Consider the following 83,114-nt stretch of genomic DNA (forward strand, 5'->3'; position numbering starts at 1 on the left):
CATTCACGCTGCGCTAATGGCAACGGTCTCCGCGAACAATTGAAAACAGAGTGTTCGAATTGCGAGGCGACCAGAGCAGCTCGGGCCGATCAATCGCGAACCACAACTTCCGTGCCGAACAGTATTGTGTCAGGTACCTTTTTTTGAACCAAAGTTGCCCATTCCCCCAAAAAGGTGTCTGACACCTTTTAGTAGATATAGGAAAGGCCGAAGTGGAGACCTTGGACGTAGACCGTGTCTTTGCGGAAGACGACCGAGGGACGGTTGGTGGTGTCGGACAGGTCGGTGCCGAGCTGGGGATCGATCACGCCCGAAGGACGCAGGGCTTCGGTCATCGCGATGATGTGGTAACCGAAGGTCACATCGAAGGACGGGAAGCGTTGCCAGCCGAGGGTGAAGTCGAGCTCCGGTACCCAGCCGAACGTGTTGTCATCGTGCACGCCAGCGTTGCTCTCGCGGACCAACAATCCGTTGGGCTGCGTTGCCGTATCGCCGTCGATACTGATCACTTGGTTGCCCGAAAGATCGACGCGTCGACGGGTGTTCCCGAACGCCGCTTTGGCAAGTGAACTGAACGACCAGCATCCCTCGCGGTAGAAACTGCTGACGCCGATTTGGGCACCGTGAAAATCGTTCTGAATTCCAAACGAATCCTGAAGTGAAATCATTGCTCCCGCGTCGACACCGTCCAGCGAAGTCGAGCGACTCGAGATGCTTAAGTTCTCCTCGACACGCATGTATTGATAGCCGTACAACAGGTCGACTGTCGCACCTTGGCTCTTGTACCACAGCTGGCGGATCGAAACGTCGCCACCAAAAATCTGGCTGTCGGCATGTACTTTGACCTCGCCGGACGCGACACCAGGTTCGGCGATCACTTGGAAGCCTTGCTCGTCGAATTCGACATCAAAGAATGGACGGCCGAAGGTCCCGGTCAGCGAATCGTTCGTCGTGAAGTCATACGTCTCTTCACCGGCAAACCAAAGCCGACCGACAACGCTGCGGTCCTTGTAAGGATCCAGCCACATGCCCAGCGTCAGGCGTCCGCCGGTGGTCATCTCGTCGAAGACCTTTTCGGCTCCCGACAAGACTTGAAAGTTGCCGTCCAATTGGTCGGTCGTAACCAATGGCGGCAGGTGATCGCCGTTGCGGAACATCAGCATGACTTCGACCGAACCGAACCAGTCGTCGCCGATGCATGGTGCACATCCCATCGAGTCACAGCCGATCGTATCGCAGCCGCCCAGGTCGTACCCGGTATGATCGCCGTAGTCGTCGTAGGTCGGTTCGCTATAGATCACCTCGCCCTGATAGGCTGGTGACGCCATGGTCGAGTTCGCTTGACAGGATTTGCAAGAACAAGTCTCGACATGCGACGTGGTTCCGGGTTGCACAATGGCATGCCGGACCGCGTGCTGCTTGGGGCGTTTTGCCAGCTTCGCACTCGTCTGTGTTACAGCACGTTGGGCTGGTTGAACCGCATCTAGCTGCTCGTACCCAACCTGTTGCAACTGCGACGATTCGTTTTGTTGTGTGACGGTGGCTTCAGACAACACGACGGGCAGAGGGATGTCCTGCCGTTCGGTTTCGACAGGGCTCTGCGGCTCGATGGTTGGCGCCGGGACCAACTTGGCAACCGAGGTTTGTGTCAAGCGTTTTGCCGTCGGCTTTTGAACCGTTGCTGCTTGACCGTCGTTGATGGTTGGCGATTGATAGACCTCGCGGTCCGGTAGTCGTTTCCGGATCAGCCCATCAGCGGCTGCGGTGCTCGTCATGGCAAACAAGCAGCTGCCTGCAAGCACGGCCTGTAAGTAACGATATCCAGTAGCGTCGTATTTCATTGGCTCGCAATCGTTGCGTCGAATCCCTTCTGGTCAAACGTGGCGTCGCGAAAAAACGACGACGGACCGTCTGCCATGCTGTTCTTCGACATTGCCGAATGTTCCGCTTAAGGGAAATTGGCAAAGTTTGCGGGCTGGGGCGGTGATGCCGGTTGCCGCAGCGCCGGAAACCTGAGTTTCACGCGCGGCGGATTCGAAAGCTACACGTAACGGACTTTGCCGCTGCCGAACGTGATTTTGCCAATCGGCATGGCGTCGATGCCGATTGCGGCGAGTCGTGACTGGATGCTTGGCGCATAAAAGTCGCTGACGACCATGGCCATGCCGATGCCCATGTTAAAGACGCGTCGCATTTCGCCGACGTCGACGTTGCCGGTTGATTGCAAGAATTGGAAGATCGCCGGGATGTCCCAAGACTTGGCATCGATTTCCGCGTCCAGTTCCGGAGGCAGGATCCGATCCAAGTTTTCTTCGATGCCGCCGCCGGTGATGTGCGCGAGGCCATGGATGACCTGTTTAACGCGGTAGTGGTTTTGAACGGCACGGATCGCGGAGACATAAATTCGCGTGGGGACCATGCAGGCTTCGGCGAGCGTTTTTCCGCCCAACTCGGCTGGCTTGTCCGACCAGTCCAGCTCCGCGTCGGCGATGATTTTGCGCACCAGCGAGAAACCGTTGCTGTGCAGGCCACTGGCACCGATCCCGAGAACGACGTCGCCTTCACCGATCATCTTGCCGTTGATGATTTTCTTTTTCTCGACGACGCCGACTGCAAAGCCGGCGAGGTCGTAGTCGTCGGTGCCGTACATATCGGGCATGATCGCGGTTTCGCCACCGAGCAGCGCCATGTCGCCTTCGACGCAACCGTCGCTGATTCCACGGACGACCTTTTCCAGTCGCTCGGGATCGTCTTTGCCCATCGCGATGTAGTCCAAGAAGAACAGCGGTTCGGCGCCTGTGCACATCAAGTCGTTGACGCACATGCCGACCAAATCGATCCCGACGGTGTGGTGCGTACCGGTCTGTTGGGCGATCTTCAGTTTCGTGCCGACGCCGTCGGTTCCGCTGACGAGGACGGGTTCGTCATAATTGCGTGCGAACAGCTTGCCAGCGAAGTCCAGCTGGAATAATCCCGCGAACCCGCCATCGCTGGGGATAACCCGGGGGCTGAAAGTTCGATGCATCAATTGGGGGAGTCGACGCATGGATTCGGCATAAACGTCCAGGTCGACGCCGGCATCTTTGTAGGTCGCAGCCATGTAGCGAATTCGTTGATGGGGAGGCTTAGCAAGCAAAGTGTGCAGTTTGACATCGAACGCCAAAATTCGGTAGCCGTCTGGCCCACAAGCCGCCATTAAACGGGGCTAGTGCAGAAGGTTGGTACCGGCAGGTGACAGATGGCCACACGGGTGGCTGTCGATGCGGTCAAATTGTCAATGGAACGGTAAACTCTTACAGTAAATTAGCTTTCGCTGGGGGGATCACACCCTGCATCGGTTGCAACCCACAGCCCTTCACTGACCCGTAGGTGAGGTTTCTTCGTCAATGTGTCGCCAATAGTTACCGCAGTTTCCGATACTCGTCCTGTTTACGACTCTCGGCGTTGTCGTTGAGTGAAATAGGTTAGCCGAGTGGTAGGGTTTTGGGCAGTCGCCGTGCTCCGCCTGGGCATCGGTGAGTTCGAAGCACTGCGGCAGACTTAGCAAACATTGGGATTGAAGGAGACCCCCACAACATGCTTATGCGACAACCTACCGGAAACCTCCAATTCACCTATCAGCCGCCTTTCGGGGCCACGGTTCAAGACGGCGGCGTCCAGTTTTCGGTTTTTAGCCGTTCTGCGACGGCGATGCGTTTGTTGCTGTACAACAAAGTCACCGATCCGGAACCGGCGGACGTCATCGAATTTGATCGTGACACCGATCGCTGGGGCGACGTGTGGAGTTTGTCTGTCAACGGCTTGGAACCGGGGCAGTTGTATCATTTTCAAGCCAGTGGACCTTGGGATCCCGAGAAGGGCCAGCGATTCGATTCGGCGGCACGGCTGATTGATCCGTATGCACAAGCGCTTGCCGGGACTTTCCAACGCGGCGACGACGGTGTGGTGCGTCCGCCCAAGTGTGTTGTCGTCAAAGACGATTTTGATTGGGAAGACGATCGACACGTCCGCCGCGATCTGAGCGAGTCGATCATTTACGAAATGCACGTGCGCGGCTTCACGCGTAGTCGCACGGCGAAGATCAAACACCCGGGAACTTACTTGGGCGTGATCGAAAAAATTCCTTACCTGAAAGAACTCGGCGTGACGGCGGTCGAGTTAATGCCGGTCAACGAGTTCCCCATTCTGGATATCTGGGGCAATACGCCTGAACGTCCGAATTACTGGGGCTATGACCCGATGGCGTTTTTCTCGCCACACCGGGGCTACGCGCACGACAAGCGTCCTGGGGCGCAGGTCAATGAATTCAAAACGATGGTTAAGGCGCTCCATGCGGCTGGCATCGAAGTCATCTTGGATGTGGTATTCAACCACACTTGTGAAGGCAACGAGAATGGACCAACGCTTTCGTTCAAGGGCCTGGAAAACCAAGTTTATTACATCCTGAGCGAAGGCAAGCACTTCTCCAACTACAGCGGTTGTGGCAACACGATCAACGGCAACCACCCCGTTGTTCGTGAGATGATTTTCCACTGCTTGCGACACTGGGTGCACAACTATCACATCGACGGTTTCCGCTTTGACCTCGCCAGTATTCTGTCGCGTGACCGCAGCGGTAACTTGATCCCCAACCCACCGATGGTTGAGTTGATTGCCGAAGACCCATTGTTGGCTGATACCAAAATTATCGCCGAAGCATGGGATGCCGCTGGTGCTTACCAAGTCGGTTCGTTCGGCAACCACCGCTGGGCCGAATGGAACGGGCGTTACCGCGATGACGTGCGTGGTTTTTGGCGTGGCGATGGCGGGACCTTGGGAGCACTCGCGACCCGCTTGGCCGGAAGCAGTGACTTGTACGAGCACGCCGGACGTCCGCCGTTTTGCAGTATCAACTTCATCACCAGTCACGACGGTTTCACGCTAAGCGACCTTGTCTCGTACAAGGACAAGCACAACTTGGCCAACGGCGAAGACAATCGCGACGGTGACAACCACAACATCAGCGACAACTATGGCGTCGAAGGCCCAACGCGTCGCAAGGGTGTCAATACGATTCGTGCCCGTCAGGTGCGAAACATGTTGGCCACGTTGTTGCTTTCGCAAGGCGTGCCGATGCTGGTCAGCGGCGATGAAGTTCGTCGCACGCAGCGCGGCAACAACAATGCCTACTGCCAAGACAACGACATTAGTTGGTTCGATTGGCGGATGGTCGAAAAGAACGCCGATGTGTTGCGGTTCGTTCAGGGATTGACCAAGTTCCGCAAAGCACAGCCGACCGTTCGACGTACCAATTTCTTGACCGGGCAACCTGTTGATGGTCGCTTGATCAACGACGTTGCATGGTACTCCGACGAAGGGCACCCATTAGATTGGGGACAGCATCATTTGAGCATGGTGGCGTACATCGCGGCACCAAGCCGAGTGGAAGATCCGACCGGTCAAGGTCGTGACATCTTGATGATGTTCAACAGTACCGGACAAGATCGGATTCAGCAGTTGCCAGAAGTCGGCCGCGGAATGAAATGGAATCTGTTCGTTGACACGGCAGCCGAATCGCCGAAGGATATTTTTCCAGATCTCGACGGGCCGATGCCGCCAAGTAACCGCCAAATCAGCGTGCCCTGCCACAGCTTGAAAGTGTTTGTCAGCGGCCGAATCTCGAACAAGCGACGCAAATAACGCGTCGGTGTGAGATTGAACGTGAGTCGGCTCGGTGAGGAACCCGTTCCCGCCGAGCCGAATCAGAATCGCGATTGCCCTCCCCGGTGGGCATGCCCGGAATCATTTCGGCTTCTACAATCGGTGCGCGTGGACCACGGCGGAATGTGTTAAAATCGACGTTGGTGGTTGCTCTTCTCCGTTCTCCTGATTTGCCTCGACGATGCTGCTTTCCTGCGACGAAATCCGCCGACGTCTTGAGGACGGTGAGATTCAAATCGATCCGTTTGATTCCGATCGATTGAACCCCAACAGCTACAATCTTGCCCTGCACGACGAATTGTTGGTGTACGAGGAAATCGTGTTGGATGCGGCCGTACCGAACCGCTACCGCCGCTTGACGATTCCGGATGAAGGCCTGACTTTGCAGCCCAACGTGCTGTATCTGGGACGCACATGTGAGTACACCGAAACACATCGTTTGGTCCCCATGATCCAAGGCCGCAGTTCCTTGGGGCGGCTCGGGTTGTTTATCAATCCAGGCGGCTCGCTCGGTGAAGTCGGTTACTGTGGGACCTGGACGCTGGAAATGCATTGTGTCCAACCCGTGCGAATTTATCGTGGAATGCAGGTTTGTCAGATCTATTATCAGCAGTTGTTCGGCGAAGGTTCGGATTACTGCAGCGACAAGTACCAGCACAGCAGGGACATCCAGCCCAGTTTGCTGTATCGCGAATTTGGGTGTGGCGTTGATGATTCGCAACTGGAACTGAATTTCGGTGATTCGACGAGAGAGTGAAGGCGCCATCGTTGGTGTCGAAGAGAGCTAAATGCCCAGTCCAACCTTTAAATTCCCCGCAGAAACGCGTCGAAAGGGTCAACTGAAACGTGCTTGGAAAGAAAGCCACGGCACGGCCCTGCTTGGATTCGCGTTGCTGATCCTTTTGGCGGGCACGACGTTGATTTGGACGACCCCGCCGCCCGCGGAAAGTCCTGATCTGGAAAGTCTTGCCAACGGCTCCGAGCCGGCGGCGGAGCTGCCTGAAAACGCATTGTTGATTCGAGTCGCGACGGACCAAACCGCCGCCACGGGCCCGATCCGAATCGCGGTTTACGATTCACTCGAAGCATTCGGCAACCCCGAAAAAGCGATCATCAAAGACGCACTACAGCCGATCGACGGCTTCGTCGTTTGGGAGATCGATTTGAGTTTCTTGCCGGAGGAGTTTTCGATCGCCGCGTTCCACGACCTGGACGACAATGGCGTGCTGAATCGGGCGCTCTTGAATGCGCCTGTGGAGCCCTATGGGTTTTCGAATAACGCCCGTAACCTGTTCGGCCCGCCGACTTATGAACAGACGTTGGTCAAGCGTCCGGCGGAGCCCGAGGTGATCGAGATTCGGGTTTACTGATGCCGTGGCTTCGTCCACTGCTGCTGACGCTCGAGTTAATGTCGCTGTCGGTTATCACAGCGACGGTGTTTGGAGTCGTCTTGGCGTTTTGCCTTTCGCTGATTCCACGAGACCGGTGGGTCTGCAGAGCGGCAGTCTTGTTTTGCATGATCGGGATTGTCGGATGTATCGCAACACCGCTGGTGATGCATGCGGCCGCCTGGGAATCGACAGCCGGTAAATTTGGTTGGCTGTCGCTTTCACAGACATCCGCGCGGACCTATGCGGGAATCGCAGGACGTTACACCGGCTTTGTCGCCAGCGTTTGGATCCATTCGCTTTTCGGAAGTTCGCTGGTTGCTTTAGCGACGCTGTTCGGCACCAGTCGTATCGCCCCGTCGGTGATCGAATCCAGTCGGTTTGATGGAGGCCCAATTTGGACTTGGTGGCGCGTGCGGTTGCCACTTGCCAGAAACTGGGTTGTCGCGTCGGCGCTCGCGACGGCGGTATTGGCCGCTTCGGAAATGACCGTGGTCGATCTTTATGGGGTGCGAACGATCGCGGACGAGTTTTATTTGTTCTACGTCGTCGATCCGTCTTTGATGTCGGTGTTGATGTTGTTGGTGCTGCCCTGTGTGATCGGCATCACGCTGATTTCGATCTTGTTGTTCCGGCTGTGCAGGGTTTTGGATGCGCGTCTCATCGATCAACAACATCGATCTGAATGCGAAAACGACAATCGCTTTACCAGGGAAGTAAACCTTCCGATACGAGCGATCGCGTTTCTATTTGCGGTTGGCTATTCAAGCTTGCTGTTTGCATTTCCGTTGACCGGAATTGTGATCAAAGTCGGACAACAAACGACGGTCGAACAGGTCGCTGGCGAAAGTGTGGTTCAGGTGCACTGGAGTGCCTTGCGGACTGCCGAGGTGCTTAGCAGGGCCCTGCGAGAGTTCTCGTCAGAATATCAAACAACGTTGGTGATCGCGTCGATGACGGGCGTGTTGTGTGTCAGCGTAGCTTGGTGTTTGGTGTCGCTCTCGCAAGTGCGGACCTGGATGCGGCCATTGCTGGACGGAGCCACGCTGGCATTGTTTCTGATCCCTGGCCCGCTGATTGGCTTGGTGCTCGTACGATTCTTTACGCTTCCGATACCAGGATTTTCGGCCCTCTACCAACAGACACTGATACCGACGCTTTTGGCCCTGTCGGTTCGCGCGTTACCGGTCAGCTATTGGGTGCTACGTGCGGCGTACTTGGGGCTAGACTCGCAGATTAAAGATGCGTCCCAGATGGATTTCGGCTGGGCGAGTCGTCTTTGGTGTGTCGAACGCCCCCTGCTGTTTCGCTCGTTGATCATCGCTTTTGTTGGGTCTGCGATCGTATCAAGCGGCGACGTGCCTGCGTCAATGCCGGTGATCCCTCCAGGCGTAGCGACCGTGGGAACTCGTTTATTTGGCCTTTTGCACAGCGGGGCGCGATATCAAGAGGCATCTCTGGCGTTCTGGTACCTGTTATTTGTTGTCGTGGCAGCGATTTTACTGGTTCGGCATCGCGGTCGTCGCCCGAATGGCGGCGCGCGTTGGTAGTGCGGCGACGAATAACGTAGACTGAAATGCCGTTTCGGCAGCCTGCATCACAACAAATTCGATTCACTTTGCGACGACGAATGATCCAATCAATTTGTCAACGACCCCGACTTGGACACCGACTGGCGGTTTTCGCATTCGTCATCTGTTTCCAGATCGCCAGTGTGTTCGCTGTCGAGATGGTTACTTTTAAATCTAGCGAAGACGATTTGGTCAACGGGATTCCAAAACCGGTTCGCACCGTCAAAGGGCGGATCTTAGTAGAAGCCCAAGACGGCGGGCTAATGCTGCAAAGTGATGACGGACGAATTTGGATGATCCAGCCAGAACAGATCATCAAACGTGAGTCCAACGAAGACGCGTTCGAACCGATCTCGTCGGACGAAATGGCGGACCGCATGCGAGAGGAGCTGCCGCCTGGATTTGCGATCTATCAAACGGCCCATTACATCATCGCGTACAACGCCAACGAAGCGTATGTCAAACAAGTCGGGCTGTTGTTCGAACAGCTTCACAAAGGGTTTTATGCATACTGGCGGAATCAGCGTTGGCGGTTGCCAGAGCCTGAGTTTCCCCTGGTCGCGCTCGTGTTCGCGGACCAAGGTGATTTTTTGAAGCATGCGACAGTCGAAGTCGGCGACACGGCGAACGTGGTGATCGGCTATTACCACTTGTCCAGCAATCGGATGACAACGTTCAACGTTCCGAACTTGAACCGCAATGTGTCGACGATCATTCATGAGGCAACACACCAGCTGGCATACAACTGCGGTTTGCAAACGCGGTTCGCTGACAATCCGATGTGGGTCAGTGAGGGTTTGGCATTATTTTTCGAAGCTCCTGACTACAAGAGCGCGTCGAAATGGCGTGGGGTCGGCCGTGTCAATGAAGTGAACCTGCAGCGATGGAAACTCTTTGCACCGAACCGGCCCGCTGATTCGTTAGTCACACTGATTTCCGATGACGAGAGGTTTCGCGATACCGATTCGGCAACGGATGCTTACGCCGAAGGCTGGGCGTTGACGTATTACCTGCTGAAAACACATCGGGAAGAATACGTTGCCTACTTAAAGGAGCTGAGCGAAGGAAAGCCGATGCGAAAGAAAACGCCTCGCGATCGCGTCGAAATGTTCGAGCGGATTTTCGGCAAACCGATCGCGGAGCTTGATAAGGAGTTCCTGCTTTATATGCGACGTTATCTCGGGTCGTAGTCGCGACGCAGACTATTTCTTCCGGGCGTTGATCGTGCGGCTCGCATTGTCGAGGCCTTCAAATTCGAATTCCGGAAAGGCGCTTTCGAGTTCGGCAATTGGACGATCAAAGTTGATGATGCGAACTGTCATTTTTCCGTTACTGTGTGACATCGAAAGCGAATAGTGCTTGATCAACCAGTCAGGCAACGAACGCCTGAACGAATTCATGTCCACGTTGTCGATGTTGCTGACGTTGATAACAACATCGTTGGGACCCGGGGCAGGTGCTCCCGTTCCGCGTGTGGATTGTCCGCTTGATGGTTGGCCTCCGAAACCGGGCCTCGGTCCGGTGGGGCCACCCTGCATCCGAGAACGAGCTGATCCCATTGTTCGGGGGCTCATTGAATCGGGGCGTCTGCCGCCGAAACCGGGATACGAGTTCGGTTCATTGGAGGTGTCGTTGTCCGCGATCGCATTCTGATCTTTCGGCTGTGATTGGGCCGAGAGTTCTTCCGATCGCCGCTTGGCTTCGGCAAGTCGTTCTGCGTTGCGTTGTTCGTTGCGTTTCTTTTGTTCCTCGGCAGCCTTGCGCGCGTCTTCGAGAGCTTTGGCTTCTGCGACACGTTTGGCTTCCGCTTCGGCGGTGATTGTATCGAAGCGCGTTTTAGACGATGTCTCTGCGACGACGAGCCGAGAGCCCTTGGGTTTGAACATCAACTCTTCGATGTCTTCATCCAAGTCTCTGGCACTTTCCAAGATGAACGTCAGTTCGTCGTTCTGCATCTCAGGGTGCCCCTTTAGCCAGCCCTTGAGGCCGTTTAGGGCAAGACCGGAGGTGGTCTCCTGACGGGTGTAGTCGGTGTATTTGGCCAAGAAGACCATGAACTTGCTCTTGCCATCTTTGTCGATGAGCTTCCGCGCACGTGCCGCGTAGTCGTCAATGATTCCGTGCAATTTTGCGAGGTCCGATTCGCTCGCCGTACTGCCGTCGAGTTGGGCGATGCCTCGGACGATGTCACGTTTGAACTGCCCCTGCAAACGAACGATGGCAAGCAGTCGTCGGTCGTTATCGGTCCAGTCAAGCTGTTCATTCTGGTAGGTCAGGGGATCAGGCAACTCGACCGAATTGTTGGTGGCGATGCCGTAGATCGCCATTTGCGCGAGCGTCAATTTAGTGATCGCGCGAGTGACATGTTTTTCCTGTGGCGCGGTCATATCGGCCAACCAGAACGGATCTGCCTTGAAATCGCCCAGCGGGTTTTGGTTTGGCTTTACTTTTTTATCATCGTGGATTTTGAACGACGCTTCGCTCAGTTCCGTTGGCTGAGCCGGTAACCGGCAAGCACGCAACATCAACGCTTCGAAATCGTCCGCGAAAGCAAGCAGTTTTTCCGCGGACGCTTCACTCTGGTCACCTTTAGGCAATTGTCTGCCAACCGCTTCAGCTTGCTCGGCGAGCGATTTCATTTCCGCAAGGATGCTGCTGCGCGAATCCATCGCCGATTGCAAATTGGCGACCAGTTTCGTTGGATTGAGGTCTTTGACGTCAACGAAGAACAGCGCGGCAGTGATTCCCAGAATGAGAACGAGCACCCCCCCTCCGATGACGATCGGTAACACGGGGAACTTGCGCCGTGCGAAGCGAACTGCCTTGTTGGGTTTCGCGGCAGTTTGCATGTAGGCTGGTCGCCCAGTCGAAACAGTGGCGGAGGGCGGCATGCCAAACGGATCGCTGCCAAAATCAGGCCCCGATGCTGTCGATGTCCCTGGTAAAGAGTCGAACACGCTCGGACCGGCAAGTGGTGCGGCGACAGGTGCAGGCGCGGCAGATGCACTACTCGGAACGTTTAACTGAAACGACTTTTGACAGTTCGGACAAGTCGTTTTAACTTTGCCTGTTGCTTGCACATTTAGCCGCATGGCTGTTTGGCAAAACGGGCATTTGCATTGAAATTGCGGCATCGCGAATCGGGAAACCAAGCCGGGGAATCGTTTCGTACCCAATTGTTATAGACGAGTCCTCTATTGTAGACGGGGGGAGCGATTCTGGCCGCGCATAAAAAACATCCGGCCCGAGATTCAGGCCGGATGTTTGTTGGGTTTGATTCATTGGCGAAACGCGACGCGTTATCGCTTGATCGTGACGGTTGACCCTTGGCTGAGGATACCGAACACATCTTCGGAATAATCGCCGGCGACGCTGATGCATCCGGTGCTGGTGGGCTTGACCGTGTTGGGGCTGCCGTGGATGCACAGTTGGCCGCCGAGATCTAACCACAGTTTACCGTAGGGATTTTCCGGTTGTCCGGCGGCGATGGTCGCTCCGTTGGGACCGTAGAACGTCCGCGAGGTCTGTTTGTCTTGAACGGTGAACGTGCCCGGTGTTGGCACAGGATCTTTGCCGACTTCGATGTTGAATCGACCGGCGTAGAGGTCGCCTAGGAACATCGTCATGACTTTGCCGGTCAGGTCGACTTCGGCGCGGAACGGACCACGAACGATTTTCAGCTCGGTTCCAGGCAACACGGTGATCGGGTTGCTGACGTTGTTGATCTTGCTAAGCAATTGCCAAGGCACTTGGTAGGCATCGGCGATGTCACGCAGCGATTCGCTACCGTTGACTTTGTAAGGTTGTTCGAGCAGGTGTCGCTGTGAATAGATGACTTCGCGTGCGAGCGGATCAAGTCGACTCATCAACTCGGCTCGTTGGGCTTCGCTGATATCAGGCATGCCGTAGAACAAGCTGAGCGTCGAGAGTGCCTCTTTCAAGTTGCCTTGTTGGTAGAGCTTGTCGGCGGCAGCGATCGCGTTTTTCAGGCCGAGGTTATTCTGCGATGCATTGGCACCGCTTTCGAGCGTCATGCCGGGGTCCGAAAAACTGGACGATCCGAAGTCGCTTGCTGCGTTTGTTGGGTCTGGCAGTTCGAATTCGTTGGGCGTGGACGCATACGAGTCAATCGGTCCCGGCGTCACCGCAGTCTTGGTGGAGTTCACCGAAGGCAGCGCCCGTGGCATGTCGTTGTTTGGGGCATCATCGCTTGGTAAGCCGGTCGCCGGGTTCAGGTCGGCGAACGACATTCCGGGTGATTCGGCGGACGTTTTCGACGCTTGTGATTGCGGCGATGTCGGTGGCGTCAGCAGGTCGGTGGCGGTCGCATCAAATTGGTTCGCAGGTTGACCGTGCGAGTGATGAGATGATGCATGCGAATCGGTTGGCGATTCATCGAGCAATCCGGCCGGAGGCTGACTGAGGCCCAGCGAATGGTCGGCACGCGAACCTGTGGATTCTTGCATGGCTAGGTCGTGCATCAACGAATCAGGCATCAACGGCTCGGGGCCGAAAGAACCTGTTCCGGATTCGTCGATTACCAAAATACCTTCCAGATCCGCCGGTGACGGTTCGGGGGGCGTGGTCATCGAGACGTAGCCGCCGTAAAGCACGGTCAGCATAAGAACAACAATAGCGGCGGTCTTGATCGTTTGCACGACAGTCCTCCATGACGGATTCGTGCGAGTATTTCCTGTAAATAACTTCGGCGAGCTCGGTCGGAATCCATGTCGCTCTCGCAAGGCGATCGCAGCAGATTCACCGAATCAGATCTAAAAATGCTTCGTTCGAAGTTTGAGACAGAGTCTATGGGGCACTCGTAGCGGATTTGCTGTGGTGGCAGCTAGTCCAATTCGGCAACCACGTTTGGCTTTCCGATCCAGCGGACGATCGCAATCAGCGTGATACTGCCAACGGCAAGGCTGATCCAAGGCGACACTCCCCAGGCGGCGGGTAAGGTGCCTAGCAAAATACAAACCACCGCGACAACGAGTGCATAGGGAAGCTGAGTGCGGACATGGTCCACGTGGTCGCATTCGCTGGCCCGGCTGGACAGTACGGTGGTGTCGCTGATCGGAGAACAGTGGTCACCAAAAATTGCACCCGCCAGGACGCTCCCGCAGGTTGCCAAGCAGATCGAGCTATCGGCGAGTCCTGCCCCACCGGTCGCCTCGTCAAGTTTGATCGCCAAGGTCACTGACAGCGGCGTCAGGATACCCATCGTTCCCCAACTGGTTCCGGTCGAAAACGCCATCAGCCCCGCGATCACGAACACGCATGTCGGCAAGAGCTTTGGGTTTAACGTGTCACTGAGCAAACTGGACAAGTATCCGCCGGTATCGAGCGCATCTTTACCGGTCATTGCGGACAACGACCAAGCGAGCCAAAGGATGACGATCGCTGGCATCATCTGCCACGCGCCGCGAACCGATGATCGCGCTAGGAAGTCGGGCGTTGAACCACAAATCCATCCATGGGTGACGATCGACATCAGCCACCCTGCTCCGCCGCCGGCGACCAGGGCCCAGTACGATTGTCCGTTGCCGATCACCAAACCGAAGTAACGCAAAAAAGAAATTGCGGGATCGCGTTCGCCGATCTCTTGGTAGCCCGTAACCGCAAGCACGGCCAAAACGGTGGCGATGCAAGTCGCGATGGGAACGAGCGTCGGGATCCAACTGCGACGAATTTCGGCTCGTTGGCGTATTTTCGTATTGCGGGTTTTGGGCGGTTCGAGATTCGCTTCCGCTTTTCGCATCGGTCCGAAATCGCGATCGGTACGAGCGATGATGAATACCATCACCAAGGCGAGCAGTGGATAAAACCGATAGGGGATCGACTGCATGAACAGCTCAAAACCGGCGGATGCGGTGGTGATTCCCGCATCGCTCAAGCCTTCGGACATGTACGTGATCTCGGTGGCGGCCCAGGTACTGATCAATGACAGTCCCGCGACCGGTGCGGCCGTCGAATCGACCAAATAGGCGAGCTTGCTCCGCGAGATCTTGTATCGATCGGCAGTCGATCGCATCGTGCCGCCGACGAGAAGTGTGTTGGCGTAGTCGTCAAAAAAAAACGGCCAAGCCTGTCGTTGCGATCATGGTTTGGGCACCACGGCGACTTTTGATTCGGCGAGCAACTTTGGTGACCAAGTCTTCCATTGCGCCGCCGGCTTCTAAGACACCCACCATCGCACCGAGCAGCAGACTGAACGCGAGGGCCAGCAGGTGATCATGGTCGCTGACCGAATTCCAGATTGCGATCACCAAGCCGCTGATCGGCTCCGCCCACGTGGCGTCTTGGGGCGACAGAATGAACGCACCGACCCCTACGCCAAACAGTAGGGGCAGCACGACTTGGCGAGTTAAAATCGCCAACAGAATCGCCACCAGCGGCGGCAACAGCGAAGCGGCTCCGTATTCCATGCGGCCTATCGTCCAGGATTCGTGTGGCAGCGTCCAGTCAATGATCGGTGAAGGGGCCGATTGACCCGGTACTCATTGATCGAGTGTCAAATGGTCAACGGTAACGACACAACATCGCGTTCTGCGATTAGAACTCGGCGTGTCCCGGTGTCCGTGGGAACGGAATCACGTCGCGGATGTTGGTCATCCCAGTGACATACTGGACGGCGCGTTCCAGACCCAACCCAAAGCCTGCGTGTGGTACGGTGCCATAGCGACGCAGGTCGACGTACCACCAGTAATCGTCTTCGTTCAGTGATTGGGCCGCCATGCGTTGCTGCAGCACATCCAAGCGTTCTTCACGTTGGCTGCCGCCGATGATCTCGCCGACGCCAGGAACCAAGACGTCCATCGCTGCCACCGTTTTTTCGTCATCGCTCAAACGCATGTAGAACGGTTTGATGGACGAAGGATAGTCCGTCAGGATCAACGGGCCGCCGACGTGTTTTTCGGTCAGGAACCGCTCGTGCTCAGCTTGCAGGTCCGTGCCCCATTGGATCTCGTATTCGAATTTTTCGCCACAGGATTCGAGGACCTTGATCGCCTCGGTGTAGGTCATGTGTTCGAACGGTTTGTCGATGACGGCCTTGATCTGCTCCAGCTTGCCTTTTTCGATCATCTGGTTGAAGAACTCCATGTCCTCTTGGCAGTTCGACAACGTTTCGGTGAAGACGTGCTTCAGGAATCGCTCGGCCAAGTCCATGTTGTCCGCCAGATCGAAGAACGCTGCTTCTGGTTCGATCATCCAGAACTCCGCCAAGTGGCGGCTCGTGTTGCTGTTCTCGGCGCGGAACGTTGGTCCGAAGGTGTAAATTCGGCCGAGTGAGGTCGCATACGTTTCGCCTTCGAGTTGCCCGCTGACGGTCAAGAACGTCGGCTTGTCAAAGAAGTCGTACGAGTAGTTGACCGGTTTGCCTGATGCGGCAAGCCGTTCCAAGTCCAATGTCGTCACGCGGAACATCTCCCCTGCCCCTTCGCAGTCACTGGCCGTGATGATCGGCGTGTGCACATAAGCAAAGCGGTTTTGGTGAAAGAAGCCGTGGATCGACTGGCTGATCTGGTCGCGAACACGCATCACCGCGCCGAGGGTGTTGGTGCGGGTTCGCAGGTGAGCCCATTCACGCAGCTTTTCGAATGAGTGGCGTTTCTTTTGCAGCGGGTAGGTTTCTGGATCCGCCCAGCCGAGTACGCGAACGTCGGTCGCGTGCAGTTCGGTGGCTTGGCCTTTGGCGGGCGATTCTTTGAGTTCGCCTTGGACGATGACGCTGCACCCGGCGGTCAGTTTTTGGATTTCGCTTTCATAGTTGGCGAGATCCGCGGGGGCGACGATTTGCAGGTTGCCCAGCGAGGAACCGTCATTGAGTTCGATGAAGCTGAAACCGCCTTTGCTGTCGCGGCGGGTGCGAACCCAGCCACGGACTTCGCGGTCAGTTGCGATCGAAGCGGCTTGGCGAGCCTCTTTGACGGAAATCCAATCGGCCATGTTGCAATCATCCGGTGCGAGGAAACGACGTTTGTTCTCCAAAAGTTATCGTGCCTCGCGGCCCATCACAATCGGGAATCGTCGTTCACGCACCGCGTTAGGCGTCCCATTGCTGCATCGATAGGGCGATTCGCTTTAGTTCGGGCTTGTTCTTTTCGATCGCCATCAGCCCAATCATCAACAGCACACCGGTTCCGATTCCGAACACCCACCACGGCCAAACCGCGTCCATTTGTTGGCCCGCATGCCAGACCATACTGGTAACGCCAATGAATACGAACGCTGTTCCCAGATACAGGAACGGGCGGACCCGTAACAGCACCCCTGCCCCCGCACCGGCGAGTGCCAACGTGATCAATACGATCGGCCCCGCAATGGTACTGCCAATCCCCTGGATCAACATGTCAGCGGAACTGGCCAAGTAAATCATCAGCGTGCACGCATAGCGGATCGCTTGCATGGTTTCTTTGCCAAGTTTTTCGCGATGAAGGTGCGAGAGTCCCAGCACACAGATCGCCGGCGGGATCAGCCAGGCTTGCGGATGGGCCAGGAAGCTCCAACCAGGGACTTGGGTCAGGACCACCCACAACGCTCCGTTGGCCAACAAAATCGACGCAATGCGTGAGCGTTGGCTTTTCCAAAGCATCGAGATCACGCCGTAGTAAAACGCCGCGACAATCAATAGAGCTTGGTAGGAAACGTGGCCACGAACGAAGTTCCACGAGGTCATGTCGGAGTCGCCAAACAAGCTGCTCGTGAACGAACCGCTGAGCCAAAAGCCAAGCACCGGAATCAGCGGCAAAAACAAAGCGGTGCGTTTCAGTGTTGCTGACAAGACTTCGTCGTTGCGGCGTCTTGCCCATTCCGTGATTCCGACACTCAGGAAACTCAACGTCATCACGATGTACGGCCAGTAAGCACGCAGCCCGATACTGGCCAAGGGGCTTTTGCAAAGGAACAGGTGAAACCAAGTCAGTCCGCCAAACGCTTGGGCAGCGACAACAAGCAGCGACCGTTGACGATCGCTCAAACTCCAGATCGAGCGATAACGGAATCCCGGTCCGCTGGCGATTGCCGCGAAGGTTGCCAGTGCGGTGAAGCCAACCAAGATTGCCGCCATCCCCAAGTACAACGGCCTCGAGAGGAGATCCGTTTGATCGTCCAAGCGAATCAATAACTCCTGAACTAACGTCGCAATCAAACTGGCGATCGCCAATCCGAGCGCCAACGCTGTGCCACGACGAAGGACCGGTTTCCAAGTATTAAGGGTGGTCGCGGCAAAGATCTTGGGCAACACGACGATTTGCAGACCGGCCGTGATCACCCAAGCGACAAACCAACGCGTCGTCAGCACCCACAAAGGAAACGGATACGATCCGATCGCGGTGCTGCTCCACATCGCGATCGAGGTGTAACCAAGTCCTAGCATCCAGTAACGCAGACGCTGTGACAAAGCCGATTGTTGTTCACGCGAGCGACCGCTTTGTGTTGCCAGTTCACCAGTCGCCATTGCAAGGATCGCGATCGAACCGATTGCGACCGGCGTCAGAGAATCGTTGTTGTAACCAAACAACATCATCAGACACAAACAGATCACCACGGAACCCACTACGAATCCGACCCGCGTGAGCGGACGAAGCCAAGTCAGCAAGTCGATCGGTGAAAGGTTTGCGAGCACGCCGGGTTGATGGACCCACTGGCAATGGAACCTGCGAGCGTGATTGCCGAGTTCGCAAATACGCGACAGCCAAAACGCCATCAGGAGGTACGCTAGCGAAATCGACAAGACGACTGTTGTGTACAACGCGGTAAAGCTGGCCGCGTAGATTGCCGCAACTTGCAACGAAACCAACGTGACCGTGCAGAGACATGTCACCATCGCAGTCTCGATCGTTCCTCGTCGGTCACAGCGGAATACCACCGTCAACGCTGCGATTATGTACGCGAACACGCGGCACCACGACCAAGTATCCATCATTACATTGGATGGTGACGAAGCGAGGTGATGGTAGAACGTGAATACGACCTCCGCGATGGCCGCGAACATGATTAACAAGGCGGCTTCACGATCAGCGAGCCAATGGCGTGCGACTTGATGTTTGAGTCCCCGGCCCAGATCCGGATTGCTGCCTCGCCAAAGCACCAAACAAGCGGTGGACCAGAGAACCAGTGACGCGATGATCTTTGAGGCGTCCCAGTTCAGCATGTCGTCTGCCATCATGGTCAGCAGCAGACCAAGCAGTAACGTTGACAGCGAGAACAGCCGACACAGGATGGCAGAACGCTTCGAGCCCTGTTCGATTGGTTCTGGCACTAGGTGAGATTTAGCGTAACTGGCCGTCAACAACACACCAAAGCAGCAGGCAATCAATCCTGGCAGTGGATCGATCCAGTACCGTGAATTGAACAGGCAAAGCAGCGTCGTTGCGACGACAATCAGTGCGGTTTGATAACGGGAATATCGTGTCGACTGGCCATGGTTTTTCCAAATCAAATAAAGCGTGGAAAGTCCTGCGAGCGCCGACCAAACCAATTCCAACGCCAAGCGATCAGACATCCAAAGCGAAGGCAAAGGTGCGATCAAAATTGCGAGATGTCCTGAAAGTGCCAAACCATAGACATCCCATGGGACCACCGTGTCGCGGGATTGAGGTAACACGCGTTTCAAATTCGCCGTAATCGCTATTGAGACACCCGTCAGCACAAATCCGAGTGGGGCGTGGAACGCTGACGCGTCGATGTCGTAAAGCAACAATCCAAGGATGACTCCGATCGCGTTTGCCGCTCCGGCAAGGAGGCAAACGGCGAGCGACACTTGAGACCCCTGCGTCGATTCGATTCGAAGCAACCGCAGTGCGACTGCATACAGTCCTGCCGCGATGGCTGCCGCCTGGAAGGTCGCAATCCAGGTGAACGTCACCATCAGCGGCGCGACCAAGATGACGGTTGCCGGAATCAGCAATGCGGCACAAATGCCGAACAACGGCCGCTTTTGTCGGTGGTCAATCCAAGCGGCAATTGCCGACGCTGACAGCCACCAACTTGCAATCCAAAGTGTGATGTTGGTTGTGGGGGACTGCTTCATCACGATCGCTGGCAACCAGTCAGACAAAATCAAGATCAACGAAGAGGTCGCCATCATGAAAAATCCGATCGTCGCAATCATTCCGGACTGTGGCAGCGCCATTGCGAGTCGTCGAAGTTGATTGTTCAATTCGCTGTGGAGCAACCGGTCAGCAAGGATCAAGCAGGCTGCTGCCAGTGTCGTCGCAAGCAGCAGTTGTGTCTCAAGTGAAGATGCAATCAGCAACGACGACTGGATCGCAGTCCAACCGATCAAGATGCAAAGCAATGCGGCATTGCCGATTCGGAAATCGCCCGAGTCGCGGTCCGGGCCCTGGAAACGAACGAGCTGGATGATCGCTAGGCTGGCGAACACCAAGATTGGCACTCCGTAGTTCGCAACCGAAGAAGTCGCGAAGTAGCACGGGATCGCGTCTGTTAATAGCGGAGCGGAAAGTGTTGTATAAGCATGAAACGCTCCGATCGTGGCGAACGCAAACGCCAACGTTCTGCAGGCCGTGGCCGAAATGACATCCCAGTCGTGGTCGCCAGGGCGATACCACGCAAATCGATTTGAGAAACGTCGAATCGGCTTGAGCTGAATGTGAGCCGAGCGATCAATCCAGTGGTTGCGAGCGAGTGTGATCAGGTGCGCCACGCAACACACCGATGCCCACGACCAAATCGCGGTGCCGTTGAAAACGCCGTCGATCGTCAATAGCCAGTCGTAACCGTGGTAATAGGCTGCGACACCGACCATGGCACAAAAGCTGGTGCGTGATGCGAACAGCAGTCCTGGGATTCGATCACCAAAACCGATGAATGCCAACATTATCGCGCTGGTCAGCAGCATGACGATCGCTTGGTTTTCAGGTGAAACAATCCAAATGGAATTGTCGTGATCAAGTGCCAAAGCACCTAGCGAGATCCCTGATGCGAGAACGGCCAAGACCGTCGATGAAAGACGCAAGTTGCGCATCCGACTTCGGCGGTGAACCCAGCACTCACCCAAGACGAGCAGCGTCAGCGATGAAGCGATCGCCGTCAGAACAAAGGGCGTCGTACCTGTAAAAGGCTGACCGATTTGGATCGGACGAATGATCGCCATCCAAAATCCGATGGTGGTTGCGATCACCGACCAACTAGCGATCGCGGCAAGGTTGGACTTGCGGATCAGCCAAACCCCGTAGCCGGTTGCCGCGCCCAAAGCGAGTGTGATCACGACGGGTGGAATCGATCCCATGCGTTCCACCGGCAGGACGACGAGTGCTGCCGCAACCGAGGTCGCATACGCAAACCAAGCCAAGGTGCTGTAGCGAAGCACGACAAACGGCTGCGATGATGTCGACTTCATCGAAAGACGTCGAACGAGCGTCAAGGCAGTGGTGCTGGTAAGGCCAACGAATGCGGCAGCGATCATGGCTTCACCACACAGCAATTTTTCCCAAAGCCGAGTCGCTTCCCAGCTGCCGCCGCTGATCAAGCTGGAACTCAGTACCGTCGCGATTCCCAGTGGAGCGATCACGATGGAAAGCCAGCTGTCATTGCGGGTCAGGTAGGTTACGGCGAAGGCGGTCGCGCTAAAGCATCCTGCCCAAGCCCAGAACCATCCGACCGTTTCCATCGACGGGATCGCCAGCAACATCGCTAGCCCCAGTAACAGGACCGAGCATGAGTTTGCTGCGAGCAGAAGCTTGGGACGCCAGCGATGGGTCAGCAGCGGAACAGCAGCAGTGGCAAGAATGACGTAGCCAGGTAACATCGCGTCCGCAATGGTCAGCCAACCGTTCGGAACGGCGCGAAGAACAAACGCGGCATAGCCAGCCAACACGGTGAGCGAAAACCCGGTGACACTCAATACGATCGCATGCCTCGAAACACGACCCGTACTCGGACGCGCGGGACTGGTGGATCGAATCAGCATCAGGACGCCGACGATCGCCAACGAAGACAGTCCGGTGACCCAGCCGGCAGAATCACCTAGCACGCGACTGGCGGTCGGCAGGAATGGCAAGATCACCGATGGTCCGGCAACGCCCAGCGTCATCGCGACCGCAAGTGACCGTCCAACCAACGCTCGTGCCGCTTGCCAAATCAATGACACGTAGATCAAACCACAGCCCAGAATCGCTGCGACGGTGATCGGATCACCTAGCTGAATCGTTGTGTTCTCGATCCCGTCAGTGGAAAGCCCTGCGAGGATACCGAGCGGTACCAACAATGTGCCAATGACCAGCGTCGCTCGGCTGGAGCTTTGCAGCTTCCATCGGAAAAGCGTGTAAAGTCCGGCGAAAAAGATCGACGCGTTGCCGCACATGAAAATCAGCGACGGAACGACGCGGTGCATCGCAGTGATCGTGCTCCACAAGCTGACGACCAAACCGATGGAGCAAACCACGATCAAGATGCCTGCGATCAACTCACCCCAGCGAACATTGTGGTCCGCCATTAGTTCGGCGATCGATCGCCCCGCTTTGGCTTTGACGGAATCGTTGGCTTGCGATGGTCCTTGAGCAACAACCGGTTCAGTCGCCAGCGTTTGGGCGATCACTGCAGCCGAGGGCATCGAAGCCGGCACTGCTGCCGGGGTCACCGAAGCCGGAGTCATTGCGACTCGTTCGGCAACAGGAATGGCATTCGACGTCGCGGCGGCAGATGAAACGGGCCTGATGGTTGGAGCAGGAGCCGCAGCCGGTTCGACCAACGTTGCTGCGAACGGTTCGGCGGTTGAGCTTGGCGGTGATGCCGTTGAGGCGGCTTCTCCCTTGGGGGCCGATTCACCATTGGAAAGCCGTCGAAGTGTGATCCGCCACTCACCGGCTTGATCGGGGCTGATCAGACCTCGGCCGACCAAGTGACTGACGATTCGGTGTGTGGCGGCCAGGTCAGCGTCCAAGCTGGTTGCTTTGGCACTGCCGTGCGGCTGATCTTTTTGGATGCCAAACGCCGAGCGAAGAATAAAGGCGGTCACGACCCAGGAAAGGTGCCCCAGACCGGTGATGACCAGCCAAACGAAAGCTAGTCCCAAGAAGATATCCATCGCATTCGACCTTGATGTCCGCGGTTGTCGCTGTCATAGCGATTTGGTGCTCGCCAACTGCCAGCGAAAACAGAGCCCTGTGGCCCCGTGAAACTTCGCAAGAATAGGTCGCGGCAGGCGGGAAAAACCTGCTCGTACGGAAACGGCTGCTAGGCGGCGCGGTATTGAATGCCGGATCGGTCGCGTCCGACGGGGGAGATTGCCCCGGTGTGCTTGAGCACGTAGGCGATTTTTTGGGCGAACCAGCGAGGGCGGTTGGTCAGCGCGGCGATGTCTTCGGTTGTGAACGAGTCGGCCTGGGGATCCAGTCCGACAAGTTCAAACAGGTCAACCGCGGTGCGGATTTCGTGAGTGGATTCGATGTCGATCAACGAGACATCTTCGACACGAAAATCTTTGCGTCGCCAGCCGCGTCGACGCGGGGCGGGGACGCGTGTTTGCTGGACGTTGACGAAGGGCAATTCCAGGATCAGGTTGTCGTGTGGAAACACCCGTGTGAAATAAATCAGGTCGTCAAACACGTCGATGTATTCGCCGCGTTTCGGGCTCATCCGGTACGATGAGACCTGCGACCGTTTCGTTTTCTTTTTGGCGATCCGCGTGCGGTAGATCACCGGTTTAACGACGCGAACGGTGTGTCGCTTGAGCAGCGATTTGACTTTGCCGCTGATGGCCGACAGCGACGCACATTGGATTTCGATCAATTCGTCTTGGCGAACGGCGTCGATCCGGTACCGCCCCACCAAAACTTCCGTCTGCGACTCGTCGCTGGCGTAATGAAGTTTCAGTTGTTGGTGGAGCGTGGTTTCCATCGAATGGATGTGTTGCGTTGCAAACGTTGGATTGCAAACGAGTTTCCGTCTCGCCGATTATTCTGGCTCGATGCCGAAATCGCGAATCGTGGTCAGCGTTTTCAGCTTCAGGCCACGTTTGGCAAAGGCTTCTTCGCCACCCGCAAGACGGTCGATGATGCCGATTACCTCACGGACCTTTAGCCCAAATGCTTCGGCCGCGTCAACAGCCTTCAGTGCGCTCCCGCCGCTGGTGATGACGTCTTCGACGATGACGACTTCTTGGCCGGCTTCGACAGGCCCTTCGACTTGGCGACCCATTCCGTGCCCCTTGGGCTCTTTGCGAACCATGAAGCCTTTCAGTGGCAGGTCCTGTTGTCCGGCCAGCATCACGATCGATGCGGTGATCGGGTCAGCCCCGATCGCCATCCCCCCGACAGCAGCAGGCAGGTCGCCGCCAGCTTGGATCACTTCCAACATCCCGGCTGCGACCAAGTTCGCGCCCTGCGGGTGCAACGTGATCCGGCGGCAATCCAAGTAGTAGGACGCTTTTTTACCGCTGGCGAGTGTGAATTCACCCCGTTGCAGTGCTTCGGACTCGAGCAGGCGGATCAGATCTTGTTTGTCGTAGGCCATGGGTTTTCGCGTGAGCTGAAAGGATGATTTGATCAGCCGCTGACCGTAAATCGATCTGCAAAAACTGGCAAGGTGCCACTTTGCGGTTTGTGATCAGCCTTCGCGAACCTGGCACGAGTGTGCCTGGAAAAATTAGCTGCGTCGCCGCGTGTAGCCTAAGACGATCATTGCCAAAAACGCTGTTATTGCACCGGATGGCTCGGGAACGACGGATTGACCGGGGCCACCGGGAGTTCCAGGGCCGCCAGGGGTACCGGGGCCTCCGGGAGTGCCGGGTCCGCCTGGGGTACCGGGCCCACCGGGAGTGCCAGGTGGTGTGCCGTCGTTGTCACCGCCCGAGATCGATGTGCTACCGCCATCAACATCTGGGATCGTCTGGGTTAGCGTTGCAGTGATCGGCAGCAGGGGAATTGCACCGACTAAGCCCGAAAACCCAGAAGACGGCAAGGTGCCAGAACCGAAGCCGCCACCGCCAACACCCGATCCCATCCCGGACTGCGGTGTTTGCAGCGTTTCTTCGGCGATCGCGCATTCGGTGCACGCTTGGCAGTTGCATGTTGTGACGGGTTTCGCAATCAAAGGGCACGGTGGCCGGTTCGACGGTGCGCAGCTTGACTGAAACAGTCGCGTCCTCGAAACAAAGATTGGGCTGAATTCGGAGCGGTCGATTTGGCTGGTCAGCGCCGAGCGATTCGGATCATCAAACCAATAGCCATTCGAGATCCCGGCACTGCCCGTCGCATGATGACTGGCCTGCAGGAACGTCGTCTCGTCATAGTATTGCAGCTCGGGTGCGGCACGGAGCGAACTGAAGAGATGCTCCGGACGATTCAGTATTGTGTTGCCGGTTGCATGCGACACGTCGTAGACGTTGATCGATTTTGGAAGCGGAGTCGTGGTCAGGGCGTTCTTCGTCGCCTCGACCGATACCAATCGCAAGTCTTGTGGACGGTGTGATGTGAAACCGTTGATCAAATACGGATCGAACCTTTCCTCAACGATCAATCCGAGACTGCGTTTGACCAACGCTTGCTTTGGCTTTGATTGTCCGCGTTGGCTGTAGAGTGAAGTCGCTTTCTCACTCGGTATCCTGAACCCGTGATAGGAAATCACGCCCGAGGTGACGAGTTGCTTGGCTTCCTGAGGCTGCATTCCGAGCGGCGATGTGATGATCAATCCACCGTCGGCGCTCGCTCCCGTAAGGAATGCGAGTATTACAAGAAGTGTGGCCGCTCTTGCCATCGATTGGTGCAGAACCAGGTTGAACGCTCGAGACGAAATAGCCCGTTGCTTAGGTGCTGCCCCCCGTTAAAGCATCAACACCGAGCCGCCAAACTAGGCCGAAAAACAGGCAAGTCAAATCTTACGCGTTAAATTCTGCAAATCTTGGACGATAAGATAACGGATTATGTCACCCTAAAACGACCGTCGCACAATCGATGCACCTCGGTGTGGGTGTTTGTCGATAGCCACCAAGGAGGTGGCACTGAGAAGATGTACTGAACAGATGGAAGATGCGGGTTAGGCGGACTTAATCGCCCAGCCACGCGTTCGTTCAGTCGGCTAACTTGCGGCGCAAATCGCGAGCGGTCTGTTGCAGCACAAGAGGGAGTTTGCTGCGAATAAAGTTTGAACCCGAAAACCATTCCGGTGGTTCGTGCATCGCCAACCGGCTCTCGATGACGACTGCATCAGCGCCAGCGAGTTTGGTAGCGGTCAACCAAGCTTGAAAGCCGGTGTAGGTGCCCGTTTGCTTGGGATCTTCAGTTGACGTCCATTGGGCCGCAAAGCGATCGTCTAGTAACAGATCAATTCGGTTTTGCTGAGGCGACTTGTGCGTGTCGATTCGTAACACCGCATCAAGTTTGATCTTGTCGAGCAAGGTCGTTTGGATGTGCCGAAAACGTTGGTTGTCCTCAATCGATTGAACACCGTTTTCTCGCAACGTCACCTCGTCAACAGGTTTGGCAAAAGAGCTCGTTTCGCTGTCGTCTGTTTCGACCTCACCGGAAAGCTGTTGCGAGAGTTGTCCTTCGGCGAAACGTTCTAATGGACAATGGACCACGAACAAGACATGGACCAGATGACCAACACGATTACCCGAATCGTCTTTGATGTATTTCAAGTCAATTCGGACCGGGGCGACCTGAGAGTCACGGGTGAACTGTCGCATGGACAGTCCACCGATCATCGGGGATAGCTTTTCGATTTGTTGCGTTTCGTTTTCAGTCCCATTTAATGTCGGAGGCTGTAGTTGCACCGACACTCCGCCAATCGAAACGGGAGTCGATTGTGCATCAAGTTGGCCGCAAAAAAGAACGACCACCGACCAGATGACACACCGCTGGACTGAGTGAACGAACATCAGTTTGCAAAACCGGGGTAGCGTTGTTGCAGTTCTTGGCGAGCTTCGGCGGCGCGTTCGGTGCGGCCGACTTTTGGCCAGAGTTGTACAAGGTGCGTCAATGCCTCGGCGTGTGCGTCAGAGGCACCGGAGAACATCAGGTGGGTGTGTAAGTAAGCCAAAATGGCGCCTTCGATGTCGCCACCTGCTTCATAACATTGCCCCTGTGCGTTGTAAATTTTTGCGCACATTTCAATATCGGTGGGATTCAGTTCGGCGATCAGTTGTTCGACAGCTTTGATCCCGTCGTCTGGTTTTCCCGCTTTGCATGTGGCGATGGCTTGACCGGCTTTAGCAAGGATTTTCAATCGCAGAGCATCGGAAGAGTTCACTTCGAGGGCAACGATTTCTGAGAACACTTTTTGGGCCCCAGGAACATCGTCTTTTCGCAACATCGCGATGCCAGCCAAATAGCGTGCCTGGATCTGCGTTTTGGCTGACGGTGCTCGACCGAGGTAGCCATACATTTGCACGGCACCGTCAAAATTGTTTGTCGCCAATTCCAAATCACCGAGCAGTTTGACGACAGCGAAAAAATGGTACGAGTCGCCATGATTGCGTCCAAACGCGGTGGCTTCGGCTTTCGCCGCTTTGCGGTCGTATTGTCCGGCAAGGGCCATTTTGGCTCGTGACAACAAGCGATAGTAAGCGAGGTCGGCTTGGATCATGTCCCGAGGGATTTGATCGGGGTTTAGCGGTTTGAGTTCTTCGATCGCTTGTTCGTACTGACCATCAAGGGCGAGTTCGCGGCCTCTTGTCAGCTCTGGCGGATCACCTTGGAAAAGCACCTTGCGAATGTCACTTTCCAAAAAAGTCTTGTCATTGCCGCCGGCTTTCAAAGTGATACCGTTCTTGTTGACGGTGATGACTTTACCCGCGGAGGCACTGGTTGAATCGTACGTATAAACACGATCGATTTGGGCGCTCGCCGTGTGGCAGGCGAGCAGCATTGAAGCGAAAGCGATACCGCAGAAGCTGGAGAGTCGAATGTTCATCGCGATAAGTCTAACGGGAGGTCGTCCGAGAAGTGTTTTGGTGGGAAGCGTTATGGAGTGGCGAGACCGGTCGGTTTCTCGCCGACACTCCGCTGAGCTTGTTTCATCAACGCGTCGTATCTCTGGAGATTCTTTGTGCCGCCGAGGTCTGGAAACAGGGTCGCGGCTTCACGCAGAATCTTGATCGACTGTCGAATATCTTTTTCTTGGTCGCCTGCTTTGCCCATCAGGAAGAGGCAGAGTGCGACGTGATAGCGTGACTCGAAAAACTTCTCTTTGAAGTTCTCATTGCGACGCAGTTGGCTGCTGGTCTTTTTGCTGATTTCAGCCCAGCCCCAGATGGTGTTTTTGCCATCGTCGCCTTTGCGAGCACCCTCGAGGGCGGCGCGGTAGGCCTTGTACGCGACGTTCGGTTTCAATGACGCTGCCCACGATTCGTAGGCCTGTGCGCCTTCGATTTGTGCTTCCAACATCATCGGTTGGCTTTTGAGCAAGGCGTCGATCGTGTCGATCGATTCCTTGTACTGACCGGACAGACGCTGTGCTTTTGCGGTCAGGTACGCCGTCGTCACATTGGATTGATCATCGAGTGCCTTGAAGGTCGTGACCGCTTGTGAAATCAGTTCCTTTGCTTGCCCAGTCGCTTGGGTCTCGTTGGGGGTCATCGTGGATTCACCCAGCGACATCAATGTCTGTCCAACCCATCGCAAGGTCGCTTGGTCATCAGTCGCTTCTCGAACGCGTTTTAGTACTTCGAGGAATGCGGTCGTCAGCTTTTGTTTTTTCTCGGGGGACGCGGTGTCGAGTTGTTCTTGCAGGTCCTGCGCCATCCGCATGTACGTTTGCGTCAGGTTGGCTTGGGCTGCGGCCCCTTGAAAGGCGACCCGCAGGTTTTCCATCGCCTTGGTCATTTGATCGAGGTATTGGCCTGGATCGTCGCTCGCGAGCATGACACCGACCAGAGCACGCAGTTCGGTGCTGTACAAGTCGCCGAGGAATCGTTCAGAAGGCGAGTCTTGGTCGGAGGTGTGTTGAAGCGGTCCAAATTTATCATCAGTCAAAGCGGCCAACGCTGGAGCGTACTCTTGATCGATCAGCCGGATCTTTGCCAACACCAAGGCGGCCTGGAATGCTTCTGATTCGACCAGTTCTCCCTCGATTTCACGGAGGCCTTCATCGAGGTTTTTCTTTGCCAGGGCGATTAAACGCTGCGCCTTTTCTTCATCGTTTTGCTCCGTTTTGGCGATGATCGATTGATTCCAAAGCAATTGGCCGAGCAGTCGTTTGAAACGTGCACGTTCATTTCCCGCTGGCATTTCGTCAATCAGCCGTTGTGCCCCATCGAAGTCATCTTTGGAGAGCAGCAGACGAATCTGGATGCCTTGTGCGGCGGCCGCATTGGGATCGTCAGGCCAAGTAGCCGCAAGAAACTTTCCGAGCGATTCGAGCTGTTTGATCAGTCCGTCGTTTTCCGATTCGGGGACTTCGCCAAGCAGCAGTTGCATCGACGTCAACGCCATCAGTCCGCCTTTGAGGCCGACCTCGGTGCCCGGAGCGGCGTGAGCGAGGAAACTGCCAACGACGACCGTTTCACGATGACGCTGAGATTGATACAGGAAATACGCCAAGATTTGACGTGCTTGGTTGACCGTTTCAATGCTGGATTCGGAATTGACCATTCCGAGTCCGATCCGCAGAGCCTGGATACCGATTTGATAGGTTTCCTGGATCTGTTTTTGGATGTCCTGTTTTTGCTGATTGAGCTCTTCGGAATCCGGTTGCGATTCGAGCAACTTGAGCGTGGATTCGATGTCGCTGACGTGCTGCAATACCGTGGTCGCGGTTTCGAATGCTTCGTCGAAACTTTTCGGTGGTTCGATCGATGGCAGCTCGACTGATTCTGCCTCGATCCCAAGGCCTTCAAGCAATTTGGTGACTTCATCCAAGTGATCACCGGAGACCTTTTTTGCTTCTTGAAGCAGCTCACGTCCGGCGGAACGGGCCCGTCCGATCTCGCCTTTTTTCAGCGAGCTATCGGCGGCCTTGGCGAGATAGGCTTTGGCGAGGTCGACACGGAACGTCTGGACCGAAGCGGTACTGGCTTCATTGGGCCGAATCTGGCGAACGAATGGTTCCGTTCGATCGATCGCTTCTTGGTATTTGGGTGGATCTTCTTGCAGCTTCATGCGGATGATACCCGCGGCGGCCAAAAACTTGGCTTCACGAAGCACATCGACTTCAGGCTCTTCAAGCATCTTCAAATAGTTGTCGAGCGCTGCTTCACGGTTACCGAGCAGTTCTTCGATTTCGCCCAAGTGTTCGAGTGCGATTGCACCGGAGGGAAAGCGAAAGTATTTCTTGTTCAGTTCCGCGAGTCGATTCTTGGCGTCTTCCAGTCCGGCCTTGTCATCCTTCGCGGGGGACTCGTACGTTTTCGCGGCGAGCTTGATCGCGTCGGCCGCGTTGAGTTGTGATTGAAGGAATTCGAAACGGTACTGGTCACGGCGGGCGATGCCTTCGGGGTCCGTTTCGGCATCGATCTTTTGGCCTTTCATCGCTTCAAGCTTGCCACGCAGGTCACTCACGATTGCGTCAAATGTTTTGGCCGCCTCGAGATAAGATTGGCGGGCTTCGGAAAGCTTCAGCTTGTCACTGGCACTGTTACCACGCGAGGCGGCGAGCAATTGTGCCGCACGAATCATTTGCAACTTGCCAAGTTGCAAACGCGCTTCGCTGACGCGGGGGTGAGAACTGTCGGAACTGATGAATCCTTGCAGCGATTTTTCCGCTTCGGCAAAGGCGTTGTCGCGACCGTCAGAACTGTTCGTGTGGATCGCTTGATCGATAAACGTCTGTGCTTTTTCAAGCGGGATCGCCTTGACGAAAGAAGGGTCAATCCCGGCGATGTTCTGGGCGCGGTCTAAGTACTGAATTGCGGTGTCGTAATAGCCGATGTTGCGAAGCTGTTTGACGAAGCGTTCGGCGGGTTCACCCTCGGCGGCATCAACGTTTGCCGCGATAAACGGTATCGCCATTGCAACCGGTAGTGCCAACAAACGCTGCCATGTTATCCGACGCTTCGCCGAGACATTCGAGGGGCAGCCCAACGTCGCGTCTGATCGACTGGTTGTTAGATTTGACATGTTGACCGGTTAAATCTGTCAGGGTGGGATGAAAAGGTTGCCGGCGGGGATCTGCGGTCGACAATAAAGGATAAGGTGGCACTGAGCTTATGAAACTGTGCCGCGCCATTGGCGTTTCACTCGGTCGAGCTTTCCAATTTTATCGTAAATTCGAGCGACCGTCATTCAAGCATCCAATCGCTCATGACTAGCTTGCCTCATGCGGATTCCCTCACAATTTAACGATTCCAGCCTTTATGGCACCCGATCACGGGAAGCGGGGCAAACGCGTCGACGGACGCCGCCCCCCGGCGGAACGTCACGAAGGCTGGTCCGGATGGCGGTTGCGTTCGCATTGGTTGTGGTGGTGATGAGACAAGCACGCCAGCCAGGCATGTACGAAGTTTTCTTTGCAGATCCGCAATCGACCGTGAATGAAAACGCCGCCGCGAGCCAAGCGGGACATGTGATGCGTGTACCTCTAAAGGCGACACTGCCAGCTGGATCGAACACGGACAGCAATCCGACTTGGACGCTCGCTCCCCAGTGGGTGGAGCGAATGGATCTTGAATTGCAACGTGATTGGGTGGCGTCGTTGCTTTCGATCGAGAGCACGCTCCGACTTCCCTCCGCTGACCGGCCCTCTGACTGGCCCGCTGACTGGCCCGCTGACTGGCCCGCTGACTGGCCCGCTGACTGGCCCGCTGACGACGAAAAACAAAGCTTCCTTTGGCGCGGCGTTACGACGGATCAGGTCGAGCAGTCGGCAGAAATTTTGCGTGGAGTGTCGGGGACAGACGCCCCCCCGCAAACGATCGGCGTGCTTGAGCAGCTCGAGCAGCTTGCGAGTGATATCGAATCAGAAACTGTCACCCGAGCAAACCTCGTCAAATGGTCGCGATGGTGGCGTCCGACACTTGAGGCTCTTGACCAAGCCGCTTTGTCACGAGTCAAAGATGGGACATTTTGGAGCGGCGACGACAGCGACGCGTTCTATTTGCAATTGGCCCGCGTCGATCAACTCGGTACCTCGCATGCGATCGGCATTGGGACGGTGCAGCTGCTGCAGCAGCCAGACGTTTACCGTGGTCATGAGTTGCGTCTAAACGGTCATGTGAAACTGGCGGAGCGAATCACTGCGAAGGCAAACCGTTGTGGGATCGACGAGTACTGGAAGCTATGGGTGTTGCCTGATGATGGTGGCGTCAGACCGATGATTTTGATCACACCCACTATTCCACAGTCGATCCGGTTGATGCTTCAGCCGGACGGGACGCCCAGTCGCCAAGCAAGTATGTCACAGCAAGACCGTGTGGTCGCTGTAGGCAGGTTTATGAAACGTTTGCCCTATCGGTCTTCTGTCGGTGCGGATATCGCACCGGTATTGATCGGGCGGATCGAGTGGCCAAACACGAATGACGTTCTCGTCGCGACGGAGACACCGGAATTGTCTGCCCAGACTAAAGCAGAGAAACCAATCGCAGGGCTGACGAGGTTCGATTGGGGCGGAATTTTGATTGCGATCACGACGGGAGTGGTTTTAGCTTTTGTCTTAATGAATCGTGCGGCGAAGGAAGCCCAGCGGACACGTCAAATGCGACAAGCTTCACATCAGTTGACCGGTTTTGATGCTGCCAGATTAAACGTCACACTCGATGTCAATTCGGAGGATGCGCCATGAACTTGCGGCAGGCGATCATCGTGTTTTTATGCTGCTGTGGTGTTGCACTTCAATCACCGCTGGTCAGTGCAAGTTCAGCGTTAGAACTGCTCGGCGGTTTTGATCGTCAGCGTGTCCAAGCTTGCTATCCCGTTGACGATGCTGGGTCTGCTGCCGAGATGGCAAAATTGCTGTACCGGTTACGTGGGACGAACGAAGAACAGTTACAGAAACGCGTGACGCGATCGACGGACAGCAGCGTCGCAGGCACACCCGTCCCTGGCGACGTCGTCCAAGTTGATGGATCGATCGATGCGATCAAGCAGTATCCGTTGCCGGAGGATCTGCGTGAATACTTGGAGATGCCAGCCTTCCAGGAAGTCGTACTATCGACAGAAGCTGGCTTCAAAGTATCCGTTTTCGCACCGCCATTGGCCGGGCAAATTGCGAAGGGGGATCGGATTTCGGCGACAGCAATTTTGGTTGCCCGCGCTGACGAGTCGATCGCTTATGCGGCGGGGCGACTGGCTTGGTATCCGAAGCAGCCCACACGTGAGGGTTGGAAGCTGTTGGCCGGTGTTGATTTCGATCTGAGCTTGATCGCCGGAGCTGCATCGCGAAATCGACGAGTGCTCGAAGCCGATGACCATGACGCGTTCTACGGACTGTTGAATGCGTCTGCGAAAGTCCAAGCGGATTCGACCTTTGCAGGTCAGAACGCTACCGACGTCGACCCGGTCGCACTCCTGACGAAACCGGCAGAGTTCTACGGAGAATGGATCGAAATGGATGCCTCTACGGTACGGATTTCGCAGATCGCAATCGATTCCGCCGAGATCGCACAACAGCTGGGGCAGGATCATTATTTCCAAATCGACGCCAGCGGTGATCTCGGCAAAAAATCTTGCAGTTGCAACGTGCCGAAGGCGAGATTGGTCCGCCGATTCAGATGAGCGGGACCTATCCGATTACGTTCGTTGCGGTGAAGTTACCGGCATTTTTGGAAAAAGAATTTGCGCGGCAAAACGCCCTGGTTGCGTTGGTCAGCTATCCGGTTTCGGTCAAAGGTTTTTTCTATCGTTTGTGGAGCTATCGAAACGCGTTCATGACCAAAGAGGGTGGCGGCAAGCAGGTGGGCCCGTTGATCGTCGCCGCAACCTGGAATTCTCGCTTGGATCCGAGCCTTGATGAGCCATCCGGGATTGCCTGGTTCGGCTATACTTTGGCCTTTGTAATCCTTATGGCCGTCGTCGCGACCGTGATTTGGCAATCAAAAAACTCACGCCAAGACGCCGCGATCCGCAAGCGGAACCGGAAACCGGTTTTGATCGATTTACCGAGCGATCTGTCCGGCAACTTTTCGGGGATGCCTGACGTTGATCCGGAAAGCCCACCATCAGTTGATCGGGATCCATGACACAGCTGTCAATTTGGTCTCGACGGACGCAAAACTTTGCATCGTGCAAGGCCACTTGACCGCCGTCGCCAGGTGGAGAGGATGGTGCGCTAGATCGGCGGGACGGCCGCCGCGATGGTTTTGAACCCTCTAACGCCAAAGAAGACCACCATGCGTCGCGCAAAAATTTCGATTATCGGAGCCGGAAATGTAGGAGCGACCTGTGCGCATTGGTGCGCCTCGGCCGAACTCGGCGACATCGTCCTGCTCGATATCCCACAAACCGAAGACATGCCAGCCGGTAAAGCGCTGGACCTGATGCAGTCGTCGCCGATCATGGGGTTCGATTCCAACGTCATCGGTACCACCAACTATGACGATACCGCGGACAGCGACGTGATCGTCGTCACCGCCGGAATTCCACGTAAACCAGGAATGAGCCGCGACGATTTGTTGGCGACCAACGCCAAGATCGTGACCAGTGTCGGCGAGCAAATCAAAAAGTCGAGCCCCAACGCCGTCGTCATCGTCGTCAGCAATCCGCTTGACGCGATGGTCCAGCAGATGTGGAAAGTCACCGGTTTTGAGCCCGCGAAGGTTTGTGGCCAAGCAGGTGTTTTGGATACCGCGCGATATCGCACGTTCTTGGCAATGGAGCTGGGCGTTAGCGTCGAAGACATCAGCGCTCTGCTGATGGGCGGCCACGGCGACACGATGGTTCCGATCCCAAGCTGCACCAGCGTCGGCGGGATTCCTGTGACCCAGTTGATCGACCCAGCCCGCTTGGAAGAAATCGTCGAACGCACCCGTAAAGGTGGTGCCGAGATCGTGTCGCTGCTGAAGACCGGTAGTGCTTACTACGCACCGGCTGCGGCGTGTGCGCAAATGGTCGAAGCGGTTGTCAAAGACAAGAAGCGTTGCATCCCCGTCGCCGCATTGTGCGACAAGGAATACGGCGTTGGCGGCTACTACGTCGGCGTTCCCGTCATCATGGGCAGCGGCGGTGTTGAGAAGGTCATCGAGCTGAGCCTGACCGAATCGGAAACGGCTGATTTCAAAAAGAGCGTCGATGCCGTCAAAGGCTTGGTCGCGACGATGGACGAATTGCTAAGCGCGTAACGACTTGGCATCGTGCTGATCGAACGTGCTGATCTAAATCGGCAACCTATCAAGTAGCAACTCGGCCGGTGTTAAAACCGGCCGTTTTTGTTGGCCAGCATCGGGATGGGCGATCTGCCTACGGTGCTTCTAGCCCAGCCATCTCGCAAAGGTGGGCATCGGCGACCGGTTGTGGGCAGCTCCAGACAAGAAAGAAAAACGCTTGCTGACAAAACCGGGCGACCGGATGTTCTTTCATCAGTCCAGCGCCTTTCGCGGTGGTCATCGCTGCCGCAGTGGTTCGTTGTACCAGTCGGTTGGCTTGATGCCGTAGCTCGGTCAGGTTGACATCGGCTGGTGATTCGCAAGCGTCGAGAAGCTGCTCGAGCAGTATCTCGTGTTCTGCGTTCAAGCTGTCGGTGATGGTGGTGAGGCTTGGTCGCTTTGTCGATTCGGCCGTCATGTATTCCAAAGCCGCCAGTGACAAACCGAGCGCGAGGGCGGATGTTTGAAGTCCCCCTGCACCGCCGGTTTTCTTGGTCGCGTCTGACTTTGCCGACAAGACCTCGTCGGTTGGTCCCGCGATCACAAACGCAGACTTGATTTCAACGGAATCGAGGCGAACGGCATCCGTACAACTGGCTTCCATAGCGATCATTGCTGCGCCAGGTCCTGAATGTAGGTTCGGTGCTATCGCGTCGACCAAGGCAAGAATCTGTGCCCCGTCACTCAGGCTGGCGCCGACCACGATCCAGTCAACGTGTTTTGCGCCAGTGACCCAGGGGATCGAGCCGTTTAAGCGGTAGCCGCCTTCGATCGGTTCGGCAGTGACTGCCGGAGTGGCCAAGTGCCGTCGGCTTGTGGTCAAGTGACTGATACCGACCGATGCGATTCGTTTGCCGCTGGAAAGTTGCTCGATGATTGCTTCGTGGTCGCTCGCGATAGGACTCGCGAGTAGGCGTTTGAGCGCGCCGAGATGCTGGGTGATGATGAACGTGGTCACCAGGTCTGCTTTGGCCAGTGTGATCAGCGTTTCGAGTTGTTGTCGAGCCGGCCATGATGAGAGGCCGGCTAGCCCGCGAAGGATTCCGAACTCGCCACAAGCGGAGAGAGACAGCCCAGGCCAGTTTTTGACGGAGTGCCAACGCGGAGCCAATTCTGCTAGCTGCTTGGCGAGGACATCGAGTTTTGGAGCAGTGTTCTGGTTCATGTCTGCGATCATACCCAGCATCGGGATCCACAACAGAGGCTGTATTGGCGGATAGGACGCCGCAATTTGAGGGTTTTCTTGATTGGGCCCCCGTCATTGTTAAGAAGTATCAACAATAGGAAGGCCCGGTTTGGCGGAGCCAGGCATCCGGCGGGATTTCGATTTCCCGGCCGTTTAACGGGTCAGTCTTGGACGGCTGGCTAACGTTTCGTTGTTCGTAATCTAAACCAACGCAATGATTGAATTGATCCGTTCGATTTATCCCGACAACGTTCAGGAAGTCCAGGCCGGGATCGAAGCTCTGATCGAGAAGTACGGCATCGAGATCAAGGCTGCCGCGAAACAGGGGCCAGATCGATTGTCCGAGAAAGATTCGATCTTGATCACCTACGGCGACAGTTTTCGCTGTGATGGGATCAGTCCGTTGCAATGTTTGCGTGCTTTTGCCGAAGAGCATCTTGGCGAGTGTGTTAGCGCGATCCATTTGCTGCCCTGTTTTCCCTACACTTCCGACGACGGGTTCAGCGTCCAGGATTACTACGAGATCGATCCGGCACTCGGAAACTGGTTCGATATGGAAGAGCTCGGTGAGTCGTACGATTTGATGTTTGACGCAGTGGTGAACCATATCTCGAAAAGCTCGGATTGGTTCCAGGGATACTTGAACGGGGATGCCACGTACGCGGATTACTTTATCGCCGCCGATCCGACCGCGGATTATTCGTCCGTAACCCGCCCGCGGGCCTTGCCACTGTTGCATCCGTTTCAGCGAGGTGACGAAACCGTGCATGTATGGACGACGTTTTCAGAAGACCAAGTCGATTTGAACTTTCACAGCCCGCGGGTGTTGTTGGCGGTGATTGACGTCTTGCTGTTTTATGTCGCGCGTGGCGCAAAGTTTATTCGTCTGGATGCGATCGCGTTTATCTGGAAGGAGCTCGGCACCAGTTGTATGCACCTACCGCAGACCCATGCGATCATTCAGCTCTGTCGTGAGGTGATCGAGCAATTGGATCCCGGTGTCGCGATCATCACCGAAACCAACGTGCCGCACAAGGAAAATATCTCGTACTTCGGTGACGGCACGGACGAAGCACACTTGGTTTACAACTTCACGCTGCCGCCGCTGCTGATGTATTCGTTGCATCAGCAATCGGTCGACACGCTGACCCAGTGGGCCAAGTCGCTGGTTTTACCGAGCGACCAAGTTTGCTTCTTTAATTTCACCGCCAGTCATGATGGTGTTGGAGTGCGTCCACTGCAAGGGATTGTTGAGAACGACGAGATCAATCAGCTTGCCGAGATCGCCCGCGACCATGGCGGCTTTGTTTCGATGCGTGACAACGGGGATGGGACCCAGTCGCCCTACGAAATCAATTGCAATTACTTTGACTTTGCGACCGATCCGGCGATGCCGGACGACACGCGTGTGCAACGATTTTTGTTGACTCAGTCAGTGATGTTGGCGATGCCCGGGGTGCCGGGAATTTACTATCACTCCGTCATTGGATCTGAAAACGATCGTCAGGCCGCGATTGATTCAGGGATTAACCGCCGGATCAATCGGGCAAAGTTGAACCTTCGCCAACTTGCAGGCGAACTCGACCAGCAAGAAAGCATTCGTGGAAAGGTGTTTGGTCGCTACAAGGCGATGCTGCATGCTCGCGGGGAACACGCGGCGTTCGACCCTTTCGGTAAAGCGGAATACGAGTCCTCCGGCCCCGTGTTTGTGATCACACGGACGGCAGACGAGCTGACGTTGTTCGCTGCACACAACTTTTCGGACCAACAACAAGTGATCTTATTGCCATCCGGTGAGCTGACGGATGCTTTGACGGGCGAATGTTTTGGGAGCCGTAGTACCGAAGAGTGCGCGGTGACGCTACAACCATTCGAGTTTAAGTGGTTGAAAACGTCCTAACCCATCTCCCAACGCAGCCTGATGAATGTTTTGATCGTCCCGGACAAGTTCAAAGGATCGCTCACTGCCAGCGAAGTGATCGTGGCGATCGAATCAGGTTTACGTCGCCAACAGCCTGGCATCAACTTGCACCACGTTGTCGCATCGGACGGAGGTGACGGGTTCTTGGAAGCTGTCGCGGAGTGTCGCGCTGGGTTGGAAATGGTTGAGTGCAGGACTTGCGATCCGCTGGGGCGATCGATCGTGGCCGAATATGGTTGGGACGCCGAAAACGCGACGGCCTATGTCGAAATGGCGCGTGCAAGCGGCATGGAATTGCTGGATGTGGAGGAACGCAATCCGGCAGTCGCGTCGACCGAAGGCACCGGTCGTTTGATCGTTGACGCGATCAAGAATGGTGCCAAAAAAGTCTATGTCGGTTTGGGCGGTAGTGCGACCAATGATGGCGGATGCGGAATCGCCAAGGCCTTCGGCTATCGATTCGTCGATGGTGTCGGAGAAACGGTCGATCCAGTAGGCGGGCGTTTGCACGAGATCCGCCGAATCGATTCGTCAGCGGTGTTGGAAGGGCTGTCCGACGTGCAGGTCATCGCGGTCAACGATGTCTCGAATCCTTTGCTAGGCTCGCAGGGGGCGGCGCGCGTCTATGCCCCGCAAAAAGGTGCCGATGCGGCAATGGTCAAGCGTCTGGAAATTGGGCTGAACCATTTGCAGTCCGTTGTGGTCACACAGTTGCAACTCGACGAAGGAGACGAGCCTGGCGCTGGTGCGGCCGGCGGGACTGGGTATGGGCTAAAGGTGTTCCTTGGTGGTCAGTTCATTTCTGGCGTTGAGTTCGTCTTGGCGTTGGCTGGTATGGAGCGTTTGTTGGCCGGGGGGAAGATCGACTTGATCATTACTGGCGAAGGTCGCATTGATGATCAGACCAGTTACGGAAAACTCGTTCGTGGTGTCGCCGATGTGGGGCGGAAGTACGGTGTTCCGGTGAAGGCGATCTGTGGTGTGCTGGAGATGAAGGAGCGTTCGGTCGAGGACCTGGGGCTGGAGGCTGTGGTGCAGATCCACGATCCGGCAAGGCCGATCGAAGAGACGATTGAGCAAGCGGCGTCGCTGGTGCAAGCGGCAGCGGCGAAGTTGCTGGCGGGATGAGAAGGATCGGCTAAAGCCTAGACTCCAACGGGTTGTTGGAGTTCGATTAGAGAGAGGTGACTTGTGAGTGTGGTGTTGGCGGTGGAGCCGCAGCTTGGCTGTGACGAGTTCATTGATGTGCTGAAGCGTTCGACGCTTGCGGAGCGACGGCCGGTCGATCGACTTGATGTGATCGAAGGAATGCTTCGCCAAGCGGATGTGATCGCGACAGCACGTGACGCATCAGGTTTGCTCGTAGGAGTGGCCCGGTCGATCACCGATTTTCATTACTGCACGTACCTGTCGGACTTGGCGGTCGATGTGCAGTGTCAGCGTCAGGGTATTGGCAAGCGGCTGATTGAGTTTTCGCATCAGCAGGCTGGCCTGGCGACGAATTTGATTTTGCTTGCGGCACCGGCGGCGGAGAGCTATTACCCGCACATCGGGATGCAGTCACACGGTTCGTGTTGGATCCGGCGAGCTCAGTAGGCTGCGGATGTTTTTGTAGGGAAACGGTGCGGGGAGGGACTCATCGCTTCGTCCACTACGGTTGGAACGCTGCGGGGTGATCATAGAAAAAGCCTCCCATCGGCGAACCGATGGGAGGCTTTCGTTATTTAGCAATCGAAGCGGAGTGCTTAGTTAGCTGGTGGGAACAGCGGGCCTTCGCCGCTTCCGAGTCCACCCTTCAGCTCGCCTTCTTGTGCAGGCACTTCGCTTGCTTCGGCGGCTTCGGCAGCAGCTGCTGCACGCTCTTCTTCTTCGCCCCACTCGACACGTTTGAGCGACAGACCGATCTTTCGTTCGTCGGTATCGACACGCAGGACTTTGACTTCGATTTCGTCGCCAACTTTGACAACTTCTTCTGGGTTTTCGACTTTGTGCTCAGCCAATTCGCTGATGTGCAGCAAGCCTTCCAGGCCGTCTTCCAGACCGATGAAGACACCGAAGTTGGTGATCTTGGTGACGGTACCCTTGACCAGTTGGCCAGGTTGGTACTTGTCTGGAATGTCGCCGTCCCATGGGTCGTTGTCCAGTTGCTTCAGGCCGAGGGCGATACGACGGCGTTGCTCGTCGACGCTCAACACGCGGCACTGAAGTTCTTGGCCTTTTTCCAGGACTTCGCTTGGGTGACCGATTTTGCGGGTCCAAGACATGTCGCTGACGTGAAGCAAGCCGTCGATGCCTTCTTCCAGTTCGATGAACGCACCGTAGTTGGTGAGGTTGCGAACCTTGCCGTTGACATCCGAACCTTCTGGGTAACGTTCGAGGACGTCTTCCCAGGGGTTCTTTTGGGTTTGCTTCATACCCAGTGAAAGCTGTTGGCCTTCGGGGTCGACACCCAAGATCTTGACTTCGATCTTGTCGCCGATGTTGACCAGTTCGCTGGGGTGATTGACGCGTTTGGTCCAGCTCATCTCGCTGATGTGAACCAGGCCTTCGATGCCTGGTTCCAGTTTGACGAACGCACCGTAGCTCATCACGTTGACGACTTCGCCCATGTGGTTCGAATCGACAGGGTACTTCTGTTCGATGTTTTCCCATGGGTTGCGGTCTTTCTGCTTCAGACCCAAAGCGATCTTTTGCTTTTCGCGGTCGATGTGCAGAACCTTGACTTCGATTTCTTGGTCGATCGAAACCATTTCGGTTGGGTGCGAGATACGCTCCCAAGCCATGTCGGTGATGTGCAACAGACCGTCGATGCCGCCCAGGTCGACGAACGCACCGAAGTCGGCGATGTTCTTGACGATACCTTTGCGGATTTGGCCGACTTCGAGTTCTTGCATCAAGAACGCACGATCTTCTTCGCGCTGGTTCTCGATCAGCGAACGACGGCTGATGACGATGTTGCGGCGGGTGTCGTCGATCTTCAAGACTTCGGCTTGGATCACGCGGCCGATGAAATCGCCGATGTCGCCGGGGCGACGGATATCCACTTGGCTGCCTGGCAAGAAGACATCGACGCCGATGTTGACCAGCAAACCGCCCTTGATTTTGCGGATAACCCAACCGGTAACGACTTGGCCTTCGCCGATCGTCGAGATGATCTTTTCCCACTCGATGATCTTCTCGGCTTTTTCCTTACTCAGGGAGATCATCCCGTAAGGATCGTCAGCAGCACCGTAGTTGTCCTCCATCTCTTCGATCAGGACGCGAACGATGTCGCCAACTTTGGGCTTGGGCTCTTCGGGACCCCATTCGTTCAGGTTGACGGTACCTTCGCTCTTGAAGCCAACGTCAATCAAGGCCCACTCGTCGTTCATTTCGACGATCTTGCCGTCGACGATCTGGCCTTGGCTGTAATCCTGCTGCTCGGCATGCTGCAGAAAATCGAGCAGCCAATCTTCCGTTTCCTCTTCTGGCGCTAGGCTCGCCAGATCGTCGAGCATGTCGTCGTCTTCGAGGGAACGGATCAGATTGCGGTTAACCATGTGTCTTTCCGGTTGAATCGATACAAGCAGCGCTCACGAAGGGTGCGAATGGCAGATGCGTCTGGAGACCACTAGCGTGGGGTCTCGAGCCAGACGCCGCGAAGGAGGAGAGGTGTCCATCGTTCGCAAAAGGCGATCGCTGTGACTTGCTCGCGGCAGATTCAGGGGGTTGGTGGAGTAATTTGAACGCTTTGCACGTCGTTCGATTCGCAAAAGGTTGCTAAAGATGCGATCGAAGGCAGTCGAAGAGCCGGTTTATTCGGCAATCGAGGCAAAGTCCGGGCAACTTACCCGGATCCAATTCGCGTGAAGCTAGCAGACACCGCTACTGGCGGCAATGGCAAGTCGGCAGTTCTCGCCGATTGTTCTCAAGGCAGGCCGATGTGTTCTTCAGACAGACTGGATACTCCTCCATTCGGCTGGAGTCGTTTCGTCAGTCCAACCTGTCTGATTTTGATCGGTCCGAACCGGCAAAATAGTCCGATTTTGCCGTTCCGGTTTCAGTTTTCGATCGCAGCAGGCGGCATGCAAGCCGTACTGGCGATCTTGCGATCACTCTTCAGCGACGTTGACGTAGACCTTCAACGCGTCTTTTTCTTCGACCAGCAGACGCATCATTTCCTGGTAGTTGTCCAGGCCCTCGACGGGGTGGGTCAGGATCTTTTCCAAGACGCCGGGGAACATCATCTCGCCCAAAGCCAGGTCGCGGATGCCGCTTTCGAAGTGCGTGCGGTTGCCGTTGACGCTGCCGAGGAGGAGCTTGTTGCCCAGAACCCAGTTCAGGTTGACGCTGTCGGAAGGGATTTCCAGATTCTTGTCGCCGCCGGTGATGCTGGTCCAGACGACCACACCGTTGTGTCCGACATGCTGCATCGCTTGGAATGCCAGCGTGCTGCTGCCGGTCGCGTCGACGATCAAGTCTGGCTTGCCCGTCTTCTTGACGAGGTCTTCCATCGAGGTTTCGCGGGTGCTGATATAGTTCGCTTCCATCCCGGTGACGATGTCACTTTTCAGGTTCGGAGCTTCACCGCGTGCCAGCGTGTAGACTTCCAAGCCGCGCAGTTTCAGGATCAGCGTGGTCAGCAAACCGATCTGGCCCGAGCCCAAGACATAAGCCAGGCGTGGGCGCCAGACTTTCATCCGTTGTTGCGCTTCGTACGCTTGTTGGACCGCTTTGGCTGCACAGCTCATCGGCTCCATCAGCACGTGCAGGTGCTTCAGTCCTTCTGGGACTCGGACGATGTACTCTTCCTCGTCGACGAACTTTTCGGTCATGAAACCGTGGCGGAGGTTGATGCCGCGTTCGTAGTACGTCTCTTCGCTGGTCATGTCGTTGGTGCCGATCATGTCATAGATCGACCCGCCCGGGCGGCGAACGGTCGCGGTGACGTAATCGCCAGGCTTGACGCGGCGGACGTTCGGGCCGACTGCTTCGACGACGCCAAACGATTCGTGCCCGATGACCAAGTGGCTGTCACCTTCGGGGGCGTTGCCATAGAGGGCTTCGTTGATTTCTCGGTCGGTCGCGTCGACTCCGACTTTCAGCGTTTTCACCAAAACGCCATTGCCGTCGGGGAATGCGTCGAGGGTGGGTTCAGGGATCTCTGTCAGGTGGACGCTGTTGGGGGTGCCCGGTTTAACCGCGACGGCTTTCATGGCAAGTGGCTGCTGGAGAGGTCGTATGGAAAGGAATGCCGCAAGCAGATCGCTTCAGCTTTGAACGTTGGTAGGAAGGATTACAGGACACGTTGAATCGCGGAAAGCCCCTCTGTTCTGGCGGATGTTTATGACGCCCTAAAAGAATTCAAACGGGGAGAACAAAGGTTTCAATGCCCTGTAAAACGCGAATCCTACCAAGCGGCGGCGTCGTGCATTAGGGGGCGACGAACACGGCATTTTAACGTGTTTGGAGGTGTCGGTGGCGACCAGGTGGGGGTGGCGGATTAGCGACCGACGGAATTCCCGATGCTCCGAATAGACCCTGCAATGGTGCAGGGAGTGCCGTTAATGCGATTACATTGGGTGGTTCGCTTTGTTTTTTAACAACACTAGTTGTCAAAAATGCCGACGGTTGCAAGAGTAAGAGTAGTTGCGAGTCGAATACTCGCTGTAAATTCCTCCCTGCACCTTCGATTCTGGTCATGCGTACAGCTAACGGCAAGTCCGACAACTCGGCGGCCGATCATGCGGTTGTCCGCTCGGTCGACCGGGAGTTGCTGCGAGCGATCCCGGCGGGAGAGCTGGTGGGAATCGGCGAATTGATCGACAAGCTGGGTGTCACGGCGACGGCGGTTCGTCAACGCGTCGATCGAATGCTCGATCGCGGCCTGATCGAACGAGAGAAGGTGGTGGCTGGTCGAGGCCGACCGACATATCAGTACCGACTGACTGACCAAGGACGTCGCACCAATAGCGCCGACTCGACAGAGCTTGCTGAAGCAATGTGGCAGGAGGTGCTGGCGATCGAGGACCTCGAAGTTCGCGAGCGTTTGTTGGCAGGAATCGCCAAACGCCTCGGTAAAGAATACGCCAATCGGCTTCACGAAGCCCGTTTGGATGGCAGCGCACCGCTTGAAGATCGGATGCGTCTGCTGAGCAAGTTGCTTTCCGAACGCCGCGTCAATAGTGACGTTGTGTCCGAAGGCGAGCTGCCGGTTTTGGATATTAGTTCTTGTCCGTTTCCGACGCTTGCCAACGGCGAACACGATCATTCGATGTGTCGTCTGGAAGAGCTGTTGTTGTCCGAGGCATTAGGAAAACCAGTTCAGCTAAGCCAGTGTCGCAAAGACGGCGATGCGTGCTGCCAGTTCGCACCGGCGGAAACGCTCGAAGCGAAACCAATCGGAGTCAGCGGACGACTTCGCCAAACGGATGCCGAGCGGGAATCGTCCGCTGCGGAATCTGCCAACGTCTCGCGGGGCTGAGACGAGACGCGAGCCGAAATATGAACTCGGTCGCGATGCCCCACACGAATACCGAACATTTGTCATTCACAACGTTTCACACACCGAAGTCAACTTAAAGAAGTCAAGCGAATATGACGCACGTCTTGAAAATCGAAGACCTTCACGTTTCCGTCGGCGACAAGCCGATCCTGCGAGGCGTCAACCTGACCATCAATCACGGCGAGACCCACGCGCTGATGGGGCCCAACGGTAGCGGCAAAAGCACGCTCGGTTTGGCGATCATGGGGCATCCCGGATACGAAGTCACCGGCGGTTCGATCACACTTGATGGTGCCGACGTGCTGGACATGGAACCCGATGAACGAGCTCGCGCCGGGATCTTCATGGCTTTCCAACGCCCCATGGCAATCCCCGGCGTCAAGATGGCTGACTTCTTGCGTCACGCGACCACCAACGTTCGTCGCCCCGACCGAAAGGAAGGCGAAGAGCTGATCCCGATGCGTGAGTTCCGAAAAGAACTGAAGGACAAGATGGAGCATCTGCGGATGGACGTCGAGTTCGCACGACGTTACGTCAACGACGGTTTCTCCGGTGGTGAGATGAAGCGTGCCGAGATTCTGCAACTGGCAATGCTTCAGCCCAAGTTTGCTGTGCTGGACGAAACCGACTCCGGTTTGGACGCCGACGCGGTTCGCTTGGCCAGCGAGTCGATCGCTGACATCGGTCATCAAAAGATGGGTCTGTTGATCATCACCCACCACGACAAACTTTTGGAACACAACCCACCGCAATTCACCCACGTGATGTTGGGCGGACGGCTTGTCGAAACCGGCGGCAAGGAGTTGGCCGAAGAACTGCACCGCCACGGATACGACCGCATTCGCAAGGCGTACCCAGAAGCGGAAGCACGCAACCAAGAGATGCTCGCCGAAGAAGCGATCGTCTAATTCGTCAGGCACGGTCACTTTGCCATGCTTGATTGCCAACAAAACACTTCACTCCAGGTCGTGGAGATCAAATAGAACGATGAGCACCGACGCACCAAGTAAGCCAGAAATCGGCGAAATCAATAAGTACAATTTCCGCACCGAAACCAAAGGTGTGTTCAAAGCCAAAAAGGGTTTGAACCGTGAAATCGTCAACCAGATTTCGGACATCAAAGACGAACCCGATTGGATGCGCGAGTTCCGCTTGCGCTCACTGGAAATCTTTGAATCGAAGCCGATGCCCAAGTGGGGCGGAAGCATCGACATCGATTTCCAAGACATCTTTTACTACCTCAAGCCGACCGAACAACAAGGCCGTACTTGGGATGACGTTCCCCAAGAGATCAAAGACACCTTTGACAAGTTGGGCATCCCCGAAGCCGAGAAAAAGTTCTTGGCCGGTGTGAAGGCACAGTTCGAAAGTGAAGTCGTTTACGGTTCGCTGGAAGAAGACCTTGCCAAGAAAGGCGTGATCTTCACCGACACCGACACCGCCGTTCGCGAGCATCCAGAATTGCTGCGTGAATACTTCGGCAAAATCATTCCGCCAGAGGACAACAAGTTCGCTGCACTCAACAGCGCGGTTTGGTCGGGTGGTTCGTTCATCTACATTCCCAAGGGTGTGACGATCGATTTCCCATTGCAAGCGTATTTCCGCATCAACGCGGAAAGCATGGGCCAATTCGAGCGGACGCTGATCTTGGTCGATGAAGGAGCCAACGTGCACTATGTCGAAGGCTGCACCGCTCCGATGTACAGTACCGAAAGCTTGCACAGTGCGGTTGTCGAAGTCGTTGTCAAACGCAACGCCCGTTGCCGTTACACCACGATCCAGAACTGGGCGAACAACATCTACAACCTGGTGACCAAGCGAGCGTGGGCCTATGGCGACGCGACCATGGAATGGGTTGACGGAAACTTGGGCAGCAAGTTGACGATGAAGTACCCCGCCGTGCACATGAAAGAACCCGGTGCCCGCGGAGAGATCCTGTCGATCGCTTTCGCAAGTGCTGGTCAACACCAAGACGCCGGTGCCAAGCTGGTTCACGAAGCGCCCAACACCACGGGCCAGATCATCAGCAAAAGTATCAGCAAGAATGGTGGCCGCAGCAGCTACCGTGGCTTGGTCGCGGTTCAACCCGGTGCTCACAACAGCAAGAACAACGTTGTCTGTGACGCATTGATTTTGGACCCGGAAAGCCGCAGCGATACGTATCCGTACATCGAAATCAGCGAGCAAGACGTCCAGATCGGACACGAGGCCAGCGTTTCGCGGATCGGCGAAGAGCAGATGTTCTACTTGTTGTCGCGTGGTCTGACCGAGCAAGAGGCCAGCACGATGATCGTCAATGGTTTCATCGAGCCGCTCGTGAAAGAACTGCCGATGGAATACGCCATCGAAATGAACCGCCTGATCCAACTTCAAATGGAAGGCAGCGTCGGTTAGTCCCGACGCAACACACTTCGGTGGTGATGACGAATCGGCAAGACGGTCACCACCGAAGAGCTTTCGCGCGGGCCGCGAATGACGCGCCCGACATCATGTTTGTTTGACGCCGCGGTGACCGCGAGCGCAACCCAGGCTGCACTTACAAATCCTCCCATAACATTCAATGTCATCTTCCACTGTTCACGCGTTCGATGAAGCCGGATTCGAAGCGTTGCTAGATCACGTGGCCGAGCCAGATTGGCTGGTCGCACTGCGTCGCGAAGCGTTCGAGCACGCTTCCAAAATGGATTGGCCGCACCGCCGGCACGAAGAATGGATCCGCACTGATATCCGCACGTTCCAGCTGAATAAATACGGGCTGCCAAACTTCGCCGGTGCCGAAGCACTGCCGAACAGTCCGCACCAACTGGTCGAAGGCGTCGAGCTTGGTGGCCGAATCGAAACCGTCGATAGCGGTGTCGTGACGCACAGCTTGTCACAAGAATTGGCTGACAAGGGCGTCGTGTTTGGTCCGCTTAGCGAAATTGCCAACTCGCATCCCGATCTGGTTCGCCCGCACCTGTTCACCGCGTTCGACCCTGATCATGACAAGTTCGCTGCTCTGCACGCGGCGTTCATGTCCGGTGGGCAATTCCTTTACGTTCCACGTGGCGTCACCATCACTCAGCCTTTGCACATCGGTTCGATCATGACCGATGGCGGCACCGACACGACTCACACTTTGGTTGTGGTCGAAGAAGGCGCCGAGGCGACCGTACTGCATGAGTCAAACAGCCTGGACCCGAACGCCGGTGGGTTGCACCTCGGTTCGATCGAGCTGATTCAAAAGCCAGGCTCTCATCTGCGTTTCGTAAGCTTGCAAGAGTGGGGTCACAAGGCATACCACTTCGCACAGCAAAAAGCGGTCATTGACCGCGATTGCACTCTGCAGTGGACGATTGCCGCAATGGGATCGATGCTGTCAAAAGTGAACCAAACCGTCGATCTGGTCGGCCCCGGTGCGGACAGCCAAGTCAACGGCGTGATGTTCACCGAAGGTCGCCAGCACTTGGCCTATCACACCCAGCAACACCACCGCGCGCCGAGCTGTCACAGTGACTTTTTGTATAAGTCCGCACAGCAGGATAAGAGTCGCACGGTATGGCGTGGAATGATCAAGGTTGACCCGATCGCCCAAAAGACAGACGGTTATCAGCGAAACGACAACTTGGTTCTTTCGCCAGCGGCGCGTGCGGATTCGATCCCAGGATTGGAAATCGAAGCCGATGATGTGCGTTGCACGCACGGTAGTACGACCAGCAAGGTCGATGAGGAGCAAATTTTCTACGCCCGCTGCCGTGGATTCACGCAGAAGGAAGCAACCCGTATGATCGTGACGGGATTCTTCCAGCAGATCTTTGACCGAATCACGATTGAAAGTGTGCGGGAAGCCCTCGGCGCCGCCATCGCCCGCCAAGTTCGCGAATACGAGTAAGACAATGGCTTTAGCAGAAGACAAGGTCCGTGAATCACTAAAGCAGGTGATTGATCCGGAACTATTCGTTAACATTGTAGACCTGGGATTGATTTACGTCGTCAACATCTTGGATGAGAAGGAAGATGGACGCCACGATGTCCAGGTCGAGATGACAATGACCAGTCCCATGTGCCCGGCAGGACCGCAGTTGGTTGCCGGCGCAAAGGCGGCCGCTGAAGAACTCGAAGAAGTGGACTCCTGCGAGGTCAAAGTGGTGATGGATCCCCCTTGGTCGCCTGATCGTATGACGGATGAGGCAAGGGATCATTTGGGTATCTTTTAGGAAGGGATTGTGTTTTGAAAATCTTCGTCGGTGAGTTTGTCTGCGGAGGCGGATTAGTCGGGGCAACCGACGAAGCAGGTCTGGATGACTTGCGAAGCGAAGGCGAAGCGATGCTCCGTGCACTTGTCGCGGACGTCTCACTATTTGCCGAAACCGTCGTGGTGCTCGACGAGCAACTCGAGGTCGATTGCAACGCAACGACGAAGATTCAATTTGACACGTCGATGCCGCTTTGGGCTCAGTGGGCTGAAGCGGCAAAGGGCTGTGACGCCGCGTTGGTGATCGCACCAGAAGTCGACGGATTGTTGGCCAAAGGTGTCGGCGTGCTTCGCAGTGCCGGAGTCGACGTGATCGCTGGCAGTGGTGACTTTCTTCGCGTCGCCAGCGATAAGCTGCTGACCGCCCAATTGCTACACCGTGCCGGGGTCGCACACCCGCCCTATATCGCGACAGAAGATGAACGCATGATCGGTGTTTTGGCCGATAGCTCGCGGTTTGTGATCAAGCCACGTGACGGCTGTGGCACCCAGGCGATCGAAACATTCGACGACTTCCGCGATGCAAGAAAAGCGTTGAAGTCGAACTCGATCATGCAGGGATGGATGAGCGGGAAAAGTATCTCGATCTCCTATCTTGCGTCCGGGAACTATCAAACGTTTCTGCCGGCTGTCTCTCAGGTTATCAGCGATGGTGACTGTCACTACACCGGCGGTTGTGGACCGCTCGATGACGAATCGCAGCGACGGGCGACTGCTGTCGCATCACGCGCAATCGCGGCAATGCCGCCGACGGCACGCGGTTTCGTTGGTCTCGACCTGATTCTCGGCGACGAACCCAGCCAAGACTGTGTGATCGAAATCAATCCGCGTTTGACGACTTCGTACGTCGGACTGCGTGAAATGATCCACGGCAACATTGCCGCACGTCTATTCGACTTGGAAACCGGTCCGGTCCGATGCAAAGCGACGGTGGATTCCGTTCGCTGGACACGTGATGGCCAAGTCGAATTCGATGCTCCCTTGTTGACCTAGACGATACGGCAGGTCGACTTGCGATGACACCGTTGCGACGAAGTGCCGATAATGCATTGGTTGGCATCGACATCGGCGGCGCCAATTTGAAGTACGCCGACAATCAAGGTCGCACGCTCGCGGTGGATTTTCCGCTCTGGCGCAAGTCGGATGACTTGGCCAAACAGTTGATCGAAGACCTACGAAGTTTTGCCCCGCTTGAACGATTGCTGGTCACGATGACTGGGGAGCTTGCGGACTGTTTCCTGGACCGCGGGATTGGCGTTCGACACATTGTCGATCATGCGAATCAAGCTGCTGACGCTGTTGGCGTACCGCTTTCGATCTATGGCGTCGGCGGGCGCTGGTACTCGCCTAGTCAGGCAAGGGACGAATCGGATCATGTGGCGGCGGCCAACTGGCATGCCCTGGCAGCGTTCACCGGTTTGGATATCGAAAGCGACGGTCTGGTGTTGTTAGTTGACATCGGCAGCACGACGAGTGATTTGATTCCAATTCGTGACGGAAAGGTCGCGACGGAGGCTGTGACGGACTTCGATCGTTTGTGTGAAGGATCGCTGGTTTATGTCGGCGGCCAACGTACGCCGGTTTGTGCTCTGGTTGATCGCTTGCACATCGAGGGTCGCAGCGTTCCAGTGATGCGAGAAGTGTTCAGTACGATGGACGACGTTCGGTTGTTGCTTGGCTTTGTCAAACCCTCGGCATCTTGTGAAACGGCTGACGGATCACCGCGGGATTTATTTCATTCGGCGAATCGGTTGGCGCGAATGGTCGGACTTGGTCATCGAGAAGTGAGTCTCGAGTCTGCGGGGGACTTGGCCCTGCAAGTGCATCAAGCTGCTCGCAAGGCGGTACACGATGGCCTGGAACGGTTGAAGTCAGACTATCCGTGGATTGCAAACGCACGGTTGGTTTTGTCCGGGCATGCAGACGACTTAGTAAGTGGCAACTTCGATGCGGTCTCTTTGTCAGCACTGCTTGGTGTCGACCTGTCACGGTGTGCTCCTGCGTATGCGCTCGTTCGCTTATGGGAGGCAAACGCTTGCGTCGCGTCGTAAAGCTTGGCGGCAGCTTGCTATTGCAGCCCCAGTTGGTCAGTGGCCTGCGAACTTGGTTAGCAGACCAGACTCCAGCGAGTAATCTGATGATTGCGGGCGGCGGACAATTGATTGATGCCGTCCGTGAACTTGATGGGATTTATCGGAGCGACTCGCCCTGGGTGCACTGGCAGTGTGTCGAATTGTTACGAACGACGATCGGCTGGTTGTCGCAACAGCTACCTGAAATGCAGTTCATCACAACCCCAGCGCAGTTCGAAACGCTCCGGTCTCCTGAATTGCCCAACGGAAATTACTTGCTGCAAGTTGATTCTTTCTACAACCGCGGTGTCGACCCGATTTTGCCTGAAGATTGGCGAACGACGACTGACGCGATTGCCGGATATTTAGCAATGCGTCTCAACGCCGACGAATTGGTGCTGCTAAAGTCTTGCGATACGGATCCGACGCTGAGCATCGAGCAGCTCGCAGAGCGAGGCATTGTCGATGAAGCCTTGCCGTTGATTGCGCCGGAATTGCCACCGATTCGAATCGTAAACTTTGCATCGTTGATTGAGTCATGACAGCGGTATTGGGTTTGTCCGCCTTCTATCACGATTCGGCGGCTGCTTTGATCGTCGACGGCGAGGTGATCGCTGCAGCACAAGAAGAACGATTCAGTCGCATCAAGCATGACGAGCGGTTCCCGTCCCGAGCGATCGAGTATTGCCTGCGTGAAGCTGGTCTGACCGTTTCAGACCTTGATTATGTTGGCTTCTATGAAAAGCCGCTGGTCAAATTCGACCGCTTGATTGAAACCTATCTGTCGTATGCACCGCGCGGGTTCCGCTCGTTCTACAAAGCGATGCCGACTTGGGTGTCCGAAAAACTGCGGATTCGGCACCATATTCGCCGTGGCTTGAAGGGGCAATACAAGCGTCGCATCGTGTTTTGTGGTCACCATCAAGCACATGCGGCGAGTGCGTTCTTGATGTCACCTTTTGAGTCTGCGGCGATCATGACGATGGATGGCGTCGGCGAATGGGCAACATCTACATTGGGGATCGGGGCTGGCAACCGAATTAACCTGACACACGAATTGTGTTTCCCTGATTCGTTGGGTTTGCTGTACTCCGCGTTCACGTATTACTGTGGATTTCGCGTGAACGATGGCGAGTACAAGCTGATGGGATTGGCGCCGTACGGGCAGCCAAAGTACGTCGATCTGATCCTGCAAAAGCTGGTTGATCTTCGCGATGACGGTTCGTTTCAGTTGAATCAGAAGTACTTCGGCTATTGCCAGACGTTGACGATGACGACCGCAAACTTTCATCGTCTATTTGGGCGCGAACCGCGCCGCAAGGATGAACCGATCGAGCAACTCGACAAGGATCTCGCCGCTTCGGTGCAGGTGGTCGCTGAACAGATTGTGTCGCAAGCGGCAGCAAAGCTGCACCAAATCAGCAACCAGGACAACTTGTGTTTAGCCGGTGGTGTAGCACTCAATTGCGTTGCCAACGGACGGTTGCTTCGCGAAGGTCCGTTCCAGCAGATATGGATTCAGCCCGCAGCGGGCGATGCTGGCGGCGCGATTGGCGTAGCCGCATTGATTTGGAACCAATTGCTTGGCAATGAACGTCTTTGTGGCGTTGGGGATTTCCAACGAGGCAGCTTGTTGGGGCCGTCGTTTGACGACTCGTCGGTCAGGGTAATGCTTGAACAGGACGGTGTCGCGTTTAAGCATTTCACTGATGCCACGTCGCTGAACGAATATGTCGCCAGCTTGTTGGCAAAGGGAGCCGTCGTCGGACGGTTTGCAGGACGTGCCGAATACGGGCCACGCGCGCTAGGAAACCGAAGCATCTTGGGCGATCCACGTCGCAGGGAGATGCAATCGACAATGAACTTGAAAATCAAGTTTCGTGAATCATTTCGGCCGTTCGCGCCAGCAGTGTTGGCGGAGCATGCGGGCGAGTATTTCGACTTGGCCGAATCGGCATCGAGCCCCTACATGTTGTTGGTCTGCCAAGTGAAGAACGACGCGTTGCCTGCGGTTACGCATGTAGACGGTAGTGCACGGGTGCAGACGGTTGATGGGCAAACCAATCCGGGGTTTGCAGGTCTGCTGCGCGAGTTCAAGCGTCAAACGGGCTGCCCGGTGTTGATCAACACCAGTTTCAATGTCCGTGGCGAACCGATCGTCGGATCGCCAGAGGACGCGCTTGCATGTTTCTACAAGACGGGAATGGACGCGGTCGTGCTTGAAAACCACGTCGTCGAGAAACAAACCCTGTGACGTTTCGCGTGACTACTTGGAGTCCAAGCGTGTGCGCAAAACCGCAAAGTCGGCCACCGAATCGGCTTTCAGTTTGCGAAGCGCAGATTGGCGACGACGGTCGACCGTGCGTGGGCTGATCGTCAGCTGCCGAGAAATCTCGCGGTTGGGGTAGCCTTTGGTCGCAAGGTCCAACACTGCCGCTTCTTCGTTGGAAAGTTGGCTCAGCAGGTATTCTGCTTCGGCAATTTTCGACGCGCGATGCTGGTCGTCTTCGGACCGTTGCATCGCGACTTCGATTTCGTTTGCCAAGCGTTGCAGATGGAACGGCTTTTCGACCACGCTGACTGCACCGAGTTTCATCGCGGAGACGGCGGTTTCGACGTCAGCGAAGGCGGTCAGCAAGATCACCGACAGCATGGAGCCGCGACTACTTAGACGCCGAATCAACTCCACGCCGCCAAGTTCTGGCATGCGTAGGTCGCTGATCACACATCCCACCTCGTCCGGTTTAACGGTGTCGAGTAATTGTTTGGGGTGGTCGAAAGTGATCGGTTTATAGCCGAACTCTCGAAGTGATAGCGCAAGGCTGGAAAGAAATTCTCGCTCGTCGTCGACGATGTAGAGCGATTTGCTGACAGTCTTTTCGGCGAAGTGATTCACCGGTGCAGTTAGTGATGAGGCCATAGAGGCAGTGCAATCTGAAGAGGTCTAAACATGTCAGGTTGATATGAGACCCGAGGCGTTCCGTTCTACGACAGCCGAGCCATCGATTCGGGTCACTGATTGATCGGGTAGTTAGCCCAATTCCGCCCCTAGGGTTTTGAGTGATCCATTGCTGACGGGGTGTATTCCGACCCCAAAACAGCATGTCCCGGCGACAGGGTCGCCCAAAACACTGTTCCTGATTTTATGCCAAATGACGTCAGCAAGCCAACGACTGCCGGCGTTTACATTAATTTTTTCTTCACTTTTTGCCTGCGGGGGGCGGAGAGTCTTCGCAAGCGTCAACCGCGTGGCAGCGATTTAAGCGTTGTTGTCACCAACATTGCGACGCGTTCAATCGCCGCAATTGAGCTCTGGCAAGCGTTTAAACTCTTCTCTTCCTCGGCAAGGCGACTCTTTTCAATCAGCAGCGAGAGCACTTGGATCCCCATCGACGCGACCGAAAGTTCGTTGTTGATTTTGTGAAGCGACCGCCTCAAATCGGTGATCGGCAAGCTTTGCGCTGTAGCCGCAAAGTGTCCGAGCAAACCGATCGCCGTCCCGTTTTCACTTGGATCGGCGAAGACACTCAGGGATTCGTCGATGGTTGTTCGATTGGGTTCTGTTGCCAGCTCGTAGCTCTGGTTCAGGATCCCTGTCGAGTCAGCATTGGCAAGCCAGCTCAATCGAGTTTTGATGACTTCTGAGTCTGGTGAGCCGATGCGTTCGAGTGGATGTCGATGCTTGACGCGTGGATCCTTGAAACCTGGATCGCGGAACAGACGCTGTGCTTGGCTATCGCCCCAGACTCGATCAACTTTGATCGAGTCCTCGGTCAGTCGTCCTTTCCAGAAAATCGCATCAAACACGAGGCATCCCGATTATCGGAGACGGCTTTTTAGAATGTCATTGAGACGGCCGATCGTGATCTCCGACGAATCGACTCCGCCGAGAACGTCTTTGCTCATCTCTGCGAGCAGCTGGTCTGCTTTGGCAACAAGCTGTTGTGAGCTAGCACTCTTTGTCGTGAACCAGGATTGCAGTTTCTGTTGTTGTTCGACGAAGACTCGATCCGCGTTGGCGGCCATCTTTTGCTTGGTGGCTTGGACCTGGCGTGCGATCGCTTCACTCGCCGCGTTCTGCAGGATGTCACCGAGGTTCGTGTCCATTTTCATGGCCAGGTGTTGCCACGTGCCTTCGAACTCCGCTTTGATCGTGATCAAGTCGACGCTGTCGAGACTTTCACGAAGGGCGTCGGTCGCGGCCAGTTTGTCGAATTTCGAATCGACATCCAGACCCAACTTCACACCGGACTGTTTGCAAGCGAGGATGCCGTGTACCTGGTCGCCTTCGCTTCGCATCTGGACCCAGACTTCGCGGCGGCCACCGTTAATCGAGACAACAGCGTCGTTATCGTTACCCAGTCGCATTGACGGGGCTTCGGATTCGGGCCAGTGAATCGTCAAGCGGTCGATATCGCTTCCGCTGCGACGGTCACGGACATAACCGACTTTGACAAGTTGTGGTCCGTCTAATTGCAACTCCGCTCGCAGCGGTTCGTCCAGCAGAGTTGGTGACGGCGTGAGGTTTTCGACCGTGCCGGTCAGTGAGTAGGCATTGCCGCCGGCACGCATCAGGCCTTGAACTTCACAGGATCGGACCAAGACATCGGGGCGTCGTGATTCACCCAACAGGTCAATGTCAACACCGCGTGAACGTTCGTTTTCGGGCGCAACCACGGTGTAGTTTGCAATGGTACGGCCGTTTTCCCAGTACTCTTTGATCGTCGAGATCTGGTCTCGGACTGCGTTGCTGACGAGGTCGATTCCCGCGTTCTTGGACTGTGACAAATCACCCGGAACAAACTGGTCGATGCGTTTTAAATCGGTTTGTTTGGCAAGTTCAAGCGTTTTGAGGTCGGCTTGAAAACGCTGTGGCAGCGATTCCAGTGACGCGATGATCGACTTCAGTTCGGCGCGAGTTTCGTCGGCAAGGTTGACGGTGTTGCCGATTCGGTCCCAGTCACGCAGCGGATTCTCGATCGCCTTGGCGCTCGTTTTGAATTCGCGAATCTTGTTCTCAAGTTCCTTCGCACGATTGGCCAACTCGTTGTATTCACGCTCGTAGCGTTGCTTGATCTCTTCGCTCGCTTGGACCGTTGCCAATTCGTCAGCGGCGTGTTCGACCTGGTCCGTCAGCTTGTCGGTAATGCCGCCGATCATTTGACTCATTACGCCGGGACCATCCGAAAGGCTATCGATGTTGTCCTCGTCGGAAACATCAGGTTCGAAGTGTCCGCTGGTCGAGCGAGTGGAGCCAATTTGAATTCCGGTGATCCGGCCGCGGTTGGCGACTAAGCGGCGGTGCAGCAATGCATCACCGTCGAGTTCCAACTCGATCGCTTCGGCGCGAAGTGCATCACGCATTGCTTTTTGGTCACGCGGGTCGGCGACGCTGAATTCTTCGAAGCGGACGCGCGGTGGGTACAGCACCACTTGTGCGCTGCCGATTTCGACCTTCGCACCCGTTGCCGTTTGAAGTCCCTTGATCGTTACCCAGCGGGCAACCGGGCCTAGTCCAAAGTGCAGCAGCACCAGGACCGCCAAGACGATCAAAACACGTGTAAGTAGGTATCGCCAGCGAATCATCCTGCCGCTTTCCTTTGCTGGGAGTAACGCAGTTGTTGAAGCAAATAGTTCAACGCTTCGTCGTTGGATGTTGTTTGATCGGTGTCAGGGTCCGCAGGCTGATCGCTATCACGATAGTCCTTCATGCGGATTACATCGATTTTGGTTTCGATCGAAACCAACTGTTCGTTATCGGGCAGTTGCTCTGCCGTTGCCGTTTCCGTCACGTTGGGTTTGGATGCGGTCGCGGGAACAAACTCGGTTTCCGATGTCAGCACGCTATCGACCGGCACTGTGCCGGATGCGGCTAATGCGGTCGCACTGTCGTTCTCGCGATCGGACTTCTTTCTCCATCGCGGCGGACGTGAGCTTGCTTGGGAATCGTCGATCCGAACCGATACAGGTGGGACCGCGTGCGATTGGTCCGTGTTTTGTTTCTCGGCGTTCGGATCTTCCGCGATCGCTTCGTCAGTGCTGTCAGCATTTTCAGCGTCGGCTTCTTGCTTTTCTTCTTCTTCAGCCGGCGCGATCCAGCGGAAGAACGGCAGCGTGATTTTGTAAACCGGCCAAACGGAAGCGACGCCAATTAAAAAACTGCCCAAGACGACGGTGTTGTTCAGATTCGTCCAGGGCACGAACGGCAGCGTCCACGCTTGCACGGCGATCTGGTGGCCCTTGGGGTGGTTCAACAGGTATTCGCCGAGTTGGTGCGAGTAATCGTCCAAACCCGGTGCAATGAATGAGATCCCAATCGCGACAGCGGCCATCAAGGCATGGTTGATTTGGAAGCTCAGGACCGCCAGCAAGACGACGACCGCCAGCAGGTTGCCATGTGGCATGATGCCCAGCAGCACACCGAACGCACAGCCGGCTGCCAATTGACGTGGGAATCGACGGTCCGCAATGGCTTTGCGCAGGTTGTTGAGCAACTTCAGCGAGAATACGACCATCGCAGTGCGCCTCCATGCGCACACTTAACTACAAATTGTCTATCGATGGGTGTCATCGGCAATCACACCAGCAGATATTCAATACAACCGGCACAAATTCACACGCCAGATGGATTCGACGAATTTCTGTGACGTTGCAGGGTGAAAGACGCGTGTGTCACTGACGCGGGCGTGAAACACACCGTTTCAAGACACGCCTTGGTGCGATACGCGCGAGTGAAGTGCGTCAGCGGCAGCAACGCCAGCGCACAAAAAAACGCTGCCGAAGTGACGCGGCAGCGTTTCTGTGATAGGTCAGTCGATCGTTCAAAAAGCGAGCTCAGCTGTCTTCGCTGAGTGAGCTTTGCGATTGCGAATCGTCCGAGAGTGAGTCTCCTGACAACGATTCCGAACCGGTTTCTGATTGGCGGGCTTCGGCGATACGAGTCGCTTCACCAACAACGGCCATCGCCGAGCGGAGTTCGATTGGCGAGAACCAGCGGATGTTGCCGGTGTACTGGCTCTCGACGCGGTTTTTCGCGGCCAGTTCTTGCCACGACATTTTGTCCATCAGGTTCCACGCGGCCGCTTGTGCGGTGTTTTGCGCGACTTGTTGGTTGCCAAGTGCTTCGCAAAGAACGTGAACGCGTTCGTCGCCGGTGACCATTCCCAGCGGAACGATTTTGTAAGCCATTTTCGGGGTCGGGTCGGGCTTGCCATGTTCCAAGCAAACGGTCGTCACGGCCAGCTTCTGTTGGCGATTGGGTGCGACACGCATCATGCCGCCCATGCCACCCATGCCGCCGCCCATACCACCCATTCCGCCGCCCATGCCTCCCATTCCGCCGCCGCCCATGCCACCACCCATGGCTTGACCGCCGCCACCGCCACCGCCCATGCCACCGCCCATACCACCCATACCGCCTCCCATTCCACCCATGCCGCCCATTCCACCCATCTGGCGGTTGATGGGGACACCGGCGAATGCGGAGGGAAGACGCAGTTCCATGGGTTGGTCGGTCAGGTTGCGAACCAAGACGTTTGCTTTGGCAGCACTGATCGGAATGAATTTGACATCGATCTTTCCTTCGTCCATGGCGGCGAAGAATTCGGTCTCGGCAGCTTGGGGTTCGGCCGGGACATCAGCAACCGCTGTCGAAGCGACGAGAGCGAGCGTAGCTGCGAACGCACCACCGAAGACGCGCCGCGAGAATTTGCGAATAGAAGGCATTTCGAGTCGATAGAACACTGCGGAGTTCCTTGTGCGATTGTTGTCGCCCGGTGATGAGGCTGTCGCCCGGAAACGACGAGGTTTGGGGATACCAACACCGCCCCGCCAGCGACCACGTGTGGCCAGCCGGATCGAGTCTGGTGAAACCGGGGGTGAGAGGAAGAAGGCGTCGAGATCTGCGTTCCGATATTCCCCAGGGGATGCGCAGAATCGTTTCCTCTTGCCGCTTTCAGCATAGTTCGGCGAAAAGCTGGAACCAAGACAAAAGGTTCCGAAGATCCCAGTGGAAAGATAGAAAATCGCAAAACCGGAACAGGGCGGGTAATCGGACAGCGGCAAACGTCGGATCTGTTGGCGGAAAATTGCCAACTAGAGGTCGATTCGCTGGTTGCGAGGGAACAAAAAACGGTTGAGCCTCCGAGGTCATCGGAGACTCAACCGAATCGTTTGAAATCGCAAGTTTGCAAGTGACCTTCGGAATGCTCCCACAGCACTTCGACGGTCACCGCAATCCTGTTCGCCAGCGCCGAGCCAACCAAACAGTTCGCTCTCACCGGTAATTTGATCCATCGTCCAAATGAGCCACCGTGGTCCGGTTTCTCTGAGGGTGAACAAGCGAATGGTTTCAACTTTGTTTTCAGAATGCAGGTCTGCCCATTTAGGTTGACTTTGCCGGTGCAAAGTACGTCATCGATTGACCGACAACCGCGGCTCGTGGCGGACGAATCTTTCCCAATCCATCTGCAGCAGGAGGCCAATGCGTCTGCAGCAGGAGGGTTGCCCCCGCTCAAACGACGGGGTGTGTGCGTCAAACACGCGATTGAATCCCCCCATCGTCGGTCCAGAAACAATCTTTTACATCGTTGTTACATGAAACGGTCTATGTCGAGACAGACACGGAACAACAACTTCGTAAACTTCCCCGCGTTCCGATTGTTGCTCGGCCTCGCAAAAGCGAAGCGACTCTTGCTGGCAAATCAAGGTTCGAGCACCTGCTAGCAGCTTTAGACCTCCCACAACGGACTCCGTCACGATGGCGAACGTAATCGAAACCCCTAAGAAGAAGAAAAAACCGGGCAAGTCACAGCGACTCGAATATGCGGACGTCGAAGTGGCGCAGGACGTCGCGACCGGTGATGCGGTAACTGTTGAAACCAAACGCAATAATCCAGGCGTGAACCTTTCGGGGATCCCTGCACGAGATCGTAAGCGAGCGGCAAATATCTCGTGGTGGGCGATCGGATGGCTTGGGATGGCGCACCTGGTCGTTTTGATCGGCGCACCGTTGACTTTCACCTGGCAAGGCTTGGCCGTCGCGCTCGTCCTGCACTGGCTGACCGGCAGCATCGGGATCTGCTTGTGCTACCACCGTTTGCTAACCCATGCGGGGATGAAAACGCCAACTTGGTTCAAGTACGTTTTGACGAGCATCGGTTGCTTGGCTGGCGAAGGAACCCCACTCGACTGGGTTGCTGACCACCGCAACCACCACAAAAACAGCGACCACGAGGGCGACCCGCACTCGCCACACGATGGCGGATGGTGGAGCCACATTTTCTGGCTCGCTTATCACACCCACAATGGTGACCGCAAAGCGTACCTGCAGAAGTGGGCGCCAGACATGTACAAGCTTCGCGGTATGCGATTCATGGATTACATGTTTTTGCCGATTCACATCGCTTCGGGATTCATCCTGTTCGGACTGGGCTACTACTTCAGTGGCGTTGAAATGGGAACCTCGTTGGTCGTCTGGGGCGTGTTCGTCCGCTTGGTCGGTGTTCTGCACGCGACGTGGATGGTCAACAGTGCTTCACACATGTGGGGTTACAAGAACTACGAAACCACTGACGACAGCCGCAACAACTGGTTGGTCGCGATCGTTGCCTACGGTGAAGGGTGGCACAACAATCACCACGCTCACCCACGTATGGCCAAGCACGGTCATAAGTGGTGGGAATTCGATATCACATGGCAGGCGATCAAGTTGTTCCGCGCCGTTGGGTTGGTCTGGGACGTTGTCGACTACCGTACGATCGCCGAAAAGAAAGCTCGTGACGCGAAGGCTTCGGCCTAGTGAAAGGTCACGCGGGTAACGCAGCATCGTTTCGCTTGACCACGATTGACAATACCGTGTGGGAATGACCCAATCTTGGGTCCACACACCTGATTGATGCCCGATCGGATTCTGTCCGATCGGGTTTTTCTGTTGGATCACGAACTATGACAACGAATCTGCAATCCACACGTTACTTCCAGCATCGATTCCCCAAAGTCGAGCAGTACCTGCATCATCGAGCGCCGTATTTGTTGGTCGAATCGATTTCCGAAATCTCGAGGGACCGAATCGAGACCGAAGCGGTGGTTGGGACGGAGACGTTCTATTCGGCAGGGCATTTTCCCGGAGCACCTGTGCTGCCAGGGGCATTGATGCAAGAGGTGACAACTCAGTCAGCGGGCATTCTGATCGCGGCTGAGTACAACCCGATGGAATCCTTTGATACGTCGGATCCTGGCGTCAACGAGTTCGCACTTGGTGTGTTGGTGCGAGTCAATCACGCGAAATATCGCGGCTTTGCCCGGCCAGGCGATCGTTTGAAAGTAATCGTGGAGTTGACGGATCAATTGGCCAACTGCTTCGAATTTCGAGGCCGAGTGTTGAAGGGAGAAACCGCAATCATGGATAACGGCTTCCAATTGGCCAACATCCTGTCATCGACGCTGGTGGGCGAAAACGGCGAGGGCTGATCATCGTTGTGAATCTACGATGAGATCTGCCAATCGCCGGTATTCGCCGGGTTGAGTAAGTGAAGGGGGCCGCGTCATAATCCCCTTTGGTCAGGAGGAGTCGCGGCCCAACCGCCGCACGCTGGTCTCCTTAGGCCCAGAATTCGGACAGGCTTTTTCAACTCAGTGGCAGCGATGATAGATCTAAATTCGATGATGGAGCTCGGCGGATTGATTGGCCTGATGGCTGAAACCGGTGCAGCGGAGGCCTCTTCGGAGGCTGCCGCGAAAGCTGGTGAGATGGCTGCCGACAGTCTGTTTTCGGTGGGCGGTATGATCACGCTTGGCATGCTGGTCCTGCTGCAGGCGGTGCTCGGATTCGACAACCTGCTTTATATTTCGATCGAAAGCAAACGGGTTGCCGAGCAAGACCAGTCGAAGGTTCGCAAGTGGGGCATCGGTCTGGCAATCGTGTTCCGGATTGTGCTGCTGTTCGTCGTGGTCAAGTTGATCGAATTACTTCAGGAATCATTCTTCGAATTCAGTTCGACGCCGCTGTCACTCAGCGTGTCCGGACACAGCTTGATCGTGATTGGCGGTGGGGCGTTTATCCTTTGGACTGCCGTCAAGGAAATCTATCACCTGCTCGCCGCGGACGACCTTGATCACGGTGGCGAAGGCGGCGCTGAAAAGTCATCTGTCGGAAAAGCGATCGCGTTGATCGTGGTGATGAACCTTGTCTTTTCGTTTGATTCGATTCTCAGTGCGATGGCGTTGACCAAGAGCCTGGCCATCATGGCGACCGCGATCGTGATCAGCGGATTGTTGATGATTTGGCTGGCGGATCATGTGGCGGAGTTTTTGAAGAAGAACCGAATGTACGAAGTCCTAGGATTGTTCATCCTCTTCATCGTCGGCGTGATGCTGGTCAGCGAAGGTGGACACCTCGCCGAAATCCAGTTGTTTGGGTACCACGTTCACCCCATGGCTAAATCGACGTTTTACTTTGTCCTGATTGTGTTGATCATTGTGGATGTGGTGCAGGGACGTTACCAGCGAAAACTGATGCAGGAGAAAGAACGCCAGCGATTGGCGGCTGCCAAGGCGAACGCTTGATAGGTCGACTATCATGAACGCATCGTATTGCCCCGCCGTGTTCGCGTTTTCCGTGTTTGATCCGAACACGATCTCTCCCACCCACCGAAACCCCCACCCACAGAATCGAAGTACTCCCATGATCCGACTCTTCCTTCCAACTGTCTGCTTGGCGATCGTTATGTCCGCGACCGTTCGTGCCGAAAACGAATCTTCTCCCGTGAAGCCGACCGGTCTACTAAGGCACGCGGTGTTCCTGGATTTCAAAGACTCGGCCAGCGAAGCGGATGTCCAATCTGTCGTCGACGCTTTCGTGGCACTGCCTAGCAAAATCGACTCGATCGTCGACTTGCAATACGGCGTCAACAACAGCCCCGAGGGATTGGATGATGGGTACACGCACTGTTTCTTGCTCTCGTTTAAAGACGAAGCGGGACGCGCGAAATATCTGCCCCATCCGGCCCACAAAGAATTCGGCAACGTGCTGCGTCCACACATGGAAAATGCGTTCGTGGTCGATTACTGGGGCGACCCCGAACAGCCGAAGCTCGATCAGCCGCTGTTGCACGCGGTCTTTTTCGAATTCAAAGCCGACGCACCGAAGGAAGGTGTCCAACAAGTCGAAAACGCTTTTGCCGCCCTGCCAGGAAAGATCGACACGATCAAAGCGTTTGAGTGGGGCACGAATGTTAGCCCCGAAAAGTTAAATCAAGGTTTCACACATTGTTTCTTGGTGACGTTCGATAGCGAGCAAGGTCGCAAAGAGTACTTGCCGCATCCGGCTCACCAAGCATTCGTGACAGTGTTGAAACCTGTTCTCAGCAAAGTACGTGTGTTGGACTTCTGGGCGAAGAGCCCTTAGTCGCTACGCAGCCAAGTCAATCAACTCGCTCGACTCCAATTTTGAAAAGCATCTGATGTTGTATGCCGTCATCATGGCCGGTGGTAGTGGAACCCGTTTTTGGCCTGCGAGCCGCAAGTTGCGTCCAAAGCAACTGCTTGCCTTGTCGGGTTCTGACACGATGATTCAATCGACCAGCCAGCGATTGGGCGGGTTGGTTCCGGCGGATCGCCAGTTGATTTTGACCAATCAGGTGCTTGTCGATGCGATTTCCGAACAGTTGCCCGCTCTGCCGGCGAGCAATGTCATTGGGGAGCCAGCCAAGCGAGACACCGCACCGTGTATCGGCTTGGCGGCATCGTTAATTGCGGCGCGTGATCCCGAAGCCATTATGGCCGTGATGCCTTCCGATCATGTGATTGGGACCGACGAGCAATTCTGTGCGGACTTGAAAGCCGCCGAAAAGCTGGTGGAAGATGATCCCACTCGGATCGTGACGTTTGGGATCAAACCGACTTACCCAGCGGAATCGTTCGGCTACATCCAACGTGGTCAATCGATCGAGGGCGATTCCGATAAAGCGTTCGCTGTCGAACAGTTCCGTGAAAAGCCAGATTGCGAAACCGCGACGAAGTATTTGGAGTCGGGTGACTTTTATTGGAACAGCGGCATCTTTTTGTGGAAGGCGAAAACGATCCTCGACGCATTGAAGGCCAACCAGCCTGAGATGTTCGCCCACATCGAAAAGATCGCCGCCGCGATTGATACCCCCGAATATGAAGACGTCTTGGATCGAGAATTCAAAGCGATCTCGGGAACCTCGATCGACTATGCCGTGATGGAAACCTACAAGAACGTCGTCGTGATCGAAGCAGGTTTTTCATGGGACGACTTGGGAAGCTGGCAATCACTTGGGCGTCTGCATCCTTCGGACCAAGCAGGCAACACTGCGGTGGGTGACCATATCGGAATCGATACGACAGGATCAATCATCTTTGGTGATTCAGACCATACGATCGTGACCATTGGTGTGGAGGACTTGATTGTCGTTCATACCAAAGATGCAACCTTGGTCGCCCCGAAGCACGCCGAGGAGCGTGTTCGTGAAGCGGTTAAATTGCTCGAACAAAACTCTCGGGTTGATCGGTTGTAGATCGTGTTCCGAGATTCGCGATCGATGCTGTATGAAGAGCCGAGCGTCGAGCCCGGTTTCTGTCGTCGCCAATCGCGATTCCTGTTCTCTTGACACTGCACGCGTTGCCTTTTCGCAACGTGTGCGGCATTGCGTTTCAGTCAAGAAGTTGAAATTGGCGTACTTTTGCCGCCAACCTTGGTGGTTTTAGTCGTCTGGCGGCCACTTCTCGAGCTAGGTTTCCCCTAAATAGACCTAGATTTTGAGTCGCCAACCCTCATTCCAACCATGTTCTCAACGAGACGCTCCGCCGCGCGATCGCCCAGAGTCGGTGAGTCCGTGCCGTGTCGTCGAACAATCCGCCGGCGTTCTCGCCGTCGCGGTGTCGCAACTGTCGAGTTCGCGATTTGTCTTCCAGCACTCCTGGCGCTGACGATCGGCACGATTGATATGTGTTCGATGTTGTTTCTAAAGGAGTCGATCACTCTGGCGGCGTACGAGGGTGCACGTATGGGCGTCGGGCGTGATCGAACGAATGGCGATGTTTCCGCGCGCGTCCGTGAATTTCTTGACGAGCGGAATATTCAATACACGGGTGATCCGTGCACATTTGGGTCTCCCGATTTTTCGTCTGCAGAGACACTCGATAACGTCACGTTGACGGTGAGCGTTCCTTGTGAAGGCAACTTGTTGATCCCGTCCGTGTTTTGGGGCGGGACAGACTTAACGGCTTCAGTCACATTGCGCAAAGAATATGAAAACCTATCGAGCAACTAATTGCGATCGATGGAAAACCAAGTCATGAATCGACAAAAGCGTTCGAGACGTCAAGCAAAACGCGATCGCCGTGGGGCAGCGATGGTGGAGTTTGCGATCATAGCGAACATCTTTTTCGTGTTGGTGTTTACCTGCATGGAGTTCGCTCGGATGAACATGATCCGTAACCTCGCGCAAGACGCCGCCTATTTCGCGGCACGCAAAGCGATCGTTCCGGGAGCCACATCACGAGAGGCGATTGATGCCGCGTCCGAGGTGATGGACATGATTACGACCACGGGGTACGAGGTGACGGTCAACGATTTGTCGCGAGACACGCCGATGATCGAGGTCACCGTTAAAGTCGATTTCAATGAGATCGCATTGTTTGCGCCGTTGTTTCTGCCCGATGCGGTCATTGAATCAACCGCTCGGATGAAGACGGAGCGTTACAACGGCTACTACCACCAATAACGCAGCGTTCAATTTTCGAACCCTGTTTGACACTTTGCATCGAGCCCCAACATCATGTTAGACGTCAACGCTAAACAACGGTCGGTCAGTCGAAAGACGGCGCTTCGTCGTCGTGGATCTGTGATGGGAATGACCGCAGTCTTCCTGCCTGTCTTGGCGATCCTGGCCGCTTTTGCGATCAACGCAGCTCACATGCAGTTGACGCGAACTGAACTGATGATTGCGACTGATGCGGCGGCGCGAGCCGCAGGTCGTGCGTTCAGTGAAGTCCAAACAGTTGACGCAGCGACGGACGCGGCAGTCGCGACTGCTGCCTTGAACCAAGTCAATGGAGACCCGTTGCGTTTGCGTAGCGGGGACAGTGACGGCGAAATCGAATTCGGAATCAGCACACAACGTGGCGGACTGAATAGCCGTTACGAGTTCAACAAAATCCCGACTCCGGATGTTCGCAGCGGAACAGTTGCGAGCGCAGTACGCGTGACTGGCAAACGGCTGAATGGTTCATTGTCAGGCAACGTGCCGTTGATCATCCCCGGGCTGTTGAACATGGATCGGTTCGAAACCCAAGCGACATCGGTTGCGATGCAAGTTGACCGTGACATCTCGCTGATTTTGGACCGATCGGGATCGATGGCCGATATCACCTTCGATTGGGGATACGGCGAGAACCCTTATTCGAATTCGTCGATCAATTGGGCGTATCAGCAGGGGATTGTCACTCGTACGTACAACCACGGGAACTACACGTATTACTACGCCCCCGGGTACAACGCGGTGAACTATCAACAGTACCTCTGGGAAAATTTATTCAACAACGGTCCTGCACCGCAGCGTCCTTGGGACGAACTGGTGGCCGCGGTGAACGCGTTCTTGGATGTGTTGGATGAAACGAGCCAGGAAGAACAGGTTTCCGTCGCGAGTTATTCGACCTACGCGACGTTAGACACACTGTTGGAAAAGAATCACCAAATCGTTCGTAACAAAGTCAATCAGTTGTCGACCGGCGGAAATACCGCGATCGGCCGTGGAATGCAGCAGGGGATTCAGTCCCTGATTGATGGTCGCGCACGCCCCTTTGCCGAGAAGACGATGGTCGTCATGACGGACGGCATGGAAAACCAATCGCCTTGGGCGGCGCCGATTGCACGGTCGCTTGTCGCCAACAATCTGCTCACGATCCACACAGTTACCTTCGGTTCGGGCGCCGACCAAAACACGATGCGTGAAGTCGCTGCCATTGGCGGCGGAAAACACTACCACGCCGCGACCGGGGCTGACTTGGTGCAGATCTTCGAAGAGATCGCAAACAACCTTCCAACGATTTTGACCGAGTAAGGGTCAGAGAAACCACGGGGAACAACCACTATGGAAGAGCCACAAAAGAGCGGGACGGGCGACCAGCCAGTTCCCAAACGCCGTGAGACCGATCATGGACAAGGTGCTGTCTTCAACGACTTGGGTGGCGGACGCCGTGACTCCGATCGACGTTCAATCCTGCCTCGTAGCAAATTTGGTTTGCTGGCCGTTGGACTCTCCTATCTGTTTTCAATCACGCTGTTGGCGATCGCATTCACGTCTCCTTTCCGTAGGATGGAACGCAAGGAAAACGATTCGGTCAAAGCTACCGACGTGAAATTGGAATACGAAGCAAGGATCCCCTCGGAGCAGTATGTTGACTACGCGATGGGTCTGAACGACGACTTGAAGGATCAGATCCGCCGAAAAAACGACGGCAGCGACCGTGAACTTCCCGACCGACACGAAGTCGTCGAAAACTGGAAGAAGCGGCTCGAGAGCCACAGGACGATCGTCGAGTCGATTCGCAAAGAGGCCGGCGAACACGAAATTGTTCCCGGATCGATTCAGTGGGAGTATCTCAAAGAACTGGAAAAAGTTGCCGAGGACGCTCCAGTCTCCGAATAGCTCTTTGCCGGTTTGTTCCGCAGCCTATCAATGGTTCCGCGGTCTGGATCGCATTTTCTCGCTAAAACCCCGGCCATCGTGCGTGCAAAGCTTCCGCCCAGGCGTCCCCTTGGCGGCGATGTCCGACAATCGGCACGCAAACGGCTTCCTTCTGTTTGGCTGGACAACAATTCTCTGGCAAGCCGATTAAGATATCGCAAGCCGAAGTCGCTTTTCTTTACCCCCATAGACTTGCCATGTGGTTTCGACGTTTCGCCCCAGCCGTAGTTCTCACCGTCGGGTGGGTTTCCTTCTCCACCGCACAATTCGACGCCGACCAATCGGGGGTGGGGCAGTCAACAACGGTGCAATCAAGTGGGCCGGATGAACTGGTCCGTCAGCTACGGTCCCTTGCATCGCGTGGTGGCGATGATCGAGCGCGGGCGACAGCGAGCCTGATTCGCGTAGGAGCATGGACCGAAGCAGCCTCCCAATTAGAAAAAATTGGCGAAGAGAAAGACAATGCCGTGGTCGCTTCGTCGGCTCGCACGATCGGAGCCGCCTTGTTACTGCGGGTGTCGCTGCGAGAAGAGATGACCGAGGCGGCGCAAAAGGCGATCGAGAAAATGTCTCAGATGCTTGATCAGTCAGACCAAGCGCCGGAGAAACTGACTGCCGCAATTGCCGCATTGGCAAACAGCTCCGTCGATCAAAACCTTGCCGCCAATCGAACCTTGCTCCGCGGCGGAAAAGCGGCGATCGTTGAAATGGTCAAAGCGATTGGCCAAGGACTTCCACAGCAACAGTTCGAAAAGGTCGTGCAGGTACTGAAGCGGTTCGGCCAAGAAGGTACCGATGCTGTTGGGGAGTTAGCACTCTATGGAAACGCGAACGTCCGTGCGAATGCATTGGTCGCGTACCAGTCGCTCGCCGACCGCGAGATGGCATTGGCTTGGTCCTTTGCTGCCCGATTCGCGAGTAACGCGACCGCGGCAGAAGTGGAAGTCGGAAAGCGTTTGACATCGGGGCATTCGGCCGGAGACGCACTCGTTTATCTGTTAGATCGATTGCGGCAGCTGCGGCGGGACGCACTGCGAACGCCGAATGACCAAAGCCCCGCAACGATGTGGGCAATCGCCGAAGAAGCGTCGTCGGTGTCAGCGTCGCGAAGCACAGAGCTTTATCGCTGTTATCGCAAGGCCTACGATCTGGCGCAGCAAATTCGCCGGCTGCCAAATCTAACCCCCGATGCACTTCGCAATGTCATCGCGGCTGATCTGTCCTATCGGATCATGGCTGACTTGGACTGGGGTGATGAAAGCCAAGTTGATGCCGTGATGGCGTCGTATGGTGGATTGGTAGATGACGCGTTCTTGCTCGCAACGTTGACAGAGTGTCAAGCCGAAGGTGATGAACCGGCTGCTCTTGGGGTGATTCGGATCCTCGCGGTGAAGCCTGCGTCAGAACAGTTACGTGGCAACGGCGATCAACGATCAGCCCTAGTCGCCGCGGCGACGAGCCATCCGTCGCCACGCGTGAGATACGAAGCGACAATGTTAGTGACGGAGCTGGCAAATGCTGGCGATAAAATCTATTTTGCGGGCTCGAGCGAAGTTCAACAGTCGCTCGCAGAGATGGCTTCGTTGTCTAACCAGCCTAGCGCGGTGTTGGTGGAAACGCGTCCGGTTGTTGCCGTTCGACAAGAAGTCATCTTGGGCGAACTGGGACACGAAGTTCGTTTGGCAACCAATGCAATGCAGGCCGAACGGGCGGTAGCAGATGGTGGCGACCTGCGAATGGTCGTCAGCAAGATTCAGCTCACCGATGCGTCTGCCGTTGAGTTGGTTGACCGGATTCGACGGTTGCCACGTGGCCGATTGGTTCCCATCGTTTTCTTCAGCGATGATTCGGTACACCCCGATGCGATTGCAGCGGCAAAACTGGAGTCGCGTTCAACGCGTTGGACTGGCGAGCAAACGCCTGCGGTTGTGGTGGTGCCACTTCCTGGCGGTCCGGCGGCTTTTGCGGAGGTCATCGCAGAGATCGAGTCCAAGCAACGACTCGCCCCACTGGCGCCGAGCGATCGTGCCCGATTCCGAAATTATGCCCAAACCGCTCTCCAAAGCGTTTCGAATCGTCCTTAATCAACACCGGGTACCGGTGAAGCGCATAAAACGCTAATTTCTCTATTGAGCTCGTGGACATTTGCGACGTCGTCGCAAGTCGTGGCGGAACGGGTGATCGTTCAACGAAATCAAGTTACCAGTGGCGGTTCGAGATCGGCCAGAAAACGGTCTCGCAGCCCCATTCAAATTCGCATCGACGTCCAACGTAATGCTTGGCAATTCAGCGACAACACCGCACGACACAGCCCTTCCCGGGATCATCGGTGAATGTGCGGCGATGCGAGAGGTTTACCGAGTGACCCGCCGGGTCGCGGTAAGCAACGCGTCGGTGCTGATTCTCGGAGAAACCGGTGTCGGCAAAGAACTTGTCGCCGGTGCCGTCCACAACCTCAGTCACCGTAGCGGGCGCCCGTTCGTGCGAGTTAACTGTGGGGCACTCAGCGAAAGCTTGCTAGAAAGCGAATTGTTCGGCCACGTTCGCGGGGCATTTACCGGGGCGGTCAGCAACCGGACCGGACGTTTCGAAGCTGCTCAGGGCGGAACGATCTTCCTCGATGAAATCAACAGCACGTCGTTGACCTTGCAAGTCAAATTGCTGCGTGTACTTCAGGAGAAAGAATTCGAACGCGTTGGTGACACCAATACGCTGCGAACCGACGTGCGAATTATCGCGGCAAGTAACCGAGACTTAATGGGCGAGGTTCGCGCCGGACGTTTTCGTGAGGACTTGTATTGGCGTCTCAATGTGGTGCCGATCGAAATCCCGCCGCTGCGGAAACGTCGCGACGACATCCCTTCGCTTGTCTCGCACTTTCTCGATTACTACAACGAACTGAACGATCGCTATGTCGTTCATATCGGTCCGGGAACGATGGAGGCCTTGCGCAATTACCATTGGCCTGGAAACGTTCGAGAGTTGCAAAACTATGTCGAGCGTGCCGTCGTGATGGCAGAGACGGACGAACTGGTACACGAGCTGTTGCCGCGTTGCGTGACCGAAAACCAACCGATCAGCACCGACCCGATGACCGGTGAGAGTCAGCCACGCGACTTTCAAGCGTTGACCAAGTCCGTTGTGACGTCAGGGATTCTTGAAGCCGGTGATTCGTCCCAAGAATTGCATCGCAACGTCGTGGATCACGTGGAGCGTGAGTTGATCGCACAAGTTCTCGAAGCGTGCGGTGGCGTGCAAACCAAAGCCGCGACACGCTTGGGAATGAACCGTAATACGCTGCATAAGAAAATCAAGGACTACGGCCTCGGCGACTAAGCCGACGGATGTAGATCGAGTGCACTTTACACTTGATCAGTTGGTCTTTTATTCCCCGACTGAACAGTCGATCAGATTGTTTAACACGATGTTTTCGGAAGCAAACGCGTGTTGAAAAAATCATTGATCGTCAACGGAACCGCTTTCCGATTCGATGCGTCATAGGACGCTGATTGAGTGGATTAATTCGCACAAGCGAGCGCGTGTTTGACGTGTTTTCTGTCACGCGAAAAGAGTCGGTTCGAATCTGATTCTGCTTCGACGTAATGTTCGGTGTCCCTCTGATGGTCTGCAGATTCAACGGTGTTCCCCCATTCGCAGGGGCGCTGTCAAAGTTTCTTGGACGAATCAGAAAGAAGCCGCAGAATATTTCAAACTCGATGCGGACTTGTTGGGAACAATCGCGTTCTTCAAAGGCATGGAAGGTCGTTGGCAAGCTGGACCAATCCGTGCGGGATGTGTTTTGGTTTAGCGATAAACGTACGATTAGGTGAGTGATGAAAGAGCTGGACTATACCCTTGAATTGGCTGATGGCACCGTTGTTAAAGTCGGGCTGATCGAAGGCACGCACCATCCCGAGATCAAAGCATTTCACTTCCCACCAGGAACACTTGTACCCTTCAGCCAAAGCAACTTGCCAACCGCCCGCCAGAGCGAATCGCTTCCTATCCATGAGCAGATGAGCGAAGCGTAACGAGGTGCGACTGAGCTAGTTGGTCAACTCATCGATCAGCAACGCGATTGCAGCGCTCTGCATCGGAGTGCTCATGCTGGCGAGATTCGAACCATCGCTTGCCACTTGAGCTGGGGTGAGCGGAAGGTGCACGAACACGGACTCGGTTCGCCGGCCCATCTCATGGCTGTAGTGCAGGCTCAAGTACAGAGCCGCGTTGCAAAGATACGTTCCAGCATGATGTGATACGACGCTTGGAATACCTGCGGCTGTCAATCGTTCTTGTCCTCGGATCAGATCGAGATTGGAACGATAAGCCGCTGGTGCGTCGACCAGCAACGGCTCGCCATTGTTGCGTAAGTTCAATCCAACGGCTTCTAACAGGATCAATGTCGATCCTGGCGCTTGTCCTAGATGGATGGCAAAATCGAAATCATCAGCGATGTCTTCACGCAGCAGGCCTTTGAGTTTTTGATAGTCGACCGGGTAGCGACGTGTTGTGATGTCGTGTTCGCCTTCGTACCAACTGGTGAAATCGACCAAGGCGAGCCAACTGGCGTTTTCTTTCCAGCGATCGTACGGTTCAAAGGCGGTCAATAGAATTCGTGTCACTTCAGCACTTCAATGTGGGCATGAAGAATCGCGAGTCGGCATGAAATTATGATAGCTGACACGCAGGTCATGTGGGGGGGCGTCGTGGGTGAGAACTCTCCCCCAAGGCAACGCAAATATCCAGTCGGTTACCTAATCATGGGTTACCGATTGTCACTTCTCTTCGCGGTCGCTTGACGGAGCGGAGACTTTTCGAGCGGATTTAGCGATCGCGGTAATCGCGGCGATCGAAGCGATTTGAATGACGCCAACCATGAGTGGCGGCGTTGAGCGAATGCGGTCGAAAACCTTCCGCACCCAACTCGGTTCGCGATCTTGTTGTTCTTCGATCCAGCCGTTGATCGATGTAGGAGACCTGCCGTTTTCCCAAACCCAGGTCGAGGCGTCTTCCCATCCGTTCTTGGTTCGACGCATTCCGGTCGGTATCGACGCTTCTGAATCGGTAGGCCCGATCGAGCGTCCGTACTCTTGGCGAAAGGTCGTTGGTGTGATGCAGCCCGTCGTAGCGAATGCCAAACTGAGGCAGATGATCAGTCCGAAAATGTGATGATGCGTCTTCATGGACGCGTCAAAAAGCACTCCATGTGCCAGTGTCAAAAACACGGGCAGAAGCCGATTGCCGCGATCAAGATGTTGTTTTATCGCAACGTCAATGTTGCTTCGACACAACATCGTTGAACGTTAGCGGCATCACAAAAGCTAGCTGACTAGTGACGTTGGCACGCTAGTAGCCGACGCCCAGGCGTACCATCCAGGTGCTGTCGAGATCTTGGTGCAGTTGTTCGTTCACAAAGATTTCGCGATCGAATACATAGCCAACCTCAGCAAACCAAGTTCGACGACCAGCGCGAATCAAATCGCTGCGGCCGAGTTCTAAACCGAAGATCGCACGAATGTCATTGATGTCGGCTTGGCGTTCGACGTTCAACACGTTTCGCGTCCAAGAACCTTCGCCGTACTCGCCAGTCAGATACCACCAGACGTCTTGGGTCCCCAGGGTCGCCAGGAACTTTGATAAACGCGGTTGGGGGAAATACAAGTCGATCTTGGTGAATGGGTTGGGTTGCCAAAACAGTCCGCCCGCTGGCAGTACTTTGACTCGCTGTCGGTCGAGGTAATGCACACCCACTTTGAACGTGGTCGCTGGCGAAAGTCGGAACACGCCTAAACCGCGGCCGCGAAGCCGAAGGCTGTCGGTATCGTACACGCCGAATTCGGAGAATACGCCAACGCCGAATTGTAACTCCACCCCGGCGATTTGGTTCGGATCGGATTGCCATGCCAAGTCGACGAACGCGTCGTACAAGTCGTATTCATGTGGTTGGTGCCATGAAAACGAAGGGGCGACGAATAACGGTTGATTCGACCAAAAGAATCGCGGGAAGGCGAAGGCAAAGGCAATGTCCGTCGTGTTGATATCCGAGTGGTCACCGGGATCGGCCAAAAAAGTATGTCGCATGCGGACACGTTGAATCAAACGGAATGGATCGACCGGTGGCAAAAGCGACCCCGGACGCTGCATGATTCCGCCGGGGAACAACGTTGATGGAGTCGCTGAGGGATATGGCGAACCCGCATAACCAGGGGCGGTCATCGCGGGATCCATGATCGTTCCGTTGTATCCGGTGCTTCCATACCCTCCGCCATTGAACAACGGACCGGCGTATCCGCTGGAAGGAATCGCGACCGGCGAACCACCAAAGGGGTTTGTTAGCACGGGCGAAGATCCTAAGCCGCCAAACGTCGGATTCGCTCCATAGGTTTGCGGGGCACCCGCGTAAGGTGACGGCGCGATGTATCCGCCAGCCGGTCCGCCTGCGTATGGATCGAAGGTCCCGCTGGGAGTCGTCGGGTAGCCGAGTGGCGAGCCGAGGTTTCCAGCGGCGTTCGGATTGGTTTGCATGCCACCGAGCGTCGGCGCACCAAGATTGCCGGTACCGAAGCCTTGGTTGTTGTAACCCTGGTTGGTGAAGTCTGGCGGCGTTTGGTAATTCTGACCGCCTTGATAGGTTTGCCCGCCAGGCAATGCTGTTCCCAGTGGCGTCAATCGCGTTTGCGGGACGTCCAGCGAGTTCCCACCCTGAGCCCATAGGTCGCCTTCGGTCGCGAACGCCGCGATCAACGCAAAGCCGACGGCTTGGATCACAAGCCGAATCGGCCAACCCAACAGAGGTTGGTTTGGGCGTTTGCGAAGGGAGCGATTTCGGAAAGGGGCGTTCAAGCTTCTTTAGCCTGTTTACATTGGGGCTTAAGCGGACCGGGGGCAAGTTTTCAGTTGGAAATAGCGATCAGCCGTCACGCCGGTCAAGAGCGAGAATAAGATCCAGGGGTGAAACTTTAGAAAATCCGCCAAGAAACCGAAAACTATCTCGTTGCTACATCGAGGCGGTTTGACATACAGTGCGTTGGCCCTCGACAGTCTTGCGGGGGACCATTTGCCGTAGGTTTTTACAGCTTTTGACATCGCGAAACCGCGACCACAAGAACATCAGATGGAAGATTTCGACTTAGCCCAGCTTGCCCAATACCTGCATATCACGCCGCCACAAGTCGAAAAAATGGTGATGCGTGGCCGGATTCCCGGTCGAAGAGTTGCCGGACAATGGAGATTCAGCGAAGCGGAGATTCACCACTGGTTGGAGGAGCGGATCGGCGCCAGTGATGACACGGCGGAATTGGATCAAATGCAAGCGGTCGTGGATCGTATGACGGATCAATCAAGTGATCGTCCGATCCACGAACTTTGTACCGAAGCGACGATCGAGATTCCGTTTTCTGCGCGGACACGTTCCTCGGTGATTCGTAATATCTGTGAGCTCGCAGCACAGTCTGGATTGATGTGGGACGCACCGGCAATGTCCGAGGCTGTCAAAAGTCGCGAACAGATGCACCCGACAGCACTTGATTGCGGTGTCGCACTGATGCACCCGCGCCGTCCCCAGACGTCGATCTTGGCGGACTCGGTCATCGGACTCGCTGTCAGCCCGGCGCGGATCCCGTTTTCCGAATCGGGCCATATGACCGATATCTTTTTTCTGATCTGCTCTTACGACGACGCCGCTCACCTTCGTAACCTTGCCAAGCTCAGCCGACTGATCTCGGTTGATTCTTTCTTGGATCGCTTGCGTCAGTGTGCTTCTCCAAAAGAAGCCTGGGAATGTTTGCGTGAAGCCGAGTCGCTGATGTCGGTTGGTTAGACGAAGCGATCGCTTCCTCACCCGACACTGCTCCAACGCCGATTCTCAGTTGTCAAAATCAAAGGGTGTGTCGGGGCACGGTATGTCAAGGAACGAGACTTCGCCGAAAATCGGCTTGCAAACGGCGAACCCGTTTGAGCAACGCGCCGCGACGAATCTTCAATCCGGAACGCTGCTATGGATTGGCTGTCGTGACCGAGTTGCATTCAGAGATGCGTTTGAATTCTGCGAACGCAACGTTTCGCAAATCGCATATCGAGAAAGTCTTGAAGAGGCGATCGAACGTCCGGCGAGCGACGTCCGGGCGATCTTATCCTGTCACAGCAACGATTCGACGCGCGGACAGGATTCATTTCGACGATTGACACAACAACATCCAATCGCATCGATCGTTTTGCTGCTCGGCCCACTTTGTGCCGGCTGTCGCCCTTCTCCGGTCGATGCTTTCGGAGGAACTGCGGTCGCATGGCACGCTTGGAAAACCACCTTACCTGCCCTGCTCCAGCACTGCGGTTTCTTAGCGGATCGCACCGAACAGCCTGTCAGTTTGGTAATCGTTTCGCGTGACATTGCGATGGCAAATTCACTGTTGGCGATTGCCGAAACCGGCGCGGTTGCCGTGGCCGCTTGTGCTCCTGAATCGCTTTCCCGAGTGCATCACTTTGACGAATACTGGTGGGATGACTCGGCAATTGATGCATCGAGTTTTCGTACGATCACAAAAAACGTTCCACGCGGCGCGCGGCACGTTTGGGTCAGTAGCTTTGTCACGCCGAAGTTGCATGCACAAGCGATCGCGTCTGGCTTTGATCAGGTGATCACAAAGCCCGGCGACTTCCGACGATTGATTCAACGGATCGCGGTGGCCGACCAAGCGTTCGAACGCAACGCAGCTTGATCGTGCTGAGTGTGTCTAGGCGATGACGCCGGTAAATTGGCTGACCGAGATTCCGGGTAGTCCGATGATCGGCATCCCGTCGACAGGCGAAGGTCGGGACGCGGGGGTACGCGGTTGATGGCTTAGGCGAATCTCGTTGATCTCGTCGATGCTTTGCTGAAAGACGTCGATCAAATTCGGATCCCAGTAACCGCCCGCACCTCCTGAAAGGATTTTCACCGCACGGTCGACTGACATGCCCTCGCGATAAGGACGGTCACTCGTCATTGCATCAAATGCGTCGCAGACGCCAGGATGCGTCCATCGATGGGGATGTTTTCGCCGACCAGTTTGTCTGGATATCCGCCACCATCCCAATGTTCGTGGTGGTACAGGACACCGGGCAGGATGTCTTGCAGCGCGTCGAGCTCTTGGAGGATTCTCCAGCCAGAATCCGTGTGCGTTTCAATGATGGCACGTTCTTCGTCGTTGAGTGCGTTGGGCTTTTGCAGCACTCCGTCCGGGATCGCGATTTTGCCCACATCGTGCAGTAGACCCGTCAAGTAAATCCGTTCACATTCGATCGCGCTAAAACCGATTTTCGAGGCGAGTAATCGGGCGAAGCATGCGACTCGTTCGCTATGCCCGCATGTATAGGGGTCACGCGCTTCGACGGCATTGACCAATGCCCGAATGACATCGGTAAAGAGCTCTTCCTTTTGACGCAGTAATCGAATGTTATTGAGCTGCGAGGCAAGTTGATTGGAAACCGTCTCCATCAACGAAGCTTGCACCGTTGTGAAGCCCAATTGAGCCCATGGCAAATCGTCCATTTCGTCTTTGATACGGTTGCACGCGATGACCCAACCGTGCAGCCGGCCTTCACTGCTGCACTCGACCATCACGAGTTCGTTGATCGCGTCGCCACCATCGGCGATCGAACCGATGTTGACGTTTCGTACGACGGGCTGCTGGCTTGTCTCGTTTCGGAGTTGTTCGATCAGATCCCAAGCGACTTGGTCTTCGAGCAGCTTGGCATTGGTCCAAAGTGGCGAACGCATTTGGTGTTCGTCCATCAACACTGCCGCCATCGACTGTGCTCCCACTCCGCCGGCCAGCGGACGAAGCGAGGAAATCACGAACGTGTCGATTTCCTCGGCGCTCTGTGGCAATTCTAAGCTGGACGCCAATGTTCGAATCAACGACAGTTCTTCGAAGTCCTGCATCACTTGGTTGGTCAGCGAATCGACTTCCGAAAGGAGCTGTTTGTTTTCGTGTCGCGCCGTCACGAGTTGTAAGATGGCAAGAGCATGGTTGCCTACTCGTTTGGCATGGTTCGCTTCGCATTGCCAGACCGCGACAGATCCTTGTGGCAAAACAAGCCCTTGGCGGACATGCCCTTCGTGCTCGACAGAGTGCACACGAGAAGGGTCTGCGAGAGTCTGCTGGGCAAATGCATCTTCGTCAGCCGATTGGAAAAGGTGGATCGCGTAGCCGATTTCGTTCGCGATTCGCATCGCGATGAAGTGGTCAAGATCGCTTGGGGTTCCGCCGGTGACAGTGGGGACTACTGACTCATCTGGCTGTGGGGCTCCAGACTGTTGAATCATTGGTGAACTCCCGGAAACGTTGGAACCGCTGTCAATGTTCCAGCGACAGTGTTGATCGGCGGAATGATATCTCGCTCTGGCAGTGTCGTGTGTGTCGCTTCTGCCACTGCTTCAACGACGACTGCGGGGCTAAAGGGTTTACCAAAGACTTCCTGTACGCCAAGTTCGATGACGCGAGGGTCACGCGAGAGTTCGAGCTTTCGCCCCGTGACGAGAAAGCAAGGCATCTCCGGCCGCAGTTGGCGGATGCGTGCGATCAGTTCCAGGCCCGACAAGGCTGGCATTTCGTGGTCGCTGACGACGGCGGCGATCTCGGTGTCCTGAAATGCTTCCCAGGCGGTTGCCCCGTCGGCACAGGTGATCGGCGTAAATCCACAGGACTGGAACTTGAAGGAAAGAACCCGAGCCAATCCAGGATTGTCTTCTGCGATAAGGATCTTCTTGCTATCGGAAGTCATGGTGGTGGGAGAGTGCGCTCACGATGACGAGGAAACGGTCGTGGCACCCGCTGGGAGTTCATCCTGCGGGAGACAAGGAGACACGTCGGAGTCTGCCAGGATCATCTGACAGAATCGTGCTACTAATTCTGGGTCATGCATTCCTTGCTTGGCGCGATGTTTCAGGATTTCGAGGGCTTCCGTTTGCGTTTTTGCCCTCCGAAACGGGCGATCATTCGTCAACGCGCTATAGACGTCCACGATTCCAACAATTTGAGCTTTCAGCGGGATCTCATTCGCCCGCAATCCGTCCGGATAACCGGTACCATCGAAATGTTCTTTGTGATGCCGAATGATTGGCAGAACCGGTGCGAGCGGTTTAAGCGGCGCGCAGATATCACACCCGACACGTGGATGTTGGTGAAAGAGCGCTCGTTCGCGTGGCGTCAGCGGACCGGTCTTTTCAAGAATTGAATCCGGGATCGCGATCTTTCCGACGTTGTGCAAGATCGCACCGAAGCGAAGCGTTTTGAGTTCGCCCGCGTCCATCCCCAGTACCTTTCCAAAGGACACGGCGTAGTTGGCTGCCTGTTCGACATGACCGCTGCTATATCCGTCCTTGCTGGCGACGGCTCTGGCCAAAGACAACGCGACGCTTTCCGCACCGATCATTTCGGCATTGCCGCGGTGCAGGCGTGTGATCGAACGGAGGCGGACATTCAATTCGCCGCGATTGATCGGCTTGCTAAGAAATTCATCCGCACCAGCATCGACTGCATCCTGTATTTCTTCGTTTGATCCCGAAGTCGTCAACATCACGACCGGGATCGTTCTGAACTGCATGTCGTCTTTGAGCATCCGGCAGACCGTTAGTCCATCCATTCCGCCGCTGATACCGGCATCCAGCAAGATTGCGTGCGGTTCAGGAGTCGCGGTGGCGATTGAAAACGCATCGGCACCATTGGTCGCTTCAGTGATGTCATAGGATTCGCCACCAAGGGCAAGCCGCAGCAGTTTGCGGACGGTTGCGTTTCCGTCGGCGACCAAGATTCGCATCTTTTGGTCGACCTCGGCAGCCGCCTGCGAAAATGTCTCGGCAAAGCCCTTCGTGATGTGGTGATCGAGTTCACAATCAATTGCGGTTGTCATCGTTCTACCTTGCGTCTCAGACGCTCATCATGTCGTAGTTGAATACCGCATCGCCGGGCCGTACTGTCTCGTCGATGATCGTGTCATGGTTGGAATCGAAAGCGTCTGCTGTTCGTGGCAAACGAATCGTGAACATGGTTCCGGTTTCAACCACGCTTTCCACTGAGATCGAACCGCCATGCAATTCGGTCAAATGTTTGATGATCGCCAGCCCTAAACCGGTGCCAATTCCTTGGTCTGCAATCGCAGCTTGGTAATACGGTTCGAACAAGTGCTTCATGTGTTCCGGAGCGATACCGCGTCCGGTATCTCGTACGGTGATTCGGAACTGTTGCTCGTCGTCCGGTCGAATTTGGATGATCGCGGTCCCGCCCGGTTCGTTGTACTTGATCGCATTGGAAAGCAAGTTCAACAAGATTTGTCGAAGGCGTAGCGGGTCAGCGGTTACTTCGGTCAGTCGGCTATCCACTTGTGCGGTCAACGTGACCGATTTTTCTTTCGCACGAGGCGTGACCATCGCCACACACTGGTCAACCAGTTCTACGAGGCTACCGGTTGCGGTGCCAAGCGGATCATCCCCGCTTCAGCCTTCGCATAGTCCAAGATGTCATTGACGAGCGCCAACAGGTGATGCGCCGAGTCGTCGATGTCTTTGACAAAGTCTTGCTGCGCTTCGTTCAAATCACCGGTGCTCCCATCGAGCAACGTTTCGCTGATTGCGGTGATCGTCGAAAGCGGGGTGCGTACTTCGTGCGACGTTTGTCGCAACGCTTGAGCACGCATTGCGACAAGTTGCTCTTGGATTTGATTTTCGATCGCACGCTGTTTTTCTTCACGTTGCAACCGATAGCTCGCCATCAAGACTCGGAGCGTCAAGTACAGAATCGATCCGAGTGCGATCATGTCGCGCACCGCATCAAAGATCGGGCTCCAGACCGTCGGTTTGGCCGCGTAGTACAGCTGAGCGAACATCGTTCCGGCAACGATGGCGACCACCGCAGTGGCAAACCCCAACGATCCGCGACGAACCAGTGCGAACGCGGCACCGACAGCGGCCAGGTAATACAGGATCAGAACAAAGCGATCTTCGAACGCATGCTGGTGCATCGTCGCGAGGAAAAAGACCGTCGCCGCAAAGACCAAGCGATCGGGTTTCAATAGACGCAGTAACGTGTTTTGGGGCGAGGCCATGTCGTGGGCTCCGGATCCTGCAATCGCTCGGCGTGAGCGACTTTGTCCGAAAACCCTACGTTGCAGTTTTCAGCGTCTAACGGCTTTTGAAGATGGGGGCGAGATACTCCAATCAGGCTATCGGAAAGTGTGCAGTCATAGGGACCGTACCGATTAAACTGACGCCATGCCGCCAAACGGCGGGGTCACGCCTGATATCGTTATGACTGCGTTGACGGACTAGGCGTGTTAGCAGATTGATTTGCGCGGGGCACATCGCCGCTTTCCGGAGCGGATTGGTCGCTCGGTTTTGCCTGTGCGTCGTCGTCATCCGTTGGATTCGGTACAGGCACGAGAACCAGACGCACGGGGGTGTCGCGAGGCGGGATTTTGGTTTCAAACGGCTCGAACCGCAGCGAATCCGCGTCCGCACTGCTGCTGATCGCCACGTCCAGCATCGCGCTCGAGAAATTCGAAACGCAGATCATGTCGCCACCATCGGCTTCGTAGTACTCCCGTTTGTCTTCTGGGTCCTGCCAAAAACCGCTGCCAGCGAAGACCCACTCGGTCTTCATCGGACCGTCGATGTCCAAGTCATGGATCCACTCACGTGCGTCGACCGCTTGGAACTTGCCGTCTTTGTCGTACCAGCAAACCCAAACGCGGATGACTTGCCCAGTGGGCGGGACAAACGTGGGGCGGAATCGAACCGGCGTTCCCGGTGTGGCTTCGATCGCGAGCAACGCCGCGTGGACATCACGGGATCGACTCAGTGCCGCGACGATCGATTCATGTTCTTTCGTCCCGACCGGGCAAGCAAACATTTCTAACGGGCCACGCGTCATCGCAACATAGCCATCGATGTAGACTCGTTTGCGTTTCGCATCGATCCACAGTCGGCCATCTTTGCTGAGTGAAGTTCCACCTGGAGGCGGCAGAAACGCTTTTTCGGCAATGTCCTCTGGAGATGGTCCGCGGTCCCAGCGACTTGCTGCCGGCGTTTCTGATTCCGTCGCGGTGGGAGCCTCCGTTCCGCCTGGGCCGTTCAACGACAACATCTCGTCGGTCCCGGAACCAGCCGGAGATACTGGAGGAAGTGTCGCGGACTTGGAATCACCGCTTTCCGCACCGATCGCGGTGCCAGAAGATTGTGATTTGTTTGAGTCCGTTGATTCGGTTACCGCTGCTCCGTTGCCAGTTTCGGTGGTCGTGGTCTGCTGTGGTGAATCGACGGTCGCTTCCGAAGTCGATGAAGCGGCCGACTTTGGCCCACCCTTCTCTGAGGCTCGGTTGCATCCGGCGGCAACCAATCCGATCAACACGAGGGGAACTAGGAAGCTGTGCTTGCGAATCACGACAATACCTCTTGGCGGTCGATGTTGCCGAAGCCGGCCTTGGAGCACGGCAACAGCAATGTCTGGTCTGGGTAGGTGCAAGACTGATCGAGACTAGGTAACTTGGGCAAAGAAACTCGGGTCTACAGGCCGTTTGGCTTGTCGAATTCCCATCACGAGGTTCAGTCCACTGTTGAAGGTAGCGTATCCGGTGCAGGTACGATGCCAAAGAGCACACCTGACGTTCCGACGCGGAATTTTCGTCGGGCTTGGTTTCGCTCCTCTTTTCGATCATCTGCCATGTCTGACCAGTTGCCCCCAATGACCGATACGATCGAAGGCCCAGAGATGATCGAGAATTCTGACGCCGCGGAACGCGATATTCCCGCGTCCGACGTGTCGTCACCGATGCTGACTCAGTGGACGACGCTACGCAAACAGGTACTGCAGCGGCAGCGTGAGCTCGGGCCAAAAGCGATCTTTGGTGCGGCCGCAAAATCGGGTGGTGTCTATCGGTGGGGACTGGATTTGGCGAATCTTCAGCCATTCGATGGCGGACTTTTCATCGAGTTCCTTTCTCGGGTCGCGACGAATTCTGCAGTCAACAGTCCGCGATTCAATGATCTCGACATTCAGCAACTCCTTGCTGACATCAATGACCTTGCGGCGATGCAGGGTGACGAGTGGACCATCAAACAGTCTGCGATGATGGTCGTTGCCGCCGCCTCTTTGCCGGGGTTGTTCAAGCATCTTGATGAAGCCAGCTGGTGGGGACTGCTGGGCACCATCCAAGAATTTCGCGAGACCTGGTTGGACCAGGACGGCGCCCACCCTGCATTCCAAATCGCAGTCGTCGAAATCGGTTTGACGCTCAGTGTCTTTTTGGAACCCCTGCCGTCATGTCGGCGGATGGGTGAACACGCCTTGCAAGCGTTGGCGAGATTCATCGATCAGACCGAAGATTGCGTCGGTGCGGCATTGGAGTATCCCGGTGATGTGCGATTACTACTCGCATCGTTGATCCGATGCCAACGATTGCTTGACGCGTTTGCGGATCAACTGCACGGTCAAAAGAAGCGTCAGCAGAAACGATTTGAAAAGCTGCTCGTCAAACTTGCCGAAGTCGGACGCGAGTTGACTGTCTGGACGCTTGCCTTGTCACGAGGTGAAGGAAGTAACGCTTGGACCGCTACCACAGGTTCGCATGCGAATGGTTCGCGACGAGTCGACATCGGCGCCGGTGGTCTGTTGCA

The 83,114-nt window shown here is 55.7% G+C and carries 69 protein-coding genes; 37 read left to right on the forward strand and 32 right to left on the reverse strand.

Annotated elements, in window-relative coordinates:
* Window positions 1–188: 188 nt before the first annotated feature.
* Window positions 189–1,841, reverse strand: coding sequence for a BBP7 family outer membrane beta-barrel protein (locus CGZ80_RS16440; RefSeq protein WP_094416403.1), 1,653 nt, complete (start codon window positions 1,839–1,841; stop codon window positions 189–191).
* 200 nt (window positions 1,842–2,041) lie between these two features.
* Window positions 2,042–3,100: a phosphoribosylformylglycinamidine cyclo-ligase gene (gene purM / locus CGZ80_RS16445; RefSeq protein ID WP_094416517.1), complete on the reverse strand. Its 1,059-nt coding sequence runs from the start codon at window positions 3,098–3,100 to the stop codon at window positions 2,042–2,044.
* Between the two features lie 476 nt (window positions 3,101–3,576).
* Between purM and glgX the strand changes: the two genes are divergently transcribed.
* The 5 genes from glgX to CGZ80_RS16470 all read left to right on the forward strand — a co-directional run bounded on the left by glgX (window position 3,577) and on the right by CGZ80_RS16470 (window position 9,849).
* The gene (glgX, locus tag CGZ80_RS16450; RefSeq protein ID WP_094416405.1) at window positions 3,577–5,679 is read left to right on the forward strand and encodes a glycogen debranching protein GlgX; all 2,103 of its coding nucleotides are present in this window, start codon (window positions 3,577–3,579) and stop codon (window positions 5,677–5,679) included.
* Between the two features lie 202 nt (window positions 5,680–5,881).
* Window positions 5,882–6,457, forward strand: a complete 576-nt coding sequence (dcd, locus tag CGZ80_RS16455; RefSeq protein WP_094416407.1) for a dCTP deaminase — start codon at window positions 5,882–5,884, stop codon at window positions 6,455–6,457.
* Between the two features lie 31 nt (window positions 6,458–6,488).
* Window positions 6,489–7,070 carry a DUF2141 domain-containing protein gene (locus tag CGZ80_RS16460; RefSeq protein WP_094416409.1) on the forward strand — a complete coding sequence of 194 codons (582 nt, stop codon included), beginning with the start codon at window positions 6,489–6,491 and terminating at the stop codon, window positions 7,068–7,070.
* Window positions 7,070–8,638, forward strand: a complete 1,569-nt coding sequence (locus tag CGZ80_RS16465; protein WP_094416411.1) for an ABC transporter permease — start codon at window positions 7,070–7,072, stop codon at window positions 8,636–8,638. Before CGZ80_RS16460 ends, CGZ80_RS16465 begins: the two co-directional genes overlap by 1 nt.
* A 179-nt stretch (window positions 8,639–8,817) precedes the next feature.
* Window positions 8,818–9,849, forward strand: a complete 1,032-nt coding sequence (locus CGZ80_RS16470) for a DUF1570 domain-containing protein (RefSeq protein WP_094416519.1) — start codon at window positions 8,818–8,820, stop codon at window positions 9,847–9,849.
* A gap of 12 nt (window positions 9,850–9,861) precedes the next feature.
* Here CGZ80_RS16470 and CGZ80_RS16475 read toward each other — a convergent pair whose 3' ends face one another.
* Window positions 9,862–11,424, reverse strand: coding sequence for a hypothetical protein (locus CGZ80_RS16475; protein WP_143543975.1), 1,563 nt, complete (start codon window positions 11,422–11,424; stop codon window positions 9,862–9,864).
* 124 nt (window positions 11,425–11,548) lie between these two features.
* Here CGZ80_RS16475 and CGZ80_RS28040 point away from each other — a divergent pair, with 124 nt between their 5' ends.
* Window positions 11,549–11,686: a hypothetical protein gene (locus tag CGZ80_RS28040; protein WP_158222735.1), complete on the forward strand. Its 138-nt coding sequence runs from the start codon at window positions 11,549–11,551 to the stop codon at window positions 11,684–11,686.
* A gap of 272 nt (window positions 11,687–11,958) precedes the next feature.
* Here CGZ80_RS28040 and CGZ80_RS16480 read toward each other — a convergent pair whose 3' ends face one another.
* The 11 genes from CGZ80_RS16480 to CGZ80_RS16525 all read right to left on the reverse strand — a co-directional run bounded on the left by CGZ80_RS16480 (window position 11,959) and on the right by CGZ80_RS16525 (window position 30,678).
* On the reverse strand, window positions 11,959–13,317 hold the full coding sequence (locus tag CGZ80_RS16480; protein ID WP_094416415.1) for a L,D-transpeptidase family protein: 1,359 nt from the start codon (window positions 13,315–13,317) through the stop codon (window positions 11,959–11,961).
* A gap of 185 nt (window positions 13,318–13,502) precedes the next feature.
* Window positions 13,503–14,690 (reverse strand): Na+/H+ antiporter NhaC family protein, encoded by a 1,188-nt coding sequence (locus CGZ80_RS16485; RefSeq protein WP_233148470.1) that lies wholly within the window; start codon window positions 14,688–14,690, stop codon window positions 13,503–13,505.
* A gap of 34 nt (window positions 14,691–14,724) precedes the next feature.
* The gene (locus CGZ80_RS28685) at window positions 14,725–15,084 is read right to left on the reverse strand and encodes a hypothetical protein (protein ID WP_233148471.1); all 360 of its coding nucleotides are present in this window, start codon (window positions 15,082–15,084) and stop codon (window positions 14,725–14,727) included.
* Between the two features lie 127 nt (window positions 15,085–15,211).
* Window positions 15,212–16,606, reverse strand: coding sequence for an asparagine--tRNA ligase (gene asnS, locus CGZ80_RS16490; RefSeq protein ID WP_094416521.1), 1,395 nt, complete (start codon window positions 16,604–16,606; stop codon window positions 15,212–15,214).
* A gap of 97 nt (window positions 16,607–16,703) precedes the next feature.
* Window positions 16,704–22,709, reverse strand: a complete 6,006-nt coding sequence (locus CGZ80_RS16495) for a hypothetical protein (protein WP_094416417.1) — start codon at window positions 22,707–22,709, stop codon at window positions 16,704–16,706.
* A 149-nt stretch (window positions 22,710–22,858) separates the two neighbouring features.
* Window positions 22,859–23,521: a hypothetical protein gene (locus tag CGZ80_RS16500; protein ID WP_094416419.1), complete on the reverse strand. Its 663-nt coding sequence runs from the start codon at window positions 23,519–23,521 to the stop codon at window positions 22,859–22,861.
* A gap of 57 nt (window positions 23,522–23,578) precedes the next feature.
* Window positions 23,579–24,136, reverse strand: coding sequence for an orotate phosphoribosyltransferase (gene pyrE / locus CGZ80_RS16505; RefSeq protein ID WP_094416421.1), 558 nt, complete (start codon window positions 24,134–24,136; stop codon window positions 23,579–23,581).
* A 132-nt stretch (window positions 24,137–24,268) separates the two neighbouring features.
* The gene (locus CGZ80_RS28045) at window positions 24,269–25,378 is read right to left on the reverse strand and encodes a hypothetical protein (protein ID WP_158222736.1); all 1,110 of its coding nucleotides are present in this window, start codon (window positions 25,376–25,378) and stop codon (window positions 24,269–24,271) included.
* Window positions 25,379–25,691: 313 nt separating this feature from the next.
* Window positions 25,692–26,402 carry a hypothetical protein gene (locus tag CGZ80_RS16515; RefSeq protein ID WP_143543976.1) on the reverse strand — a complete coding sequence of 237 codons (711 nt, stop codon included), beginning with the start codon at window positions 26,400–26,402 and terminating at the stop codon, window positions 25,692–25,694.
* Window positions 26,403–26,500: 98 nt separating this feature from the next.
* Entirely contained in the window at window positions 26,501–27,535 is a 1,035-nt protein-coding gene (locus CGZ80_RS16520) for a tetratricopeptide repeat protein (RefSeq protein WP_094416425.1), read from the reverse strand.
* A 50-nt stretch (window positions 27,536–27,585) separates the two neighbouring features.
* Window positions 27,586–30,678, reverse strand: a complete 3,093-nt coding sequence (locus CGZ80_RS16525) for a hypothetical protein (protein ID WP_143543977.1) — start codon at window positions 30,676–30,678, stop codon at window positions 27,586–27,588.
* A 199-nt stretch (window positions 30,679–30,877) separates the two neighbouring features.
* On the opposite strand from CGZ80_RS16525, the gene CGZ80_RS16530 reads away from it, so the two are divergent.
* The 4 genes from CGZ80_RS16530 to mdh all read left to right on the forward strand — a co-directional run bounded on the left by CGZ80_RS16530 (window position 30,878) and on the right by mdh (window position 34,832).
* Window positions 30,878–32,338, forward strand: coding sequence for a hypothetical protein (locus tag CGZ80_RS16530; RefSeq protein WP_094416429.1), 1,461 nt, complete (start codon window positions 30,878–30,880; stop codon window positions 32,336–32,338).
* Window positions 32,335–33,270 carry a hypothetical protein gene (locus CGZ80_RS16535; RefSeq protein ID WP_094416431.1) on the forward strand — a complete coding sequence of 312 codons (936 nt, stop codon included), beginning with the start codon at window positions 32,335–32,337 and terminating at the stop codon, window positions 33,268–33,270. Before CGZ80_RS16530 ends, CGZ80_RS16535 begins: the two co-directional genes overlap by 4 nt.
* Window positions 33,222–33,734 carry a hypothetical protein gene (locus CGZ80_RS16540; RefSeq protein ID WP_143543978.1) on the forward strand — a complete coding sequence of 171 codons (513 nt, stop codon included), beginning with the start codon at window positions 33,222–33,224 and terminating at the stop codon, window positions 33,732–33,734. The genes CGZ80_RS16535 and CGZ80_RS16540 overlap by 49 nt, the downstream gene beginning before the upstream one ends.
* 150 nt (window positions 33,735–33,884) lie before the next feature.
* A complete protein-coding gene (mdh, locus tag CGZ80_RS16545) occupies window positions 33,885–34,832 on the forward strand; it encodes a malate dehydrogenase (protein ID WP_094416435.1) in 948 nt (315 codons plus the stop codon).
* Window positions 34,833–34,950: 118 nt separating this feature from the next.
* Here the strand turns inward: mdh and CGZ80_RS16550 are convergent, their stop codons facing one another.
* Window positions 34,951–36,021 (reverse strand): acyl-CoA dehydrogenase family protein, encoded by a 1,071-nt coding sequence (locus tag CGZ80_RS16550; protein WP_143543979.1) that lies wholly within the window; start codon window positions 36,019–36,021, stop codon window positions 34,951–34,953.
* A 235-nt stretch (window positions 36,022–36,256) separates the two neighbouring features.
* Between CGZ80_RS16550 and CGZ80_RS16555 the strand changes: the two genes are divergently transcribed.
* The 3 genes from CGZ80_RS16555 to CGZ80_RS16565 all read left to right on the forward strand — a co-directional run bounded on the left by CGZ80_RS16555 (window position 36,257) and on the right by CGZ80_RS16565 (window position 39,559).
* Entirely contained in the window at window positions 36,257–37,942 is a 1,686-nt protein-coding gene (locus CGZ80_RS16555; protein WP_094416439.1) for an alpha-amylase family glycosyl hydrolase, read from the forward strand.
* A gap of 21 nt (window positions 37,943–37,963) precedes the next feature.
* The gene (locus CGZ80_RS16560; RefSeq protein WP_094416441.1) at window positions 37,964–39,091 is read left to right on the forward strand and encodes a glycerate kinase; all 1,128 of its coding nucleotides are present in this window, start codon (window positions 37,964–37,966) and stop codon (window positions 39,089–39,091) included.
* Window positions 39,092–39,154: 63 nt separating this feature from the next.
* On the forward strand, window positions 39,155–39,559 hold the full coding sequence (locus tag CGZ80_RS16565; RefSeq protein WP_198953718.1) for a GNAT family N-acetyltransferase: 405 nt from the start codon (window positions 39,155–39,157) through the stop codon (window positions 39,557–39,559).
* A gap of 149 nt (window positions 39,560–39,708) precedes the next feature.
* Here the strand turns inward: CGZ80_RS16565 and CGZ80_RS16570 are convergent, their stop codons facing one another.
* Together CGZ80_RS16570 and CGZ80_RS16575 are read right to left on the reverse strand one after the other, a co-directional pair.
* Window positions 39,709–41,502 carry a 30S ribosomal protein S1 gene (locus tag CGZ80_RS16570; RefSeq protein WP_094416444.1) on the reverse strand — a complete coding sequence of 598 codons (1,794 nt, stop codon included), beginning with the start codon at window positions 41,500–41,502 and terminating at the stop codon, window positions 39,709–39,711.
* Between the two features lie 552 nt (window positions 41,503–42,054).
* Window positions 42,055–43,158 (reverse strand): glucose 1-dehydrogenase, encoded by a 1,104-nt coding sequence (locus CGZ80_RS16575; RefSeq protein ID WP_094416446.1) that lies wholly within the window; start codon window positions 43,156–43,158, stop codon window positions 42,055–42,057.
* A 485-nt stretch (window positions 43,159–43,643) separates the two neighbouring features.
* Here CGZ80_RS16575 and CGZ80_RS16580 point away from each other — a divergent pair, with 485 nt between their 5' ends.
* From CGZ80_RS16580 to CGZ80_RS16620, 9 genes are all read left to right on the forward strand, one after another.
* Window positions 43,644–44,426: a helix-turn-helix transcriptional regulator gene (locus CGZ80_RS16580; RefSeq protein ID WP_143543980.1), complete on the forward strand. Its 783-nt coding sequence runs from the start codon at window positions 43,644–43,646 to the stop codon at window positions 44,424–44,426.
* Between the two features lie 113 nt (window positions 44,427–44,539).
* Window positions 44,540–45,355, forward strand: coding sequence for a Fe-S cluster assembly ATPase SufC (gene sufC, locus CGZ80_RS16585; RefSeq protein WP_094416448.1), 816 nt, complete (start codon window positions 44,540–44,542; stop codon window positions 45,353–45,355).
* Between the two features lie 79 nt (window positions 45,356–45,434).
* Entirely contained in the window at window positions 45,435–46,841 is a 1,407-nt protein-coding gene (sufB, locus tag CGZ80_RS16590; RefSeq protein WP_094416450.1) for a Fe-S cluster assembly protein SufB, read from the forward strand.
* Window positions 46,842–47,007: 166 nt separating this feature from the next.
* The gene (gene sufD / locus CGZ80_RS16595; protein ID WP_094416452.1) at window positions 47,008–48,318 is read left to right on the forward strand and encodes a Fe-S cluster assembly protein SufD; all 1,311 of its coding nucleotides are present in this window, start codon (window positions 47,008–47,010) and stop codon (window positions 48,316–48,318) included.
* A 4-nt stretch (window positions 48,319–48,322) separates the two neighbouring features.
* Complete coding sequence (locus CGZ80_RS16600; RefSeq protein ID WP_094416454.1) at window positions 48,323–48,643, forward strand: metal-sulfur cluster assembly factor; 321 nt, start codon at window positions 48,323–48,325, stop codon at window positions 48,641–48,643.
* A gap of 14 nt (window positions 48,644–48,657) precedes the next feature.
* The gene (locus CGZ80_RS16605; protein WP_094416456.1) at window positions 48,658–49,674 is read left to right on the forward strand and encodes an ATP-grasp domain-containing protein; all 1,017 of its coding nucleotides are present in this window, start codon (window positions 48,658–48,660) and stop codon (window positions 49,672–49,674) included.
* A 23-nt stretch (window positions 49,675–49,697) separates the two neighbouring features.
* Window positions 49,698–50,732 (forward strand): hydantoinase/oxoprolinase family protein, encoded by a 1,035-nt coding sequence (locus CGZ80_RS16610; protein ID WP_094416458.1) that lies wholly within the window; start codon window positions 49,698–49,700, stop codon window positions 50,730–50,732.
* Window positions 50,717–51,295 (forward strand): protein kinase, encoded by a 579-nt coding sequence (locus CGZ80_RS16615; RefSeq protein ID WP_143543981.1) that lies wholly within the window; start codon window positions 50,717–50,719, stop codon window positions 51,293–51,295. The genes CGZ80_RS16610 and CGZ80_RS16615 overlap by 16 nt, the downstream gene beginning before the upstream one ends.
* A complete protein-coding gene (locus CGZ80_RS16620) occupies window positions 51,292–53,007 on the forward strand; it encodes a carbamoyltransferase (RefSeq protein ID WP_094416462.1) in 1,716 nt (571 codons plus the stop codon). Before CGZ80_RS16615 ends, CGZ80_RS16620 begins: the two co-directional genes overlap by 4 nt.
* Before the next feature lie 12 nt (window positions 53,008–53,019).
* Here the strand turns inward: CGZ80_RS16620 and CGZ80_RS16625 are convergent, their stop codons facing one another.
* The 5 genes from CGZ80_RS16625 to CGZ80_RS28690 form a co-directional block, all read right to left on the reverse strand.
* On the reverse strand, window positions 53,020–53,649 hold the full coding sequence (locus tag CGZ80_RS16625) for a response regulator transcription factor (RefSeq protein ID WP_158222737.1): 630 nt from the start codon (window positions 53,647–53,649) through the stop codon (window positions 53,020–53,022).
* Between the two features lie 344 nt (window positions 53,650–53,993).
* On the reverse strand, window positions 53,994–54,560 hold the full coding sequence (locus tag CGZ80_RS16630) for a hypothetical protein (protein ID WP_094416466.1): 567 nt from the start codon (window positions 54,558–54,560) through the stop codon (window positions 53,994–53,996).
* A 12-nt stretch (window positions 54,561–54,572) separates the two neighbouring features.
* Window positions 54,573–56,339: a TIGR03545 family protein gene (locus CGZ80_RS16635; protein ID WP_094416468.1), complete on the reverse strand. Its 1,767-nt coding sequence runs from the start codon at window positions 56,337–56,339 to the stop codon at window positions 54,573–54,575.
* Window positions 56,336–57,268, reverse strand: coding sequence for a TIGR03546 family protein (locus tag CGZ80_RS16640; protein WP_094416470.1), 933 nt, complete (start codon window positions 57,266–57,268; stop codon window positions 56,336–56,338). Before CGZ80_RS16640 ends, CGZ80_RS16635 begins: the two co-directional genes overlap by 4 nt.
* Window positions 57,269–57,587: 319 nt before the next feature.
* Window positions 57,588–58,496: a hypothetical protein gene (locus tag CGZ80_RS28690; RefSeq protein WP_143543982.1), complete on the reverse strand. Its 909-nt coding sequence runs from the start codon at window positions 58,494–58,496 to the stop codon at window positions 57,588–57,590.
* A 1,015-nt stretch (window positions 58,497–59,511) separates the two neighbouring features.
* Between CGZ80_RS28690 and CGZ80_RS16650 the strand changes: the two genes are divergently transcribed.
* The 12 genes from CGZ80_RS16650 to CGZ80_RS16710 all read left to right on the forward strand — a co-directional run bounded on the left by CGZ80_RS16650 (window position 59,512) and on the right by CGZ80_RS16710 (window position 71,496).
* A complete protein-coding gene (locus tag CGZ80_RS16650; protein WP_094416474.1) occupies window positions 59,512–60,552 on the forward strand; it encodes an acyl-CoA desaturase in 1,041 nt (346 codons plus the stop codon).
* A gap of 146 nt (window positions 60,553–60,698) precedes the next feature.
* Complete coding sequence (locus tag CGZ80_RS16655; RefSeq protein WP_094416476.1) at window positions 60,699–61,223, forward strand: 3-hydroxyacyl-ACP dehydratase FabZ family protein; 525 nt, start codon at window positions 60,699–60,701, stop codon at window positions 61,221–61,223.
* A gap of 327 nt (window positions 61,224–61,550) precedes the next feature.
* A complete protein-coding gene (locus CGZ80_RS16660; protein WP_094416525.1) occupies window positions 61,551–62,318 on the forward strand; it encodes a TerC family protein in 768 nt (255 codons plus the stop codon).
* Between the two features lie 118 nt (window positions 62,319–62,436).
* A complete protein-coding gene (locus CGZ80_RS28695) occupies window positions 62,437–63,159 on the forward strand; it encodes a Dabb family protein (protein WP_233148473.1) in 723 nt (240 codons plus the stop codon).
* Between the two features lie 55 nt (window positions 63,160–63,214).
* A complete protein-coding gene (locus CGZ80_RS16670) occupies window positions 63,215–64,291 on the forward strand; it encodes a mannose-1-phosphate guanylyltransferase (RefSeq protein WP_094416478.1) in 1,077 nt (358 codons plus the stop codon).
* Window positions 64,292–64,558: 267 nt separating this feature from the next.
* On the forward strand, window positions 64,559–65,047 hold the full coding sequence (locus CGZ80_RS16675) for a TadE family protein (RefSeq protein WP_094416480.1): 489 nt from the start codon (window positions 64,559–64,561) through the stop codon (window positions 65,045–65,047).
* 24 nt (window positions 65,048–65,071) lie between these two features.
* Window positions 65,072–65,500, forward strand: coding sequence for a TadE/TadG family type IV pilus assembly protein (locus CGZ80_RS16680; protein WP_094416527.1), 429 nt, complete (start codon window positions 65,072–65,074; stop codon window positions 65,498–65,500).
* 54 nt (window positions 65,501–65,554) lie between these two features.
* The gene (locus tag CGZ80_RS16685) at window positions 65,555–66,838 is read left to right on the forward strand and encodes a vWA domain-containing protein (RefSeq protein WP_233148475.1); all 1,284 of its coding nucleotides are present in this window, start codon (window positions 65,555–65,557) and stop codon (window positions 66,836–66,838) included.
* Between the two features lie 30 nt (window positions 66,839–66,868).
* The gene (locus CGZ80_RS16690; RefSeq protein WP_094416482.1) at window positions 66,869–67,426 is read left to right on the forward strand and encodes a hypothetical protein; all 558 of its coding nucleotides are present in this window, start codon (window positions 66,869–66,871) and stop codon (window positions 67,424–67,426) included.
* A gap of 236 nt (window positions 67,427–67,662) precedes the next feature.
* A complete protein-coding gene (locus CGZ80_RS16695) occupies window positions 67,663–69,549 on the forward strand; it encodes a response regulator (RefSeq protein ID WP_094416484.1) in 1,887 nt (628 codons plus the stop codon).
* A 259-nt stretch (window positions 69,550–69,808) separates the two neighbouring features.
* A complete protein-coding gene (locus CGZ80_RS16700) occupies window positions 69,809–70,801 on the forward strand; it encodes a sigma-54-dependent transcriptional regulator (RefSeq protein WP_233148476.1) in 993 nt (330 codons plus the stop codon).
* Window positions 70,802–71,298: 497 nt separating this feature from the next.
* A complete protein-coding gene (locus CGZ80_RS16710; protein ID WP_094416490.1) occupies window positions 71,299–71,496 on the forward strand; it encodes a hypothetical protein in 198 nt (65 codons plus the stop codon).
* 15 nt (window positions 71,497–71,511) lie between these two features.
* Here the strand turns inward: CGZ80_RS16710 and CGZ80_RS16715 are convergent, their stop codons facing one another.
* The 3 genes from CGZ80_RS16715 to CGZ80_RS16725 form a co-directional block, all read right to left on the reverse strand.
* A complete protein-coding gene (locus CGZ80_RS16715) occupies window positions 71,512–72,087 on the reverse strand; it encodes a pyroglutamyl-peptidase I (protein ID WP_094416492.1) in 576 nt (191 codons plus the stop codon).
* A 153-nt stretch (window positions 72,088–72,240) separates the two neighbouring features.
* Window positions 72,241–72,648, reverse strand: coding sequence for a hypothetical protein (locus CGZ80_RS16720; RefSeq protein ID WP_143543983.1), 408 nt, complete (start codon window positions 72,646–72,648; stop codon window positions 72,241–72,243).
* A 163-nt stretch (window positions 72,649–72,811) separates the two neighbouring features.
* Window positions 72,812–74,233 carry a hypothetical protein gene (locus tag CGZ80_RS16725; protein WP_094416496.1) on the reverse strand — a complete coding sequence of 474 codons (1,422 nt, stop codon included), beginning with the start codon at window positions 74,231–74,233 and terminating at the stop codon, window positions 72,812–72,814.
* Between the two features lie 346 nt (window positions 74,234–74,579).
* Here CGZ80_RS16725 and CGZ80_RS16730 point away from each other — a divergent pair, with 346 nt between their 5' ends.
* Window positions 74,580–75,284, forward strand: coding sequence for a PTS sugar transporter subunit IIA (locus CGZ80_RS16730; protein WP_094416498.1), 705 nt, complete (start codon window positions 74,580–74,582; stop codon window positions 75,282–75,284).
* Window positions 75,285–75,366: 82 nt separating this feature from the next.
* Window positions 75,367–76,182: a hypothetical protein gene (locus CGZ80_RS16735; RefSeq protein ID WP_143543984.1), complete on the forward strand. Its 816-nt coding sequence runs from the start codon at window positions 75,367–75,369 to the stop codon at window positions 76,180–76,182.
* A gap of 15 nt (window positions 76,183–76,197) precedes the next feature.
* Here CGZ80_RS16735 and CGZ80_RS16740 read toward each other — a convergent pair whose 3' ends face one another.
* From CGZ80_RS16740 to CGZ80_RS16770, 7 genes are all read right to left on the reverse strand, one after another.
* Window positions 76,198–76,449 (reverse strand): hypothetical protein, encoded by a 252-nt coding sequence (locus CGZ80_RS16740; protein WP_094416502.1) that lies wholly within the window; start codon window positions 76,447–76,449, stop codon window positions 76,198–76,200.
* A complete protein-coding gene (locus tag CGZ80_RS16745) occupies window positions 76,446–77,771 on the reverse strand; it encodes an HD-GYP domain-containing protein (RefSeq protein ID WP_094416504.1) in 1,326 nt (441 codons plus the stop codon). Before CGZ80_RS16745 ends, CGZ80_RS16740 begins: the two co-directional genes overlap by 4 nt.
* On the reverse strand, window positions 77,768–78,229 hold the full coding sequence (locus tag CGZ80_RS16750; RefSeq protein WP_094416506.1) for a response regulator: 462 nt from the start codon (window positions 78,227–78,229) through the stop codon (window positions 77,768–77,770). The genes CGZ80_RS16745 and CGZ80_RS16750 overlap by 4 nt, the downstream gene beginning before the upstream one ends.
* A gap of 18 nt (window positions 78,230–78,247) precedes the next feature.
* On the reverse strand, window positions 78,248–79,357 hold the full coding sequence (locus tag CGZ80_RS16755) for an HD-GYP domain-containing protein (protein WP_094416508.1): 1,110 nt from the start codon (window positions 79,355–79,357) through the stop codon (window positions 78,248–78,250).
* A 16-nt stretch (window positions 79,358–79,373) separates the two neighbouring features.
* Window positions 79,374–79,874, reverse strand: coding sequence for a sensor histidine kinase (locus CGZ80_RS16760; RefSeq protein WP_094416510.1), 501 nt, complete (start codon window positions 79,872–79,874; stop codon window positions 79,374–79,376).
* Window positions 79,875–79,897: 23 nt separating this feature from the next.
* A complete protein-coding gene (locus CGZ80_RS16765) occupies window positions 79,898–80,548 on the reverse strand; it encodes a histidine kinase dimerization/phospho-acceptor domain-containing protein (RefSeq protein WP_094416513.1) in 651 nt (216 codons plus the stop codon).
* A 200-nt stretch (window positions 80,549–80,748) separates the two neighbouring features.
* Window positions 80,749–81,882, reverse strand: coding sequence for a YdjY domain-containing protein (locus CGZ80_RS16770; protein WP_143543985.1), 1,134 nt, complete (start codon window positions 81,880–81,882; stop codon window positions 80,749–80,751).
* Between the two features lie 279 nt (window positions 81,883–82,161).
* Between CGZ80_RS16770 and CGZ80_RS16775 the strand changes: the two genes are divergently transcribed.
* Window positions 82,162–83,114, forward strand: a 953-nt coding sequence (locus CGZ80_RS16775; RefSeq protein ID WP_143543986.1) for a hypothetical protein, incomplete at its 3' end; no start/stop codon positions are given.

The organism is Rhodopirellula sp. MGV (assembly GCF_002251265.1).
Taxonomy (GTDB): Bacteria; Planctomycetota; Planctomycetia; order Pirellulales; family Pirellulaceae; genus Stieleria; species Stieleria baltica_A.

What these genes read in the sequence shown, in the direction of transcription:
- CGZ80_RS16465 (WP_094416411.1), top strand. Translation starts at nt 7,070, where the DNA reads ATGCCGTGGCTTCGTCCACTGCTGCTGACGCTCGAGTTAATGTCGCTG.
- CGZ80_RS28040 (WP_158222735.1), top strand. Translation starts at nt 11,549, where the DNA reads ATGCCAAACGGATCGCTGCCAAAATCAGGCCCCGATGCTGTCGATGTC.
- CGZ80_RS16560 (WP_094416441.1), top strand. Translation starts at nt 37,964, where the DNA reads ATGAATGTTTTGATCGTCCCGGACAAGTTCAAAGGATCGCTCACTGCC.
- CGZ80_RS16535 (WP_094416431.1), top strand. Translation starts at nt 32,335, where the DNA reads ATGAACTTGCGGCAGGCGATCATCGTGTTTTTATGCTGCTGTGGTGTT.
- CGZ80_RS16525 (WP_143543977.1), bottom strand. Translation starts at nt 30,678, where the DNA reads ATGTCAAATCTAACAACCAGTCGATCAGACGCGACGTTGGGCTGCCCC.
- CGZ80_RS16695 (WP_094416484.1), top strand. Translation starts at nt 67,663, where the DNA reads ATGTGGTTTCGACGTTTCGCCCCAGCCGTAGTTCTCACCGTCGGGTGG.
- sufB (WP_094416450.1), top strand. Translation starts at nt 45,435, where the DNA reads ATGAGCACCGACGCACCAAGTAAGCCAGAAATCGGCGAAATCAATAAG.
- CGZ80_RS16600 (WP_094416454.1), top strand. Translation starts at nt 48,323, where the DNA reads ATGGCTTTAGCAGAAGACAAGGTCCGTGAATCACTAAAGCAGGTGATT.
- CGZ80_RS16675 (WP_094416480.1), top strand. Translation starts at nt 64,559, where the DNA reads ATGTTCTCAACGAGACGCTCCGCCGCGCGATCGCCCAGAGTCGGTGAG.
- CGZ80_RS16550 (WP_143543979.1), bottom strand. Translation starts at nt 36,021, where the DNA reads ATGAACCAGAACACTGCTCCAAAACTCGATGTCCTCGCCAAGCAGCTA.
- CGZ80_RS16575 (WP_094416446.1), bottom strand. Translation starts at nt 43,158, where the DNA reads ATGAAAGCCGTCGCGGTTAAACCGGGCACCCCCAACAGCGTCCACCTG.
- CGZ80_RS16440 (WP_094416403.1), bottom strand. Translation starts at nt 1,841, where the DNA reads ATGAAATACGACGCTACTGGATATCGTTACTTACAGGCCGTGCTTGCA.
- CGZ80_RS16660 (WP_094416525.1), top strand. Translation starts at nt 61,551, where the DNA reads ATGCTGGTCCTGCTGCAGGCGGTGCTCGGATTCGACAACCTGCTTTAT.
- CGZ80_RS16655 (WP_094416476.1), top strand. Translation starts at nt 60,699, where the DNA reads ATGACAACGAATCTGCAATCCACACGTTACTTCCAGCATCGATTCCCC.
- CGZ80_RS16685 (WP_233148475.1), top strand. Translation starts at nt 65,555, where the DNA reads ATGTTAGACGTCAACGCTAAACAACGGTCGGTCAGTCGAAAGACGGCG.
- CGZ80_RS16710 (WP_094416490.1), top strand. Translation starts at nt 71,299, where the DNA reads ATGAAAGAGCTGGACTATACCCTTGAATTGGCTGATGGCACCGTTGTT.
- CGZ80_RS16720 (WP_143543983.1), bottom strand. Translation starts at nt 72,648, where the DNA reads ATGAAGACGCATCATCACATTTTCGGACTGATCATCTGCCTCAGTTTG.
- mdh (WP_094416435.1), top strand. Translation starts at nt 33,885, where the DNA reads ATGCGTCGCGCAAAAATTTCGATTATCGGAGCCGGAAATGTAGGAGCG.
- CGZ80_RS16620 (WP_094416462.1), top strand. Translation starts at nt 51,292, where the DNA reads ATGACAGCGGTATTGGGTTTGTCCGCCTTCTATCACGATTCGGCGGCT.
- CGZ80_RS16495 (WP_094416417.1), bottom strand. Translation starts at nt 22,709, where the DNA reads ATGGATATCTTCTTGGGACTAGCTTTCGTTTGGCTGGTCATCACCGGT.
- CGZ80_RS16765 (WP_094416513.1), bottom strand. Translation starts at nt 80,548, where the DNA reads ATGGCCTCGCCCCAAAACACGTTACTGCGTCTATTGAAACCCGATCGC.
- CGZ80_RS16580 (WP_143543980.1), top strand. Translation starts at nt 43,644, where the DNA reads ATGCGTACAGCTAACGGCAAGTCCGACAACTCGGCGGCCGATCATGCG.
- CGZ80_RS16750 (WP_094416506.1), bottom strand. Translation starts at nt 78,229, where the DNA reads ATGACTTCCGATAGCAAGAAGATCCTTATCGCAGAAGACAATCCTGGA.
- CGZ80_RS16635 (WP_094416468.1), bottom strand. Translation starts at nt 56,339, where the DNA reads ATGATTCGCTGGCGATACCTACTTACACGTGTTTTGATCGTCTTGGCG.
- CGZ80_RS28045 (WP_158222736.1), bottom strand. Translation starts at nt 25,378, where the DNA reads ATGGCAAGAGCGGCCACACTTCTTGTAATACTCGCATTCCTTACGGGA.
- CGZ80_RS16735 (WP_143543984.1), top strand. Translation starts at nt 75,367, where the DNA reads ATGTCAAGGAACGAGACTTCGCCGAAAATCGGCTTGCAAACGGCGAAC.
- CGZ80_RS16485 (WP_233148470.1), bottom strand. Translation starts at nt 14,690, where the DNA reads ATGCGATCGACTGCCGATCGATACAAGATCTCGCGGAGCAAGCTCGCC.
- CGZ80_RS16530 (WP_094416429.1), top strand. Translation starts at nt 30,878, where the DNA reads ATGCGGATTCCCTCACAATTTAACGATTCCAGCCTTTATGGCACCCGA.
- CGZ80_RS16520 (WP_094416425.1), bottom strand. Translation starts at nt 27,535, where the DNA reads ATGAACATTCGACTCTCCAGCTTCTGCGGTATCGCTTTCGCTTCAATG.
- CGZ80_RS16460 (WP_094416409.1), top strand. Translation starts at nt 6,489, where the DNA reads ATGCCCAGTCCAACCTTTAAATTCCCCGCAGAAACGCGTCGAAAGGGT.
- sufC (WP_094416448.1), top strand. Translation starts at nt 44,540, where the DNA reads ATGACGCACGTCTTGAAAATCGAAGACCTTCACGTTTCCGTCGGCGAC.
- CGZ80_RS16670 (WP_094416478.1), top strand. Translation starts at nt 63,215, where the DNA reads ATGTTGTATGCCGTCATCATGGCCGGTGGTAGTGGAACCCGTTTTTGG.
- CGZ80_RS16745 (WP_094416504.1), bottom strand. Translation starts at nt 77,771, where the DNA reads ATGATTCAACAGTCTGGAGCCCCACAGCCAGATGAGTCAGTAGTCCCC.
- CGZ80_RS16700 (WP_233148476.1), top strand. Translation starts at nt 69,809, where the DNA reads ATGCGAGAGGTTTACCGAGTGACCCGCCGGGTCGCGGTAAGCAACGCG.
- sufD (WP_094416452.1), top strand. Translation starts at nt 47,008, where the DNA reads ATGTCATCTTCCACTGTTCACGCGTTCGATGAAGCCGGATTCGAAGCG.
- glgX (WP_094416405.1), top strand. Translation starts at nt 3,577, where the DNA reads ATGCTTATGCGACAACCTACCGGAAACCTCCAATTCACCTATCAGCCG.
- CGZ80_RS16570 (WP_094416444.1), bottom strand. Translation starts at nt 41,502, where the DNA reads ATGGTTAACCGCAATCTGATCCGTTCCCTCGAAGACGACGACATGCTC.
- CGZ80_RS16555 (WP_094416439.1), top strand. Translation starts at nt 36,257, where the DNA reads ATGATTGAATTGATCCGTTCGATTTATCCCGACAACGTTCAGGAAGTC.
- asnS (WP_094416521.1), bottom strand. Translation starts at nt 16,606, where the DNA reads ATGGCCGATTGGATTTCCGTCAAAGAGGCTCGCCAAGCCGCTTCGATC.
- purM (WP_094416517.1), bottom strand. Translation starts at nt 3,100, where the DNA reads ATGGCTGCGACCTACAAAGATGCCGGCGTCGACCTGGACGTTTATGCC.
- CGZ80_RS16640 (WP_094416470.1), bottom strand. Translation starts at nt 57,268, where the DNA reads ATGGTCGTATTCTCGCTGAAGTTGCTCAACAACCTGCGCAAAGCCATT.
- CGZ80_RS16755 (WP_094416508.1), bottom strand. Translation starts at nt 79,357, where the DNA reads ATGACAACCGCAATTGATTGTGAACTCGATCACCACATCACGAAGGGC.
- CGZ80_RS16760 (WP_094416510.1), bottom strand. Translation starts at nt 79,874, where the DNA reads ATGGTCACGCCTCGTGCGAAAGAAAAATCGGTCACGTTGACCGCACAA.
- CGZ80_RS16680 (WP_094416527.1), top strand. Translation starts at nt 65,072, where the DNA reads ATGAATCGACAAAAGCGTTCGAGACGTCAAGCAAAACGCGATCGCCGT.
- CGZ80_RS16730 (WP_094416498.1), top strand. Translation starts at nt 74,580, where the DNA reads ATGGAAGATTTCGACTTAGCCCAGCTTGCCCAATACCTGCATATCACG.
- CGZ80_RS28695 (WP_233148473.1), top strand. Translation starts at nt 62,437, where the DNA reads ATGATCCGACTCTTCCTTCCAACTGTCTGCTTGGCGATCGTTATGTCC.
- CGZ80_RS16470 (WP_094416519.1), top strand. Translation starts at nt 8,818, where the DNA reads ATGGTTACTTTTAAATCTAGCGAAGACGATTTGGTCAACGGGATTCCA.
- CGZ80_RS28685 (WP_233148471.1), bottom strand. Translation starts at nt 15,084, where the DNA reads ATGGAATACGGAGCCGCTTCGCTGTTGCCGCCGCTGGTGGCGATTCTG.
- CGZ80_RS16740 (WP_094416502.1), bottom strand. Translation starts at nt 76,449, where the DNA reads ATGACGAGTGACCGTCCTTATCGCGAGGGCATGTCAGTCGACCGTGCG.
- CGZ80_RS16500 (WP_094416419.1), bottom strand. Translation starts at nt 23,521, where the DNA reads ATGGAAACCACGCTCCACCAACAACTGAAACTTCATTACGCCAGCGAC.
- pyrE (WP_094416421.1), bottom strand. Translation starts at nt 24,136, where the DNA reads ATGGCCTACGACAAACAAGATCTGATCCGCCTGCTCGAGTCCGAAGCA.
- CGZ80_RS16610 (WP_094416458.1), top strand. Translation starts at nt 49,698, where the DNA reads ATGACACCGTTGCGACGAAGTGCCGATAATGCATTGGTTGGCATCGAC.
- CGZ80_RS16650 (WP_094416474.1), top strand. Translation starts at nt 59,512, where the DNA reads ATGGCGAACGTAATCGAAACCCCTAAGAAGAAGAAAAAACCGGGCAAG.
- CGZ80_RS16690 (WP_094416482.1), top strand. Translation starts at nt 66,869, where the DNA reads ATGGAAGAGCCACAAAAGAGCGGGACGGGCGACCAGCCAGTTCCCAAA.
- dcd (WP_094416407.1), top strand. Translation starts at nt 5,882, where the DNA reads ATGCTGCTTTCCTGCGACGAAATCCGCCGACGTCTTGAGGACGGTGAG.